The sequence below is a fragment of the Akkermansia sp. N21116 genome (genome assembly GCF_029854705.2).
Lineage (GTDB): Bacteria > Verrucomicrobiota > Verrucomicrobiia > Verrucomicrobiales > Akkermansiaceae > Akkermansia.
The window spans coordinates 1,210,186-1,325,528 of sequence record NZ_CP139035.1 but is presented as its reverse complement, the minus strand read 5'-3'; the positions used below and the strand labels follow the sequence as shown (position 1 = coordinate 1,325,528).

At 52.1% G+C, this 115,343-nt stretch carries 93 protein-coding genes (2 of these 93 only partly in view); 66 read left to right on the top strand and 27 right to left on the bottom strand.

Going from position 1 to position 115,343, the window contains the following annotated elements; all coding sequences use genetic code 11:
* Together QET93_RS05035 and QET93_RS05030 are read left to right on the top strand one after the other, a co-directional pair.
* Positions 1 to 1,743: the 3' portion of a M60 family metallopeptidase gene (locus tag QET93_RS05035; protein ID WP_280132795.1), read on the top strand. The gene continues 36 nt to the left of window position 1, outside the view; only the last 1,743 of its 1,779 coding nucleotides appear in the window; the start codon falls outside the window, past its left edge; the stop codon is at positions 1,741 to 1,743.
* A gap of 25 nt (positions 1,744 to 1,768) precedes the next feature.
* Positions 1,769 to 1,996, top strand: a complete 228-nt coding sequence (locus QET93_RS05030; RefSeq protein WP_280132794.1) for a hypothetical protein — start codon at positions 1,769 to 1,771, stop codon at positions 1,994 to 1,996.
* A gap of 35 nt (positions 1,997 to 2,031) precedes the next feature.
* Here the strand turns inward: QET93_RS05030 and QET93_RS05025 are convergent, their stop codons facing one another.
* The 3 genes from QET93_RS05025 to QET93_RS05015 are packed head-to-tail and all read right to left on the bottom strand — an operon-like array spanning position 2,032 to position 5,074.
* A complete protein-coding gene (locus QET93_RS05025) occupies positions 2,032 to 3,630 on the bottom strand; it encodes an FAD-dependent protein (protein ID WP_280132793.1) in 1,599 nt (532 codons plus the stop codon).
* On the bottom strand, positions 3,627 to 4,676 hold the full coding sequence (locus QET93_RS05020; RefSeq protein ID WP_280132792.1) for an agmatine deiminase family protein: 1,050 nt from the start codon (positions 4,674 to 4,676) through the stop codon (positions 3,627 to 3,629). The genes QET93_RS05025 and QET93_RS05020 overlap by 4 nt, the downstream gene beginning before the upstream one ends.
* A gap of 11 nt (positions 4,677 to 4,687) precedes the next feature.
* Positions 4,688 to 5,074, bottom strand: a complete 387-nt coding sequence (locus tag QET93_RS05015; protein ID WP_280126821.1) for a Minf_1886 family protein — start codon at positions 5,072 to 5,074, stop codon at positions 4,688 to 4,690.
* A 197-nt stretch (positions 5,075 to 5,271) separates the two neighbouring features.
* On the opposite strand from QET93_RS05015, the gene QET93_RS05010 reads away from it, so the two are divergent.
* Genes QET93_RS05010 through QET93_RS05000 form a run of 3 tightly spaced genes read left to right on the top strand, consistent with a single transcriptional unit; the run spans position 5,272 to position 9,314 of the window.
* The gene (locus tag QET93_RS05010; RefSeq protein ID WP_280126820.1) at positions 5,272 to 6,522 is read left to right on the top strand and encodes a PDZ domain-containing protein; all 1,251 of its coding nucleotides are present in this window, start codon (positions 5,272 to 5,274) and stop codon (positions 6,520 to 6,522) included.
* Positions 6,488 to 7,705: an AI-2E family transporter gene (locus tag QET93_RS05005; protein ID WP_280132790.1), complete on the top strand. Its 1,218-nt coding sequence runs from the start codon at positions 6,488 to 6,490 to the stop codon at positions 7,703 to 7,705. The genes QET93_RS05010 and QET93_RS05005 overlap by 35 nt, the downstream gene beginning before the upstream one ends.
* 7 nt (positions 7,706 to 7,712) lie before the next feature.
* The gene (locus tag QET93_RS05000) at positions 7,713 to 9,314 is read left to right on the top strand and encodes an arylsulfatase (RefSeq protein WP_280132789.1); all 1,602 of its coding nucleotides are present in this window, start codon (positions 7,713 to 7,715) and stop codon (positions 9,312 to 9,314) included.
* Between the two features lie 188 nt (positions 9,315 to 9,502).
* Here the strand turns inward: QET93_RS05000 and tatC are convergent, their stop codons facing one another.
* Positions 9,503 to 10,726: a twin-arginine translocase subunit TatC gene (tatC, locus tag QET93_RS04995; protein ID WP_280132787.1), complete on the bottom strand. Its 1,224-nt coding sequence runs from the start codon at positions 10,724 to 10,726 to the stop codon at positions 9,503 to 9,505.
* A gap of 56 nt (positions 10,727 to 10,782) precedes the next feature.
* On the opposite strand from tatC, the gene QET93_RS04990 reads away from it, so the two are divergent.
* The gene (locus tag QET93_RS04990; protein WP_280132786.1) at positions 10,783 to 12,099 is read left to right on the top strand and encodes a glutamate--tRNA ligase family protein; all 1,317 of its coding nucleotides are present in this window, start codon (positions 10,783 to 10,785) and stop codon (positions 12,097 to 12,099) included.
* A gap of 71 nt (positions 12,100 to 12,170) precedes the next feature.
* Here the strand turns inward: QET93_RS04990 and QET93_RS04985 are convergent, their stop codons facing one another.
* The 4 genes from QET93_RS04985 to QET93_RS04970 all read right to left on the bottom strand — a co-directional run bounded on the left by QET93_RS04985 (position 12,171) and on the right by QET93_RS04970 (position 15,637).
* Positions 12,171 to 12,815 (bottom strand): YitT family protein, encoded by a 645-nt coding sequence (locus QET93_RS04985; protein WP_280132785.1) that lies wholly within the window; start codon positions 12,813 to 12,815, stop codon positions 12,171 to 12,173.
* A 75-nt stretch (positions 12,816 to 12,890) separates the two neighbouring features.
* Positions 12,891 to 13,370, bottom strand: coding sequence for a peptidoglycan endopeptidase (locus tag QET93_RS04980; protein WP_280132784.1), 480 nt, complete (start codon positions 13,368 to 13,370; stop codon positions 12,891 to 12,893).
* A gap of 132 nt (positions 13,371 to 13,502) precedes the next feature.
* The gene (locus tag QET93_RS04975; protein ID WP_280132783.1) at positions 13,503 to 14,771 is read right to left on the bottom strand and encodes a hypothetical protein; all 1,269 of its coding nucleotides are present in this window, start codon (positions 14,769 to 14,771) and stop codon (positions 13,503 to 13,505) included.
* 65 nt (positions 14,772 to 14,836) lie between these two features.
* Complete coding sequence (locus QET93_RS04970) at positions 14,837 to 15,637, bottom strand: CbiX/SirB N-terminal domain-containing protein (protein ID WP_280132782.1); 801 nt, start codon at positions 15,635 to 15,637, stop codon at positions 14,837 to 14,839.
* A gap of 150 nt (positions 15,638 to 15,787) precedes the next feature.
* On the opposite strand from QET93_RS04970, the gene QET93_RS04965 reads away from it, so the two are divergent.
* The 34 genes from QET93_RS04965 (at position 15,788) to QET93_RS04800 (ending at position 57,835) form a co-directional block, all read left to right on the top strand.
* The gene (locus QET93_RS04965) at positions 15,788 to 17,731 is read left to right on the top strand and encodes a phospho-sugar mutase (RefSeq protein WP_280132781.1); all 1,944 of its coding nucleotides are present in this window, start codon (positions 15,788 to 15,790) and stop codon (positions 17,729 to 17,731) included.
* Between the two features lie 572 nt (positions 17,732 to 18,303).
* Positions 18,304 to 19,074: a polysaccharide biosynthesis/export family protein gene (locus QET93_RS04960; RefSeq protein WP_280132780.1), complete on the top strand. Its 771-nt coding sequence runs from the start codon at positions 18,304 to 18,306 to the stop codon at positions 19,072 to 19,074.
* A gap of 58 nt (positions 19,075 to 19,132) precedes the next feature.
* Positions 19,133 to 21,493: a polysaccharide biosynthesis tyrosine autokinase gene (locus tag QET93_RS04955; protein ID WP_280132779.1), complete on the top strand. Its 2,361-nt coding sequence runs from the start codon at positions 19,133 to 19,135 to the stop codon at positions 21,491 to 21,493.
* Positions 21,494 to 21,593: 100 nt separating this feature from the next.
* Complete coding sequence (locus tag QET93_RS04950) at positions 21,594 to 22,202, top strand: CpsB/CapC family capsule biosynthesis tyrosine phosphatase (RefSeq protein WP_280132778.1); 609 nt, start codon at positions 21,594 to 21,596, stop codon at positions 22,200 to 22,202.
* A gap of 53 nt (positions 22,203 to 22,255) precedes the next feature.
* Entirely contained in the window at positions 22,256 to 23,017 is a 762-nt protein-coding gene (locus QET93_RS04945; protein WP_280132777.1) for a sugar transferase, read from the top strand.
* 20 nt (positions 23,018 to 23,037) lie between these two features.
* Positions 23,038 to 23,811, top strand: a complete 774-nt coding sequence (locus tag QET93_RS04940) for a glycosyltransferase family 2 protein (protein WP_280132776.1) — start codon at positions 23,038 to 23,040, stop codon at positions 23,809 to 23,811.
* A gap of 70 nt (positions 23,812 to 23,881) precedes the next feature.
* Positions 23,882 to 25,420 (top strand): hypothetical protein, encoded by a 1,539-nt coding sequence (locus tag QET93_RS04935; RefSeq protein WP_280132775.1) that lies wholly within the window; start codon positions 23,882 to 23,884, stop codon positions 25,418 to 25,420.
* Positions 25,421 to 25,711: 291 nt separating this feature from the next.
* Entirely contained in the window at positions 25,712 to 26,923 is a 1,212-nt protein-coding gene (locus QET93_RS04930) for a Coenzyme F420 hydrogenase/dehydrogenase, beta subunit C-terminal domain (protein ID WP_280132774.1), read from the top strand.
* Positions 26,920 to 27,987, top strand: a complete 1,068-nt coding sequence (locus tag QET93_RS04925) for a polysaccharide pyruvyl transferase family protein (RefSeq protein WP_280132773.1) — start codon at positions 26,920 to 26,922, stop codon at positions 27,985 to 27,987. The genes QET93_RS04930 and QET93_RS04925 overlap by 4 nt, the downstream gene beginning before the upstream one ends.
* Positions 27,984 to 29,156 carry a glycosyltransferase gene (locus QET93_RS04920; RefSeq protein WP_280132772.1) on the top strand — a complete coding sequence of 391 codons (1,173 nt, stop codon included), beginning with the start codon at positions 27,984 to 27,986 and terminating at the stop codon, positions 29,154 to 29,156. The genes QET93_RS04925 and QET93_RS04920 overlap by 4 nt, the downstream gene beginning before the upstream one ends.
* 280 nt (positions 29,157 to 29,436) lie before the next feature.
* Positions 29,437 to 30,474 (top strand): EpsG family protein, encoded by a 1,038-nt coding sequence (locus QET93_RS04915; protein WP_280132771.1) that lies wholly within the window; start codon positions 29,437 to 29,439, stop codon positions 30,472 to 30,474.
* 20 nt (positions 30,475 to 30,494) lie between these two features.
* Positions 30,495 to 31,580: a glycosyltransferase family 4 protein gene (locus QET93_RS04910; protein WP_280132770.1), complete on the top strand. Its 1,086-nt coding sequence runs from the start codon at positions 30,495 to 30,497 to the stop codon at positions 31,578 to 31,580.
* Complete coding sequence (locus tag QET93_RS04905) at positions 31,577 to 32,650, top strand: glycosyltransferase family 4 protein (protein ID WP_280132769.1); 1,074 nt, start codon at positions 31,577 to 31,579, stop codon at positions 32,648 to 32,650. The genes QET93_RS04910 and QET93_RS04905 overlap by 4 nt, the downstream gene beginning before the upstream one ends.
* Before the next feature lie 6 nt (positions 32,651 to 32,656).
* Complete coding sequence (locus QET93_RS04900) at positions 32,657 to 33,301, top strand: beta-1,6-N-acetylglucosaminyltransferase (RefSeq protein WP_280132768.1); 645 nt, start codon at positions 32,657 to 32,659, stop codon at positions 33,299 to 33,301.
* Positions 33,302 to 33,652: 351 nt separating this feature from the next.
* Positions 33,653 to 34,801: a glycosyltransferase gene (locus tag QET93_RS04895; protein WP_280132766.1), complete on the top strand. Its 1,149-nt coding sequence runs from the start codon at positions 33,653 to 33,655 to the stop codon at positions 34,799 to 34,801.
* Positions 34,794 to 35,345, top strand: a complete 552-nt coding sequence (locus tag QET93_RS13235; RefSeq protein ID WP_345786061.1) for a DapH/DapD/GlmU-related protein — start codon at positions 34,794 to 34,796, stop codon at positions 35,343 to 35,345. Before QET93_RS04895 ends, QET93_RS13235 begins: the two co-directional genes overlap by 8 nt.
* Before the next feature lie 63 nt (positions 35,346 to 35,408).
* Positions 35,409 to 36,314 carry a glycosyltransferase family 2 protein gene (locus QET93_RS04885; protein ID WP_280132764.1) on the top strand — a complete coding sequence of 302 codons (906 nt, stop codon included), beginning with the start codon at positions 35,409 to 35,411 and terminating at the stop codon, positions 36,312 to 36,314.
* Between the two features lie 127 nt (positions 36,315 to 36,441).
* Positions 36,442 to 37,533 (top strand): adenylyltransferase/cytidyltransferase family protein, encoded by a 1,092-nt coding sequence (locus tag QET93_RS04880; RefSeq protein WP_280132763.1) that lies wholly within the window; start codon positions 36,442 to 36,444, stop codon positions 37,531 to 37,533.
* Between the two features lie 33 nt (positions 37,534 to 37,566).
* Positions 37,567 to 38,739, top strand: coding sequence for an aminoglycoside phosphotransferase family protein (locus tag QET93_RS04875; RefSeq protein WP_280132762.1), 1,173 nt, complete (start codon positions 37,567 to 37,569; stop codon positions 38,737 to 38,739).
* Positions 38,740 to 38,779: 40 nt separating this feature from the next.
* Positions 38,780 to 39,727, top strand: a complete 948-nt coding sequence (locus QET93_RS04870; protein ID WP_280132761.1) for a YdcF family protein — start codon at positions 38,780 to 38,782, stop codon at positions 39,725 to 39,727.
* 26 nt (positions 39,728 to 39,753) lie between these two features.
* Positions 39,754 to 40,647 (top strand): hypothetical protein, encoded by an 894-nt coding sequence (locus tag QET93_RS04865; RefSeq protein ID WP_280132760.1) that lies wholly within the window; start codon positions 39,754 to 39,756, stop codon positions 40,645 to 40,647.
* 378 nt (positions 40,648 to 41,025) lie between these two features.
* Positions 41,026 to 43,683 (top strand): DEAD/DEAH box helicase, encoded by a 2,658-nt coding sequence (locus QET93_RS04860; protein ID WP_280132759.1) that lies wholly within the window; start codon positions 41,026 to 41,028, stop codon positions 43,681 to 43,683.
* Positions 43,684 to 43,743: 60 nt separating this feature from the next.
* The gene (locus QET93_RS04855; protein ID WP_280132758.1) at positions 43,744 to 44,457 is read left to right on the top strand and encodes a thioredoxin family protein; all 714 of its coding nucleotides are present in this window, start codon (positions 43,744 to 43,746) and stop codon (positions 44,455 to 44,457) included.
* A gap of 135 nt (positions 44,458 to 44,592) precedes the next feature.
* Positions 44,593 to 45,231, top strand: coding sequence for a C4-type zinc ribbon domain-containing protein (locus QET93_RS04850; RefSeq protein WP_322190126.1), 639 nt, complete (start codon positions 44,593 to 44,595; stop codon positions 45,229 to 45,231).
* 143 nt (positions 45,232 to 45,374) lie between these two features.
* Complete coding sequence (gene lpxK, locus QET93_RS04845; protein WP_280132756.1) at positions 45,375 to 46,568, top strand: tetraacyldisaccharide 4'-kinase; 1,194 nt, start codon at positions 45,375 to 45,377, stop codon at positions 46,566 to 46,568.
* A gap of 207 nt (positions 46,569 to 46,775) precedes the next feature.
* Complete coding sequence (gene gpmA, locus QET93_RS04840) at positions 46,776 to 47,525, top strand: 2,3-diphosphoglycerate-dependent phosphoglycerate mutase (protein WP_322190125.1); 750 nt, start codon at positions 46,776 to 46,778, stop codon at positions 47,523 to 47,525.
* Positions 47,526 to 47,546: 21 nt separating this feature from the next.
* Positions 47,547 to 48,557: a 2-hydroxyacid dehydrogenase gene (locus tag QET93_RS04835; RefSeq protein WP_280132755.1), complete on the top strand. Its 1,011-nt coding sequence runs from the start codon at positions 47,547 to 47,549 to the stop codon at positions 48,555 to 48,557.
* Between the two features lie 164 nt (positions 48,558 to 48,721).
* Positions 48,722 to 50,161, top strand: a complete 1,440-nt coding sequence (locus QET93_RS04830) for a carbon starvation protein A (RefSeq protein ID WP_280132754.1) — start codon at positions 48,722 to 48,724, stop codon at positions 50,159 to 50,161.
* Between the two features lie 159 nt (positions 50,162 to 50,320).
* The gene (locus QET93_RS04825; RefSeq protein WP_280127109.1) at positions 50,321 to 51,037 is read left to right on the top strand and encodes a succinate dehydrogenase cytochrome b subunit; all 717 of its coding nucleotides are present in this window, start codon (positions 50,321 to 50,323) and stop codon (positions 51,035 to 51,037) included.
* A 21-nt stretch (positions 51,038 to 51,058) separates the two neighbouring features.
* Positions 51,059 to 53,017, top strand: coding sequence for a fumarate reductase/succinate dehydrogenase flavoprotein subunit (locus QET93_RS04820; RefSeq protein ID WP_280127108.1), 1,959 nt, complete (start codon positions 51,059 to 51,061; stop codon positions 53,015 to 53,017).
* 36 nt (positions 53,018 to 53,053) lie between these two features.
* Entirely contained in the window at positions 53,054 to 53,821 is a 768-nt protein-coding gene (locus tag QET93_RS04815) for a succinate dehydrogenase/fumarate reductase iron-sulfur subunit (protein WP_280127107.1), read from the top strand.
* A 156-nt stretch (positions 53,822 to 53,977) separates the two neighbouring features.
* Positions 53,978 to 54,547, top strand: a complete 570-nt coding sequence (locus QET93_RS04810; RefSeq protein ID WP_280132753.1) for a DJ-1 family glyoxalase III — start codon at positions 53,978 to 53,980, stop codon at positions 54,545 to 54,547.
* A 49-nt stretch (positions 54,548 to 54,596) separates the two neighbouring features.
* Positions 54,597 to 55,562: a thioredoxin family protein gene (locus QET93_RS04805; protein ID WP_280132752.1), complete on the top strand. Its 966-nt coding sequence runs from the start codon at positions 54,597 to 54,599 to the stop codon at positions 55,560 to 55,562.
* Between the two features lie 26 nt (positions 55,563 to 55,588).
* Entirely contained in the window at positions 55,589 to 57,835 is a 2,247-nt protein-coding gene (locus QET93_RS04800; protein WP_280132751.1) for an NPCBM/NEW2 domain-containing protein, read from the top strand.
* A 91-nt stretch (positions 57,836 to 57,926) separates the two neighbouring features.
* On the opposite strand, the gene QET93_RS04795 is transcribed toward QET93_RS04800, so the two are convergent.
* The 3 genes from QET93_RS04795 to QET93_RS04785 all read right to left on the bottom strand — a co-directional run bounded on the left by QET93_RS04795 (position 57,927) and on the right by QET93_RS04785 (position 61,497).
* Positions 57,927 to 58,805 carry a hypothetical protein gene (locus QET93_RS04795; protein WP_280127103.1) on the bottom strand — a complete coding sequence of 293 codons (879 nt, stop codon included), beginning with the start codon at positions 58,803 to 58,805 and terminating at the stop codon, positions 57,927 to 57,929.
* Positions 58,802 to 60,976, bottom strand: coding sequence for a discoidin domain-containing protein (locus QET93_RS04790; protein WP_280132750.1), 2,175 nt, complete (start codon positions 60,974 to 60,976; stop codon positions 58,802 to 58,804). The genes QET93_RS04795 and QET93_RS04790 overlap by 4 nt, the downstream gene beginning before the upstream one ends.
* A gap of 155 nt (positions 60,977 to 61,131) precedes the next feature.
* A complete protein-coding gene (locus QET93_RS04785; protein WP_280127101.1) occupies positions 61,132 to 61,497 on the bottom strand; it encodes a MarR family transcriptional regulator in 366 nt (121 codons plus the stop codon).
* Positions 61,498 to 61,872: 375 nt separating this feature from the next.
* Between QET93_RS04785 and carB the strand changes: the two genes are divergently transcribed.
* The 3 genes from carB (at position 61,873) to QET93_RS04770 (ending at position 68,628) form a co-directional block, all read left to right on the top strand.
* Positions 61,873 to 65,070, top strand: coding sequence for a carbamoyl-phosphate synthase large subunit (gene carB, locus QET93_RS04780; protein ID WP_280132748.1), 3,198 nt, complete (start codon positions 61,873 to 61,875; stop codon positions 65,068 to 65,070).
* Positions 65,071 to 65,213: 143 nt separating this feature from the next.
* Positions 65,214 to 67,145, top strand: a complete 1,932-nt coding sequence (locus tag QET93_RS04775; RefSeq protein ID WP_280132747.1) for a glycoside hydrolase family 97 protein — start codon at positions 65,214 to 65,216, stop codon at positions 67,143 to 67,145.
* A gap of 196 nt (positions 67,146 to 67,341) precedes the next feature.
* Positions 67,342 to 68,628, top strand: coding sequence for an ArsB/NhaD family transporter (locus QET93_RS04770; RefSeq protein WP_280127098.1), 1,287 nt, complete (start codon positions 67,342 to 67,344; stop codon positions 68,626 to 68,628).
* A gap of 51 nt (positions 68,629 to 68,679) precedes the next feature.
* Here QET93_RS04770 and rdgB read toward each other — a convergent pair whose 3' ends face one another.
* The 10 genes from rdgB to QET93_RS04720 all read right to left on the bottom strand — a co-directional run bounded on the left by rdgB (position 68,680) and on the right by QET93_RS04720 (position 79,916).
* Complete coding sequence (rdgB, locus tag QET93_RS04765; RefSeq protein ID WP_280132746.1) at positions 68,680 to 69,282, bottom strand: RdgB/HAM1 family non-canonical purine NTP pyrophosphatase; 603 nt, start codon at positions 69,280 to 69,282, stop codon at positions 68,680 to 68,682.
* Positions 69,283 to 69,309: 27 nt separating this feature from the next.
* The gene (locus QET93_RS04760) at positions 69,310 to 70,068 is read right to left on the bottom strand and encodes an exodeoxyribonuclease III (protein WP_280132745.1); all 759 of its coding nucleotides are present in this window, start codon (positions 70,066 to 70,068) and stop codon (positions 69,310 to 69,312) included.
* A gap of 36 nt (positions 70,069 to 70,104) precedes the next feature.
* On the bottom strand, positions 70,105 to 70,935 hold the full coding sequence (gene lpxI, locus QET93_RS04755; protein WP_280127095.1) for a UDP-2,3-diacylglucosamine diphosphatase LpxI: 831 nt from the start codon (positions 70,933 to 70,935) through the stop codon (positions 70,105 to 70,107).
* A gap of 8 nt (positions 70,936 to 70,943) precedes the next feature.
* Entirely contained in the window at positions 70,944 to 72,209 is a 1,266-nt protein-coding gene (locus QET93_RS04750) for a dihydrolipoamide acetyltransferase family protein (RefSeq protein ID WP_280132744.1), read from the bottom strand.
* Between the two features lie 23 nt (positions 72,210 to 72,232).
* Positions 72,233 to 73,204, bottom strand: a complete 972-nt coding sequence (locus QET93_RS04745; protein ID WP_280127093.1) for a transketolase C-terminal domain-containing protein — start codon at positions 73,202 to 73,204, stop codon at positions 72,233 to 72,235.
* Between the two features lie 24 nt (positions 73,205 to 73,228).
* Positions 73,229 to 74,230 carry a thiamine pyrophosphate-dependent dehydrogenase E1 component subunit alpha gene (locus QET93_RS04740; protein WP_280127092.1) on the bottom strand — a complete coding sequence of 334 codons (1,002 nt, stop codon included), beginning with the start codon at positions 74,228 to 74,230 and terminating at the stop codon, positions 73,229 to 73,231.
* Positions 74,231 to 74,429: 199 nt separating this feature from the next.
* Positions 74,430 to 74,906 carry a hypothetical protein gene (locus QET93_RS04735; protein WP_280132743.1) on the bottom strand — a complete coding sequence of 159 codons (477 nt, stop codon included), beginning with the start codon at positions 74,904 to 74,906 and terminating at the stop codon, positions 74,430 to 74,432.
* A gap of 298 nt (positions 74,907 to 75,204) precedes the next feature.
* Positions 75,205 to 75,894 (bottom strand): zinc metallopeptidase, encoded by a 690-nt coding sequence (locus QET93_RS04730; protein WP_345783075.1) that lies wholly within the window; start codon positions 75,892 to 75,894, stop codon positions 75,205 to 75,207.
* A 230-nt stretch (positions 75,895 to 76,124) separates the two neighbouring features.
* The gene (ppk1, locus tag QET93_RS04725) at positions 76,125 to 78,227 is read right to left on the bottom strand and encodes a polyphosphate kinase 1 (protein WP_280127089.1); all 2,103 of its coding nucleotides are present in this window, start codon (positions 78,225 to 78,227) and stop codon (positions 76,125 to 76,127) included.
* A gap of 48 nt (positions 78,228 to 78,275) precedes the next feature.
* Entirely contained in the window at positions 78,276 to 79,916 is a 1,641-nt protein-coding gene (locus QET93_RS04720) for an HD domain-containing protein (RefSeq protein WP_322190124.1), read from the bottom strand.
* A gap of 147 nt (positions 79,917 to 80,063) precedes the next feature.
* Between QET93_RS04720 and QET93_RS04715 the strand changes: the two genes are divergently transcribed.
* The 15 genes from QET93_RS04715 (at position 80,064) to QET93_RS04645 (ending at position 100,593) form a co-directional block, all read left to right on the top strand.
* On the top strand, positions 80,064 to 81,761 hold the full coding sequence (locus QET93_RS04715; RefSeq protein ID WP_280127087.1) for a cation:proton antiporter: 1,698 nt from the start codon (positions 80,064 to 80,066) through the stop codon (positions 81,759 to 81,761).
* An 87-nt stretch (positions 81,762 to 81,848) separates the two neighbouring features.
* On the top strand, positions 81,849 to 84,401 hold the full coding sequence (locus QET93_RS04710; RefSeq protein ID WP_280132742.1) for an alpha-N-acetylglucosaminidase: 2,553 nt from the start codon (positions 81,849 to 81,851) through the stop codon (positions 84,399 to 84,401).
* Between the two features lie 132 nt (positions 84,402 to 84,533).
* Positions 84,534 to 85,229 (top strand): hypothetical protein, encoded by a 696-nt coding sequence (locus QET93_RS04705; RefSeq protein ID WP_280132741.1) that lies wholly within the window; start codon positions 84,534 to 84,536, stop codon positions 85,227 to 85,229.
* 33 nt (positions 85,230 to 85,262) lie between these two features.
* Positions 85,263 to 85,583, top strand: a complete 321-nt coding sequence (locus tag QET93_RS04700) for a hypothetical protein (protein WP_280127084.1) — start codon at positions 85,263 to 85,265, stop codon at positions 85,581 to 85,583.
* A gap of 26 nt (positions 85,584 to 85,609) precedes the next feature.
* Positions 85,610 to 86,626, top strand: coding sequence for a dihydroxyacetone kinase subunit DhaK (locus QET93_RS04695; protein WP_345783069.1), 1,017 nt, complete (start codon positions 85,610 to 85,612; stop codon positions 86,624 to 86,626).
* Between the two features lie 66 nt (positions 86,627 to 86,692).
* A complete protein-coding gene (locus QET93_RS04690; protein ID WP_280132740.1) occupies positions 86,693 to 87,310 on the top strand; it encodes a DAK2 domain-containing protein in 618 nt (205 codons plus the stop codon).
* A 38-nt stretch (positions 87,311 to 87,348) separates the two neighbouring features.
* The gene (gene lsrF, locus QET93_RS04685) at positions 87,349 to 88,233 is read left to right on the top strand and encodes a 3-hydroxy-5-phosphonooxypentane-2,4-dione thiolase (RefSeq protein WP_280132739.1); all 885 of its coding nucleotides are present in this window, start codon (positions 87,349 to 87,351) and stop codon (positions 88,231 to 88,233) included.
* A 260-nt stretch (positions 88,234 to 88,493) separates the two neighbouring features.
* On the top strand, positions 88,494 to 89,309 hold the full coding sequence (locus QET93_RS04680; RefSeq protein ID WP_280127080.1) for a class II aldolase/adducin family protein: 816 nt from the start codon (positions 88,494 to 88,496) through the stop codon (positions 89,307 to 89,309).
* Positions 89,310 to 89,454: 145 nt separating this feature from the next.
* On the top strand, positions 89,455 to 90,264 hold the full coding sequence (locus tag QET93_RS04675; protein WP_280132738.1) for a DUF4328 domain-containing protein: 810 nt from the start codon (positions 89,455 to 89,457) through the stop codon (positions 90,262 to 90,264).
* A 163-nt stretch (positions 90,265 to 90,427) separates the two neighbouring features.
* Positions 90,428 to 91,882, top strand: coding sequence for a catalase (locus QET93_RS04670; protein ID WP_280132737.1), 1,455 nt, complete (start codon positions 90,428 to 90,430; stop codon positions 91,880 to 91,882).
* A gap of 159 nt (positions 91,883 to 92,041) precedes the next feature.
* On the top strand, positions 92,042 to 95,602 hold the full coding sequence (locus QET93_RS04665; RefSeq protein WP_280127077.1) for an SUMF1/EgtB/PvdO family nonheme iron enzyme: 3,561 nt from the start codon (positions 92,042 to 92,044) through the stop codon (positions 95,600 to 95,602).
* 24 nt (positions 95,603 to 95,626) lie between these two features.
* On the top strand, positions 95,627 to 96,556 hold the full coding sequence (locus QET93_RS04660) for a hypothetical protein (RefSeq protein WP_280127076.1): 930 nt from the start codon (positions 95,627 to 95,629) through the stop codon (positions 96,554 to 96,556).
* A gap of 9 nt (positions 96,557 to 96,565) precedes the next feature.
* Positions 96,566 to 98,389 carry a c-type cytochrome gene (locus QET93_RS04655; RefSeq protein WP_280132736.1) on the top strand — a complete coding sequence of 608 codons (1,824 nt, stop codon included), beginning with the start codon at positions 96,566 to 96,568 and terminating at the stop codon, positions 98,387 to 98,389.
* Positions 98,390 to 98,420: 31 nt separating this feature from the next.
* Complete coding sequence (locus QET93_RS04650) at positions 98,421 to 99,554, top strand: Rid family hydrolase (protein WP_280127074.1); 1,134 nt, start codon at positions 98,421 to 98,423, stop codon at positions 99,552 to 99,554.
* A gap of 130 nt (positions 99,555 to 99,684) precedes the next feature.
* Positions 99,685 to 100,593 carry a hypothetical protein gene (locus tag QET93_RS04645; RefSeq protein WP_280127073.1) on the top strand — a complete coding sequence of 303 codons (909 nt, stop codon included), beginning with the start codon at positions 99,685 to 99,687 and terminating at the stop codon, positions 100,591 to 100,593.
* A 186-nt stretch (positions 100,594 to 100,779) separates the two neighbouring features.
* On the opposite strand, the gene QET93_RS04640 is transcribed toward QET93_RS04645, so the two are convergent.
* The 3 genes from QET93_RS04640 to QET93_RS04630 form a co-directional block, all read right to left on the bottom strand.
* Positions 100,780 to 101,337 carry an NUDIX domain-containing protein gene (locus tag QET93_RS04640; protein ID WP_280132735.1) on the bottom strand — a complete coding sequence of 186 codons (558 nt, stop codon included), beginning with the start codon at positions 101,335 to 101,337 and terminating at the stop codon, positions 100,780 to 100,782.
* 61 nt (positions 101,338 to 101,398) lie between these two features.
* A complete protein-coding gene (gene lpxD, locus QET93_RS04635; RefSeq protein WP_280127071.1) occupies positions 101,399 to 102,433 on the bottom strand; it encodes a UDP-3-O-(3-hydroxymyristoyl)glucosamine N-acyltransferase in 1,035 nt (344 codons plus the stop codon).
* Between the two features lie 33 nt (positions 102,434 to 102,466).
* Complete coding sequence (locus QET93_RS04630; RefSeq protein ID WP_280127070.1) at positions 102,467 to 103,114, bottom strand: OmpH family outer membrane protein; 648 nt, start codon at positions 103,112 to 103,114, stop codon at positions 102,467 to 102,469.
* A 115-nt stretch (positions 103,115 to 103,229) separates the two neighbouring features.
* Here QET93_RS04630 and panC point away from each other — a divergent pair, with 115 nt between their 5' ends.
* From panC to QET93_RS04600, 6 genes are all read left to right on the top strand, one after another.
* The gene (gene panC, locus QET93_RS04625) at positions 103,230 to 104,078 is read left to right on the top strand and encodes a pantoate--beta-alanine ligase (RefSeq protein WP_280132734.1); all 849 of its coding nucleotides are present in this window, start codon (positions 103,230 to 103,232) and stop codon (positions 104,076 to 104,078) included.
* 30 nt (positions 104,079 to 104,108) lie between these two features.
* Positions 104,109 to 104,768 carry an ABC transporter ATP-binding protein gene (locus QET93_RS04620; RefSeq protein ID WP_280127068.1) on the top strand — a complete coding sequence of 220 codons (660 nt, stop codon included), beginning with the start codon at positions 104,109 to 104,111 and terminating at the stop codon, positions 104,766 to 104,768.
* A 115-nt stretch (positions 104,769 to 104,883) separates the two neighbouring features.
* Positions 104,884 to 105,501, top strand: coding sequence for a peptidylprolyl isomerase (locus QET93_RS04615; protein ID WP_280132733.1), 618 nt, complete (start codon positions 104,884 to 104,886; stop codon positions 105,499 to 105,501).
* Positions 105,502 to 105,548: 47 nt separating this feature from the next.
* Positions 105,549 to 106,697 carry an N-acetylglucosamine-6-phosphate deacetylase gene (gene nagA / locus QET93_RS04610; RefSeq protein WP_280127066.1) on the top strand — a complete coding sequence of 383 codons (1,149 nt, stop codon included), beginning with the start codon at positions 105,549 to 105,551 and terminating at the stop codon, positions 106,695 to 106,697.
* A gap of 192 nt (positions 106,698 to 106,889) precedes the next feature.
* Positions 106,890 to 107,918, top strand: a complete 1,029-nt coding sequence (locus tag QET93_RS04605; RefSeq protein WP_280127065.1) for a biotin/lipoyl-containing protein — start codon at positions 106,890 to 106,892, stop codon at positions 107,916 to 107,918.
* A complete protein-coding gene (locus QET93_RS04600; protein ID WP_280132732.1) occupies positions 107,918 to 109,438 on the top strand; it encodes a beta-N-acetylhexosaminidase in 1,521 nt (506 codons plus the stop codon). Before QET93_RS04605 ends, QET93_RS04600 begins: the two co-directional genes overlap by 1 nt.
* Positions 109,439 to 109,575: 137 nt before the next feature.
* Here QET93_RS04600 and QET93_RS04595 read toward each other — a convergent pair whose 3' ends face one another.
* The 3 genes from QET93_RS04595 to QET93_RS04585 all read right to left on the bottom strand — a co-directional run bounded on the left by QET93_RS04595 (position 109,576) and on the right by QET93_RS04585 (position 113,054).
* Positions 109,576 to 110,211: an RNA-binding protein gene (locus QET93_RS04595; RefSeq protein WP_280127063.1), complete on the bottom strand. Its 636-nt coding sequence runs from the start codon at positions 110,209 to 110,211 to the stop codon at positions 109,576 to 109,578.
* A 360-nt stretch (positions 110,212 to 110,571) separates the two neighbouring features.
* Complete coding sequence (locus QET93_RS04590; RefSeq protein WP_280127062.1) at positions 110,572 to 111,276, bottom strand: TrkA family potassium uptake protein; 705 nt, start codon at positions 111,274 to 111,276, stop codon at positions 110,572 to 110,574.
* Positions 111,277 to 111,287: 11 nt separating this feature from the next.
* On the bottom strand, positions 111,288 to 113,054 hold the full coding sequence (locus QET93_RS04585; protein ID WP_280132731.1) for a potassium transporter TrkG: 1,767 nt from the start codon (positions 113,052 to 113,054) through the stop codon (positions 111,288 to 111,290).
* A gap of 98 nt (positions 113,055 to 113,152) precedes the next feature.
* On the opposite strand from QET93_RS04585, the gene hisF reads away from it, so the two are divergent.
* Together hisF and QET93_RS04575 are read left to right on the top strand one after the other, a co-directional pair.
* Positions 113,153 to 113,917, top strand: a complete 765-nt coding sequence (gene hisF / locus QET93_RS04580; protein WP_280127060.1) for an imidazole glycerol phosphate synthase subunit HisF — start codon at positions 113,153 to 113,155, stop codon at positions 113,915 to 113,917.
* A 175-nt stretch (positions 113,918 to 114,092) separates the two neighbouring features.
* Positions 114,093 to 115,343 carry the 5' portion of a family 20 glycosylhydrolase gene (locus QET93_RS04575; protein WP_345786072.1) on the top strand. The gene runs 714 nt beyond the window's last position, so 1,251 of the gene's 1,965 nt are visible here — the first part of the coding sequence; the start codon lies at positions 114,093 to 114,095; its stop codon lies off the right edge, out of view.

Here is a 115,343-nt window from a genome sequence, read left to right as displayed (position 1 = left end):
TTCTGCACCTTATGTTTTGCAGAACCGGGAGTTTCCACCAATCTATCCGGCAGATCTCCGGCAATGGCATCCGCAACGCCGGAAGACGCTTTCCATAAAAACTTCAGGACTCAAGTCTATGAAGCATACCAGCCTTTGAAATCCCTGGCTTCGCAACTCAAAACAGGAACCTACAACCAGTACGAAAATCCCACCGGCATCTACTTCCAGGCAGGCGATACAATTATCGTCAATGTTGCCACAGACATAGGGGAAGAATCTCCCAGGCTCCTCATCATGGATTTCGGGCCGGACGGAAAAGGAAAAAAAGACTATCCTCTCAAAACAGGCGAAAATAAAATCACGGCCGAGGTGCCGGGGCTCGGTTATATCTCGTACTATTCCGACCATTACAAAACGGCGCCCAAACTCAAAATAACCATTCAGGGAGGCAAAGCCAACGGATATTTCGACCCGGTCAAACACTCGAATCGGGAATGGAAAAAACTCCTTGCCGAAGCCGTATCCCCCATCCTCGACATCAAGGGGCGGAAAATCCAACTTGCCTTCCCTGTCCAGGCCCTCAAGGAACAATGTCCGGACAACGGTCTGGAGCTTATTGGACTCTATGATCGCATCGTCGCACTCGAACACAACTTCATGGGACTCGGCAAATACAAGCGCACCCCGAAGAACCGCATGTTCGCCCGCGTCATTTGGAAGGGCTACATGTATGCCGACGGCATCGGAGCCGCTTTCAACAACAACACCATGCGGAAAGTAGCCAATGTAGACAACATAAAAGCCAATTCATGGGGAATCGCCCATGAATTGGGTCATGTCAACCAGGTTCGCCCCGGATTCAAATGGGTATGTACCACGGAAACCACCAATAATCTCTACTCCCTTTGGATTTCCTACAACTTCGCCAAAGGCAAGATCAACCAGGAAGCACGGAAAGCTAAAGACTGGGACGGAAACAAACTCATCGGCGGCGGTATCAATTGCTACCTCCATGCGGCCCTAATTGCCGGTGAACAATGGCTCTGTCAACGCGGACCGGACCGCCAGGCCAATTACGAATTCGATGGTGACCATGGTTCCAAACTTCTTCCCCTCTGGCAGCTCCATCAATACTTCAACATCGCAGCCATGGGTAACAGAGACTTCTATGGAGACATCCTCGAACGTATCCGTACATCTAATGACAAAGGCCTCTCCGACGGGGACCACCAACTCAACTTCATGAAGTACGCCTGCGACGTTTCCAAGAAAAATCTCACGCCATTCTTCAAAGCAGTCGGCATGCTCAAACCCATTGACAAACGCCTGATCGACTATCGCAAAGCCCAGTTGACCATCACTCAGGAGCAGTGCGATGCCATCGAAGCATACGCCAAACGCTATCCCCTTCCGGCATCCCCCGTTATCTATTACATCTCTTCCGGCACCACGGATTTCTATAAAAAACGCCTCGCTGTCAAAGGTCTCTTCAATCAGGGAATCACGGAACAGGGTCGTACCAGAACCATCAACCACGACATTTGGAAAAACGCCGTTGCATTTGAAACATACGCCGGAGAAGAACTGACCCATATTGCTGTCTGGGGAACAAACTCCGAAGACAAATCCAGCACCCTCGTCCAGTATCCCGAAGGCTCCACACGCATCGAAGCCGTCTCATGGGACGGGAAGCGCACGCTTGTCACCGGAACCAGGCCGACCCAAAGCAAGAGAGCTCCTGCCGCCACGGCCTCCCTTTAAACATCCTTCATGGTAAACTCGCCTCTTGCAATCATCCCTCGTACAAGGCATTCTTGCCATTGATATGACGACTGAAGGCTGGATCACCATGATCTTCTCCATAGGCGGGGTGCTCACCCTGGCTACGTGGTGCTTTTCCAAAGTCCTTTCCCAGCCCAAGCCGGAAGACGACCTAAGCCGTATCGAACTCCAAACTCCCGATATGGACAACGACTCCGATTCCCGCAACAACGCAGGAAACTACGAAATCTAACCGGCACATGGAAGGGAGAGCAATCCTCCCGCCTTCTATGGAGACAAGAGCTTCCCGACGGCCGCCTCAGCGGATCTGAGGCCGTCCATCGCAGCAGACACGATTCCTCCCGCATATCCGGCTCCTTCCCCGCAAGGGAAAAGTCCAGAAAGATACGGATGTTCCAGCGAGCCAGCAAGCCTCGGTACCCTCACCGGGGAACTCGTCCTCGTCTCGCATCCGATCAATTGCGCAACCTCGCCGGCATAGCCGCGCATCTTGTGGTCGAACAGGAGCAAACCGTCTCGCATACGCCACATTACCTCGCCGGGAAGCAATTCATGCAGAGGCCATGCCGTAAGACCGGGAAAATAACTCGTCTCCAAAAGAGACTTCGAGACCTTCCCTTTCAAAAAATCCTTCACACGCTGTGCCGGAGCCTTTTGAAGCCCGCCTCCTGCCGCCGAAGTAGCTTGTTCCAGGCGTTTCTGATAGGCAATGCCGGACAGCACACCGTGTTCCTTCTCGAATTCGTTCGTATCCTCCGGCTCCACCGTCACCACGAATCCGGAATTGGCAAAAGGAGAATCCCGGCGCGACAACGACATTCCATTGACCACCACCTCGTCATTCTCCGTTGCAGCCGGGACAATGAAACCTCCCGGGCACATGCAAAATGAATGGACGCCCCTCCCCGCGATTTTCGTCGAAAGATTATACCTCGCCGCAGGAAGGAGGGGGGATCTTTCTTCACCAGCTCTCAAATGGTACTGGTGTCCGTCGATAAACGACTGAGGATGCTCGATGCGTACACCGACAGCAAATGGCTTCCGCTCCATAAGTATCCCTTCCCTCTGCAGCAGGCGATACACATCGCGGGCGCTGTGCCCCGTTGCTAGAATCACGGCTCCGGACTCGAAGACTCTTCCGTCGGCACATACCACGCCACGCAGAGATCTCCCGTCCTTTCCCCGGATCAATCCCGATACCTTCGCCTGGAAATGAATTTCTCCACCGGCTGCCAACACCGAACACCGAATCGCCTTCACAACGTTCGGCAACAAATTGGAACCGATATGCGGATGGGCATCCGTCAAAATCTCCGCCGGAGCACCATGGGCGACAAAAGTCTCGTAAATTTCACGAACAGGCCCCCGTTTCGTCGCACGGGTAAACAACTTGCCGTCGGAAAACGTTCCCGCCCCCCCTTCGCCGAAACAATAGTTCGACTCTTCATTCACCACCCCCTGCCTCATGATCGGAGCCAGATCGAACCGTCTGGAAGATACATCCTTCCCGCGTTCCAACACCACAGGTCTCGCCCCCAGTTCCAGACAGCGCAACGCGGCAAACATCCCCGCCGGACCAAAGCCTACAATAAGCACTACAGGCGCTCCCTCCTTCACATGCGGATAGGAACGCACCGGAAGAGACTCCTCCGGCAGTTCAACATCCACCCCAACCTCCAGCCTTAACTGGACGCGAACCGGCCGATGCCGGGCATCCAGGGATTCCTTGCGGAGGCGTACTCCCATAATCCTCCCCGGCTCCACACCGAGCTTTTCGGCGGCAGCTCTCCTGCGGGCAAGATCGTCCCCCGCCTGTTCCAAGGGCAGGACGACATCGGCATACAATGGTTCCCGGTCATCATTCATCGGCTTACGGAAACTGCAGGTTGCTGCTGGGTTATACAATGGATAGCTCCCCCCTCCACAACAAGCAGGCGGGCATCTACACCGCATACCTTCTTGCCGGGAAACGCCTCCCGCAGAATCCCCAGGGCACGGTCGTCATTACGTTCCTGCATGAAGATAGGCACAATCACGGCATCGTTTACAATCAGGAAATTGGCATAACTGGCAGGCAACTGTTCCAATCTCCAGTCCTGCACGAGGATCGGATCCGGCATTGGCAGGGGAATAACCTCCACCCGGCTTCCTGCAACAGTGCGCATGTCACCCAGCCGTTCATTGTTCTCAGCCAAAACGCGGTAATGCGGCGACCTCGGGTTCTCTTCCACAATAGATACCACGGCATCTTCCTTCACGAAACGCACCATATCGTCGATATGTCCATCCGTATCGTCCCCCTCAATCCCGGAACCCAGCCAGAATACGGACTCGATGCCCAGCTTCGATTTCAATTCATTCTCAATCTCTTCCCGGTTCCATTCCTTATTCCTGTTGGGATTCAGCAAAACCGCCTCCGTCGTCAACAAAAGCCCGGCGCCATTACCTTCGATCGCGCCGCCTTCCAAAATCATCGGAGATTCGACACGAGGCACACCCAGGGCCTCCGCCATCCGACGCGGAATCCCGTTATCCAAATCCCAGGGTGGAAACTTGCCCCCCCATGCATTAAACTGCCAATCTACCGCTACCAGGCCATCCGCAGCCTCATCCTTCACAAAAATCGCGCCATGGTCACGGCACCATACATCATTGGTCGGGTGATCGTACAGGGAGAACGATTCTTCCCCCACCCCGAGGCCAGCCAACACGGAACGGATCCCGTCATGCAAATCGCAAGAGGCATTCACGCACACCCGGGCATGCGGTACAATTGCCGCAGCAACACGACCAAACGTCTGCTGCAAGCGGTCAAGGCCGCCCTGCCACAAATCCCTGCGATGCGGCCAGGAAAGCCATACCGCATCCTGCTGTTCCCATTCGGCGGGCCATCTGAAATTCTTTTCACTCATGATCCAGAAAATTACGGTGTAGGTCGATACGGTTGCTCCAAGGCATTCTTCAAGTTCATCACGCCATCGAAATCATCAATGGAATCGGAATCCTCCTTGCTGAATATCTCGGCGTCTATCAAATTAAAAACAATGCGACCAATATCAATTCCCGCCTTGATATTCCACTGTTCCAGCACCGTGTACGCCATCGGGCCATACTCCTGCAACGCATAATCGCGGATGCCTTCCAGCAATTCCCTTCCCTTCACATGGCGGCCCAGCCCTCCCTCTGCGCGGATCACACGTTCCAGCGTGAAATCCAATGCTTCGCGTAGAAAATGGTAAGCCTCCGGCGCATACCGGGGATCCCGATGGACAATCTGCATAATGGCTTGGTCAAACGGAGAGGAATTCATACTCAACAAACAAGAACGACCATAATGGCAAATCCGCCCCTCCGCAAGAGCATACCTCCGCCCCGCTCCATCCGGCCGCGTCATCCCCGGATGCACATAAAAACAAAAAGCCCCATCCAGATCCTTGCATAGCCGTGAGCCATTTGCTAATGTCCGTTGATTCCATGATTCGGCTTTTCCCAGCAGTTTTGGGTGCAATGCTCTGCATCTCATGTTCTCAGCATGTTCCGGTCCCTCCGGGAGCCCCTCCCATTGATGCCATCAACCCTGTTGACGGTACTCCGATGGCCATCGCCTGGTATGAAGACACCCCTCTGAAAATGGGCGTCGATACAGGGGCAACGCAAGAAGCCATCCTCTTCTCACCAGCCGTCACCGAACTCGGAAAAAGAATCCGCGGGAAGGGTACCATGCAATCTGCCAATGTCTCCGTTTCCCTCACCGAACGTGGTCCCCACCTCGCGGAAACCGTTGATGTTTCCATCGTCAAAACAGCTCCCTACGACGGCCTCCTCGGCTGGGCGACAATCAACAAATACGTCTGGAACCTCGATATTCCGAAAGGACACCATCAATTCAGCGAGACTCTTCCCGCCCGCGTCAAACGCTGGGACCATCTCAAGCTCGTTCCCAAGTCCGACTATGCACAAATCAGGGATCCCAAAGGGCGGACCATCATCATCGACACTGGAGCTCCCTACGCCATTTACATCGCCCGCAAAGACTGGAAAGCCTTCAAACTGGACTATCCCGATGCCCCCGTCTCCGTGTACAGCGGCTTCTCCCCCGCAGCCGGAGGTTACTATGCCTATGAATCGACCTTGATCTCCTCGTACAAAATCGGAGATCTGGAACTACGTAATGTCGTCGCCTGCGAAAGCTTCGCCGACAAAGGAGTCATGAACACCGACAAGGACATCGACATCATGCTCGGGATCGAAGCCTTTTACCGCCGGGAAGCCTGGCTTGACGGCCCGGGCAACACTCTTTATTTCAGTTCCCCGAGAACATCCCAGTACATCCGGTCCTCGTTCAACCTCGTCGGAGCCACCTTCATCCCCGATAAAAATGGCAATCCGCCCTGCAAGGCATTCGTCGCGGAATGGTCTCCGGCCTGGAATGCCGGACTCCGCACCGGAGACATACTCGTCTCCATGAACGGACGCAAACATCTTGACTACTCCGTCCTCGACTACATCACCATGCAGGAAGGAGCCGAAGCCACCGTCACCGTCCAACGCAAAAACAAGCTCATCACCGTCGAATGGACTGTCCCCCCTCGCCCCGAACCGGGAGACTACCATCCCACTCCCGAAGCTGTCACCCCCGAAGACTACGAACGCCTCCAGGCCATTCACGAATTCATTGATTCCGTCAACAAAACAGTTCCCGATCAACAGCCTCCTTCCGACAATGACTCCTCCCCCCACCCCGAACGACTTCCGTAAGCAAACATGCTGGAACGCTCTCACCGGTGTCTCCCTTGCCGTTATTCTGGCACTTGCCGTCGGAGCCATCCTGCTCATCTCCCATGTCCTCGGCTTCCTTGAACCCGTACTCCTGCCCGTCATCGTTGCGGCAGTCATCGCCTATCTTCTTGAGCCCCTTGTCAACTGGCTGGTCCGACGAAAAATTTCCCGTCCCCTTGCCGTTTCCGGAGTAATGGGCGCCTGTGCACTCGCTATCGTCATTTTCCTCCTGGGGATCGTTCCCCCGCTCGTCCACCAAACGAATGAACTCGTCGACAACCGGGCTCAAATCTGGCAATCCGCCTCCAATGCCGTCTTCACTGCCATGGAAAAACCCATGGTCGCCGGCGCCATCGACAAATTCTACCGCAAAAGCCTGCGGGATATGGACTCCGACGCCTACTCCCCGGAAGAACTTCAGCAAATGCGTTCTGCCACCACGCCTCAGCAGCAACTTACCATTTGCATGGATCTCAACGCTTCCCGATTCTTCACCAAGATAACCTCCTGGCTCACCTCCGGCAGCGAAGCTGTCTTCGGCTGGATCGGCATCGCGATCGGACTCGTCATGACTCCCATCTTCCTTTTCTACTTCCTCACGGAAAGCAGTTCCATCAAGGAACACTGGCACGATGTTCTCCCCATCAAAGAGTCCCGATTCAAGGAAGAAGTCGTCTCCACCGTCCAGGAAATCAACGGCTATATCATCTCCTTCCTCCGAGGCCAAATGCTCGTCAGCCTCATTGATGGCGCCCTCACCGCGGTCATCCTCTACTTCATCGGGCTGCCCTACGCCTTTACCATCGGAGCAGCCGTCGCCATCCTCGGCATCATTCCTTACCTCGGCACCATCATCACCGTCGTTCCCGCTGCTCTCATTGCATGGTTCGTCTGGCATGACTGGCAGCATATCCTTCTGGTCATCGGCATCTTCACTGCCGTCAACCAATTCGACGGCTGGGTCATCCAGCCCAAAATCGTAGGTAATTCCGTCGGCCTCCACCCTCTGACAGTCATGTTCTCCGTCCTCTTCTGGACACTCGTTCTAGGAGGCATTTTAGGAGCCCTTCTTGCCGTTCCACTCACGGCAGCCCTCAAAGTCATCTTCAGGCGATACATCTGGCAATCCATGAAAGATTCATCTTCCACCACAAGTATTTAATAACAATATGAATAAAAGCAATTCCCTCCTCTTCTCCGGTTTGCTTCTGGCTACTGCAGCCATACCAGCATTCGCCCAAGCCGGAACAGAAATAAGCAAAACCCCCAAGCTTCCCAAAGCTGTCGTCGTCATCTTTGCCGATGATCTCGGGTACGGTGATGTCGGATGCTACGGCGCAGACCCCCAAAAAATTCCGACGCCAGCCATCGACAAACTCTGCAAGCAAGGAATCAAGTTCACCGACGCCTACTCCACCACCTCCGTCTGTACCCCGTCGCGGTACGCCTTCCTCACAGGCCAGTATCCCTGGCGAAAGGAAGGAACCGGAATCCTCCCCGGGGATGCAGCCATGATCATTGATACCGACCAGCCGACTCTCCCCAAAATTATGCAGAAGTACGGTTACAAAACAGCCGTCTTCGGCAAGTGGCACCTTGGCCTCGGTAAAGGGAAAATCGACTGGAACCATTCCATCTCCCCTGGTCCCAACGACATCGGTTTCGATGAAAGCTGCATCTTCGCCGCCACCGGAGACCGTGTCCCATGCGTCATCCTCCGTAACGACAAAGTCGAAAACCTCGACCCCAACGATCCCATAGAAGTTTCCTACAAGCATAACTTCCCCGGCCTCCCCAATGGGAAAGACAATAAAGACCTCCTGAAACTCATGTGGAGCCATGGCCACAACAATGCCATCATCAACGGCATCGGACGCATCGGCTTCATGAAAGGCGGGAAAGCCGCCCTCTGGGACGACGAAAAAAACGCCGACTTTATCACCAATGAAGCCATCCAATTCATCAAACGCAATGCCCAGGCCAAACAGCCTTTCTTCGTCTACTTTGCCACGCACGATATACACGTTCCACGTACCCCCGACAAACGATTCGTCGGTAAAAGCAAGTGCGGGGTCCGCGGAGACGTCACCGTCCAGCTCGACGACTGCGTCGGACGCCTCATGAAGACTCTTGACGAATGCGGCCTCTCCAACGATACCCTCGTCATCTTCACCAGCGATAATGGCCCCGTCCTTGATGACGGTTATGCCGACAACGCCGTTAAAGACAATGTGGGGCACAGTCCTTCCGGCCCCTTCCGTGCCGGCAAATACAGTATCCTTGAGGGAGGTTCCCGCGTCCCCTTCATCGTCCGCTGGCCCGGAGTCGTCAAGCCCGGCATGGAAAGCAAGGCTCTCATCAACCAGATGGACCTCGGCGCCACTCTGCTTGCCCTCCTTGATCCCAAAGCCAAATCACCCTTCCCCGACAGTGAAAATCACCTCCTGGCGCTGGAAGGAAAAGACACCAAAGGTCGCGACTATCACATCGTCAACTCCTCTGCCAAGATGGTCGGTATCCGCTCCGGCAAATGGAAATACCTCCCCGCCGGCACCCCCATCCGCGATGGGATTAACGGTCTCGGAGCCAAAATGTCACGTGCCCCCGAAGGCGGCCTCCTCATCGACCTGGAAAAGGATCCCAAGGAACTCAACAACCTTGCCTCCAAGCATCCCGACATCGTCAAACACCTCCACAACAAACTCGAAGAAATCAAAAAGTCCCCCGTCAACAAGGAAAACCTGCGGGAATACGCCCTGCTGGACGACTAATCTCCCACCCTATCCTTCAACCATTCATTCAGGAGTCCGGTTTCCAACCGGACTCCTTTTTTATTATCTGGAGACAACACCGACAAATCGGAGGCAACATGCGTGTGCATCATCAAGCCCACCACACCATCCTCCACGTCAACGCTAATCACAGGCACAAGGGAATTGCCAACCGCTGAACTGGAATCTTAATCCTTAATCCCGTAATCATGCTCCATCCGGGCATACGCCTCGGCATCCTCCTTCGCCCTCCGGCGCGACTCCCTCCAGGCCAGTAGAATACACACCTCATACAGAACATACATCGGCACGGCCATCAACATCATCGTCGGAATATCGGGAGTCGGCGTAATAAAAGCCGCCAAGACAGTAATTGCTACAATCGCATAGCGCCTCGTGGACTTCATCAACTCGTAGCTCAGGAGCCCCATCTTCACGAATGGCATCACGACCACCGGCAGTTCAAACCCGATGCCGAACATCAGCACCAACTGCGTCGCAAATGAAATATAATATCCGATACGCCACTCGTTCGCGATCCCGAAATCCAACGAATACATATAGAAAAACGTCAGTACGCGAGGAAGCACAACCCAGTAGCAGAATCCGACACCCGTTAAAAACAGTCCGAATCCGATAAACAGGCTCTTATACAAGAGTTTTCGTTCATTCTCCAGCAGTCCTGGCACAATAAATTGGAGCAGAAAATACATCAGGAACGGGAACGAAATCACCAGTCCCGCGTAAAATGCCAGCTTGATGGAAAGCATGAACGGCTCGCCCGGTTGGAAGGCCCCCATCAACTTCAAAGCCCCGCGCCCGGTACCTTCCGTAATCACCGCCCCCGTCCTCTCCAATTCCATGGACAAGCGAGCAATGCCCTCATTCGAAGAAGCTTCCTTGAAAAAAGCCTCCCTCTCAGCCTCCGGCAACTGTCTCGCAGCACGCAACAGCAAAGCACTCTCCGCCAGCTTCCATTTCTCTCCAGAAACCTTCTTCTCAATAGCCAGACGAGCCTTCTCCGGCAAGCCCGGCAGTACATACGCAAGGGTCTTTGCCTCCCCCCATTCTTCAGTCGTGATCCCAGCCGGCAAATGAGCATTCTCATATGTCGTCCAAACCTCATCAGCCGGTTTGCGGATAATATCCATCAAATCCGTAGCAAACTCAAAACTCACCACCGTTGTAATCACCAGGCATATCGCCATCCGCAAAATCATCGTCCTCAGATCCTCCAAGTGGTCGAGGAAAGGCTTTTCCTCGTCCGCCCCGGTAATCTGCATCCGTTCGCGAAGATGAAATATATGTTTTAGAAAAAACACGTCGAGACAGTCAATCCATTCTCGCGCCTCTTGGCAAGCGGCAAGCTCGCCAAACCACGTCATCCATACCTCATCAACCCCGATTTTCACATTTCCCGCACTTCTAGTGCTTGACCTCGCGCCATGCACGTCTAACCTCATCTTCCATGAACGACAAGGTCCGCACCCGTTTCGCACCCTCTCCCACCGGTTACCTCCATATCGGCGGCGCACGCACAGCCCTCTTCAACTGGCTCTTCGCCCGCAAGATGAAAGGTACTTTCATCCTCCGTATCGAAGACACCGACAAGGAACGCGACTCCGAGGAAGCTACCCAGGCCATATTCGACGGCCTCCGCTGGCTCGGCATGGACTGGGACGAAGGCCCCATGGTCGGAGGAGACTGCGGTCCCTACTTCCAAAGCCAGCGCAATCATATCTACGACGCCTACTTCCAGAAGCTCGTCGACGCCGGACGCGTTTACGAAAGCGACGGTGCCTGGCGATTCCGTTTCGACCGCACCAAGCCCGTCACCTTCAACGATATCATCTGCGGTTCCATCTCCATCGACTACCGGGATGCATCCAATACCCCCGACATGGTCATCAAGCGCTCCGACGGCAGCTATGTCTTTCACTTCGTCAATGTCGTCGACGACATTGAAATGCGCATGACCCACGTCATCCGCGGAGAGGACCATATCATGAATACGCCCAAGCACATCCAGATTTTCGAAGCCTTGGGCGTCACTCCTCCGGCCTACGGTCATATTCCGCTTATCCTCAACCCCGACGGTTCCAAAATGTCCAAACGCGACACCGGAGCCGCCCTCGGAGCCTACCCCGCACTCGGTTTCCTCCCGGAGTCCGTCGTCAACTTCCTCGCCCTCCTCGGGTGGTCCCCCAAGGACGACACGGAAATCTTCTCACCCGCCCAGCTCATTGACCGCTTCTCCCTCGAAGCCATCAACCGCTCCGCCGCCAAATTCGACATCACCAAATGCACCTGGGTCAACCAGCAGCATATCTCCTCCCTCACTTCGGAAGACTTTGTCGCCCGGGCTCTCCCCTTCTGCATCGAAGCCGGGCTTCCGCAAGATTCCCCCATCCTCAAGCCCGCCATCGCCACTGTCCAGCATAAGGTTAAAACCCTCTTGGACGTTCCGGCATTCATTTCTTTCTTCTTCAATCTCGTCATGGACGAAGAAACACTCGCCAAACTCCAGCCCGGCGCCGGAGCTCTCATGGCAGTCCTTGCCGATACCTTGGAGGGCCTCTCCCAATGGGACGGTCACGAAATCGTCGATATCCTCAAATCCACCGCCAAAGCCCAGGGCTATAAAAAACCAGGAGCCATCATGTTCCCCGCTCGCGTTGCCCTGACAGGCGTTCACGGCGGCCCCGATCTCTCGGACATCTTCCAGCTTCTCGGCAGACAGGAATCCCTCCTCCGTCTCCGTAACGCTGCTGCAGCCTGGGCATAACCCCGGCTTTGCAAAACCCGCCAGCCTTCATTCAAGCCGCCTCCACATTCACTGGGGGCGGCTTGTGTCATTTAGTCCCTCAGACTTGGCGGACGGAGCTTGATCCACAAACCCAGTACCCAGGTCTGAATCATGGTGAATATAATTCCTGCTGCAACCGATTCCAGGCCAAACACAGCAAATCCCGCCAGGATCACAGCAACATTGATGGTGCGCATCGCAACGGCGATACGTACCCGGGGATTTTTCCGGTTCAAAATCAGAGCCACCACGTCGAACCCCATGGAACTTCCTCGCGCATCCATACACAAATAATATCCCGTTCCCACACTCACGGCAGCCAATACCACCCCCAGAGGCAATGGCCAATCCAATGACCACTCCATCGCCAGAAATAAAGAAAAGCTCCACGCGTAGAACACGCAACCCAGCAGGGATTTCACCATACATTCCCTCCCAAGACCCAGCCACGCCAACACCACCAGAAACATCAGCAAGATATTGGCCAAGACCACGACATCCAGTCCCGTTACCCCGTGCAATACTAGAGAAAAACTCGTCACTCCGCCATTCACTACCCGCAAGGGCACCATCACAAACGCATAGGCAGCCGTCTGCAATACGGTTCCCAGCAACAGCTTGCACACGTCTCTCGCATAATACCGGTAATTCAGTGCAGCCAGCCGTTCCATCACATTCGGCTGATAACATACCACACAACAGTATGGATCCCGAGTGACAATTCCGCCTCATTCGGGAACTGCGCATTCCTGCGGGGAACGCGAGCCACGTCACAACATCGTCGGATGGCGAACCACGAAATTCTTCGTATTCCGCGGTTCGGTCCTCCACGCAGGCCCCTTTCTGCCACGTCCCGACGTATCAAAACGAACTCCGCAGATTACCATGAACACATGTCCGTTCTTGGCATAGATGGAAATCCACTTGCCGGGACCTCGGCTTCCATAATTCAAAAACAACTTCGAATGCCGAATCGACGTCATCAACCCAGCCTCCCGCAAGACAAACGATACCGTTCCGGAACAATCATAGGAAGAATCATAATGTCGCTTATGCCCGCCTCCCATTCGATACGGCTTCCCCACAATCGAATTCGCCGCATAAATTGCCCTCTTCACCTGAGGGGGAACATTAGGCGGGGGAATGGCACGCCCGTTGCGCAACGCCGCCGTCTTCCCCTGCACATAATGATACTCCGGCAAACTCTCAGGAGCCTCCACCTGCTGGTTCGAACACGAAACAAACAGCATTGCCAAAACGAACGCCAAAACGCAAAACAGACCATGTCGGACGTCAACCCTCATTGCGCAACAAACTGACGGATATTCTTCCCTGAATCAAGGAAGAAAAACGTTTTCATCCAGACAATCCCCCGTTCCGGTTCAGCGGGAAAGGGGCAAAGAACGGAGGTGATCGTCCATTTTACGAACATCCGGCTGATTCTGGAGAAAGAACGCATCTGCATCTTCGCTGCGCGGCTGGGACACGGCCTTAGTTGCCGCTTCCAGCGCCGTGGCCGTCTTCTTCCATTTCTCTTCCCCCTTGTACAGGGGCAGGATTTTAGCCGCCAAAGCCAGTTTCGTTGCATCGGCCTCCACCTTTTCCACCATCTTTCGCATTCTCTTCACGTCTTCCTCGGACGGAGCCTTGTCTCCCAGTTTGGCAGCATCATCCATCAAAGTCTTCCATTCCTTCACCAACCCGTCGCCGATCTCCGCCAGCGCCGCATCCTGCTCTGGAGAATACCAAGCCGTACTGCGAATCATCGCTATGATTTCCGGAGGATTCTCACCGGCAAACACAATCTCCTGCGGCCAGGGATAAAACTGGGCTATCTTATTCGTCTTCCACAAATTCGCCAATTCCCCGGGCTCTGCATCAATGAGGCGACCAACAGCCTCTTGCATCAAGTCCGACACCAGAAGAGCACCATCGCCATACTCCTTCAGCATCTCCGGCGTAAAAGCACCACTCTTCGCCGTCAGTTGGGATTGACCATTCTTGTTCTCAATCCTCACTGCATTATACCCCGCTTTCGCAATAATCTTCTTCAAATCCTTCTGCTTCTCCAACACTCCTTTCAACGCAGCGCTCAGAGATCCCGCCGGATACCCCGGAGTCTTCGGCAATAGCGATGCAACCTTCTCGGCCAGATCCTTCTTTCCCTTGTTCATCAGCATCTGGTATGTGGAAACACGATCCGCGTCACGCCCCGACACTTGAGCGCCATTCTTCAGCAACAGATCCAGAAGGGCATCATCCTTCGCCTCCAGAGCCGGCATCAGGGCCTTCGTCATTACCTCGGCTTTCTGCTCATCACTCACTCCCACCAAATCACGGTTTTCCTTCACCCACTTCCGGTCTGCCGGCGACAAAAATCCGGCGGCAAAGGATTTCCCCTCTCCGAACTCCCCTTCCGGGGCTCCCGGAACCTGAGGAGCAATCGTTACCTGATTGGCAACCACCGACGTAATCTTTCCCGTAAAACTGCGTTTTCCATCCGCACTTGTCCACTTCCGTACCGGGTTGAACTCAGCCAGTTTCCTGGCCTCCTGCAGGACATCACCGCCGGAGGGTTCCTGGGACACCGAAACCAAAGGCAACACAACAGCCGCCATCACAGAACCGATCAAGAGAGACTTCAACTTCATACCCCATACCACTAAAACATCATCTACCTCCGCTCAAGAAACAAACGCATTCAAGAGCAAAAAAATTACACTTTCCCTCCGCTCCCAGCCAGCCAATCCCTCACCACCCCGGTCACCGCTTTCATAAATTCGGGGGATTCCCCTACCGGTGTTGTATAAAAAATACGTTTATCCCCGGCATTGCGCCACCCGAACACGTCTTTCCCGCAAACTTCCACATCCTTCAATCCCAGCATGGAAGGAATTCCCTCTATCACATGATTGCCGCAATTCAAAAACCAATTCACCACCACCACTTCCTTCTCCGGTATTTCCGCCAGCACGGCATCCATCCCCGGTTCCTGGCTCAGATACCCCGCATAAAATCCTCCGTATTCCGGATACACTCCGGCCCATCGCCGAGCCATCGCCTCACCGCTCCTCACCGGATGGCGCATGCTTCCGTGCTGGATAACCAGCACCCCTTTCCTCCCGCATTCGGCACCTCCGCGCTCCCGCCATCCTTCCAAAACGCGGCGAACCGCTCCATCCAGTTCTGTCCGGACACCCGGCAGGGGCAGCATTTCCACATCCGGCACACAACCTAGCCTTCTTCCATACTCGGACAAGGCTGAAGGCAACTGCACCCGCGTTACCACACCATCCGACAGCACGAGAGGCATCACTGCCCATCCTCCCCTCACATCCTTGGGAAAAGCCTCCCACGCCTCAAGTTCCCCATTCAAAACCCCCATATGAAAACGCACCCTCGGAAATTCCTCTCCCAAATGTTTCAGTACACGTTCCCGCCACAGCGCATCATATGCAGCCATGCCGGATCCATGCGCCACAAGCACCACCGTTTTCCCGATCTCACCATTTGCCATACCTGTTCATTATCGCCTCAAACGGACAAGACAGACAAGACAAGAATGCGTGTTCCCCCACCGCCTCTCTGCAATGAACCAACACAGGCAGACGGCATACACGCATTGCATGATTGCCAGTCAAAAAAAATGCGCTAATCTGATCCTACCATGAAACAGCTGGATACTTTGCTTCAGGACGCCGTTGCGACAGGGCAACTCTTGCCCGCCTCCCGCACCAACATTAATCTCCTCCTCTCCGGAACCACCAGCCCCATCGCCGCAGCAGCCATCGCCGAACTTGCCGAACATGGCGAATGGAACGAACTCAACGACAGATTCTATAAAACGCTCGCTTTCGGTACGGGCGGCCTTCGAGGACGAACCATCGGATCCATTGTCACCTCTGCCGAACAAGGAGCAGGCGGCCCCAACGGTCGACCGGAATTTCCCTGCATCGGCACCGCCTGCATGAACTATTTCAATGTCGGCAGAGCCATGCAAGGCCTCATCATCTACGTCAAGCGGCATGTCGCATCGCAAGGCACCGACCGTAAACCGCGAATCGTCATCGGACACGACACCCGCCATTTCTCACGGGACTTCGCCGAATACTGCGCTAAAATCGCCACCGATCTCGGGTGCGACGCCTACCTCTTCGATGCTCCGCGCGCTACACCGGAAATTTCATTCGCCATCCGCGAACTCAACGCCGACACCGGCATCGTCCTCACCGCCAGCCACAACCCCGCTCACGACAACGGGTTCAAAGCCTACTTCGACGACGGAGCCCAACTCGTCCCTCCGCACGACAAAGGTGTCATTGATGAAGTCAATCGCCTCGCTTCCGAAGCCTACGAACCTCTCCCCGCCGACCTCCGGGGAACACTCTCCGAACTCGGAGCCAAGTTCGACCGCATCTATATGGACCGCCTCAAGTCCATCACCCTCCAACCCGGCCTCTTCTCCAACGGCGGAGCTAAAGTCGTTTATACCAACCTCCACGGCACTGGCGGACATATCATCGTTCCCCTCCTCCGCGAGATCGGATGCGATGTTGCAACGGTTGCCTCCCAGGATATCCAGGACGGACGTTTCCCCACGGTTAAATCACCTAACCCGGAAAATTCCGAAGCCCTTACTCTCGCTATTGATCAAGCCAATGCCTCTGGTGCAGACATCGTCATTGCCACCGACCCCGATTGTGACCGCATGGGTGTAGCTGTCCGGGAAGCTTCCGGCAACATGCGCCTCCTCACCGGCAACCAGGTCGGGTCCCTCCTTGCCTGGTACCGCTGCAAGACCATGACGGAACTCGGGTGGATCAACGATGCCACCCGGTCCCATGCCGTCATGATCAAAACCTTCGTCACGTCCCAGCTCCAGGATGCAATCGGACATCGCTACGGCATTGAAGTCGTCAATGTCCTCACCGGGTTCAAATATATCGCTCAGAAGCTCGGCAAATACGAAGAAGCCATCCCTGCTGCCAAACGCAGTAACTACAGGACAATGACGGAAGAAGCTACACGAGCCCTCCGCCTCGAATACAGCCGCTTCTTCGTCTTCGGAGGAGAAGAAAGTTACGGGTACCTTGCTCAGGATTTCGTCCGAGACAAGGATGCCAACGCCGCCGCCCTCCTCTTTGCCGAACTCGCCGCCTATGCAGCCTCCATCGGCAAGACCATCCCGGAACTCCTCGATGAACTCTTCTCCGAATACGGCGTCCATCTCGAAATGGGCAAGTCTCTCGTCATGGAAGGCGCGGACGGTGCTGCCAAAATAGCCGCCCTAGCCAAATCCTACGTTTCCTCCCCTATGACCGAAGTCCACGGCATGAAAGTCGTCGCCGTCCGCGACTTCACCAAGGGAGACATGTACGATGAAGAAGGCGACCCCATCCCCCCGTCCGACATGATTTTCATGGATCTCGAAGGAGGGTACTCCTTTGCCGTCCGTCCGTCCGGCACAGAACCGAAAATCAAGTATTACTTCTTCGGCAAAGGTAACCCCGGAGAAGACGTTCCTTCCTCCATGAACGCCGTCCAAGTTACTCTGGATGCCCTTTGGAAGGATGTCGAAGCCGACGCCGTCCGCCGTACGAACAACGCCTGACGGCCCTTCTACATCACTTTATTGTTCCCACCCGGAAACCCGCCGGGAACACCATTCACCAAGCCCCGCCGAGGTATCGCCCCGGCGGGGCTTTTTGCGTCTATTCCCCACCGGATTCCCAAATTCTTGGCTTCATCCAGCCCCAATATAACCAATTTTCCATATTGGACTCATTATAAGCAAATTACGGAAATTCAAAAACCATACAAACGTTTAAAATAATAAAAAAATGAGTTATTTTAACGGATTTACAATCCGCTTTAATACGCGCAACGGATGCATACATCCAAGGTCTCTTCAAGAACCCATGGCATTAAAAAATACTATAATTTATTTATTTTCAAATAATTATAACTTTTCAAAAATCCCGTATTCAATCACCTGGATTTGGACTTTCCAGCGATTTTCTTTTCGAGGCAAAACAATAATCAACCATACCTATCCCACTCTCATCAGGACATTATATGGGGAAAATTTAACATTGATGTAACATTACAGATTTCTGACAACTCCAAACTTCATCATTCATCACCAATTTTATCAATAACCATTCTTACACTCAACCTATCCACATGAAACACACAGCCCACCTTTTTGCTTTAATCGCCTGCACTGCTCTCCTGAACTCCTGCGTCAATCCCAAAGAAGTTCTCTATTTACAGGATGCCCAGGACAATACCCGGGAAACGATCAGAAAGAACTACGAAACCCTCATCCAAAAGGACGACCAGCTCTACATCTCCGTCAGCAGCAAGCAGCCGGAACTCACAGCCCCATTCATCATGGCGGAAATGGGCAACGCGACAACGAGTTCCAACAATACCAACAAACCGAAAGGTTACCTCGTCGACGCCAACGGCAATATCGTCCTGCCCGTGATTGGTACCATGAAAGCTGCCGGAAAGTCCTGCACGACACTCGCCAAAGATATCGCGGGAAAACTTCGTTCCAATGATTACATTAAGGACGCTTCCGTCAACGTGCAGATCATGAATTTCAAGTTCTCTGTCATTGGCGAAGTCAACAAACCCGGCACCTATTCCATCGAAGGCCAGCGGGTGACGATCCTCGAAGCCATTTCCCGTGCCGGCGACCTGAATATCGACGGTAACCGCGACGTCACGCTCATCCGAGAAACGAACGGTCAGCGCCAGATCGCCAACATCGACCTTCGCAGCAAGGACCTTTTCAACTCTCCCTACTATTATATCCAGCAGAACGACACCATCTACGTCTCTCCCTCGGAACGAAAGGTCAACACGCGAAGTGACGCTGCCCAGTGGTACGGATGGGGGCTCTCAGGTCTTGGTATCGTCATCGCTATCATTGCTTTGAGCGTCTAACCGCACTCCCTCTGATCTCAAATGTCGTGTCTCATTCATAGCTATCTACCCCTTCACCATGCCCCTCGACATTCTTCCCCAACAAGATGAATCCGACGTTTTTTCGATTGAGTCAATCATTGGCATCATACGCCGATATTGGTTCTGGATACTTCTCTCCTCTCTCGTTGGGGCATCTGCCGCTTTCTATGTGGCAGCCAAACAGGGTTACTCCTTCCAGAAAACAGCCCGCATCATGTTGCGGGACGACAATCAAAAAAATGCTTCGGCATCAGACATGGTTCTAACGGAATTGGGGATTGGGTCGGGTAACGTCAACATTGCCAACGAAAGCTACGTCGTGAAATCGACGGAACTCATGAATAATGTCGTCGAGTCCCTCAAACTCAATGTCAGCTACTGGCGCACCCACGATATCAGGCAAATCGACCTCTACGATGAGTCCCCGATAGCAGTCGACTTCCCTCAAATTGACGAACAACGCCAACTCACACTCACGATTACGCCCAGGGACGAAACCACTTACACCTTGACCTACAACGACACCAATGATGTCCCAGTCTCTTTCGAAGGGACATTCAACACTGTTGGAAGCCTGCCCTTTGGACAACTCGTCGTACGCCCGACATCCTATTTCAACGCCGATTACTATCAAACCCCCATCATCGTCCGTCGTTTATCCCAGCGGGAAACTACAGATCAAATTCTCGGAAAGCTCAACATCACCCGCCCAGATGCCAAAGAGACGAGCCTCATTGAACTTCAAATCACCACTTCAAATGCAAAGAAGTCAGCCGATATTCTTAATTCATTGATCAAGGAATATAACGATCAGTCAATTGAAGAAAAGCTCCTTGCTTCCCGCAAAGCGGAAGCATTTATCCTCGAACGCCTCAAAAAACTCGGGGGAGAGCTTGGCACAGTCGATAAGCGCATTCTCGATTTCAAAAAGAATAATGAACTGGTTCTCGATATGACGACAGAACTCGGAACCAATTATCTTAAAGTCCAGGATCTGGATAAAAATGCTTTCGATATCGATACGCAAATCAAACAAGTCGAATCCCTTCAAAACATCCTGGCATCCGCCAAAAATTCCAAGAGGCAAATGTTCTCCGCCAGTCATGGCATCAATGACCCCGCCATCACACACCAGATCGAGCAATACAATGAAGCCTTCCTGAAATATCAGAGACTCGTTGCCAGCGCAGGCTCTAAAAACCCTCTTGTCTCATCCCTGGTCAAAGATATGGATTCCATGATCAACGCACTGAACCGTTCCATCAATAACCATCATAGAGCCCTTACCCTGCAACTTGAAGAAGTAAACAACAAGAAAAACGAACTCAGTAAGAAACTCGTTGCAACCGCCTCCCACGAAAAAGCACTCGTTCCCATGCTCCGGGAACAAAAGGTGAAAGAAGAGCTCTACATCATGCTTCTGGGCAAGCGTGAAGAAAACGCGCTTTCCCTCGCTACCACGGAACCCAACGCCCGCATCCTCGAAGCAGCTTTCGGTAAAGACATCCCCGTCGCACCGAAAACCAAACTCTTTGTTGCGGCCGGAGCATGCGGTGGTGCCGCACTATGCATCTTCGCCCTTTTAGGAGCCGCCGCTTTAGACACCAAGGTGACGACGAAACAGGACCTCCTGGGGCTCACTACCATCCCAGTCGTCTCCGAATTCCCCCCTCTCACCAAGCGAGAGAAAAAAGAGAACACCCTCATTCTGCGCAATGACCGCTCCTTCATAGTCGAGAGCTTCCATATTCTACGAAACAATCTGGAGCTCATGGTACCCAACAAGAAAAACTCCTCCATGCTCATCCTGATCACATCGACAATGAGCGGGGAGGGCAAAACATTCACCTCGTCCAATCTGGCGGTTTCCTTTGGCAAAACAGGTAAAAGAGTGCTTCTCATCGACGGCGACCTCCGCAAGGGTACACTCACCAAAAGGCTCAATCTGCGAAGGAAGCCGGGGTTATCCAATCTCTTGCTCAACACCTCGTTAGAGCTTGAAGACGGCAAATCTCCATTTGTCACTCTGGAAGAGGAATCCGCCCGCGTGGACGTTCTTCCTATCGGTCCCCTGCCCCCCAATCCCGTCCCTCTGCTCGACCAAGCCCACTTGGCTAATCTGATCCATCACTGGCAATCCATCTATGACCGCATCGTGATCGACGGAGCCCCCTTCGGTATTCTGGCAGATTCCTCTATCATCGCACGATTTGCCGACGTCACCCTGTATGTGATCCGAAGCAATAAAATCGACAAACGCTTCGTCCCCTCCATCCAGAAACTGGCCGATGAAGGGAAACTCCCCGGCGCAGCCTTCGTCTTAAACGACGTCGATTTCAAACGCGCTCGCTACCACTACTACGGCTACGGATACGGCTATTCCACAAAAGACAAATAAGTCCTTTTCATTACTGCTCCCTCCCATCCTCCGTCCATCGATGCGATTACCCTTCTTTCATAGGAATCCGGCTGACCTGTCCGTGCTGTTTCCCGACGGCATGGACAGGCACAGTCACATCCTTTGGGGAATAGACGATGGAGCACAAAGCCCGGAAGACAGCCAGGCCATCATCAACGCCATGCGCCGAATCGGTCTCCGGGGAGCCTGGTGTACTCCGCACGTCATGGCCGAGCTGCCCGACAACACTGCCAGCAATCTCCGCAAGAGGTACAACGAGGCCTTGGCAACACTCGACCTCAACGGCTTCGACCTCCGGCTGGCAGCCGAATACATGCTCGACGAAAGCTTCCTGCCCCGGCTCAAGGACAACTCGGAAAAACTACTCACCTACGATGGCAAGCGTCTGCTGATTGAATTTTCTCGTATCTCACTCCCCGGCAACTGGGAAGAAATGATCTTCCTCGTTCAGGCTCAGGGCTACATCCCCGTCCTGGCACACCCGGAACGATACGGCTCCATACTCGACCTGGAAGCCCTGGAACTTCTCCATCAAAACGAAGTCGAGTTCCAGATCAACCTCTCATCCCTCATCGGAATGCGAGGACGGCATATCCAGAAATTGGCCCGAACACTGCGGAAAAAAGGTCTCTGCAACTGGATCGGAACCGATGCCCACCGCCCCGAACACGTACGGAGCAGAGCATGATTCCACTCCAATGACAGGAACCTTTCCGTACAAACTTCCTCATAACAAAAGCCATGCCCACCAGACACGCTTCCGACCTCTCCATTCCTTCAGGAAGCACTACTCCCCAACACCTGCCTCATCAACACAAACGGAAACATATCACCTTTTACGCCAGATATATTAAACGGCCCCTCGACTTCATCGTCGCGTGTACAAGCCTCATTTTCATCATCCCCTTCCTCATCCTCCCCATCTACATCATCCTGAGAATTAAAACCGGAGCCTCTCCCTTCTTCCGCCAAACGCGTATCGGACAACACAGAAAACCCTTCCAGATCATCAAGTTCAAAACGATGACCGATGAACGTGACTCCGATGGAAATCTTCTCCCCGACGAACAACGCACCACCAAGCTGGGAGCATTTCTTCGATCAACTTCGCTCGACGAATTCCCCGAACTCATCAACGTCCTCAAAGGCGACATGAGCTTCGTCGGCCCCAGACCGTGGATCCCGGAGCAAATGTCCAATTTTGCACCCTCCACACAAGAGAGAAGAATGATGATGCGCCCCGGTATCACCGGCCTCGCCCAAATTCAGGGACGCAATAACCTCACATTTCGCCAACGCGTCTGTTTCGACTTGGATTACATCCTTCACGCCTCCCTGTTCTCAGATGTCTGCATCCTCTTTCGAACCTTCTATAAAGTGTTCAAACGCGAAGGCATCGAACAGTGCCAGAACGCGCTTGTCTCCGCTCAACGTTGCATTCTTCCCAAAGACACCGAAACACGAGGAATTCGCGGCAACGAACCTACTCACCTGCAACACTGAAACTAGAAAATAGATAACAGATGAAAATTACCGTTATCACAGTCTGCTATAACAGTGAGGCTACTCTGGGCGACACCATACACAGCGTCCTCAATCAGAGCAACAAGGACTACGAGTACATTATTGTCGACGGGAATAGTAACGACAAAACTGTCGAGATAATACGCAGTAGCGAAAAGGCATTTTCTGGACGCATGCGATGGATATCAGAACCGGATCAAGGTATCTACGATGCCATGAACAAAGGTATCCGTATGGCCACGGGAGAGGTAATCGGATTCCTCAATGCCGATGACTACTATCAAGACAACCACGTCTTGCGAGATATTGCTCAAGCCTTCTGTGCCAATCCAGAAGCAGATGCTATCCACGGGGATCTGGACTACATCAACAAAGAACGAAAGGTAGTCCGATCCTGGAGAGGAAAAGAATACACTCCCGGTTCGTTCCAGAAAGGCTGGAGCCCGGCTCACCCCACTTTCTACTGTAAACGGCAGTGTTTTGAACAATTCGGCCCCTTCGTTCCCGCCATCGGCAGCGCGGCAGACTTCGAACTCATGCTCCGTTTCACGGAACGGTTCGGAATCCGGACACGCCATCTGCAACGCTCCATGGTTTTTATGCGCACGGGGGGCTCCAGCACGAATGGATTAAAAGCCATCATGCGAAACACAAAACAGAACCGCCAAGCATTCCTCCTCAATTCCCTCCCCTGCCCCCTCCTGTACCCGGTCGCCCGTCTCTGGCACAAAATATTCTCTGTCAAAAATCCCTTCAATTATCTCTCCCAATAATGTCAGCAACGGCTAACAGAATCATCAGGAACACAGGCTTTAAAAACAAGAAATAAACAGAACATCGTTTATGGAGAATCACTCTTCAAGCAACCGTCGCCTGGCCAAAAACACTCTGATGTTATATGCCAGAATGTTGTTGGTAATGTTCGTTACTCTTTACACTTCGAGAGTCGTTCTGCGAGTTTTGGGCGTAGAAGATTATGGGATATACAGCGTTGTTGGAGGTATTGTCGTATCATTCTCCATTTTATCAAATGCAATGTCTGGTGCGATTTCCCGATTTATTACTTTTTCATTAGGCCAGGGTGATATCGAAAAAGTACGAAAACTGTTCGGCCTATCTGTGTCTATACTGTTTTGTATTGGAGTATTGATAATTGTCTGTGCTGAAATAATCGGATCGTATTTATTAAATACACAGATGAATATACCCTGTAATCGAATCGGGGCAGTCAATATTCTCTTTCAATTTTCACTCGCAATTTTTATAATAAGGCTTTTCAGTGTCCCATTTAATGCTCTCATCATATCAAATGAGCGGATGTCGATTTATGCGTACTTTGGGATTGGTGAGGCTTTATTACAGCTGATTGTAGTTTTTGTTTTGCAACTCTACCCGGTAGACAAGCTGATTATGTATGGTTTCTTGTTGTCGGCTGTAACACTGATATATGTGATCATGCAATATGTGTATTGCAGGAATACATTCTCCACTCAAATGGCAAGACCCACATTTGACAAAGGCTTGTTCAAGGAAATGGCTAGCTTTGCCGGTTGGAATTTCATCGGAACATCTGCGGGGATTTTGAAGAATCAAGGTGTAGATATAATTGTAAACGTTTTCACTGGAGTTGCAATAAATGCCGCGCGAGGTATCGCACTCCAGGTAAATACAGCTGTTGCCAGTTTTTCCGAGAATTTTATAACAGCCCTCAGGCCACAGATAATAAAAACTTATGTAGCTGATGATAAAGACCATTTGAACTTCCTGGTTGAACAAGGAGCCAGATTTTCCGGTTATTTACTGCTCTTCATTACGATACCTCTTATATTGGAAACGAATACTTTGCTGCAATTGTGGCTAAAAGTCGTACCACCCCATACCGGAACTTTCGCTCGGCTTCAACTCATTGATGCAGTGGCTATGTCATTGTCGCAGACATTGATTATAGTGTTGTTGGCTACTGGCAAAATCAGGAACTACCAATTGGTTGTAGGTGGTATAACTTTGCTTAATATGCCTTTGTCATGGCTGCTGTTGTATTGCGGTTTCCCTGTTTGGGTGACTTACGTTGTCTCCATATCGCTAAATATCCTGTGTTTGGTGTGTCGATTGTTGTTTGCCAATCATTTGGCAAACATAGCAATAGCTCGTTACCTGCGTAAAGTTGTAATTCATGTCATTATTGTAGCCTGCGCATCAGTTGTCCTGCCGATCATTATGATTAATATCATGGAACCATCATTACAACGCGTGTCATTTGTCATAACAACATGCATTCTTACAACATCACTATCGATATTTTATGTAGGCATGACAGCACATGAACGTATATTTATATATTCAAAAGCTCTTAGTTTGATAAATAAATATCACAATAAATAATAAACTTATAATTAACCATATTTGATTTACGGTAAAATTTATTAACACACACATGTTTTTCAATACTATTTTCTTCGACCATTATTACATTACTTTCGATGAGCAAGCACTAATCATGCCAGCTGTAAAAACACCCGAACAATGCATGTTGAGTCCACGTAATGCTGTAACTCACGAATGCCAATGCGAATCATATTATACATATGGCACTTCCCCTTTACACGCATTAAGGAGGAAAGTCATGCGGAATAGCGATCATAATATTATCGATAAATATATTGTCGAGTAAATATGGCTACTGTATTTCACCATAATAATATTGCTAGCTTTGCCAGATCAAGTGAATGTACCGCTTGTATGGCATGTTTTGATACATGCCCACATGCTGCCATTAGTTATACTATTGACAGGAATGGCTTTCTACGCATGTCTGTCGACAGCAATAGGTGTACCGGTTGTGGCGCATGTCGAAAAAGCTGTCCCGGTCTTAATGGAAAGCGGTATGGAGAAAGCGAAATAGCAAAAGCATTTGCCGGATGGAACAATGATGAAAAACAACGTCAGTCCAGTGCTTCCGGCGGAGTCTTCGCCGCACTTGCAACTTATGTGTTACAGTCTGGAGGATTAGTTTATGGTGCTGCCATCCATGGTTTTGAGATTAAGCATATCAGGGTAAATAATTTAGAAAACCTACACAATTTGCAAAACTCCAAATATCAGCACAGCATCACCGCTGGTGTGTACAATCAAGTAAAGAAAGACTTGAAGCAAGGTAAAACCGTATTGTTCTCAGGATTAGGATGCCAAATTGCAGCCTTATATGCGTATCTGCATTATAAGCCATACGACAACCTTTATACAGTAGATACCATTTGCGGTGGTTTGTCTTCCATGCTGCCGATGATTTCTCTTGCCAGTTCAGGGAAATATAGTGATATCATTTCGTTTCGAGACAAAGACAATGGATGGAAAAGTACAGGTTTCACTTATAGGTTGAAACTAAATGGCAACGATGGATCAGTTAAAGATTTAGGTTGTCAAAACATCGTCCTAAAATGCTTCTCTACTAAAATTACCAAACGGGCTTCCTGTTTGAACTGCCGTTTCGTCGGCTTTAAGCGACAAAGCGATTGTACAATTGGTGATTTTTGGGGAGATACCGATTTCACTCATCAGCATAGTAATGGACTTTCATCTCTAATAGTTCATTCTGAGCGGATGTATGAGTTGCTTCAGAAAGCTGATCTGACAATGAGTGAAATCAAAATCGATAAAGTAGCATCTAGAAACCCCAATTTGTACTTTGGGAATTCCAAAGGCGTTCGTCGCCTGATAAGCCGCCATTTAGCGTTTTTTTTTCTTAGAAACGGGCTATACCGTTTAGTCTGGCCATTGGTCGATTATGACTCAAAACTTTCTATCGAAATGCAACTATACGGGATGCTTCTGCAAAGTAAAGCAAAAAAAGACTTGAAAAACCAACTTGAACTTTTGAGTAAATGAGAATTGCATTGTTAACTATTTGGCACGTAGGGAACTATGGTGCGGAGTTGCAGGCCTATGCGACTTGCCGCATCTTAGAAGAGTTGGGACATGATGTGACAATCATCGATTTTCGCGAAAACGAAAACCCTAATGAGTCTTTTAAGGGGCGATTGGCTCGATACATTTCTTCGTGCACATTGACCCATTTCAAATTCTCAATATTTTGGAATAAATACTTTCCTAATAAAACACGCCATTACCATACTTACGAAGAATTAAAAGCCAATCCTCCAGAAGCGGACTTATACCTTGTGGGCAGCGACCAAGTGTGGAACTATAAGATTCTCGCAGACAAAGCCGAGGCTTTCTTCCTTGCATTTGGCAAGGGTGAGATAAGGCGCGCATCCTACGCATCAAGCTTTGGAATAAGCGAATGGCAAGCAAATGAACCGTTGACTTCCATGGCAAAGCAAATGTTATGCAGGTTTTCTGCTGTGTCTTGCCGGGAAGCCTCAGGCATCAGAATTTTAAAAGAAGTATTCAACATCGATGCCGCCGAAGTGCTTGACCCGACTTTGCTCTTTGATGAATACTTTGGGGTAAACAGCCAGAACGCTACAGAAGATGGCACTTTAGCCTACTATCCGCTCTCTACCAATAACGAGTTGGCAAAGTTCTCGATAGAACTGGCTCACGAATTAGGATTACGTCCCAATAATATAAACAAGAAAGTCCTGCTCTCAAACACCATTGCCTGGAATCGGCCTGATGTAGAACAGTGGGTCAATAGCATTGCTCGTGCGTCACTTGTCATTACTCCATCATTCCACGGGCTCACATTCAGCCTTCTATTTCGCAAACAATTTATCATTATAAATAACAACATAAATCAGGAGCGAAAAGTCCGCATGACAGATTTGCTTAAAAAGTTGGGTTTAGAAAACAGGTATTTCGATTCCATCGAACGAGCAAAAAAGACAAAGGCATGGGAACAAACCATTGATTACGACATCGTATTCCCCAAACTTTTGCAGATGCGTTCATCATCTATCGATTATCTCAAGAAAATGTTACAGCTATGAATATCATGTTCATATTCGATTTCCCCATCATTGCGAATAATGGCGGGGTACAACGTGTTACGAATACTTTGGCAAAGGAGTTAGTACGGCGTGGACACAAAGTCTCTTTTTTATGTACCTCCACGGCAAAACACCAAGATACGAGCATAGGAGTAGATTCCCTTTGTACACAATACTATCTCTCCGATAAGTCAAATGTAACACATCAAGTCAGAGTCTTGACAGAAAAACTTGAAATAGATGCAGTAATTAACCAGTCGTTCAGTAATGAAGTCATTCCCATATTAAGTGCATTTCCAAGTACCATATTTAAGGTATCAGTGTATCATAGTCAGCCATTTGCAACCTATAAAAAAGAGAGATTGATACTTCGCGGGTTGACAAATACAAATTCATTGGCAGGCTGTATTTTTAAATATGTGGGCATTATTGCTCCATATCTTGTACGAGATCATTACATCAAGGGTGCAAAAAATATATTCTCTCAATTGATTAACACTTCAGACAAATACTGTCTGCTCTCGTATCGGTATCAGGAACGAGTGAAACGATTTGTGCCTAATGTCCCCGCTTCAAAGCTCATAGCCATAAACAATCCAAATACATTCCCCGACATTGTCACAATCGATCAATTTGAACGAGAGAATGTACTGCTGTTTATGGGCCGGATTGAGAACTCATCCAAGAATGTCTATGACTTTGTTCGCGTTTGGCAGATGTTGGTAAAGCGAAATCCCGACTGGAGAGCTATAGTTGTGGGTGACGGTTCAGATTTACAGCGAATGAAATCATTTGCCCGGGAATTGGCCGTCGAACGCATTTCATTTGAGGGAAACAAGGCTAATGTAGGAGAATACTACGCAAAAGCCAAGTTCCTCTGCCTCACTTCTAACTACGAGGGGTGGGGGTTAGTATTGGTGGAAGCCATGCAATTCGGATGTGTCCCGGTATCTTACGGCACATTTGAGGCAGTGTATGATATAATAGACGATGGAGAGAACGGATTTATTGTTGACAAGAAACCATCTGCAATGGCTCAACAAATCCAGCAATGCATTGATGGGAAGTTTGATTTCTCCGCACTGTCACAGCGGGCGCGGAAAAAGGTTCGAAAGTTTTCAACAGTAAACATCGTTGACCAGTGGGAGGCATTGATCAGGCATCAATAGATAGGTAAAAATTGCTTGAAAATAAAATTGACACATTTTCAATATGAGGGAGCACTATCTTAAATACGACAGGAGTTCGCATCGGCCATTCTCCTACTTTCTCTTCTTTTTCATTGTCTGGCCATTTGGGGCTTGCTTATATTCCTTACAGTACGCCAATGAACGGAAATCGTATGCCATATTTTTCCTTTTTAGTTTGCTCATTTGCTGGCATATGGCGCCTGTTTCATTGTCGAATAAATACGATGATTTCATTGGTATATATCAGCGTTTTCTGAACATGAAAATAACAACGGACGAAATGCTTAGGCAGGTTTGTGCGTATTTCACTTTTAGCAGAGAAGCTCCCAAGGAAATTTATGAAATAATTGTAACATGGTTTGTTAAGCAATTTACAAATAATTATCATTTCTATTTTCTTGTTTGTTCAATACCAGTAGCGTATTTCCAATTAAAATCGCTCAAACTTATTACTGATGATAGTAAGTTCAAGGCTGGAACATTGATGGGTATTATTGTTCTTTTTTTGTTCATATTTCCGCGAGATATATTCACTGTTCAAAATCCACGATTCACGACAGGTTTTTGGCTATGCATTGTTTGTACGTTGCATTATCTATGCAGTAATCGGAACAATATTTTTCTCTTGTTTCCTATATTGTTTGCCCCACTCATCCATTCGGCATTATGGCTATACGTCATCATAATTGTGATTTATCTGTTCATACCTAAAAAATCAATCATACTGCAATGGTGTGCGGTATGTACATTGCCGCTTATGTTCTTTACCACTGACATTTTCCGGCAAGTTGATTTGTCTCAATTTTTGCCGCCTTCATTATATCGCTGGTCAACATATCATAATACAGATGAAGCATACTCTAATTTGGCAGGCTCTGGAAGATCTGGCTTCTGGTGGGTAGGGACAAGTTTCGTTTTTGCTGGGAAAATTATGTATGGCGTAATGTTAATTTACATCATAAAACGATTCAAGAATAAAGATAGTGAAATCAATGATACATCTAAACGATTATATCCATTCCTTCTGTTTTTTTTCTTTATTTCAAACTTGTTGCATTTAATACCTGTATTGGGCGAGCGTTATTTCTACTTTACTCAAATTTTTACAATTTTCTTGTGGTTTAAGGCAGTCTACCCCAATTGTCCCAAAATACTTTTATGCTTATTAGGTGCATATAGTTGGGCTATATTTACGCGATATGGCTATATTCTTGGTGGAGCATTATCAGTCAATACTCATCCTGATTTGTTTTATGCGCCCTTACCCTATCTCATAGGGAAAGGTATTCTTTGGTGATTTATAAAGTTAATAATATAATGAAAATTTTAGAAATAATTCCAAATCTACAAGCAGGGGGAGCTGAAGTTTTCCTCGTAAATCTATGCAATGAAATGTGCCGCCACAATGAAACAAGCATCACATTGCTAACTTTTTATGACAGTGAAAACAGTTTCCTGCTAAACAAACTCGATCCTTCCATCACGTTAGCATACATTCCCAAATCAAGAGGTTTTGATGTTAAACTAATGTATCGTTTATATGACTTCATCATGGAAGGTGAATATGATATAGCACACTTCCATGTCAATACTATTGCTTACGCCTTACTGCCGGCAATAAGGAATTTGTGCCGTTGCTATGCCACTATCCACAACGATGCTTATCGTGAAGCATCAGGCATTCACCGTTTCATACGTCGTGTACTTTTCAAGTCAAAGAAAGTATATCCTATTACAATATCGCATCAGTCAGATGCCTCTTTCCATCAATTATATGGGAGTTCGATATCAACAACTGTGATATATAATGGGGTACCCAAGCATACTCCGACACATGGCTTTTCATTGAAACAATACCAAACAACACCTAACACTAAATTACTTATTATGGCTGCAGCTCTATCTCCTGTAAAAAATGAATTGGCTGTGGCACAGGCTGTAAAACAATTGGTCGATGAGGGCGAAGATATCGCTCTTGTTATTATCGGCAGAGATGCCGATAAGCAATACGCTCAACAGATAAAGGACATGACCTCCCAGCGTATCCACTACATAGGTGAAGTGTCTAATCCAGTAGATTACATGCGGCATGGAAACTACTTTGTTCTGGCTTCATATTTTGAGGGATTGCCAATAAGTTTACTTGAAGCTTTATCTGTCGGGTGCATTCCTATTGTAACTCCTGTAGGAGGATGTGTCGATGTGGTAAATGATGGGCGAAACGGCTTTATCATAGCCACACAAGAGAAACAGGACATATACAAGACAATAAAAAAAGTTCTTCATTTTCCAGATCAAGTTATTATGGCAATTAAGGAACAGGCGTTGTTCGACGCTAATAGATACACTATATCGTATTGTGCAAACAGTTATTTATCTCTTTTTAATCGCATTAAAGCATGAAAATTCTAATCATTGGGCAAAATTCGAAAATAGCAAATGTGTTCTGTCATTTTGCAACAGTCACAATGGTAATAGACAAAAATATCGAGTTATGCCGCAAATACAGCAGGAATACCAAATTCACAGTTATAGAAAGTATGACGGACATCCGTAATGCGCGTTCCATACCAAAGCGAACAAGGGAGTTACAGAACTGGTTAAAAGAATTTACACCGGATATTGTGTTCAGCAATGACAAATATTCCATGATAGCGGCACGCTTTGCAACGGCATTCAAGGCAAAAAGACCGTTACTCATCTCTACGTCTCACAGTTCCTATTCCTGGACTGCCCCCAAACGAATACGTCAATTTGCCTTTGCTGTAAAATTATGTACTGACGGTTATGTCGCCCTTGCTTCATTTGTGTATCAACATTTGATTAATAATGGACTAAATCCTCAACGTCTGTTGCTGCAACCAAATACCATCGAGTACGATGTATTTCCTATAAAGAACAGCTATGCACTAAACGATGTACCACAACTTATCTATACAGCGGTTATCTATCCACAAAAGGGACAACTAATTCTTGTTGAAGCCGTTAAAATACTTATTGAAAAACATTTTGTGTTACATGTAGATTTTATTGGAGATTTTATGGACGAAGGCTACAAAAGTCAGATAGAAGCATATATTAAGCGATACAATCTAGATGATTATATTTCTTTTCGGGGGAGAATTGAAAATTCTGTTTTACTAAATCTCTTGCCGTCGTATGACATTTATGTATCACCTTCTCTTATTGAAATGTCACCATTTAACTTGCTTGAAGCAAAAGCGGCTGGACTTCCGGTTGTAGCCTGTAAAACAGGCGGAATCCCCGACATCATATCAGATAAGACAGACGGACTTCTCGTTCCCCCAAATGATGTCAAGTCATTAGCTGACTCTATAGAAGAACTCTTAAATAGTGAGAATCTGCGAGAGCGATTGGGCAAGACCGCCCGATATAATATATCAAATACACAAACACCGGAAGTGGTCGCAAATAAAATGCAAGATTTTTTTTATCGCATTAATTCTTTATAATATCATATGAAATTTGCCTATCTGATTCTAGCTCATCATAATTTCTTACAGCTCCAGTTGCTGCTTGATTTATTGGACGATGAAAGGAACGACATTTATGCCCATCTTGACAAGAAGATAAGGGATATAGTTATTCTTGGCTTAGTCAAGTCAAAACTTTACTATATCGAAAAACGAGCGAGCGTAACATGGGAAAATGTTTCTCAAATAAGAGCAGAGTATAACCTTTTCAGGGCTGATTTTAATAATAAACCATATGATTATTATCACCTTATATCGAAAGATACTATGCCCATAAAAATCAATGACTACATTCAAGATTTCTTTGAGAAGAATAGAGGAAACAAGTTTGTAGGATACGGCAGGGCTGCACCTGAAAGATGCACAAAATACCATCTGTTCACACAATATTTCAGGCACAAAATCTGGATTATTAGAGAATTCTTTCATCTGATGAGAAATGCTTTTGAGCCGATTATCAATCTGTTCCCCAAGAAGATTCCTATAGGAATTGAGTTTAAAAAAGGTGCACAATGGATCAACATCACCAACGAGTGCCTTCGTCTGATTTTAGACAAAGAAGATTGTGGCTTATCGTTCTTCAAAAGAACATATTGTTGTGATAATGTGTTTGTCCAGACTATTATTTGAACCACACTTTAAAAAATTTATGATAATGATGATGTGTTGATAATTATTAATTCTGAAAGAATTTTTGCAAGGAAATTTCATATAACTATTCATTCACACATTGTGTCAAACCTATGTTAATTCCTACATAAATCTATTGATAAAAACGATTAACTAGGCATAACACCTGAATATTATGAAAAGCACAGTAACTCCAAACTATACCATTGTAGCATCCAACAGCTTGTATAACAAACATTACAACTTTCCACAATATAGCCTGATTGCCGGTTCACCGGCCAAATTGATAAAGACAGGTATTTATCGTTGTTTCGACAAAGAGGAAGAAGAGATAAAAAACGCATTGGAACGATGAAGATCCTTCAAACAATCGCCGGTTTCGATTCATATAGCGGTGGTACCTCGACCTGTACTTACGATTTGCTTTCGGCAATGCACCAGATAGGATGCAATGTGGACTTGATGTCTGTTCAGTCCGATAACTTGATGGGGCATGGTGAGGATTGGATTAAAGTATTGCCCAATGATGCGATAACTCCATACGGATATTCAAAGGGTATTGCCCAGTACCTCCAGAACCATGAGTATGACCTTTACCACACCAACGGGCTGTGGATGTATTGCAACCATATGACCTGCTCGGTGGCAAGACGTAAGCATAAGCCTTACATCATCACGCCGCATGGAATGCTTTATCCTGCCGCACTGAAACGCTCCTACTGGAAGAAGTGGCCTCTGATTCAGCTTTGTTTTCGCAAAGACATCAATCGTGCCGATTGCCTTCATGTGACTTGCAAGGCTGAAATGGAGCATGTGCGCCAATTTGGATACCGTGGCGCTATAGCAGTTATCCCCAACCCGGCCAGCCGGCCTGGTTATTTAAAAGAAATTGCAGTTGCAAAATCGTCCTTTATGGGATGTAGTCGTTTGAGGAAGTTCGGCTTCCTCGGGCGACTACATCCCATAAAGAAGATTGAAAATCTTCTTTATGGGCTAGTGGAGCTTCCTCATCCGCAGGAGTGCGAATTGGTGATCATGGGCAAGGGGGATGATGAGTACGAACAGTTTCTGCGTAGCGAAACAAAACGACTTGGATTGGAAAATCGTGTTCAATTTTGCGGTTTTGTCAACGGCAGGGACAAGTATGAGCAATTGGCGCAGTTGTCCTGCCTTTTCGTACCGAGCGACTTCGAGAACTTCGGCATGATTGTGACCGAGGCACTGTCGGTGGGAACTCCTGTGATGGCGAGTCTCGGTACTCCATGGGAAGAACTCAACACGGAGAAATGCGGCTGGTGGCTCGACCGCACTCCGGAAAACATCTCCCAGGTCATGCAACAGGTGCTCAAGATGCCTGTCCCGGAACTGCTTTCCATGGGTGAAAGGGGACAGCAGCTTGTACAGGAAAAATACACGGCTCCTGTAGTGGCGCGGCAGATGAGTAAACTGTATGGCTGGCTGTCAGGTGGATCTTCTAAACCCGATTTCGTTTATGAATAAAGTCGATTTGTCGAAATACCACAATAATCTGAGTCGTAAGCACCAGATAATTAGAATGCTTTGGGGCATAGTGTGGACATTGTGCGCACGGTGGTTGCCTCGCTCGGTTGGAAGTGGGTGGAAACGTTTTCTACTCCGCTTGTTTGGCGCTAAGATTCATTCTACTGCCGTGGTTTATTCCTCGGCAAAGATATATTATCCCGCCAATTTGGAGATGGAGGAGTATAGCTGTCTGGCTTCGGATGTGGACTGTTACAATGTGGCTCCGATACGAATCGAAGCGAACACGACTGTATCGCAAGGAGCTTACCTGTGTACGGCGAGCCACGACATTACCGACCCACTGAATCCGCTGATTACCGCTCCTATCGTGATAGAAGACCAGGCGTGGATCGGTGCAAGAGCCTTTGTCGGCATGGGCGTGACCATAGGGCAAGGGGCAGTTGTAGGCGCTACGGCTTCGGTATACAAGGATGTAGACCCTTGGTCTGTCGTAGGCGGCAATCCGGCCTGGTTGATCAAGAAACGAATTATTAAGGCATAAATAAATTCACGATATTATAAACGCCGCGTTTCACATTTTGCGGCATAACTCATTGCAAACCTTATGTTAGATTTATCAATCATCATCCTCACATACAACGAAGAAATACACATCCGCCGTTGTTTGGAAAATATTCTTCCTCTTGCCACAGATATTTTTATTATCGATAGCTTTTCAACAGATAAGACGATTAATATAGCATCGGAATACAGAAACGTACACATCCTGCAAAACAAGTGGGAAAACAATCATGCCAAACAATTCAACTGGGGGTTACAGAATGCACCCATTCGTACCAAATGGGTACTCCGCCTGGATGCGGACGAATACTTGATGCCTGAATTGATAGAAGAACTGCAAAGCAAACTTCCCGAATTGCCGGAAGAGGTAACAGGCGTCATTTTCAACCGTCGTCACATCTTTATGGACAAATGGATGAGACGTGGCATCTATCCAGTGAAACTGTTGCGCCTATTCCGCAACGGCAAGGGGATGTGCGAACAACGTCTGATGGATGAACACATACAGCTCCAGGAAGGACACGCGATAGAATTTCATCACGATTTCTGCGACCATAACCTGAATGATCTTACATGGTTCTGCCACAAGCATGTGAACTATGCCATACGAGAGGCAGTGGATTTATTGGATATCGAATTGGACTTGACCGGAGCAGCTGAAACGGATGGGAACAAGAACATAAGCCGACAGGCTCAGGTCAAGCGGATGAAAAAACATAAATATGCCAGACAGCCGCTATTCTGGCGATCATTTGCATATTTCTGCTACCGTTACTTCTTGCGGTTCGGTTTTACCGAAGGAAAAGAAGGTTTCCTATGGCATTTCCTTCAAGGCTGGTGGTACCGTACGCTTGTGGATGCAAAAGTGTATGAAATCAAGAAAGCCTGCGGGAATGACAAACAAAAAATAATCCATCATCTTCATGAAAAATATAACATAATAATATAGTTATATTCAATAATTGCTTATTATTACATGCACGATAATCTGTAATTTTCATGAAGAAAAAAGCGCAGCAACCCCGTTATTTCATTTTAAGAAAATCACTGAAATATATCAATCCATCTTTAATGTAATGAAAAAAATCTTTGTCTCAGGATGTTACGATATTCTCCACGCAGGGCATATTCAATTTTTTGAAGAGGTCAGGGCATTGGGGGACTATCTGATTGTGTCGTTTGCCTCGGAGAAAGTGCTTTGGCACCATAAGCGTCGCAAACCTTCGATTCCTGATGAGCATAAGAAAGTTCTTTTGGAGAGTCTGCGCATGGTCGACCAAGTGCTCATTGGAACAGGATTGAAGAAAGGGCTTGATTTCGAAGAGGAATTTCTGCGTGAAAAGCCGGATCTTCTGGTTGTGACGGAGGATGATTTGTACGGTGATATCAAGCGAGAATTGTGCGCCCGTGTTGGAGCACAGTACATGGTGTTGCCGAAGACTCCGCCAAAGTTTGAGCCGGTTTCGACAACGATGCTGGTCAATCGCATCAAGGCACCGAACGTCGTGCCGCTACGCGTCGATTTCGCGGGAGGCTGGCTGGATGTGCCCCGACACGCTCGCGAGGGTGCCTATATCGTGAATTGCGCAATTACTCCTTTTGTATCGTTAGCGGATTGGCCGTATGAGCTGCGTTCCGGTCTGGGAGGAAGCGGTGCCTGGGCGATGCTGCAGGGAAGAGATTCCGTGCAATCGGAACTGGACCTAGGCGTAGGCTGGCAGGATCCGGCTGTCATTTCCGAAACCGGGCTTTGCGTTTGGCGTTCCGGGCCTGCTCCTGTCCTGGATCTGAAGAGTACGGGAGATTTCCTTCAAGGAAAATTAGCCATTTATTATACGGGTTCCAGCCACGATACTCCCTCCATGGCCGATTCACAGCGCGATTATAACCGAATCGCCCAATCGTCTTTCATCGCACGAGCCGGAGTCATGGAACGCAGCATTGACGAACTGGCTGCCGGAGTCGCTCTTTATCATAGCGTCCAATTATCGGAGGGAATGAAGGAACTCCCGGGAATTTCCGGATCCATTGCACAAAAATATCTTGGCGGAGGTTTCGGAGGATATGCGCTTTATATCTTCAAAACAAATGAAGAGCGCGACGCAGCCGTCCGGCTTTGTTCTTCGCGCATGAAGGCGGTGGAACCTTATTGCCGCAAATTGTTTTGATTTTCGCTTTATTTTGTTAATAATTGATTCCAGATGCCCCTTTCTTCCGTTTTCCATACCGCGTCTTTGCGAGACCAGATTGCAGCCCTGGGCGATGAATTCGCCATCGAGGGGAATTTCCTGCGCCACGATGTAATCAACAGTGGACACATCAATATGACCTTCAGGGCGGAATACGCCTCCCACAACGGCAAGGTGAGCCGGTATATTTTCCAGAGGATCAATGATGCGGTGTTTACGCGGCCGCGCGATGTGATGCACAATGTGGAGAAGGTGACGCGGCATATCCTCTGGAAGATGAGGAGGGTGATCCGCCCCCATGAATTCCAGACGCTGAATCTGTATGCGGCCCGCGGCGGAAGAAATTACCTGGAGCTTCCCGGCGCCGGATACTGGCGGTGTTACAATTGCATTGAGCATACGCACACGTATGATGTCGCGGAAACACCGCAGCAAGCTTATGAAGCGGCCCAGGCTTTCGGAGCCTTCCAGGAACTGCTCTGCGACATGAATCCGGCGGACATCCACGAGACGATTCCGTACTTCCACCACACACGACGGCGTTTCGACCGGCTGATGGAGGTGGCGCGCCAAAATCCCAAAGGCCGTCTGGAATCCTGCACCCGCGAATTGGAATTTGTCCGGGCTCACGAATCCTGCGTGGACGTCATCCTCGATCTCCTCGCCCAGGGTGAAATTCCGACGCGAATCGTCCATAACGATACGAAGATCAATAATGTGATGCTGGACGAGGATACGGATCTGGCCGTCTGCGTGATCGACCTCGACACGGTGATGCCGGGAAGCGCGCTTTACGACTTCGGCGACATGGTGCGCACGATGACCTCCCCGGCTGCCGAAGATGAAGAAGATTTGTCGAAAACCTTCCTGCGCATGCCGATGTTTGAAGCGGTGACCCGCGGCTACCTCCGCTCCGCCCGCGGATTCATCACGCCGAAGGAGGCGGATCTGCTGGCGTTTTCCGGTCTGTTGATCACGCTGGAAACGGGCATCCGCTTCCTGACGGATTACCTCGAAGGGGACGTTTATTTCAAGACGGAACGCGAAGGGCACAATCTCGCCCGCGCCAGGACCCAGCTGAAGCTGGTGGCCAACATGGATGCCCGCATGGAGGAAATGCAGGCCTGCGTCCGCCAAATCATGCACGAACACGAACAGGAATGCCCCGAGGGCTACGAAGCTTAGTCCGGGCTCTCCCCTAAAGAGCCGGACAAGAAGTGACGATATGTTTTTCGAGCTTTCCAAACTCCTGAATTTCTTTCTGGCCCCCACGACGTGGATGTTCCTCCTGCTGGCAGCTTTCGCGGTACTCAGGAACCGGAAGGAAAGCAAGGTGCGGAGGCGATGGAGCCGGGTTTGCCTGTATGGCAGCCTGTTCGTGTTTCTCGTGTTCACGGACCGTCCTTTGTTCGATTACGTCAAGGCGCGCGAGACGGCAGTCTGGGCCCACCCGCGCGAGATGGAGGGAAAACACTACAAGGCTGCCCTCGTCATGGGCGGCTTCAGCATGGTGAACCCGGATACCGGGGCAGTCCTCTACCCGAATTCATGTGCGGACCGACTTTGGGGAGCCGTCCGGCTGTATCACATGGGCAAGGTGGAAAAAATCCTGATTTCCGGCGACAGCATCACGTCCGAGGACGAAGGGCACATCAAGGAGGAGTTGTTCCTGAAGTACATGGAAGAAGCAGGAGTTCCCCGCGATGTCTTTTTGCTGGAACCGCAAGCGCTCAATACACGCGAAAATGCCGTTTATTCCATCGCGATGCTGAAGCCCCTGGGCATCGGCGACCGCGATTGTCTGCTCATCACATCCGCCTCGCACATGAAACGGAGCCTGGGATGCTTTGCCGCCGAAGGATGGCATCCCGACTGGTATACCGTCGGTATTACACCCTTCCCGAATCAGCTCAACCACCGCTCGTTCTATCCCTCCTGGGAAATCGCTTTCAAGTGGCAGGAGCTTCTGAATGAATGGATAGGCAATGCCGTATACAGCCTGCTCGGATACCGGGCCCGGGGAACATCCCCACAAAACGAAGGGCTCCGGCAACTTCCTCCTGTCCAAGAGAAACCTCCCTCGATTCAGGAAAATGTTTCTCCCATGCTTCCGGAGCGTACGGTTTCCAAGGAAAAATGCGGCGGATGCACTAGATTTTTCTGTATTTCCTAAAAAAAGCAAGTATTAGTGGAACTATTATGAAGCGATCTGCATTGACTTCCTTGGCGGCCGCTCTTGCGGTCATGGGTTCCATCGCATCCGCCGATGTCGTGGTACCGGCTTATTGCACGGCGAAGCCCGGAGCTTTCAAGGCCACGGTTTCCGCCGGATACGAGGCGAAGTATATCAGCCGCGGGCTGGTTCTCGCCGATTCCAGCACGGATAACGTGATTCCGATCGAAATAACCGGCCAGTACAACCTGCAGGACAACTTCGCCATCGTGGGCGGACTCCGCTATGACTGGATGACGGCCAATAGTTTTGAACATCATCGTGACAGTAGCACCCTGTGCGATGAAGGCACGTTCCTCCTCGGGCTCCGCAAAGGCTGGAACCCCGCTCTGACGACGACGCTCGGTTACCAATTCGTTCACGGCGGCCTTCCCGGTGCGCTGAATACCCACAGGAAAGGGAAGCGCAATTCGGTGATTTTCGACAGCAATCAACCGGAAGAACACTCGCTGGTATTCGATGTCCATTATGATTTCGGGCAATTCGGCAACAAATCCCTCAAGGGACTTTTCGCCGATGCCCGGTTGCAGTACACGGCCCAATGGATGTCCGGGTGGTGGTATGAAGCCGCCCTCGGCTACAAATTCGACCTCTGCCCGCATGCCGCAGCCGTCGTTTCCGCCAAGTGGACCGCCTCGTCCGGCTATTTCGACAGCACGTCTCCGAATTCCAATGGAACCCAGGGGTTCAGCCTGAATCTGGATCTTCCCTGCAAGGTGTCCCAGCATGTCACGATAACGCCGTTCGTCAGCACGATCTGGGCCGGCAACGGAGCAATCGCCGCCGGCAAGCGCGCTGAAGAAACGGTTTACCGCAATTTCACGGTCAACCTGGGCGTCAGCGCTTCCTACACATTCTAAACCGGGGTATTTCACAATTACGGGCAAGACGGATCATCCTACTGCTCCGACCACCCCTTGACCGGGGGAGGATTTCCTCACACAGCTTGAAGAACAGGCGTACCGATGAGGGAGTCCTCCCCCGCTTGCTTGTCCCTCCGCACCCTCATCCAGACAGGGAGAGTTTGACTCGGTCTGCACATTTGTTTCCTATCCATCCCTCTTTTTCTCCCCGGAATTTTTTCCGGCCGGCATGCGGGAAAAATCCTTGTCCCTGCGTCCGCCTCAGGCAAACTGCGATGAGTGCCGCACCAAGTTCCATCCTCCGATCCTTCGCCTGATCCGGTTTTTCCAGCCAGTCGACCCCGACCGGATGGCGCCGCTGCGCACAATACGGAGATGATGGAGCATACGGACGACTTCACCATCACGCCCACCGGGAACATCGTCTACAGGACCCAACCTTTTGCCGGAGCATTCGCCCACGGCACAGGTTCCGGTCTGCTCGCCGTCGGCACCAGCGCCTGGCCTCCGGAGGCCGGAAAGGCCGCCTTCTTCCTGCGCACCATGGTACGGGATGCCCTGACGCGCCTGGCTCACGCCCTGGCGGAGAACCCCGACGATGATCCCGCCGCCCTGCAAGCCCTCGTTCCTCCATCCCCGCAAGCCGTCCGCATTCTGGACTCCTTCCCCGCCGTACCCGGCAGCGAATACCTCACCGTAGCCATCCTCCAAAGCTGGCACCGGGAACTGGCCGCCCACATCTCCTCCGCCACCGGCATGCGCCATTCCGGCCTCGGAGACTGGCTGCAAGGGTTGGGAGAGCCCTGGAACCGCATTGGCAAAGTATTCTTCCATCTGGCGGAAAACCGGGACGATGCCGAACATCCCTTCGCCTTCATGGCCACCTTCGCCCACAAGGCTTCCTCCGGAGGAGCCATCAGCCACCTCCCGCTGGCCTCAGCCCTCACCTTGTATGCCGAAGACCACCGCGCCATGCTGGCCCTGCTCCAGCCCCTCCGCAAAGCGGCAGAGACCAGTCCTCTCATCCGGCAGCTCCTCGAATCCCGGGAAATCTACTCCCCCATGGCCTGGACGCCTGCCCGCACCTATGCCTTTCTCCAGGACACCGCTTCCATGGAGAATGCCGGCATCATCGTCCGCATCGTCAACCTATGGAAAAAAGCCCCTCCTCGCCTGCAAATCGCCGTTACGGCCGACACCGCCGGCAGTGAAGAAGAATCCCCCGTCCGCACCTTCTCCGTCCATTCCCTTCTCCGTTTCTCCGTAGCCGCCACGCTGGGTGGCCGCGCCATCTCCAAGGAAGAACTTGAAGAACTCCTCGCTCAGGGCGAAGGCCTCGTCCGTTTCCATGGAGAATGGGTTGCCGCCGACCCCGAAAAAATCCGTCTCCTGCTCGACCGATGGAGCCAGGCCACCCGTCTCATGAACAACCTCGGCATCCCCCTCATCCGGGGACTCCGCCTGCTCATCAACGGCCCCAACGACACCCTCCCCCCTCTTCCCCCACCCGACGACGACTGTGCCTTGCAACCCGGCCACGGGCTCCGGGAGGCCCTTCGCGCCCTCACGTCCCCGGTCTCCGGCCAGAATGACGACTGCGACGATATTCCCGGCTATCTGGAAGCTATCCTGCGCCCCTACCAGCGAGAAGGAGTCCGCTTCCTGCGCCAAACCACCTCACGAGGGTTCGGCGCCTGTCTTGCCGACGACATGGGCCTCGGAAAAACCCTCCAAGCCATCGCATGGCTTCTTCACATCGTCCATGAGAACACATCCGGCATCCCGCCACTGATCATCGCTCCGGCATCCCTCCTCGGAAACTGGCAGGACGAAATCTCCCGTTTTGCGCCCGGTATCCGTGCGACCCTCCTCCACCCCTCCTCCACATCCCTCCCGGAGCAAGCCCCGGCCAACCCTGCCCGTTTCTTCTCCGGTACCGATCTTGCCATTACCAGCTACGGCATGGCCACACGCACAGGATGGCTCCGCGATCTGGACTTCCCCGCCATCGTCCTTGATGAAGCCCAAGCCATCAAAAACGGCGACTCGCAACGTACCCGCGCCATCCGCGAACTCCACAGTCCCATGCGGGTCGCCCTCTCCGGCACACCCGTCGAAAACAACCTGGCGGAGCTCCACAGCCTCATGGAATTCCTCAACCCCGGCCTCCTCGGCGGCAGGAAACACTTCGACACCTTTACGCAACGCCTCAACGGCGATTATACTCCGCTCAAAAAGCTCGTCCGCCCTTTCATCCTCCGCCGCATGAAAACGGACAAAAACCTCGTTCCCGACCTCCCGGACAAAACAGAACTCAACGCCTACTGCACCCTCACCCCCCGCCAGGCCGCCCTCTACCATGCGGAAGTCCAGGCCCTCCATGCCGTCCTTGAGGAACCCGATCCCGCCCAGCGCCTTGCACTCATCCTTCCCTTCCTCTCCCGGTTCAAACAAATCTGCAACCATCCCGACCAATACCTCGGCACAGGAACATTCTCCGAAGAGGAATCCGGCAAATTCACACGCCTGCGCCAGCTAGCCGAACAAATTGCCACCCGGCAGGAAAAACTCATCCTCTTTACCCAGTTCCGCAGCATGATCGACCCGCTGCACGATTTTCTGTCCGGCATTTTCCATCGCGACGGTCTCCTGCTCCACGGCGGCACTCCCATCCCCGCCCGGCAGGGAATCGTCCGGCAATTCCAGCAAGACGCAGGCCCGCCCTTCCTCGTCCTCTCTCTTAAAGCCGCGGGCACCGGCCTCACCCTCACCCAGGCTTCCCACGTCATCCACTTTGACCGCTGGTGGAACCCCGCCGTCGAAAACCAGGCCACCGACCGAGCCTACCGCATCGGCCAGCATCGCAATGTCCTTGTCCACAAACTGATTTGCCGGGGTACCATCGAAGAACGCATCGACGACCTCCTGCGTGCCAAGCAAGGCATGGCAGACTCCCTCTTCGGCGAAGGACTTGAGAAACTCTTGATCCACATGAACGCCTCCGAAATAGAAAAACTCGTCACCGGACATTGAAATTCACTGACAAGAGCCACTTAATCCCTTATAAGTAAATTACGAACCCAGAGTGCCCTTATGAAAAAGATCTTTATCTCCGCCCTCGCCTGCCTCTTTGCCTTCCATGTCTCAGCCGAAGACCAAGGAAAAGACCAGACACCCGGTTTCAATCCCGTTCGCAACTGGACCAGCTCGGAAGATCCTTCCAAATCCTTCTCCGGAAAAGTCTCCCGCTATGACGGCAAAACAGCCACCATTACACCCAAAGGCAAAACCGCCATCGTCCTCCCCGTCGACAAATTGAGTGAAGAAGACCGTACATGGCTGGAAGAAAATGCCGACTTCATCGGCAAATTCCCCTCGGAAATCGCCAAACTTCAGGCGACCAACACAACACCTCTCGGCAAGGAACTCACTGCATCCACCCTCCTTCAGGGCAAAATCAAGCCAACCGCTCAATCCTTCATCATCCTCTTTTCTGCCAGCTGGTGTCCTCCCTGCCGGGCCGAAGCTCCTAAAGTCGTCCAGCTCTATAACGAAAAAATCGCCAAGGATCCCAAGGTGGAACTCATCCTGGCCAGTTGCGACAATGATGAAGAAGCCGCCAAGAAATGGAGCGGACAAGAAAACATGCCCTTCCCCATTATCGCGAAAAAAGACTGGAATAAAATCCCGGCTCTGCAGAAAATCTCTCCGCCTGCCATCCCCACCGGATTCCTTCTCGACCAGAATGGAGAAGTCGTCGAAAAAGGCCTTCCCATGAAAGTCTATGGGAAAACCGGGAAAAAATGACCCCTCACCGGCTTCGGGACAGCATTCTTCCTCCAGTCCGCCCATAAAAACTCAAGTCCCAACTCACACACCATGACACCTGATGAACTTCAAATCCTTCTCATTGTTCAGGAAAAGGATACCCAAATCACCCGTATGAAAAGGGAACTCATTTCCCTCCCGGAACAAAGAGAGTTGATCACCCACCGGCTGGAACAATTCAAACGCAAGGCCAAAGAAGCCAAGCAACTCGTCCTCGACACCGAACAGGCCATTCACGATACAGAACACGAAATCGAGACCAAGCGCCAACTCATCGGCAAGATGAAAATCCAGCAGGGCGAAACCCGGAAAAACGACGAATACCAACGTTTCAACACCGAAATTGCCAAAGCGGAATCCATCATCGATACACTGGAAACCCGTGCTCTCGAATTAATGGACTCCCTCGAAAACGCCAGGCAAAAAGCCACCCAGACCATCGCCCGCTACAAAGAAGTCCGCACCAGCGTCGAAGAAGAGCTCGCCCGTCTCGAACGCACCGCAGAGAAAACCCAGACCGCCCTTCAGGAACTCATTGACGAACGCAACAAAATCGCCTCCTCCATCAATCCCGACATCGTCTCAACCTACGAACGCATGAGTTTAAGCAAAGGCCTGCCCGTCATCGTCTCCATGGATGACCGGGGACGTTGCAGCGGATGCCACATGGAACTCACCCGGGGCACCCATCTCAAAGTCCAGTCCGGCAAAGAAGTCGCCCACTGCGAAAACTGCGGACGCATCCTTTACTGATTCCATCCTCCCCAAAAACCACCTTCTGCCAGCTCCCCCCCCGGAAGGAGGAGGTACCAGTTGTACCTCAGCTTGCAAAACAAGCTCTATCATGGTAGTATGTCCCTTAACGGACATCGCCCGCCAACGTAACGCCAACGACCATGCAAACTCGCTCGGAAGAATTCGAACAATGGGGAACCGAAGTCATTTTCGGCCGGGCAAAAGGCTTCCGTGCAGGGGCTATGAGGGTCATTCTCCGCATCGCCTCCTGGGTATTTCACACGGTCATTATTTTGCGATTGAAACTCTTTGCTTCACGCATCGTCAAACAAAGCATACTCGGCACACTTGTCATCAGCGTCGGCAATATCACCGTAGGAGGAACCGGCAAAACTCCCGTCGTCGAATTACTCGCCCGTACCCTGCGTGACCGTGGCCGACGCATTGCCATCCTCACCCGAGGCTATAAAAGCGCCGACCTCACCGAAAAGCAAAAATGGCTCGACGAACAAGGAAAGCAAGTCGAAAACATCCCCAAAATCTGCAGCGACGGCACAACGCGCTACCTCTCCCCTCTCTACTCCGGGGACGAACCCTTTATGCTCGCCAAAAACCTGGACGACGTTGCTGTCCTCGTCGACCGCAACCGCGTCAAATCCGGCCTGTTCGCCATCGAACATCTTGGCTGCGACACCCTCATTCTCGACGACGGTATGCAGTATCTGAATCTCGGTCACGAGATCGATATCGTCCTTGTCGACTGCGGAGCACCGTTCGGCACCGGAGCCATGCTGCCACGAGGAACCATGAGGGAACCCAAAAGCAGTTTGAAACGCGCCGACTATATCATCCTTACCAAAAGCAACGGCAAACCCCAGGATGACCTCGTCCGTGAAATCCGGAAATACAACAAGGACGCCGACATCATCATCAGTAACCACGCCCCCAAATACATCGAAAACGTCTTCACCGGAGAACGCCTCCCCCTCTCTGCCCTCCACGACACATGGGTTGCCTGTTTCAGCGGTATCGCTCGTCCGGAAAGCTTCGAAAGTTTAATTCATGCCTTGGGCGCCAAAGTAGAATTCACGCAACAATTCCCCGACCATCACTGGTTCGACCAGGATGATCTGGATAAATTCTACGAACGTTGCGCCGATCGCGACATGCAGATGATCATCACTACGGAAAAAGACGCCGTCCGCCTGAAGAAGCCCGATACCCCTCTGGACGTTCCCATCTTCTTCCTCCGCATTGAAGTAGATATCCTCGAAGGTAAAGAAGCCTGGGATCAACTTATTGACCGTATTTGTGCCCTCTCCGGTCCTCAACCCATGCACGAATGGGATATCTAGAGCCCATCTCCCTGCTCCGGCAACTGCACGGAATCCATTAAAACGCCTTCCGTCAATCAATCGGACCAGATACTCAAGCATTTCACTTGAGGCTTTTCCCGATTTGTATTGATGAATCCGGCACAGTTCGCTTTTTCGCCTCTGTGATACCCTTTTACTTGAACGATTTTCTCCTAAAAGAGCTCTTACTTAAAAAGCTATATTGTCATGAAAAAAGTCGTTTTGCTGCGCCACGGAGAAAGCGTATGGAACCGGGAAAACCGTTTTACGGGGTGGACGGATGTCGATCTCACGGAAAAGGGAGTCCGGGAAGCCTTGAGAGCGGGGGAACTCCTGAAGAAAAAGGGGTTCCTGTTCGGCAAAGCTTTCACCTCTTATTTGAAGAGAGCCGTCAAAACCCTTAACGGCGTATTGGACAAACTCGACCAGGACTGGATACCCGTCGAAAAAGACTGGCGCCTCAACGAAAAACACTACGGATCCCTCCAGGGACTCAACAAAAGCGAAACCGCACAACAGTACGGAGACGAACAAGTCCTCATCTGGCGCCGAAGTTACGACATCGCCCCCCCGGCTCTGACAGAGGCCGATCCTCGCCATCCGATGCATGACATCCGCTATAGCGGAGTAGCGCCGATGCAACTCCCCGCCACGGAATCCCTAAAAGATACCATTGCCCGCATTCTTCCCTATTGGAGCGAGACCATTCTCCCCTCGCTGAAAAATCACAATCAAATCCTCGTCGTCGCCCACGGCAACAGTCTCCGGGGCATCATCAAACACCTGAAACACATCTCCGATGAGGAAATCGTCCATCTCAACCTCCCCACAGGGATCCCCTATGTCTTCGAATTCGACTATAATCTGAACCCGGTCAACGATTACTTCCTGGGAGACCCGGAAGAAATCCGCCAACTCATGGAAGCCGTCGCCAATCAGGCCAAACAACGTACCTGAGCCCCCCCTGCCGCACGCACCATGAATCCGGTCAAAACAGCTTTCTTCAGCGTCAAGCCTTACGATATACGGTTTTTCGATATATCCAACAAACAGTTCGGCTTCGATCTCCGTTATTTCAAAGGAACTTTGAACATGAACACCATTGCCCTGACCCAGGGCATGGATGCCGTCTGCATCTTTGTCAACGATATTGCCGATGCAGAAATCATCGCCGCCCTGCGAAACAACGGAGTCCGGTTGCTGGCCCTGCGTTGCGCCGGCTTCAATAACGTGGATCTCCACGCCGCCGCCGACAACGGATTACCCGTTGTGCGAGTACCTCAATATTCTCCTTATGCCGTTGCCGAACATGCCGTAGCGCTCATGTTATCCCTCAACCGCAAAATACATCGGGCCTATTGGCGGACTCGCGACGGAAACTTTTCGCTTCATGGCCTCATGGGGTTCGACATGAACGCTAAAACGGCAGGAATCATCGGTACCGGCAAGATCGCCCGCATCGTCATCCGTATCCTGAAAGGATTTGGCATGAACATCCTCGCCTACGACCCCTTTCCCGACGAATCCTACGCCCGGGCGGAAGGTTTCCGTTACACGAGCCTGGATGAATTATATGCCGGAGCAGACATCATCTCCCTGCACTGTCCGCTGACCGACCAGACACGTTACTTGATCGATAGCAGCGCCATTTCCAACATGAAAGACGGAGTGATGATCATCAATACCGGACGAGGAAAACTCATCCATACCGATATCTTGATCGACGGATTGAAATCCGGAAAAATCGGTTCTGCCGGTCTCGACGTCTACGAAGAAGAAGGAGACTATTTCTACGAAGACAAGTCCGATAAAATCATTGACGACGACACTCTTGCCCGCTTGCTTTCCTTCAACAATGTCATCGTAACCTCCCACCAGGGTTTCCTGACGCAGGAAGCCCTTCACAACATCGCCGACATTACTCTCCAGAATATCAGTGATTTTATTCAAGAAAAGCCTCTCGCCAACCTTGTCACATCCGGAACCTAGTCTTCCGACAGCCATTCCATAGTCCCCCATGGCGGGCCGGAATCAATGCCCGTTTTATTTCAGCATGTTAGGATAACATTGTCCGGACATTTTTGCTTGCAATGCGGAAATACGGCTACTAACCTGCCCCGGATTCTCCGGTTCCCAGCAACCCGGCTCACTCCATGCACATCAACGGCACCTTCTATTTTCTACTCTGCTTTGCTCTGCTCATCACCGGGTATTTCACATACGGAAAGTTGATGGAGCGGGTCTTCCGCCCCAGCGACAAAAGACTGACGCCTGCCGTGGCCTCACCCGACGGGGTCGACTTCATGGTGTTGCCCGCGTGGAAGATTTTCTTGATCCAGCTTCTGAACATTGCGGGGCTCGGCCCTGTGTACGGAGCCATCCTGGGCGCCCTGTACGGTCCTGTCGCCATGCTCTGGATCACCTTCGGCTGTATCCTGGGCGGAGCCGTCCACGACTATTTTTCCGGTATGATGTCCCTGCGGCACGGAGGCATGAGCCTTCCGGAACTGATCGGCAAGTACCTGGGCAACTCCTCCAGGCAAATCATCCGCTACCTCTGCATCATCCTCATCATCCTGGTCGGCGTCGTCTTTGCCACCGGCCCGGCCCAGCTCCTGTCCAACATGACCGGCATGAGCATGCCCGTATGGGCCGGACTTATCTTCTTTTACTACTTTGCCGCCACCATCCTGCCGATCGATGCCCTCATCGGGCGCATCTACCCGCTTTTCGCCATCTGCCTGATCCTGATGGCGGGATCCATGTTCGGAGCTCTTTTCTTCTGTGGCTCCGAGATCATTCCGGAGTGCACCATCTCCTTCGGAACGCACCCGGCCGGCCTTCCCGTCTGGCCCATGCTTTTCATCACCATTGCCTGTGGAGCCATCAGCGGATTCCACGCCACCCAGTCCCCGATGATGGCGCGCTGCATCAAATCGGAACGCCAGGGCCGTGCCGTTTTCTACGGCCCCATGATTACCGAAGGCATCATCGCCCTGATCTGGTGCGCCGTGGGGCTTACCTTCTACCAATCGCCAGAGGCCATGAATGAGGCGATCAAAGCGGGAAGTGCCAGCAAAGTCGTCTTTGATTCTTCCAATTCCATGCTCGGTCATACGGGCAGCATCCTCGCCATTCTAGGCGTCGTCGTCCTTCCCATAACCTCGGGCGACACAGCCCTGCGCAGCGCCCGGCTCATGATTGCGGATGCCCTGCATGTCTCCCAGAAGAGCATAGCTCCCCGCCTGACCATCGCCATCCCGCTGCTGGCCATCTGCCTCGTCATGACTCAGCTCAGTTTCGACACCATCTGGCGCTACTTCGGCTGGTTCAACCAATGTATTGCATGCTTCACCCTGTGGAGTATTGCCGTATTCCTCCGACGAAGCGGCAGAGTCCACTGGTACGCCACGGTTCCCGGAGTATTCCTGACGGCAGTCTGTATCACATATCTTCTGACGGATAAAATCTGCCTCGGTTTTCCGCACGGCATCTCCATGGTCATCGGCTGGTGCGTCTCCCTGGCACTCGTTCCCGTACTCATCAAGAGGGTCACCCCGCACCGCCGTTCTCATTTCCGCAGCCGTTTCTAAAGAGTTTTTCAGAAATTCACCGTACCAATTCGGTCATTTCGAGCAAATAATTTGGAATCATTTTTATCTAGAGCATAAAAGTTTCCTCCAGGCAACTCGGCGCTTGCCATGCGTCCTCCATGAGGGTATGTCCTTCGATACGCACTTGCTAAAGCGCCTATGAATGCACTAGTAAAGACAGCCTGCACATTTGTGACATCCTCTATCGGCCGCAAAATTATTGTGGCTTTGACGGGATTGTCGTTAGTACTATTCCTTGCCGGACACCTGGTCGGAAACTTATTAATCTACGGGGCACCAGACGCCATCAACATGTATGCCTATGGCTTGCACTCCATGCCGGAAGCGGCACTGTGGGGCATTCGTCTCGGACTGTTGGTAATCTTCCTGATCCACATCTGCCTGACACTCCAGTTGAAATTGGAAAACAGGGCGGCGCGCGGCAACGATCCCTACCAGTTCAAGAACACGATCGCGGCAACGATTTCCTCCCGCTACATGGTGTATACAGGTTTAACGATCCTCGTATTCGTCGTATACCACCTGTTGCAGTACACGGTGCGCGTCAATCTGAATCCCGCCGACTTCCAATATGTGTTCCAGACAGGTTCACTGGCAGGAACGGAAACCTGGGATGTCCATAAGATGATCGTGGAAGGCTTCAGCAACGTATGGATCTCCGGATTCTATATTCTGGCCGTCGTCATGCTCTTCTCCCACCTGCGCCACGGCGTGCAGTCCATCTTCCAGACACTGGGGCTGAACTCCAGAAAGATCCGTCCTTTCTACAACTTCATCGCCATCTGTTACGCATTCGTCATCTGCGCAGGGTTTGCCTCCATCCCGGTTGCCATCCTCCTCGGCCTTATCAAGTAATTTTCAACTCACGACACAGCCATGATTGATTTTCCTACAAGCGACTGGATGCCGGATGCAAAAATTCCCGCCGGCCCGATTCAGGACAAGTGGACCAAATGCAAGCTTGAAACCAAGCTCATCAACCCCAACAACAAGCGTAAATACACCATCCTGATCGTCGGATCCGGACTTGCCGGCGGCTCCGCCGCAGCGACGCTTGGAGAACTCGGGTACAACGTCAAGTGTTTCTGCTATCAGGACAGCCCCCGCCGAGCCCACTCCATTGCGGCCCAGGGCGGAATCAACGCAGCCAAGAATTACCAGAACGACGGCGACTCCGTATATCGTCTGTTCTACGATACCGTCAAGGGTGGCGACTTCCGCGCCCGTGAAGCCAACGTGTATCGCCTCGCCGAAGTTTCCTCCAACATCATTGACCAATGCGTCGCCCAAGGCGTTCCCTTCGGTCGTGAATACGGCGGTCTTCTGGACAACCGCTCCTTCGGCGGCGCCCAATTGAAGAGAACCTTCTACTCCCGCGGTCAGACCGGTCAGCAGCTCCTTCTCGGCGCCTACCAGGCCCTGGAAAAAGAAGTAGCCAAGGGATCCGTCACGATGTACCCCCGTCGCGAAATGCAGGATCTCGTCCTCGTTGACGGCGAAGCCAAAGGCATCGTCTGCCGCAACCTCGTCACGGGCGAAATCGAATCCTACGCCGGCGACTGCGTCCTGCTCGCCACCGGCGGCTATGGAAACGTTTTCTTCCTGTCCACCAACGCTATGGGCTGCAACGTCACCGCCGCTTACAAGGCCTACCGACGCGGAGCCTTCTTTGCCAACCCTTGCTACACTCAGATCCACCCGACCTGCATCCCGGTCAAGGGCGACTACCAGTCCAAACTGACTCTCATGTCGGAATCGCTCCGCAACGACGGTCGCGTTTGGGTACCCAAATCCCGCGAAACCGCCGAAAAGCTGCGCCGCAAGGAAATCAAGCCTATCGATGTGCCGGACAGCGAACGCGACTATTATCTGGAACGCAAATATCCCTCCTTCGGCAACCTGGCCCCGCGTGACATATCCTCCCGTGCCGCCAAGGAACAATGCGACGACGGTCGCGGCGTTGCCGTAACCGGTCTCGGCGTGTACCTCGACTTCAAGGATGCCATCAACCGCGTCGGCAAGGAGAAGATCGCCGACCAGTACGGCAACCTGTTTGACATGTACCACGAGATCACGGACGAAAACCCGTACGAAACCCCGATGATGATCTATCCCGCCGTGCACTACACGATGGGCGGTCTCTGGGTTGACTACAACCTGATGTCCAACATCCCCGGCCTGCATGTCCTCGGTGAAGCCAACTTCTCCGATCACGGAGCCAACCGCCTCGGTGCTTCCGCCCTCATGCAGGGTCTGGCCGACGGTTACTTCGTAATCCCGACCACGCTTCCCGCCTATCTGGCCAATACCAAGCCCGGAGCCGTTACCACGGCCTCCCCGGAATTCGCCGTTGTGGAAAAAGAAGTCAAGGATCGCATCGAAAAACTCATGTCCGTCAAGGGCAACCGCACCGTGGATTCCTTCCACCGCGAACTCGGCCTCATCCTTTGGGAAAACTGCGGTATGGCCCGTACCAAGGAATCCCTCATGAAGGCTATCGAAGAGATCCCCAAGATCCGCGAAGCCTTCTGGAAGAATGTCCGTATCCCCGGCAGCGCTACCGGCATCAACGCCGAACTCGAAAAAGCCGACCGCTTGGCCGACTTCCTCGAATTCGCCCAGCTGATGTGCTATGATGCCCTGCACCGCAACGAGTCCTGCGGCGGTCACTTCCGTTCCGAATACCAGACTGAAGACGGTGAAGCCCTTCGTAACGACAAGGACTACGCCTACGTCGCCGCCTGGGAATTCAACGGAGTCGATCAACTGCCTATCCTGCACAAGGAAATGCTCACGTTCGATAACGTCCACCTGGCCGTCCGCAGCTACAAGTAAGCAACACGAGAACCATTTACAGAGAAAAGATTTACCATGGCTAAAACCCTTAATCTCACGCTCAAAGTCTGGCGCCAGGAAAACGCCCAGGCAAAAGGCCGCATTGAGACCTACGCAGCCAAGGACATTCCCGAAGATTGCTCCTTCCTGGAAATGCTCGACATCGTTAACGAAGGTATCGTCAACGATGGCGGAGAGCCGATCCATTTCGACCATGACTGTCGGGAAGGTATCTGCGGCATGTGCTCCCTGACAATCAACGGTGTGCCTCACGGCCCCGAACGCAAGGTTACGACCTGCCAGCTCCACATGCGCAAATTCAAGGACGGCGATACCATCTGGATTGAACCCTTCCGCGCGAAGGCATTCCCGATCCTCCGCGACCTCGTCGTCGACCGTAGCGCCCTGGACCGTATTATTGCCGCCGGCGGTTACATCGACGTCCGTACGGGCTCCGCTCCGAATGCCAACAACATTCCGATCGAGAAACACCTCTCCGACGAAGCATTCGACTCCGCCGCCTGCATTGGTTGCGGCGCTTGCGTTGCCTCCTGCAAGAACTCCTCCGCCATGCTCTTCACCTCGGCAAAAGTGTCCCAGCTTGCCCTGCTTCCGCAAGGTCATCCGGAACGTACGCGCCGCGTGCTGAACATGATGAAGCAGTTTGAAGCCGAAGGCTTCGGCAACTGCACCAATCTCTACGAATGTGAAGCCGCCTGCCCGAAGGGCATCAGCGTCGATAACATTGCCCGCCTCAACCGCGAGTATATGATTGCCTGCGCCAAAGAAGGCATCCGTCCGTAAGGAGCATTCACATATCCATTTGCAGATCCCCTCTTCCTTGACAGCAAAGGAAGAGGGGATTCTCTTTTCATGCCGGAAACATCATTCGGCCTGCATGTCTAACCTTCGCTTGATTCTCTCTTGGAATAGAGAGGATTCTACCCTAGTCTACGGTATATGAAAAAACTCGTCGTTCTTGTTGCTCCCGGATTTGAAGAAATCGAATTTTCCGCACCCGTCGATATTCTGCGCCGCCTTGGATTTGACGTTGTCACAGCCGGCATCGAAAGCCGGGAAGTCAAGGGCGCCCACAACATAACGGTACTGACCGATACCACTCTTTCCAAAATCTCTTTGGACGACATGGAAGCTCTCATCCTGCCGGGGGGCCCCGGTTCCTGGTTCATGCGCGACATGCTCGCCGTTACTGCCCTGATCAGCCAGGCATACTCCTCCGGCAAAACGGTTGCCGCTATCTGTGCCGCCCCAATCGCCTTGGCTAAAGCCGGTATCCTGTCCGGCAAAAAAGTTTCCGCCTATCCCGATCAAGCCGTTCATGACGAAATCCGGGCTGCCGGTGCCACGATCATGCCGGACCGCGTCACCATCGACGGCAAAATTCTCACGGCCAACGGTCCTGGTTCCGCCATGGCATTCGGCTACGCCCTGGGGGAATACTTCGGCAAAACCGAAGAAGTCGCAGCTCTCAAAAAAGGCATGATCTACGGTTGCCCGTCCAAAGACTAATTTTCCACCGGCCGCCCAATCACTTCAAAGTCCTTCCCATATTTCTATCATGAAATCCATCGCCATCAGAAGCGCCATTCTAGCCGTTGCAGCAGCCGTCCTGCCTGCCGCCGCTGAAATTACCTGGCTCACCACCCCGGATGAAGCCTATGCAAAAGCTGCAGAGACGGGCAAACCCGTCATGATTGAATTTACAGGTTCCGATTGGTGCGGTTTCTGCAAAATCCTCCACAAGGATGTCCTCAGCTCGCCGGAATTCGAACAAGCCCTGGCAGACAAGTATATCTTCCTCGAGCTGGACTTCCCCCGCAAGAAACCTCTTCCTGAAAACCAGCAAGAGGTCAACAGGGAGCTAGCTCAAAAAATGGGTATCACCGGATACCCTTCCATCGTCATGACCGACAAGGACGGACTGCCCTACGCCAAGAGCGTAGGAGCCCCCCTGAAACCGGCCGAGTTCATCAAGGCGGCAGAATCCTGGGATCAAGGTAAAATCAAACGCGACGAAGCATTCGCCCGTGCCCGATCCCTTTCCGGAAAAGAAAAAGCCGCCGCTCTTTATGATGGATTAAAAACGATGGACTCCAGCCTCTGGGCTCCATTCTACGGCGAAGTCATCGCTGAAATCGAAAAGTCCGATCCTGAAGATACCTGTCAGTTCAAAGCCGATACCGCCCGCAAGGAACGTATTATCTCCCAGCGCAAGGAAATCATGACCATCTACAAAGACAATAAAACGGACCTCGTCAAAATCGAAGAAGCTCTGAAAACCATGCTGAAGCGGGAAGATCTGGAGCCCTGCATCCGTCAACAAATCATGATCCCCATGGCCATTGGTTCCTTCCGGGCACGCCAGAAGGAAGCCACCGAACTTTATAAAAAAGACCTCGATGCCATCATTGCTGTCGACCCGGCTTCCGAAGAAGGGCAAACTGCCGAAAAAATCAAAAAAGAATTGGAGCAAACGGGAGGCAGGAGAGTGATCAATGCCATTCCCGCCGCAACACTGCAATAACTTCACATTTTTCCCTCGCTTCTTTTATGAAATTCGCATCCACCATATTGCTTCTCACTTGCATGGGCATGGCAACGGCCGCCACCCCTCCCGTCGTATCCGATACCGACCTGGTCATGACGCGCCAGGCCTACGGAGAAACCCGGCGCAACCTATCCATTGAAGGTAAACCGCTGACTATTGCCGGACAAACTTACAAGGAAGGTATCGGAACCCACGCCGTCTCCATGATCCCCATTAACACCCCGGGGGGATACAAGGATATTCTGTGCGGCTCCTGCGGCATTGATGATGAAGCAGCAGGCGGCAGTGTCCGATTCCGCATCATGTCCGGTACAAATGTCCTTTGGGAATCCCCCTTGATGAAGAAGGGAATGCCGGCAGCCCCATTTGAAGTCACCGTTCCTGTTGATGCAAAAAAACTCTATCTGATGGCCGATGATGTGGACGGCAACGATAACGACCATGCCGACTGGGTCAACCTCCGATGGAAACTCAGCCGGATCAAGGCAGAACGCCGCGCTGTCCCTGAAAGGGTGGATGCATCGGCATTCGGCCTCAAACCCGGCATTCGCGAAGATCAGACAGAACAATTGAGAGCCGCCTTGTCCGCCATGCGGGAAGGACCCTGGATAAAACGTACCCTCGTCATCCCGAAAGGAGAATACCATTTCTATGCCGACAAGGCATTACGCATGAGTTTCCATATTTCCAACCACGACCAACCGGTCATCCACCCGGTAGGCGTTCCACTTGCCGATTTGGGTAACGTCACGATTGAAGGCAACGGCTCCCTCTTCGTCTTCCACGGCTCCATGCTGCCCTTGCTGGTCATGGACAGTTCCAACGTAACGGTCAATAATCTCGCCATCGACTTTGAACGTCCCATCTATTCCGAAGCCAAAATCAATGACTTCACGAACGATGGTTTCAAAGCCACCATTGATCCAAAAGCTTTTCCTTACCAAGTTTCCGACGGAAAAATCCAATTCATCGGAGAAGGCTGGACTGGAGTCATTACCAGCGCCATAGCCTTTCGGAAAGGCACCAACCATATTGTCGAAGGTACCTCCGACATCGGTTATTCAGGTTCGGTGGAAGATCTTGGAAAAGGCAATATCCTCTTCAAGGGCTGGGATCTGAAGAGCAAAGGCCTCCTTCCCGGAGATACTCTGACACTCCGTACCTGGGGACGTCCCCATCCGGCCAGTGTCATCTACCGCGCTAAAAACACGACTCTCAATAACGTCGCCATCCATCACAGTTTCGGTATGGCTCTGTTGGCCCAACGTTCGGAAAACATCCACCTCAACGGAGGTGGCGTCTTCATCCGCAAGGGAACCGACAATGTCTCCACCTCCGGTGCGGACGCAACCCATTATTCCAACTGCAAAGGCTTGATTTTGTCTGAAAACGGCCTCTATGAAGGCATGATGGACGATGCGATCAACGTCCATTCAACCTGCCTTGGCATTCAGGAAATTATCAACGACAAAACGCTCCGCTGCAAATACATGCACGGACAATCCGTCGGCTTTGAAGTATTCCTGCCCGGAGAAACGCTTCGCTTTATCGCCGGACCGACGCTGGAGCCCGGAGAGAAAGCCAAAGTTGCGCATGTCCGCAAACTCAGTACGGAGGAAGTGTTGATTACCCTGACCACCCCTATTCCGTCCAACGTCCGGGTAGGCGATGCCGTCGAAAACGGAGACTACTACCCGGCCGTCACCTTCCGCAACAACACCGTCCGCAACAACCGTGCCCGGGGTTCCCTGTTCACGACGCCGAAAAGGGTCATCGTCGAAAACAACAACTTCGACCATTCATCCGGCTCCGCCATCCTTCTGGCCGGCGATGCCCAGGGTTGGTACGAAAGCGGAGCCTGCGAAGACGTCCTCATCCGCAACAACACATTCACCAATAATCTCACATCCCGCTACCAGTTTACGGAAGCTGTCATCGCTATCTATCCCGAGGTACGGCAACTCCAGAACCAAAAAGAATACTACCACCGGAACGTACGTATCGAAAACAATGTATTCCATACTTTCGATGTACCTCTCCTGTTCGCCATTTCCACGCAAAACCTGCTCTTCAAGAACAACAAAATCACCTACAACAACGACTTCAAAGGCTGGGGCAAAAAGCCCTTCATCTTCCGCCGCTGCGCGGACATCCGCATCATCGGCAATCAAGTGACACCGACCCGTTCCTGGAACATCGGCGATTGCGACCTGCAGCAAACGCCCGAATCCGAAGTCTCGTTCGAATAACCTCTACCAATGGCAACGTCCTTCGGCACTTGTGTTGCGTGCCGGAGGACGTTTTATTTTTCCTGCGGACCGGAAATGCCCGCTCAGTTTTTTACTGGGCAAAAGCCTTCGAGGCATTGACAGCAGCCTTGCCGTAGAAGGAATTCGGATCCAGGTCGCGCATCCTCTTGTAATTTTCCTTCTGCTCGGCAGCAGACGCCTTCTGCCAACGCAGGAACGACCCGCGGAGACCATAGATCTTCTGTTTCTGCTCCGCTGTCAAACGGGGAATTCTCAATGCTTCATCGAGAATCTTCAACCCTTCTTCCTTGGAAACGCCCTTCAGCTTGGGTTGCAGGTCGAACACATTGAAAGTGTAACGCCCCACATAGCCGGACTTGTCCTCGGGATCGCATTTCTTCAACTCTTTGAGGATCTCCGGATCGCGGTTAATCCCGCGGATTTCTCCGGCCATGCAGAGGAGCCGGGCTTTCTCCTGGCCTTCCTTACGGGAGGCTTCCGCCAGCAAGGCATCCCGTTTGGCCCGGAGTTCCATCGTCTGACGGATCTTCTCCGCAAGCCGCATCGACTCCCTGGGCAAATCGCTGCCTGAAAGCGAAGCATAGCAAAACCCCTTGGCATCAAAAAAAGCAATGCCGGGCATGGAACGAACATTCGCCCCTACCTTCTTCCTCACGTCCTTTTCAAAAATGTCGTTCTCTTCCTTCGAAAGATTCTGGGGTACTTCCAGTACGGAGCTGACAGTCTTGTTCCCCATCGCTTGCTGGACAGAGTCCTGGTTCCAGACCTTTTGACGAAATACGGCACCTATCCTGTCCCAGTCCTTGCCGTAAACCAGCACCAGGCAATCAACATGGTCCCGAGTAGCCTTCTGACGGGCTTCAACGGGAGAATCATCCATTCGGACAGATGCCTGAAGGAGCAAAGCTCCTGCAGCAAATAAACAACATGTAGCAATTAGTTTTTTCATGCGAGCCTCCTTCCGTAAACGAGAATGCCATCCAGGTGGAAATAATCCTTCCTGTTGCACTTCAGGCGAACATACTTGGCGCGGACATTCTTGCCGCCCAGATCAATCCTCTGAACCTGCTGCATTTTTTCGATGGTTCCGACTTCTTTCCAATCGGAACCGTCTTCGGAAACTTCAACAACCGTGCCATCTCCGCGTTCCACATGCGACTTGCGGGAAACAACTACAATCCCGGAAAGTTCACCCATGCGGGGAAGAATGACTTTGACCTCGGTCGCATCTTCTTTGTTATTTGTATGGAAAAAACCGCCGCAGGCTTCCAGAACGCCCCAGTGCTGCCAGGGTGGACCGTAACGTTCATGAACGGAATTGGGAATGAGCATGCCGCCGGATGAAAGCAATTCCCCCGGGAAGGGATCAAACCGCGGCAACTTGGGGTGGAAACGATCCTTGAGCAACGAACCTGCCGCCTGGAAGGATTGAATGTCGCCCGTTTTTTCGGCCTGCATGATGATGGAAGAAGCCAGTTGTTCCAGAACCTTGTCTCCGATATCACTGCCTGCAGAGGCCACCGACTTGTAAAACTGATCCTTGAGGGACGGATAAGCCGCCGTTAACTCCGAACACCAGACCAGGGAAGGAGCTACGTAATCCTGGGATTTCATGTGTTCATCCATCAAGACTTTCATCATCGTACCGGCCGCAGCCTCATCGCCGCCGAGGTAGTCCATCTGTTTGGCAAGAGCTCCGGGAAAATCCCAGTTGGCGGGTTTCATGCGGTCGAGGCTCTGATGGAAGTTCCGGATTTCAGCTTCCTTTTCTTGCGGCGTCTCCAGCAGGGGGATCAGCACAGGGTAAACCTTCCCGGACAGAAGCATCCAGGCAATCTCGGGATAATCCTTTCCATAAGCATTCACGATTTGACGGGAAACCTCCTGCCATTGGTTCCGTCCCAAACCGCCTTCCCGACTGCACCAGTCCAGATACTGCTGCCAATGGGCAAAATTGATCGGTTGCACTTCCAGAGCCGCCCGGTAAAGTTCTCCGGCACGATCTTTATGACCAGCCTTGCGGGCAGCATCTCCGAGCACGACAAGCTTGCCGGACAAGTCGCGGGCGGCTTTATCGCTAAACGTATTCTGAGTCGCAATCAAGAGGGACCATTTCTCTCCATAGAAATTCCAGTGACATCCGCGTTTCCATGAGAGGGAATAAGCCGGAACCCACTCCTTGTCCGGTCTCACCGTATAAGCGCAGTGCCCCGGTTCCCCCATTGTCAGTGCAGGCACTCCATTGGCTATAGCCGCCGTCGCCCCATAGGTGGAAAGGCCGCCGCACACGGCACCGACCTCGCGAGTCATCTCGGCCCGCCCCCCTTTGAACATGCCGTCAAACGGAGCATAATAGCTGGCTCCGCTATGGATACTCTCACCAAATTCGTTGTGCAAACGGTAGGGAGCCTGCCAGCAGGCCCCCACATACTGCTGGGCGGGCAGGCGGACATTATCCCGGAGCCATGTCAAGGACTCGGGAGAGGTCCAATCTCCCGGGCCGCGCCCGGTCAGAATACGCATATCCCAGTAATCCAGGGTATCGAATACGGGATTCAACAATCCTTTGGCATGGCTTGTCCTGTAATAATCGTAGGTTTGGAACATGCGCTCATCCGTCCATGATGGATGAAAATCCTTCTTCTTTTTCGGATTATTCATTTCCTTGTCGGACTGGCGCGCGTATTCCAGAGCAGTAGCCGTCGCCAATTTACGATAAAGAGGATGGGATGCTATTTTGGGATCTCGCCGATACAAGGCAGCTAATTTCTCCAACGCCAATCCGATATTTGGAACCGGACCGGAATTGAAAAATCCTTCCATCCATTCCTGATCACCGGCAAAGCGGGACAAGAAGCCATTCTTCCCGAGTTGTTCCAACGTCTCTTTCGGAATGGTTGATTCTATCAGCCAGCGGTAAATGATTTTGGACGAATCCGGCGATTTGGCAAAATCCAGGCAGGCCTGCAAATCGCCGTTCAATACGGCTTGAACATTCCCTGGACGAGGAGCCCCAGCCTCTTGAGGCGGCTGCGGAGGCACTTCTCCCGCAGCCCGTGCGCAAGGCGACAGCGCTACAGGAAAACAACTTAACAATAGAGCAATGGAATACGGTTTCATAGAAAAGGAAAAAGAAGATTACGGAACCGGCATACACTCCGGCACCGTCATTCGTACATCATACTAATACGCAAAACACCCTCGGGAACTTTCTCTTTTTCCCGATTTCAATGCAATTTATCCATTCCGGCTTTCTCCCATCAACCTTTTCCGAATCAATCGGAAGGCTGATTTGTCAACTGATTGTAGAACTGATCCACAATCTTGACAAAAATAGCCCGCTCTTCCGGAGGCACCGAATCCATCAACTTACGGGTTTCTTCATCCATGTAGGAACAGAGCATTTTGAAATTCATCTTCCCTTTTTCAGACAACGTAATGCAAATCGACCTCCTGTCGTGGGGATTCTGAGTCCGTACAAACAACCCTTTCCTTACCATGCCTTCTACAAAAACGGAAGCCGACGGCAGAGCCATCCCCAAAACCTCCGCCAGTTCCTTCAGAGGAATACCCTCCGGCGTACGCAACGTCATATGGCTGACGGCGACCAAGGCATGCTTTTGACGGGCCGTCAAATTCAAGAGCCAATCGACATCCTCTTTACTACGCGTCGATAAAAAATTTTCGTGCAATTTATCCAGAACACGGTGTATCCGGAAGAATATCTGATTACCTGGAGGAGGGGGTATATCCACATCGCGTTAGTAACTCATCTTCATTTTGTTGTCAAACAACAACTATTCCCTATTGTAAATATTTCATACGTCTTCGGATTATTCCGCAGGAGAATCCAAAATTAATCGCCTTAAATTCACTCGAAAAATCCATTCACCCCGACAGCTAGCTTGACTTGACCAAGAGGTGGAAATACTCTCCCGAAAACCTACGGTTTGCATGACAAATCCGGTCGTTTTCTCCCGCTCCTCTTCACAACAGGACAACAAAAAGGAACAAACATGGCTCAACGTACTGATATCCACAAAATCCTCATCATCGGCTCCGGCCCCATCATCATCGGCCAGGCCTGTGAATTCGACTATTCGGGCACGCAGGCTTGCAAGGCTCTTCGCAATGCAGGCTACGAAGTCGTTCTGGTGAATTCCAATCCGGCCACGATCATGACGGATCCGGCCATGGCCGACCATACCTACATTGAGCCCCTGACCATTGACCGCATCACCGCCGTCATCGATAAGGAACGTCCGGATGCCCTGCTTCCCAACCTCGGTGGTCAAACGGCCCTCAACCTCGCATCTAAACTCCATGAAGAAGGCATCCTCTCCAAGTTCAATGTGGAGGTCATCGGCGTGGACCTGGAAGCCATCGCCCGTGGAGAAGACCGGATCATTTTCAAGGAAACCATGGGTAAAATCGGCGTACCCGTAGCTGCGTCCGAACCAATCTATACCGTCGAAGAAGCCGAGAAAGTTGCCGAAAAGCTCGGTTATCCCGTCGTCCTCCGCCCTGCCTACACCATGGGCGGTACCGGTGGCGGCATCGTCTACAATGTCGAGGAATTACGGGATGTCGTTGCCCGCGGCCTCGCCGCCTCTCTCATCAACCAGGTGCTCGTTGAAGAATGCGCCCTCGGCTGGGAAGAACTGGAACTTGAAGTCGTCCGTGACCAAAAGGGACAGAAAATCACCGTCTGCTTCATCGAAAACGTCGACCCCATGGGTGTCCACACGGGAGACAGCTTCTGTGTCGCCCCCATGCTGACCGTTCCCCAGGAAGTCCAGGACAAACTCCAGGACTACTCCTACCGCATCCTCGACGCCATCGGTGTCACCGGCGGTACCAATGTCCAGTTTGCCCACAACCGCGAAGACGGGCGCATCATCGTCATCGAAATCAATCCTCGTACGTCCCGTTCATCCGCCCTGGCATCCAAAGCCACCGGATTCCCTATTGCGTCGGTTTCCACCCAGCTCGCCACCGGCATCACGCTGGACGAGCTCCCCTATTGGAGAAAGGGATCTCTCGAAAAATACGAACCGTACGGCGATTACGTCGTCGTCAAATTTGCCCGCTGGGCCTTTGAAAAATTCCCGAAAGCCGCCGACAAGCTCGGTACCCAGATGAAGGCTGTCGGTGAAGTCATGAGTATCGGCAAAAACTTCAAGGAAGCCTTCCAGAAGGCGATCCGTTCCCTCGAAATCGGCCGCAGCGGCCTGGGTCGCGTCAAAAAAATCGCCGCACTCAGCGACACGGAACTGAAGTCACGCATCACCTACGGCAACAGCCAGCGCTTCTTCCAGGTGTACGAACTCCTCTACCGCGGTACGCCCGTCAGCGAAATTGTCAAACTCACCAGCATCACTCCCTTCTTCATCGAACAAATGAAGGAACTGGCCGACTTCGATGTCGCCCTCAACCAGTACACCTGGGACACTCTGCCCATCGAAGTACTCAAGCAAGCCAAGAAGGAAGGGTTCTCCGACAAATATCTTGCCCACGCTTTCGGTATCGAAGAAAAACTGGTGCGCCAGCGCCGCATCGAAGCCGGCATCATCGCTACCTACCACACGGTGCCCGTCAGCGGCGTGGAAAATGCGGAATACTACTATTCCTCCTACAATGGCTCTGCCGACGAAGTACCGACATCCGACCACAAGAAAATCCTTATCATCGGCGGCGGTCCCAACCGCATCGGCCAGGGGATCGAATTCGACTACACCTGTGTCCATGCCGCTTTTGCCCTGCGCGACGCAGGTTACGAGTCCATCATGATCAACTGTAACCCGGAAACCGTCTCCACGGACTTCGATACAGCCAACAAACTCTACTTCGAACCTATCACGGTAGAAGACGTCCTGACCATCTACGACAAGGAAAAACCCGAAGGAGTCATCGTCCAATTCGGAGGCCAAACCCCGCTGAACATTGCCCAGGCGCTCAAGGATGCCGGCGTCAAAATCCTCGGTACCCAGCCGGAAGGCATCCGCCTTGCCGAAGACCGCGAATACTTCCGCGAACGTATGATCGCTCTGGATATACTCCAGCCGGAGAGCGGCACAGCCCGTTCCCTGGAAGAAGCCATCGAACTCGGACGCAAGATCGGCTATCCCGTCATGGTCCGGCCGTCCTTCGTGCTCGGCGGCCGCGGCATGGAAGTCATCTACGACGAAGAAACTCTCAAGAGGTATGCCGTCGAAGCGATCCAGGTCAGCCCGGAATATCCGATGCTCATCGACCGCTTCCTCGACAACGCCACGGAAGCCGAAGTCGATGCCTTGGCCGACGGCGAAGATACCTTCGTCGCCACCGTCATGGAGCACATCGAGCTTGCGGGTATTCACTCCGGAGACTCTGCCTGTTCCATCCCTCCGACGAGTATCCCGGAAAAGCATATTCGCACGATCGAAGACCACGCCGCCAAAATTGCCCGCGACTTCAAAGTCCATGGCATCTTGAACGTCCAGTTCGCCATCTGCGACGATGAGGTATACATCATCGAAGCCAATCCGCGCGCCTCCCGTACCGTTCCCATCGTCTCGAAGGTAACAGGCGTACAAATGGCCCGCTATGCCACTCAAATCATGCTGGGAGAGACGCTCAAGAGCCTCGGTGTCAAGCCTCGGCCCACTCGTTTCATCGGAGTCAAGGAGGCAGTATTCCCCTTCAACATGTTCCCGGAAGTGGACCCCGTTCTCGGCCCCGAAATGCGTGCTACCGGCGAAGTACTGGGCGTAGCCGAAGACTTCGGCATGGCCTACTACAAATCCCAGGAAGCCGCGGGCTGTACCCTGCCGACCTCCGGCAAGGTTTTACTGACCGTTTCCGACCGGGCCAAGAAAGATATCGCTCCGCTTGCCCGCGATCTGGCAGATCTCGGTTTCACCCTCGTTGCAACGGAAGGTACGGCAGACTGTCTCAGCCGGGAAGGCATCTCCACGGAAGCCGCCCTTAAGCTGCACGAAGGCCGCCCGAATCTTGCGGACATGATCAAAAACAAGCAAATCAATCTGATCATCAACACTCCGGCCGGGCGTGACAGCAAAATTGATGATTCCTACATCCGCATGCTTGCCATCCGTCACAAGATCCCGTACATGACAACCATCGCTGCAGCCAAGGCGACTGTAGCCGCAATCCGTGCCGCTCAGACGAAAACCAGTATTCCAAAATCATTGCAAGAATACCATAACGCCTGACGGACATCGGCTTACACCATTTCTGCCTTTTCCTCATCCCTCCGGATGCCTTTCAGCATTCGGAGGGGTATTTTTTCACGGTTATTCTATTTTCCGTGTAATAATCGCCAGAAAGGGAACGTATATGGGATAAGACCGATTTTATGAAATATCCTATCATCCTCAGCAGTATTGCCGGTTTGACTCTTGCCGGGACTATTCTGGCCGCCGATCAGTCCGTCACCATGACCTCTCCGGACGGTCAACTCGTCTGGAAACTCGACTCCCACGACGGCAAAGCCACGCAATCTCTGCAGAAAAAAGACAAAACCATTCTGGAGCCATCCCAACTCGGCATCAAAATCAATGACAAGGACATTGCCGACGGAATCAAAGGATGGAACTTGCAAAAAGTAGCCGAAAACACGAAGGAAACTTTTGAAACTCGGGGGAAATATCCTTCCGGATCCGTCGAATTCAACGAATATCTGGCCTCGGGAGACAACGCGGACATCCGCATTCGTGCACGCGTCTTCAATGACGGCGTCGCTTTCCGTTACGAATGGACGGATGAGATGAAATCGGCTCCGACCCTGGCTATCGGCAGCGAAAACACGTCCTTCACATTCCCCGGCGACGCCACACTCTGGACTCAGGATGCCAATTCTGCTCTCGGTCCCTGCGAAGGTGTCTGGAGCCCTTCCAAAATAGCCGACTTCAAGAAGGACAAGAAGAATCCCCGCAGCTATGTCAGAAGCATGCCCATTACGGTGGAACTCCCGGATGGAGGCTTCGCGTTCATCCAGGAGGCAAGCAATTTCGATAAACAATGGGGCGGCATCAAATTCGCCCTCGACGAAGGGTCCTGCAAGGCTCTTCATTTCCAGGACCCTCAGGGATTCTCAGTTCCGTCTTCGATTTCCATGCCCTGGAGAGTCATCCTCGTCGCCGACAATTTGAATGCCCTGCTCCACAACGATATCGTCACATCGTTGGCTCCGGAACCCGATAAAACGATCCTTCCGGACGGTTCCCGTTCATCCTGGATCAAGCCCGGCCGTTCCACATGGACCTGGTGGGACCGCGGCAATGTCAGGGAAGACGACCAGTACTCCTTCGTAGACATGGCTTCCGACTTCGGCTGGGAATACCATCTCGTCGACGAAGGCTGGAAAAAATGGGGCAAATCCCTTGATGAAAGCATCGACAAAGTTGCCAAGCTCGTCCAATACGCCGCCGATAAAAACGTAGGCATCTGGATCTGGCTGCGCTGGTCGGACGTCAACAACCCGGCCAATGACTGGGAAAGCATGCGTACCTTCTTCGAGAAAATCGCAAAAACGGGGATTAAAGGAATCAAGATCGATTTCATGGACTCCGCCTCCAAGGAACGACTTGCTTTCTACGATGCCGTTGCCAAAAACCTGGCTAAAAACAAGATCATGGTCAACTTCCACGGCGCCAATACCCCTACGGGTGAAGAACGCGCCTGGCCTCATGAAATGACCCGTGAAGGCATCTACGGAGGCGAGCAAAACATCTGGGGTACCATCAGCGGCCAGCACTACTGCGCCCTCCCCTTCACACGCCTCGTCTCCGGACACGCGGATTTCACCGGCGGCTACTTCGGCCACGGAGTCAAGCTGCGCGGCTCCTCCTGGCCCCTGCAAATGGCCACCAACATCATCTACACGTCCCCGCTGCTGCACTGGATTTCCAATCCCAAGGATATGGAAGCCGCATTTCCGAAAGGCTCGCCGGAACGTGATCTCATCCGCAATATTCCTTCCACATGGGATGAGACTATCGTCCTTTCTCCCTCCAAAATCGGAGAATGCGCCGCCTTTGCCCGCCGAAGCGGCGACCAGTGGTACATTGCTCTCATGAATGGCGATGCCGGAGAACGCACCGTTTCTATCCCCCTTGACTTCCTCAAGAAGGACATTCCCTACAAGGCCACCATCCTCCGCGATCTCTCCGACAAGAACGACGGATGGAACGTGGAAACCAAAGATGCCTCCAGCCAGGACAAACTTGACTTCACCATGCGCGTCAAGGGCGGCGGTATCGCCCGGCTCGTACCCGCCGGCAAATAAAAGGAAAAAATTAGTTATTCGTTTATCCTGAACGGCAGGATGGAGGTATTATGCCTCCGTCCTGCCGTTTTTTTTCGAGACGAGAGTACTGACCTTTGTCTTGCCTTTCGAAATAGGCAGACGCACAATTCCACGAATCACGTAAATCCAGTCTGCGCGATCATCCGTACATTACTATTTCCCAAGAAATTTGTTTATGAGTGTAGCCGCCTGCCTCGCCGCCTTTATCTTTGTCGCCTCTTACACACTGATCGTCTCCGAGAAAATACACCGGACCATCGTCGCTCTTTTCGGCGCCGTCCTCATGATTCTGACGGGGATTCTCACACAGGAGCAGGCCATCTCCTATATTGATTTCAATACGTTAGGTCTCTTGATCGGAATGATGATCCTGGTGACGATTACCATGCAAACGGGAGTTTTCAGCTACATGGCGGTATGGTCGGCCAAAAAGGCACGGGGCAATCCCATTCTGCTGCTGGTTTTCCTGTCGGTGCTGACGGCATTCTGCTCGGCCTTCCTGGACAACGTCACAACCGTCCTCCTGATGATTCCGGTCACATTCAGCATCACGGCAGACATCAAAGTCCCTGCTCGGCCTTTCATCATTGCCCAGATCATGGCCTCTAACATCGGCGGTACCGCTACCCTCATCGGCGATCCGCCCAACATTATGATCGGCAGCGCCGTCAAAGAACTGGACTTCATATCATTCTTAAGCAACCTGGGAGATATTTGCCTGGTCATCCTGGCCGTCACGATCGCCATCATCGTTCTCATCTACAGAAAGGATTTGAAGACAACTCCGGAACTGCGCCGAAAGATCATGAACATGAACGAACGCAGCCTGATAAAAAAACCAATCCTGCTCAAGAAATGCCTTACCGTCCTGGCCATGACCGTCCTCATGTTCATCTTTCACGGACAAATTGGCATGGAATCCGGTACCGTTGCCCTGGCCGGAGCTTCCTTCCTCATGCTTCTGACACTCTCCAGCAATACCCGGATTCTGGAAAACGTCTTCAGCCGGGTCGAATGGACGGCCATCTTCTTCTTCGTCGGGCTTTTCATTCTGGTTGGTGCTCTCGTCCAAACCGGAATCATCAACGAATTGGCTCAATTCACGATGCACGCCACCAAGGGCGACCATACCGTCACGACGATGGCCATCCTCTTCCTCAGTGCGATCATGTCCGCTTTCGTCGATAATATTCCTTTTGTTGCCACCATGATCCCCCTGATCAAGGACATGGGGGCCATGGGAATGACAAATCTGGAACCTCTCTGGTGGGCACTGTCCCTGGGCGCCTGCCTGGGAGGCAACGGCACGATTGTCGGAGCAAGCGCCAATGTCGTTGCAATCAGCATCGCCTCCAAGCGCGGTTGCAGCATCTCCTTCCTCCAATTCATGAAGGTGGCCTTTCCTCTGATGATGCTTTCCGTCTGTATCTCGGCCGTCTACATCTACGTCCGGTATCTGTAAAGTAAACCGGACAGGAAAAACGCTTCAGGGGAAATCCCCGACAACAAGAAATTATGACCGTGAAGCGAGCCAGGCCACGGCTTTTTCCAAGGCGCGAGCCCGGTGGGACATTGAGTTTTTGACGTCACCGGGCAACTCGGCAAAAGTCTTGTCGTAACCCTCCGGTATAAACAACGGGTCATAACCAAAACCGCCCTCCCCGCGCTTCTCCGTCACCATGCAGCCTTCCACACTGCCGGAAAATTCGGCAATGACACATCCGTCCTTTGCCAGAACCATCACACAGCGGAACCGTGCCGCCGCTTTCTCCGAAGAGTCGGCTCCGACACGTTTCAGTTCGCTGATCATGAAAGCATTGTTCTTGTCATGATTTCCTTCCTCTCCGCCAAAACTTGACGACCATACGCCGGGTTTGCCACCCAAGGCGTCCACCTCAATGCCGGAATCGTCCGCCAGAATGATCCCGGGGATGCATTTGGAAGCGGAAACCGCCTTCAACGTAGCATTTTCCAAAAACGTCGTCCCCGTTTCTTCGACGGGAGGCGCCTCCGGAAAGGAGGACAAATCATGGACTTCGTAGGAATCCGCCAGCATGGCACGGATTTCATCCGTCTTGTGGGCATTGCGTGTTGCAATCACGAGAAGAGGTTTCATAAGCGAAGAAAAGGGGGCAGCAATCCGTCAATCGAGTTCCAACGATACGGGACAATGGTCCGATCCCATCACATTCTGGTGGATGGAGGCCGCCTTGACACACGGCATCAACGCCTGCGACACACAGAAATAATCGATGCGCCATCCCACATTGCGGGCGCGGGCTCCGCCACGATACGACCACCAGGAGTACTCGTCACGGGCATCGGGATGCAAGGCCCGGAAGGTATCAACAAAACCGGATTGGAGAAGTTCCGTAAAATCGGCACGCTCCTCATCGGAAAAACCGGCGGAAAAATGATTCGTATCCGGACGGGCAATGTCGATTTCCTCATGAGCGACATTCAAATCGCCACAAAAGACAACCGGCTTTTTACCCGCCAGAGCGACAACGTATTTCCTGAACGCTTCATCCCATTCCTGCCGATACGGAAGACGGGCCAGTTCATTCTGCGAATTGGGAGTATAGCAATTGACGAGGTAGAAGCGCTCGAACTCCATCGTGCAAACACGCCCCTCCCGGTCATGGTCGGGCCAGCCGATTCCCGTCGTCACAGCCAAAGGAGCAATTCGGCTCAAGGTCAACACGCCGGAATATCCGGGTTTCTCCGCCGGATTCCAGAGCTGGTGAGGCCATGCAGCCAGCCACAAGTCGGCGACCTGTTCCGGTCGCGCCTTGATCTCCTGGAAACAGACGATGTCGGGTTGCAGGGAATCCACAGCTTCGGGAAGTCCCTTCCCCAGCGTGGCTCGGAGTCCATTGACATTCCAGGATACCAGTTTCATATGAGCGATGTAGTTGATTGTTTCTTTCCCCCGATTTTACAGGGCATGCAGTGAAATCTTATATTTCTTGCACAGTTCGGCGACTTCCTCCTGCTGGAGAAGAATCGTCCGACCCGCTTCCATGACAATCTGGGAAATACCCGCATCCCGGCAGTTTTCCAGCGTTTGCACACCCACAACCGGGACATCGAAACGCATATCGTGATTAGGCTTGGCAACCTTGGCCAACGTCACGTCACGTCCATTGCCCAAGGCACCTCCACGCTTGATGCACTCATTCGTGCCTTCAAATCCTTCCACCGCCAGCACCGTTCCATGGCGGACAACCACGGACTGCCCGATATCCAGCCTGCTGACTTCTTTGGCAATATCCATACCGTACCTGGCATCCTCCATCTGCCGGGGAGAAGGAAGCGGACCGGCAATATGACCGGCCACAGGAATATAGTCGTCCATAAATGTCGTGGAAGAAATCACCTCCAATCCAAACTCGGCAGCTTCATCGGCAATCGCTCCGAAAATCGTTTCCGCATTCCTCCGGGGCAGGCGAGCAAGAAGCATGAGCGCCCGCAAGTCGGGCCGCAGGTTAAACAGGTTCTTCGGAGCAAGCTGCCCCACCATCGCAACCTTTTCAACACCGTTCTTTTTCAGAAACTTGAATGGCTTGCTAATCTGGCCCACGCGGAACCATTCCACCTTGTCCGCCAGTTCATCAATGTCCGGTTTTGTCTCGCCTTGGAACGCCACGGCAACAATTCGAATACCCGGAACGCGCCTGCGGGCTCCTTCGATGATCATGCGGGGATACAATCCGTTCCCGGCAACAACGCCTAATGTCGACAGTTCTCCCTCCGTTCCCATCATCATTTTGAGTTTTACAGATATTCAGGACGTTGCAAAAGCTCGGCAACTCGGCGGAGCAATCTCCCGGCATCGCCGCCGTCAATAACGCGGTGATCGAATGTACCGACGATATTGGCTTTGGATACCGGAATGAAAGCTTCGACTTCATCACTCCACACGGGAGCCTTCGTCACGGCGCCCACCCCCAGAATCAGGGACTCGCTCGGCATCGGCATCGGAGACGCCATCGTCAAACCGAATCCGCCGAAGTTGGTCACAGTAGCGATTCCTCCCGTCTGCTCTTCCATCGACAAACGGCGGCTGCGGGACAAGGCAATCAGGCGATTGTATTCGTCGAGCAACTCGTCCAGGGTAAATTCGTTCACACGGCGCAACACGGGCACCATGACGCCATCAGCCACCTGGGCGGCGATACCGATATCGATCGACCTGGGCATCAGAATATTCTCACCGACGAGGTAACCGGCGCATTCCGGATGTTCCGCCAAAGCCAAGGCAAAGGCACGGACGAAATATAAAGTCACGCCGGGACGGCGCGGATGGTTCGAACGGTGCTTCAGCACCGGATCCATATACACCGGCCTTCCGGCGGAAGCCAGCGGACGAGTCCAACTCCGGCGCATGGAATCGGCCACGGCCAGACGCATGGAAGAAGCGCGCTTCTTCGGCCACTCCTTCACGTAATCCAGAAAGTCTTCCAAGTCGTCAATCGTTACGCGGCCACCGGAACCGGAACCGGTAATAAACGCAATATCGGAAGCGCGCATCCCCAATTCATCCATCCGGGCCTTCATGCGGGGAGACAGATAGTGGGCTCCCTTCATCCCTACAGGGACAGGCAGACCGCGGACGCTCGGCTGGACGACAGGATTGGATTGTTCCCGGAATTCACCGATCACCTGGAAGTGGACTCCGGTATCATTTCCCGCGCCTCCGTCGGTAGAAGGCAGTGTCGGGACGGATTCCGGACTGCCAGGCAGGGACGGAGCTTCGTCATCGCCCAGCGGCCGGGCTCCCGAGCGTTCGATTTCTTCCTCGCTCGCTTCCACCATGGCCATGCAGGAACCGACAACGACGGAATCGCCTTCCTTGATTAGAATGTCCGTCAGGACACCGCTGCAAACCGTCGTCACCCCCATGGTGGCCTTGTTGGTTTCCACCTCGAAGATTTCCTGATCGGCTTCAACCTTTTCACCCGTGGAAACAAGCAGGCGCAACACGGTTGCCTCGGCGATCGACTCACCGAGCTGCGGCATGAGAATGGGTACTTTCGGCATGATGGTATGAGGGAAATAAAATATTAAATAGCAAGAAGATGGCGGATAGCGGAAGCAATGGATTCCAGCGTCGGGCGGTGAACCTTCCACAGGTTCGGATGTTTGGGAATCGGGCAGTCCTTGGCATTGAGCCTCATCGGAGGTGCATCCAACAAGTGGAATCCTTCCGCGACAATGCGTGAAACGACCTCGGCCGTAACGCCTCCCCACGGGAAATCCTCGCCCACAACGAGAACGCGTCCCGTGCGAGCCACGGAAGCAATAATCGTATCAATATCAAGCGGCTTGACCGTCCTCAAATCGACAACTTCCACCTCGTACCCACCTTCCTCTTCCAGCAAATCGGCAGCACGCACTGCCTCGTGCACCATCGCACTGTACGCTACCACCGTCGCATGCTTGCCCGGGCGGGCGACGCGGGCCTGCCCAAAAGGCAGAACCGGTTCATCGCGGTATGACTCGGCCTTCAGCCAGCGGTACAGGAACTTGTGCTCCATGAAAATGACCGGATCCGGCAACTCGACCGCCTGGCGGAGCATCCAGTAGGCATCGGCTACGGTTGCAGGCGTCATCACGTGCAAGCCCGGGAAATGGGCAAACAGGGCTTCGACGCACTGGCTGTGGAAGGGACCGCCGCCTGGCGTCCCCCCGCTGGGCAGACGCACCGTCATGTTGACGGGTACACCCGTCCGGTAGTAATGGGTGGATGCCATATTGGCAATCTGGTTCAGAGCAATCGTACTGAAATCGGCAAACTGAACCTCGAGAATAGGCTTCTTCCCCGCAATAGCGGCGCCGATAGCCAATCCAGTCATCGCATCTTCGCTGATCGGGGCATCGATCACACGGCCGGGAAACCGTTCCTTCAAGTACTTCGTCGCCTTGAAAGCGCCGCCGAAGACGCCGATGTCCTGGCCGTAGATAAACACATCGGGATCTTCCCTCAGCAGGTCCTCCTGGGCATCCCTGATGGCGTCAATGTATGTAATGCTCATGTTTCGCCGTTCCGTTCAATAAAGTTAATAAGGTCTCCACACCGTTGCGCTCCAATCCTCGCGGAAAGGATCCGGTTCCGGTTCCCGCTGGGCCTGGGCGACAGCGGCCTGCACATCATTCGTCGCTTCATCCTTCCACGCGGCAATGTCTTCTTCCGAAATCCATCCGCATGCCACAAGCTGCCTTCCGGCAACCGCCAAAGGATCGCGTTCGGCGTACTTTTCCTTCAGTTCCGCCGGAATATACGAGGCATCGTCATGCTCCCCGTGCCCGCACATGCGGAGCGTATTCGCCAGAATCCATTGGGGACCGTTTCCGGTCCGCGCACGCTCCACAGCCGTTTTAAACACCCGGAGCGTTGCCAGAAGATCCGTCCCGTCGACTTCGTAGGTTTCCATCCCGAAGCCGCGTCCCCTGTCCGTCAGGCTCTTGCAGCCGAATTCGCGCGTATTGGGAGTCGAATAGGCAAACTGATTGTTGGAGACCACCAGCACAAGGGGAAGTTTTTCCACGGACGCCAGGTTGCATGCCTCATTGAAAGCACCGGTGGATGTCGTTCCATCCCCGCAGAACACCATGGCGATGCGTCCGTCCAGCTTGCCGTCCAGTTTGTAGGCAAACAACTCGCCCAAAGCCACGGCTACCGTCGCTCCCAAATGGGAAATAGGAATCACATAGCCGATTTCCGGCTTGGCGCGATGGACGTCGCCGTCGCGACCTTTCGTATAACCGAGCACCGATCCCAGATAGGACCGTGCCGCCTCAATAATCGGTTCGCCGTATGCCAGACGTCCCGCCTGCTCGCGAATAAAAGGAGCAAACACATCTTCACCCATGCGGGCAAACACGCCGCCGGATGCCGCAATAGCCTCATGTCCACGGCCAAGAAACACACCGCCCGTGATCTTCCCCGCCTTGTAAAGGCTTGAAATTTTACTATCGAACGCCCTCGCCATCAACATGGCCCTATAGGCACGGACGGCGGGCTCCTTCAATTCCGATACATTGATTCCTGAGTCAGGCACGGAGCTATATTATACGTCTGCTTCGGGAAATCAATTGTTTCCCTCAAAAAGATCGGGCATGAAATCCGGTAAAAGCCCGTATCCCGGACATCGGAGGCGTGTTGGGAGCCTTCCTTCTCTTCACCCCTCCACAACAGAAGCCACAGCGTTTCCCACCGGACTCCGCCCCATCTATCTCATACATTCTTATAGTATAATATTATTCGTTTGCCGGAGCCAAACGAGAAGAAACATTTTCTTTAGAATCCGTTATATTCATCGAATCCCGTTCTTTACGCACTTTTTCCTCTAATTCAACAATCTCCTTTTTTGCTTTCTTGTTTTTTGTTTTTGTTCTTTTTATGATATCTGTAATATCAAATGGCATTGCGACCGCTGCACCATCACTCCGTTGGAGCACGACAGTATAAGTAGTACATCCATCACGGTAATCGGAAAAACCTCCAACAAGCTTGCAATCTTTATACAACTTGCAAGCATAATCAAAAAGAACATTACGAATATCATCTAGAGACTGAGGATTTTTGAAATCGTCATTCTTTAATTTAAGAGGCGTTTCAGAATGCATGACAATCTGTCGCTTATTAAAATCATATGTACTGTCAGCAGCCTGACCTATACATGAACAAGAAAATAAAATACCTAACAGAAGTATAACAATTTTTTTCGTTTTCATAATTTATTTATATTTACGGTTGTGACACACAAGCATATTCAACACATTTTAAAAACAGATATACACGAGAATAATCCTGAAATCAACGAAAAAAACAAAAAGGGAAGCACCATCGCAAGCCTTACTTACAGTAGATTCCTAATCAATGACTGGCAATAAACAAACAGTTTATTCACGTCACCCCCACAAGACCAACAATCACCTGCAGCTCATTCGGAAATATGTCAAATCCTGGCGCATAAATCCCAGTCAAGGAAATTTCATACGTCAGGATTGCCTGATTTTCCTAGTAACACACTTATTCCCTGTCTCTCGCATTCAAAAACATCATGGCGTAATAGAGCAACATGGCAAGAGAGGAAAGGGCACCGACGACGTAGGTCATGGCCGCCCAAAACAAGGCATTTTTCGCACGCCCCTGTTCCATGCTACCGATGATGCCGGAACCTTCCAGCCATTTCAGAGCACGGGCCGAAGCATCGAATTCGACGGGCAGAGTCACGAAAGCGAAGAGAGTCGTCATCGCAAAAAGGACAACGCCAATGCCAAGCACCAGAGGACCGCTCCCCATCGCCAACAGGATAATTCCGGCCAGTAAAACCCACTGAACCAGGTTGGAGGAAAGCTGGACGATCGGGACAAGAGCCGATCTCAGACCCAACCAATGGTAGGCGCGGGCATGCTGGACGGCATGGCCGACTTCATGGGCAGCCACAGCCGCTGCGGCCACGCTATTGCTCATGTACACGCCTTCACTGAGGTTCACCGTTTTGTTGGAGGGATTGTAATGATCCGTCAACATGCCGGGCGTACTCACGACGGAAACGTCGGTAATGTTGTTGTCGCGCAGCATTTTCTCCGCAACTTGCCGTCCCGTCATGCTAATGGGAATGTTGGAGTATTCGTGAAAGCGGCTCTTCATCGTGGAACTCACCAGCCAGCTCAAAAGCATGGAACCGATGATAATAAACCAATAGATGCCATTCATCGAAAAGCCCTGGTGAGCCCCCGCATCCGGGGACACATAATATGCCAGGGGCAACAAGGATGATAAACAATCTGATATAGCAGTCATTGTCTTTTAGAATAGGCACAACGACACTTCGTTCAACAGGGAAGTATGACTGTCCCCTGCCTCTCCCGTGTCAGCATATCTCCCGGGAAAGGAAGAGGGACAAGGAGCTCCTTTTCTTCTCCGAAGAAGTTCATCTACCTCGCTTATTCGGCATGCGGCTTGTGAGGTTCCAGCATCTGAAGGCGCTCGCGTTCTTTATCCCTGGAGAGGCGGCGGGCTTCCTTGGTCAGAGCCAGCTGCATCCGGAACGGTTTGACGCCTTTGGCCCTGCTCACGGGCTTACCCGTGCCATCCGGTTGAATCTCGTACGCCTGGACGTTATCCTTGAAGCAGGCATCGAGGATTCCGCGCAAGCGGCGTTTGAGCCGGGGGGACTGGACAGGCACCATCAATTCGACGCGTTTGTCAAGATTGCGGGTCATCCAGTCGGCGCTGGCAATGAACAGAAGGGTATTGCCGCCGTGGTGGAACTGGAAAATGCGGGCGTGTTCCAGATATCTGTCGACAATGCTGACAACCTGAATCGGCTTGCCTTTGCCGCGACTCCCCGTCTTCAGGCAACAGATACCACGGATATTGAGCAGGATTTCCACGCCGGCATCGGCAGCGCGGTAAAGAGCGTCGATGATCTGCTTATCCTGGAGGCTGTTCATTTTGGCCCGGATTTTAGCCGGTTCCCCCTGCCGGGCGCGTTCCGCCTCGCTGGCGATCAATTCCAAAAGGCGATCCTTCATCATGCGGGGCGAGGGATAGAGTTCCCGGAAGCGCATCATTTTGGTACGCCCAGTTACGGAGTTGAAGAATTGGGAAGCGTCCGCTCCCAGGGCATCATTGCAAGTCAAATAGGAAATATCCGTGTAGATGCGGGCGGTGTTTTCATTGTAGTTGCCCGTGCCATAGTGGCAATAACGGCGCAGATAGCCGGATTCCCGGCGGACGACAAGACAGATTTTCGCATGTGTCTTGAGACCTTTGACGCCATAGACGACCTGGACTCCGGCCCTCTGCAATTCCTCCGCCTTTTCCAGATTGCGGGCTTCGTCGAAACGGGCCTTCAGTTCGACAAGAGCAGTCACCTGCTTGCCGTTTTCCGCGGCACGCGTCAGTGCAGAGACGATGCGGGAACCTTTCGCCGTCCGGTACAAAACCTGCTTGATGGCAATCACGTCGGGATCGACGGCAGCTTCTTCCACCAGCCGCAAGACGGGTTCAAAACTCTCATAAGGGTGGTTCAACAAAATGTCCCCGTTAGCAATATTGTCAAAGATCGACAACGCCGGATCCATGGATGCGGAAGACTGGGGCAGCCATTGATCCACTTTCAACTGGTCGTTGCCGGGCGCAAAGGCCATTTCCATAAAATCACTCAGCATCAACGGGCCGCTCAAAGCGTAAATATCCGATTTGCCCACACGGACAATTCCCTGGATGCGTTCCGCCAACTGGGGATCGGCGGAATCTTCAATTTCAAGCCGGACACATTCCGAATACTGGCGGGCAACGAGGACTTCCTCCATTTCGTCCGCAAAGTCGAACGCGTCGTTCTCCTGCACGGCGATATCTCCATTGCGCGTGACACGGAAAACGGCCGTATTCAACAGGGTTTCCCCCGGGAACATGCCCCCGATGAACATGCGGATGAGTTCTTCCGACATCACATAGCGCTCGTGCTCGGAGTCGGGGATAAAGATGCGTCGCGGCAAGCTGTCCGGCACGGCTACGACACAAAGGCGTTTCGTTTTCTTGTCGTTGTCCTGCAAGCTGACTGCCATCAACAGTTTGAGGGACGGCAAGGGGATGCCACCCTCGGGCAATTCCTCATCCATCGCCAGAGGTGTCAGCAGGGGGAACACCTGGTTGAGGTAGTATTGCTCCAGCGAAACACGCTGGGCAGGCGTCAAATCATCCATCGGCACGGGACAGACCTTTTCAATCTCCATCAGAGGGAGAACTTCCTCCTGCCATAGGGAATATTGCATATCGATCATCTGACGGACACGCTTGTGGATCAATTGGAGCTGGCGAGTCGGCGTCAGACCGCACATGTCTTTGACTCGCGCACCGGTACGGCGCATCATCTGCAGACCGCCAACGCGCACCATGAAAAATTCATCCAGGTTGGATGCCGTGATGGCCAGGAATTTGACGCGTTCCAGCAAGGGGAGGTCGTTCCTTGCCGCCTGGTCGAGGACGCGCTGGTTGAACTCCAGCCAGGATAGTTCTCTGTTGATGTATTGGTCAGCCATGATCGGTACGGGTGAAATGTTGGAATATAAAAATACGGGAGTGACAATTTACCGGCGGTCCGGCACCAGAACGATGTCGCAGCCGAAAATATCCGAAAAAAGGTCTCCTTTGATACGCAGGGCCATTTCTTCGACTGTCGTATCTCGCACATCTTTCAGCAAAAGCTCCAGGTTGCGTCCGCGAAGCCTGGCCTCGACGCCTTTGACGCGCAGGGCATGTCCGCGTTCCAGGGCATCCGCCACACGGAGGATAGCCGCCATTTTGGAGACGCGCATGCGATCGGTCTGGTCGAGATCGGCGTACAACACCTCGGACTTGGACGGGGTCTCGCGTCTGTGATAGCGTGCGAGCAGGGCGACAATTTCGACGTCATCACGGGAAAGTCCGAAAATTTCGCTATTGAGAATGATGTACTGGGAATGCTTGTTATGATGACGCGGGCTGATGTAGGTGCCGACTTCATGCAGAATGGCGGCCACTTGCAGCAGCAGGCGGTCATGCTCCGTCAGGCGATGAAGATCCTGCAAATCGACGAACAGGCTGTCACACAACCGGGCGACATGCATCCGGTGGTCTTTGTCCGCCATATAGCGGTCCGCCAGAATCCCGGCAAAATGCAGGACTTCCCCCTCCAGATCCCCGGGATTCTGTTCCGCACGGATCAGACTCAAGATGAATTCCTGGTCGTAGGATGAAGTCGGTACGATCACTTCCCTGGGAGCCAGGGCCCGCACAATGGACTGGTTGATGATCAAAGCCGGGAGAAGGGCATCAACCGTAGCAAAATCGGCGTCATAGGCCAGCATGCGCTGTTCCGTCGTCATCCGCACCATCTTCTCGGCTACTTTCGTAAACATCTCGACATTGACACGACCTTCCCGACCGGGTTTGAAAAGATTGCGCAACCGTTGCACTTCCTCTCCAATCAGGATGATGGAGGCCAGATCCTTGACAAAAGCATAATCCACCCGGATTTGGTCAATCTGTCCCCGTATATGCTCCCGCATCACGGCCAGTTCCGCCGGATCGTCGCCGAAATCCTCCTCTCCGATCGCTTCTCCCGTCCGATGAACACCCAGCCGATGACTGGAATACCGGGTAATACGCCCTTTCTCGAACAGGAGAATACGCGTATTTCCGGGACCGACATGAACGATCATCGTGTTCTTTTTCTGGAAATTAGGATAATGGAGCAACGTTTCCTGAACTTTAACGTAAATCAGACGGGTCATTTTGCCGTCGTCAATCAAACGACCACGAAGTCCGTGAGCCACGTGCATTCGGTTGATGAACACATCCACGTTCCCAGCTTCCGAGATAATGTTGGACATGACGAAGTGCGTAGACAGATCCGTACCGCTCCCATATTCGCGAAGAATGGCCATGTAATCCCCCATAACCTGGGCGCACCGGTCCATAGTCGAACGGGAAATCCTCCCATTGCGGAAAACATCGCGGGCCAAGGGAACCGGCTGAGTCAGAAAGTCAATCACCCGGACATCACCATCGTGGATTTCAGTAACAATCAGACTCATGGAACTGGGGCCGAGGTAAATGAAAGCCTGTGTCTGAATCTGCGTATTCTTGACTGTCTCTCCGGAATTCATGTCGGGTGAAGGATAAATGCTGATATTGACTTCGGACGCATGGGAAAAAGTGACGATTTCATCACATTTCCAACGCCCCAAGTATCCGAAGTGTAGGTCAAGCGTTCCCGATTGCAAGCCCGATCCCCATTCTGGAGCCAGGGAGAACGTCTTACGGCGTCATCCATTTCAAATACCTTGACAGGAATAGTCTTCAGAGGATTTCCTGAATCAGGAAAACATATTCTCATGCTTCATAACATCACATTGATACCTACTCTCGTCGGAGCATTGACGGCAGCACTGATTCTCGGCTTCATCAGCCAAAAGCTGAAACTTTCCCCCATTGTCGGCTATCTGCTGGCCGGCGTCATCGTCGGTCCGTATTCTCCGGGATTCGTCGCAGATGCGGCAACGGCGGAGGAATGTTCGGAAATAGGCATCATCCTGCTTATGTTCGGAGTCGGCCTTCACTTTCACCTCAAGGATTTAATCTCCGTCCAGAAAATCGCCGTTCCCGGAGCTATCGTCCAAATTACGGCAGCTACCATTCTCGGCAGCGTAGCGACGCATTTCTTCGGTTGGAGCTGGCTCAGCGGAGCCGTCTTCGGGATTTCCATTTCAGTGGCCAGTACGGTTGTCCTGACCCGAGTTCTAAGCGACAACCGGGTTCTGCATACACCGGGCGGCCACGTAGCCCTGGGATGGCTGATCGTAGAAGATCTTTTCACCATTCTAGTTCTGGTGATCCTCCCTGTCATTTTGCAACCGGACGGGGGAAATGTGTGGGCCACTCTGGGTGTGACGACGCTAAAAATCGCCGGACTAATCCTCTTCACCTTGATTGTCGGGCAAAAACTCATTCCGCTCCTCCTCACCTATGTAGCCCGTACCGGAACTCGGGATCTTTTCACCCTGGCCGTCCTTGTGCTGGCACTCGGCATCGCCGTGGGTTCCGCCTACTTTTTCGGGGCCTCCATGGCATTGGGGGCATTTCTGGCCGGTATGGTTGTCGGGCAATCCGAGTTCAGTGCGCGTGCCGCTTCGGAGGCTCTGCCCATGCGCGACGCCTTCGCGGTACTGTTTTTCGTTTCCGTCGGGATGTTGTTCAACCCCGCCGACCTCGTCGAGCACTGGCAGCTGATCCTCGTCACCCTTGCCATTGTCATGCTTGGTAAACCGCTGGCTTCCCTGATTGTCGTCCTGTTTCTTCGCAAGCCATTGAAACTGGCCCTAATCGTATCCGTCGCCCTCGCGCAAATAGGAGAATTTTCCTTCATCCTGGCAGCCATGGGCAAGAAATACGATATCCTGCCCCCCGAAGCTTCGGGAGCCATCATTGTGGCCGCCGTTATCTCCATTACACTGAACCCAATCATCTACTCGCGCATCAACCCCATGTTCCGAAAACTGGAACAAACCAGGCTTCACGCATGGATCATGCGCCGGGATCATGAAAACTCCCTGCCTCCCGTCACCGAAGATACGCAGCGTCTCATCGTCGTCGGATTCGGCCCGGTCGGCAGAACGCTTGTCCGAATCCTGGAACGAAACAACATCGAACCGGTCATCATTGAGATGAATATCGATACTGTCAAAAAACTGAGGAAAGAAAACAAGCTCGTCGTCCACGGAGACGCCACCCTCCCGGAAGTTTTGAACCACGCCGGAGTCAACAAGGCGCAAGGCATCATCATTTCCTCCTCAGCCATTCCTTCCCGGGAAGTCGTGGAGGCGGCCCGCTCCATCAATCCCGATATCCCCGTTACCATCTACTCCTTCTATCTACGCGATGTCAAAATACTCAGGGGGAAAAAGAACACCACCGTCATCTCGGGAGAGGAATCGGCGGCTATCGCCATGGCTTCCCATCTCATGAGAACCCTGGGGGCAACAGAGGAACAGATCGACAACGAGCAGCGGAGGATCCACGAAACTCTTTCCTAGCACCCCATCCTCATTCAGTCCTTCGGACTGAAAAACAGGGATTATTTTGCAAGATCATCTACAGGAATACCGTATTACTGTAGTAGAATGAAATCGTCCCGTTTACCCTCCCTTTTATTAATTCCTCTTCTGGCGGCATCGTCTCTCCTTGCGGCTTCCGCCATTACCCAAAGAGAAATTACGGCAGCCAGCGAAGTTATTAAACGATTCACTGATTCGGAAGGGCCCAGGCTCCGGATCGGCGGGATCGACTCTGAAAACGGAAATCCCGTCTATGCGACAAAGACAACCGAAGAAGGCCTTACCATCTCAGGCAGCAGCGGTGTCGCCATCTGCAAAGGATTCTACGACTACGTCAAATCCCAGGGAGCCGGCATTTCCAGTTGGACGGGCAAAAGATTCGAACTCCCCATCCTGCCGGAACTCACCGGCAAAGAAACCAAAGTGGTTTCTCCTGTAAAATACCACTACTATTTCAATGTCGTCACCTACGGTTATACCATGCCCTATTGGGACTGGCCCCGGTGGGAAAAGGAAATCGACTGGATGGCCTTGCACGGTATCGATATGCCACTGGCTCTCGTCGCCCACGAAGCCATCACCGCCCGGGTGTTCAAAAAACTGGGGCTGAGCGACAAGGAAATTTCCGAATATTTTGTCGGTCCGGCCCATCTTCCCTGGATGCGCATGGGAAACATCAGCGGTATCGACGGGCCTCTGCCGGAAGAATGGCATAAGGATCAGGTCGCCCTTCAGCATAAGATCCTTGAACGCATGCGCTCCCTGGGTATGACTCCTATCTGCCCCGGTTTTTCCGGATTTGTCCCGCCTGCTATCAAACGCCTGTATCCGGACATCAAGCTCGTCGAAACCCATTGGGCCGGTTCATTCAAAAATTGGATGCTGTCCCCCGACCAAAAACTGTTTACTAAAATCGGCAAGATGTTCGTCATGGAATGGGAAAAGGAATTCGGTCCCTGCTCCCATTATCTCGTCGACAGCTTCAATGAAATGGATGTCCCCTTCCCCCCGCACGGGACACCGGAACGTTACAAGCTTCTCGCCGATTACGGAGATAAAGTTTACCAGTCCATCAAGGAGGGTTCCCCCAGAGCCGTATGGGTCATGCAAGGCTGGATGTTCGGCTACCAGCGTAACATTTGGGATCCCAAGTCGCTTGAAGCACTCGTCAGCAAAGTGCCGGACGATAAGATGCTGCTGCTCGACCTCGCCGTCGATTACAATAAAAACTTCTGGAACAACGGAACCAACTGGGATTTCTACAAAGGATTCTTCAATAAGGACTGGATCTACAGCGTCATCCCCAATATGGGAGGTAAAACAGGCATGACCGGAGTCCTCGACTTTTACGCCAATGGACATCTGGAAGCTCTCAATTCACCCAACCGAGGCCATCTTGCAGGTATCGGCATGGCTCCGGAAGGCTTCGAAAACAATGAAGTCATCTACGAACTCATGGCTGATGCAGGGTGGTCGGACAAGCCCATCGACCTTGATGCCTGGCTTAAAAACTACGACATCTGCCGATACGGCGATACAGACAAAGCCCTGGACGATTACTGGAAAATCATCCGCCAATCCGTCTACGGCTCTTTTACCGACCATCCGCGTTTCAATTGGCAGTTCCGCCCCGGACGCATCGGCAAAGGTTCCATCAATACCAATCCGGAATTCTACCAGGCCATCGAACGTTTCGCCTCCTGCGCCAACGATTTCAGAGACAGCGATCTGTACGTATCCGACCTGACCGAGCTTACAGCTGCCTATCTTGGAGGGAAAATCGAACTCCTGATCCAGGCTAGCGAAATGGCCATGCAAGACGACAACATGGATCAAGCCAAACGGTATGAACAGGAAATCGAAGCCCTCATGAGCGGCATGGACCGCCTGCTCGCCTCCCATCCCATCCATCGCCTCGATGTCTGGCTCAATTATGCCCGGAAGCACGGCTCATCCCAGGAGCTTAAGGACTACTACGAAAAAAACGCCCGCCGTCTGGTCACAATCTGGGGGCCTCCCATCGATGATTATGCAGCTAAAATATGGTCCGGTTTGATCCGGGACTATTATCTACCCCGCCGCAAAGAATATCTGAAAGCGAAATTCGATCCATTCGTCAAAATCGACCTTCCGGCCTGGGAACGCGACTGGGTAGAAAAAAACCGAGGGGTATCGCCTGTTTCTCCCTTTGAAGACCCTGTCGCCGCAGCCCGGGAATTGATCGCACGAGCCGCCAAAGTCTCTCCCGATATCATCAAACAGCCGGAAGGAATCCTGATCGGAACCTGGAATCCCGAAACCGTCGGTACGGAGTGGAAGGAATTGTCATGGTCTGTCTCTCCATCCGCGCTGAAGCAAGCCAAAGCCCTTCGCTTTTCATACACGAAAGGCACCAATAAACTCGAAATCAGCCATGTAAGGATAGAAATGGACGGCAACACCGTCGCTGACATCCAACAAAATGGAACAACGGGAATTGAAAATATCAATAATGTCTATCGGTTCCGTATCCCGCAGGATGCCCAGGGCAACAACTCATGCCGCATCATTGCCCGTGTCCGCTCCGACGGACAAGCAGATTCTCGCGGTAATGTTGAACTTATACCTATTTCCCAATAACCGGTAAGATAGATTATACAACCCAAATACCAATTCGCGAAGTATATTCTCGGAGATTTTCCCGAAAAACGAATTTTCTCCTTGCCCCCGACAACTCTTTATTGTATCAATAACACTATGCATTTATCTTTTATGATCAAAAGTATCGTCTGCATTCTTGGCGTGGCCATTTCCTCCATTGCTCTGGCCAATAACAATCAGGCAGCTTCCACTTCAACCATGAATAACTCAACCCAAACTACAGAAAACAAGGCTCCGTTCCAAAAGAAATATACCAATAAGGATTTCTATGACGAACAGGGCAACTTCAAACAGGATGTAGCCCGCAAGGCTTTCTACGAAATGTTCGAACATTACGGAATCCCCGTCACGCCACTGATGGAAAAGGATATCTGGTTTACCGACTTCGGTCTCGGTGACTTTGAAAACGTCGGTATGGGCGGCATTTTCTGGGTCAACGACAAGGAACACAGCTATTTCGCCCACGAAATCTATCTGCTGCCGGGACAAATGATCCCCGAACACAAGCATGTCAAGACATCCATGCCTGCCAAATTCGAATCATGGATGGTACAAAAGGGAGACTGCTACAACTTCTCCGAAGTCGGAGAACCGACACCAGATGCCCCGGCTATCCCCGAATCTCAGCGTGCAACCACTATTTCCAAGAATTTCATCCACCAAAAGGCAGGTGAATTGGTTCATTTGAAGAAAATCGAAACATGGCATTTCCTGTATGCCGGACCTCATGGTGCTGTCGTTTCCGAATACGCCTGCTACCACGACAATGACGGGTTGCGTTTCTCCAACAAAAAAGCCAGCCTGTAACCCAAAAGTATAACCGGAAAACGTCTCCATACCATGAGAACTATCAACCATTTCGGAGTTCCGACCACCACCCCCCAGCCGGGAGAAGTTTACAACGAAGGATTGAGCGTCCACCTCACGGATCCCACGCAAAGCCCGAATAAAATCGAATACCTTCGTTTTGAACCCGGCAGTTGCATGTGCGAGCTGATTCAGACAGTACCGCACATCGCCTATGAGGTAGATTCTCTGGAAGAAGAACTCAAGGGAGCTACCGTTTTATTCCCCCCGACAGCCTGCAGCGATACCCTCACCATCGCCTTTATCGAAGAAGAAGGCATCCCGTTGGAACTGATGGAATTCGCCAAACACTAATACACTAATACCAAACTCTTTCCTTATTGAATCCTATGGTTTACAAATTTATCAATGCCCCGGAAGATATCACCCGGGAAGTCCTCGAAGGCTACATTGCAGCCTATCCCGACCAGGTAGCTCTGGCCGAAGAAAACATCGTCGTCCGAGCCACCCCCAAAAGCCAGGACAAAGTCGCTATCGTCACCCTCGGCGGTTCCGGTCACGAACCTGCCCTGAGCGGCTTCGTCGGAGAGGGCATGCTGGACTGTTCCGTCGTCGGGGATATCTTTGCCGCTCCCGGTGCTCAGCGTCTCTTCAAAGCGCTTCAATTGTTCAAGCGCGATGCGGGGATTTTATTGGTTGTTCTCAACCATTCCGGAGACGTCATGAGCGCCAATATGGCTGTCCAACTGGCGGAAAGAGCCGGGATCAAAGTAAAAACAATCCTTACCCACGACGATATCAGCGCAGGTCTGGACGCCCCCGACGACGATCGCCGGGGCCTCGCCGGGTGCGTACCGCTCTACAAAGTCGTTGGCGCAGCTGCCGAAGATGGTAAATCCCTGGAGGAAATTCTGGAAATCGGAGAACGTTTCAACCAAGGTATCGCAACGATTGCCGTTGCCATGCGTAGTTGTACGCATCCCCAGAACGGAGCCGTCATTGCCGAACTCCCTGAAGGGGAAATCGAAATCGGCATGGGGCAGCACGGCGAAGGAGGAGGCGGTCGCCAGCAATTCTCCAGTGCCGACAATGTTGCCACCCAAATGATCGAGCTTCTGATCAAGAAAATCAAACCGCAAGCCGGTGACAAAGTCGCTCTCTATATTAACGGAGTAGGAGCCACGACCCACATGGAATTGAGCATCGTGTTCCGCAAAGCCTCACAAATCCTCAAAGAGCGGGGCATGATTATCGCGGATTCCCGCATCGCGGAAATCCTTACCGTCCAGGAACAGGCAGGCTTCCAAATGATCCTCGCCAAATTGGATGACGATCACGCAGATCTACTCAAAAACAAAGCCTCCCATGCTCCCTATTGGACTGTCATCGGCAAATAACATGTAACCCTTGCCGTCCTTTGTCCGAAACGTCTGCCGACCTCCCGGACAAAGGCGGTTTTTCTTATGGATACGCTTACGATTCAAGACTTCAAAAAAATACTCCAGGCTGCTCTTGAGGCAGTCAGGGCGCGGGAACAGGAATTCTCCGAACTCGATGCCGTCACAGGAGACGGCGACCATGGAACAGCCATCGTACAAGCCATGACATCCGTGGTGGAAGCCGCAGGCCCGGCTCAGGAATTCAAGCAAATGTTCAATGACATTAGTTTCAACATCATGCTGCAAACGAGCGGTTCCACCAGTACTCTCCTCGGTGGGTTCTTCCTAGGGCTTGCCGATCATTCTTCAGGAGAATCCATGACGGCGGATCAAGTCAAACAGGCATTTATGGGCGCTCTTGACGGCGTCAAAAAACAGACCAAGGCAACTGTCGGAGACAAAACGATGATGGATGCCCTCCAGCCTGCCGTCAATGCTATCGCAGCCTCAACTTCCGGCAACATTGCCGAAATCATGCAAGAGGGCGCGGCGGCAGCCATTCAGGGGGCAAAAGCCACAATCAACATGAAGGCCAACTTTGGACGAGCCAGAAACTATGGGGAAAAATCCATCGGGTTCATGGACTCCGGAGCTTCTTCCTGGTCCTGCATGTTCAATGCCTTCGCACAGGCGCTTCAATAATTTTCACACACCACCAAATCCTACTTACACCAAACATTATGGCTGACTTAGACGACCTTAGAGAAGGGAGCCGCTTCGGAATCGGCATCCCTACTGCAAAGCAAGCCCCCTTTTATGTCAAAGGCGCGGAAAATCTCTCCTGGGGGATGAAGCACAGAATGAGCCGCATCTTCAACCCGCAATCCGGCAGAGCCGTCATGCTGGCATTTGACCACGGATTCATCATGGGGCCTACTTCCGGAGTAGAACGGATCGACCTCAATATAGCCCCTCTGATGCAGTATGCCGACTGCCTCATGTGTTCACGGGGAATCCTCCAATCCAGCGTCCCTCCGAGCCTTGACAAACCTATCTGCCTCCGATCCGATGCGGGGTCCAGCATCCTGACTCAACTTAACGACAATGTCATCATCGATATTGAAGATGCCATCCGCATGGATGTCTCCGCCATGGCGGTCATGGTCTCCATGGGAGATCCTTCCACAGAAGCCAAAACCATATCAAACCTGTACCGCATGGCTGATCTCGGCAGTAAATATGGCATTCCCGTCATGGGGGTGACGGCTGTCGGCAAGGACATGGCCCGTGACTCCCGCTACTTCGGTCTTGCGTCCCGCATTTGTGCCGAAAACGGAGCCAACATCGTCAAAACCTACTATTGTGACGGCTTCGCCAATGTCGTGGCCGCTACTCCAGTTCCTATCGTCATTGCCGGAGGCAAGAAACTCCCGGAACGGGAAGCCCTCGAACTTTGCTACAAGGCCATCAATGACGGTGCCGCCGGCGTCGACATGGGACGCAATGTCTTCCAAAGCGAATGCCCGGTAGCCATGATCCAGGCCGTCAGTGCCCTTCTCCACCAAAACCTTAGCGTCGACGAGGCCATGGAGATATACAACGATCTCAGCAACAGCGATCAATAAAAAACAAAAAACAATTAAAGAGGGGAAGCGGCATCAATCCGCTTCCCCTCTTTAATGTCATGAAATTCCAGGCTTTTGAATTGGCTATTGAATTTTCCTCGGCATGGTCTAGACTCTGTCCTGTTTACAAGATCAGCCCCGGCAATCCCGCATTGTTAAAGGCCTTGTCATGTGAATGACCCGCCATCCGCCATCGCTTCTGAAAAAAGCTATCGCGCCATTCGGTCAAAATATCTATTTTCACTTATTCCACCAAGATTATGTCTGAAGATTGGTCCATATCCCCCCCTCTTCCCAATAAGGTTTTCCCTTGGGAACAATACAATCCTGTCACTAGGGAAGAAGTAGAAGCTTTCTTCCACAGCCCGGAAATCGAAGTCATCAAAGAACGCATGTGCGACATCGGACGCCGCATGTGGGCTCGGGAATACGTCGACGGCAACGGAGGCAATATTTCCGTACGCGTCGCCCACAACCTCGTTCTCTGCACTCCGACATTGTGCTCCAAAGGCTTCATGAAGCCGGAAGACATTTGCCTGGTTGACATGGAAGGAAGGCAAAAAGCAGGTATTCGCCCTGCTACCAGCGAAGTAAAAACCCACCTCGCCATGATGAAGGAAATCGGCTGTAATTCCTGTATCCACGCCCATCCGCCACATTGCAATGCCTTCCTGATCGCCGGGATCGTTCCCCCGTCCGGCATCAATTCCGAAGCAGACATTTTCCTCGGTCACATTGCCTTGGCTCCCTACGGTACACCCGGTTCGCCAGCGACGGCGGCGGCAGTTGCCAAGGCAGCTAGAAAATCCGATGTTGTCTTCATGGAAAATCACGGCGTGATCACAGGCGCCCGCCATGCCGAAGAAGCCCACTGGTTTATGGAAAATGCGGATGCCTACTGCCGCATCATTCTTTTGGCAGCAGGTCATAAAGAACCCCTCAAGCAAATCGGGGAAGAAGGCATGAAAGGCCTCATCGAAATCCGTAAAAACATCGGCTACAAAGTCGATGAAAACCAGCCGCTTTACAATACGGATACCTTCGCCGGATACAAGCTCGGCAAATCGGGCAACTAATCCATCAGCAATCCTCTCACAACCGCCTCTCTTATCGAGAGAGGCGGTTTTTTGTTTTCCGAGCCGACAATTGCCTAAAAACCACATTTTTTTATTGATACGGCATCCAATGCATTGTCTCATAGTACCCTATCCTTTCTTCATCATGTCCGTCTCTTCTCCTGACTCCCCGACCATTCACTCGAATGACAACTCCCACAAACCAATCGGAACGCTATCACTCCTTCTCGTGATTTTATCAGCCATTGTGATCGCCCTTTACACCCCGGACATCATAAGCGAAAGCAAAGTCATAGACGCTCTTGATATCGTCCAGCAGCAAAATAACTTCATCAATGGTCAATCAACCCAGGAAATTGCAGAAGATACCTTGATGCAATCTATTGACATTCTGCAGCACTTGGATGAACCCGAGATTTCAGGATTGATACAAACCGGAATCCTCCTTGTTTACCGTCTCGTTTTCTTCATCTGGATTTGGAGAAGTGCCTCCAACGCTATCCGCCATGCCTCCGGAAAAGTCGACTTCACGAGAGCTCAGAGTGTTTACTACTTCTTCATTCCTTTCATTAACTTGTGGAAACCCTACATGTGCGTCAAGCGCATCTGGAATCTCAGTAAAAATTCCGAAATATCCAGGATGAAAACAGGGTCATTGTTCATCCTGGCCTGGTGGGGTGCCGAGATCGCCAGTCAAACAGCCAGTATAAGAGATTTCCAGTTTGCATTGAAAATCAACAGCATGGCTGATCCTTCCATCCATATCATTAAAAATTATTATATGAACATGTATATCAGCGATCTCCTCCTGATTACCTCTATTTTGTTCACCTTGGGCCTGATTTATGGCATCTATTCCTCCCAGAAAAAATGGATTATGAGTGGAATGTCCGCTTTCAGATTGCATGAAGAGAAACGCCTCTATCTTCTCTCCAACGACAAGAAAGAATCGTGAACAAAGACAGTTTTTCCCCTGTCTAACCATCGGAGCAGTCGAAATAACCTGTGTACAGTGTAGTTTCCTTGAATTCGCGGGAAAATCGGCTTCACCAAGGATATTCCAATTTTTAATTAGAATAATTATTGATTAATCTCGAGAAACAGCCATACTATCATCCATGGATGAAGAAAAAAAATTGACGACGGCTGCCGGAGTTCCCGTAACCGACAATGAAAACTCGCTCACAGCCGGGCCTCGCGGTCCAATGCTGCTTCAGGATATCTGGTTCCTTGAAAAACTTGGACATTTTGACCGCGAGGTCATTCCGGAACGCCGCATGCACGCCAAAGGTTCCGGAGCATTTGGCACCTTTACTGTAACCCATGACATTACGAAATACACGCGTGCCGCCCTGTTTTCGGAAATCGGCAAGAAAACGGATTTGCTCATCCGTTTCTCAACCGTCGCCGGAGAACGCGGAGCAGCCGATGCCGAACGTGATATCCGCGGATTTGCCATCAAATTTTACACGGAACAAGGCAATTGGGATCTCGTCGGCAACAACACGCCTGTCTTCTTTCTGCGAGATCCTCTCAAATTCCCGGATCTCAACCATGCCGTCAAGCGGGACCCTCGCACAAATATGCGGAGCGCAAAAAACAACTGGGACTTCTGGACATCCCTCCCAGAAGCCTTCCACCAGGTGACTATCGTCATGAGCGATCGTGGGATTCCCGCTTCATACCGCCACATGCACGGCTTCGGAAGTCATACGTTCAGCATGGTTAATGCGGACAACAAGCGAGTATGGGTCAAATTCCATCTGAAAACCCAGCAAGGCATCAAGAATCTAACAGATGCCGAAGCGGAAGCTATCATCGCCAAAGATCGCGAAAGTAACCAGCGCGACCTCTATGAAAGTATCGAACGGGGAGATTTTCCGAAGTGGACTCTGTACATTCAGGTCATGACGGAGGAAGAAGCGAACAACTTCCCCTTCAACCCGTTTGACCTGACAAAAGTGTGGCCGCACAAGGACTATCCGTTGATCGAAGTCGGCGAACTGGAACTCAACCGTAACCCGGACAACTACTTCGCCCAGATTGAGCAAGCGGCATTCAATCCGGCCAATATCGTGCCAGGTATCGGATTCTCCCCAGACAAGATGCTTCAAGGTCGTCTCTTCTCTTATGGCGATGCCCAGAGGTACCGGCTGGGAGTCAATCACCACCTCATCCCCGTCAATGCTCCGAAATGCCCGTACCACAGTTACCACCGCGACGGACAAATGCGCGTGGACGACAACGCAGGCAGCACCATCGCCTATGAACCCAACAGCTTCGGACAGTGGCAGGATCAACCGGAGTTCCGCGAACCGCCGCTTGAACTTCAGGGAGCTGCCGACCATTGGGAATACCAGAACGACAACGCCGATTATTATGCCCAACCACGCGATCTGTTCCGACTCATGACTCCCGAACAAAAAGAAGCTCTGTTCGGCAATACGGCTCGTGCCATGGACGGAGTACCGGACTTCATCAAAGATCGCCATATTGCTCATTGCATGCTCTGCGATCCTGAGTACGGAACCGGCGTAGCCCAGGCTCTGGGGCGTCCTATTCCCAAGGTCTGATCTCAAAAAATTCGATAAATATTCCTCCGCCTTCACGAGAGGTATCTCTACCAAGCCGCAGAAATCTGCGGCTTTTTTTTGTTCTCCTACAAAAAAATTCCTTTTCCGTGTATGAAATGTAACATGCCAAACGTATATTGTACGAAAAACATTGTGATCATGAATCTTTCCAATCATTTTCCCCCATTCAGCATTTGGTGTTGTTCCATACTTGCGATCACAGGCATTGCTCATGCCGGAAACCTCCAACCGTGGATCGCGGATCTCTCGTCCATCCAGCCCCCCAAGGAAGCCCAAGACAATAAATCCCCGTGGGTACAGGAACTCTGGAAAAAAACGGCCCAATTCATCAACGCCTCGCAAAATCCGTCAGTTTCCGACGATTGTGGCAATGCCATGGTCATGCTGGAACCCGTCTGGAAATGCTGGCCCGATGGACAAGCCGCCGGCAAGAAACTTGCACAAATCCTTCAATTGCCCGAACAGGAAATCGGTGTCGTCGCCTCTTGGGACGACCTGATGAAGCACGAGGAAGCCATTTCGCAGGCAATCCAACTCCGCCGGCTGCAAAAACTCGCGTCCAATTATGATACGGTCGCAATCGAACGCGCTATCAACCAGCTTTCGGAACGTTTCCCGGACACATACAAGAACGGTCCACAATTTCTGGCAGAGTTGAAAGCCCTTCAGGAAAAGCTTGGCAACATCGACGAATGGGTCAAAAAAGCCCGTTTTGCCGATTCCAAAACCCTGCAACAGCTGGTTGACTTACGCCGTAAGGCCTTGATCGAAGCCAATCCCGACAGCCAATTCATCAAAAACTGGCTTACCGTCCGCCGCTACAATCCGCACGGAGGCCGCAGCAACAGGAATGATGACCGGCCCGCCAACTGGCAGGGAGATACCAGCATGCCTCATTCGGGCAAAACCTACATGAGCGAAATCGTCGGTTTCCAAGGAACCGGCTCACCCAGTCCTGCGGCAACCTTGCGTAAGGACGATCGCTGGATGGGGCATCTTGAACTGGATTTCACAGGTTCCAAACTCATGTTCACGGGAAACCGTTTCGACAAGCAGGACAACAAACGCCCCTGGGATGTCTACGAACTGGATTTGAAGTCCAGGGAAGCGACATCCCTGACCTCTCATATGCCGGATGATACGGACAGTTACAACTCCTGTTACCTGCCGGACGGACGTGTCCTTTTCGTCAACACTTCCGGCATGCAGGGTGTTCCCTGTGTCTCCGGCAGCGACTATGTCGGCAACCTTCACCTTCTGGACAGAAAAAACAACTCGACGCGACGCCTCACCTTCGACCAGGACAACAACTGGTATCCCAGCGTACTGGCAGACGGACGAGTCATGTTCCTCCGATGGGAATATACGGAAAGCGCTCACTACTTCAGCCGGGTCCTGATGCACATGAATCCGGACGGCAGCGACCAGAAGGAATACTACGGTTCCAACTCCTATTGGCCCAACAGCTTGTTCAATGCCCGCCCCCTCCCGGACAATCCCGGCATGTTCGTCGGTATCGTCAGCGGACACCACGGCGTGAAAAAACTGGGTGAAATGGTCGTCTTCGACGTCAATCAGGGACGCACGGAAGTCGAAGGGGCTATCCAGAAGATCCCCGGCTTCGGGAAAAAAGTGAAAGACGTCATCAAAGACCAGCTCGTCAACGATATCAAGACCCCTTACTTCGCCGAACCCTACCCCTTGAGCCGTACCTCCTACCTCGCAGTCGCCGCCAATGGGCACGGAGATCCCGTCACGAATGTCGTCTGGTGTGATATTTATGACAACATCATCCCCTTGACCGCTACGGACTACTTCATCTATGCCGATCCGACGCCTCTGAAGCCCCGTAGAAAACCTCCCATCATCCATGACCGTGTAGATCCCACTAAAACAACCGCCAACGTGTATATCACGGACGTTCATCGCGGGAGGGCCATGGAGGGAGTTCCCAAAGGAGAAGGTAAAACCATCCGCGTCTTCACATCGGAATACAGCCCGCGCAATACCGGCAGCCACTATGCCATGGGCATGGAAAGCAACTGGGACGTCAAAGTTCTGTACGGTACGGCCCCGGTCAACCCGGACGGTTCCGCCCTATTCACCGTTCCGGCCAACCAGCCGGTCACATTGCAGGTGCTGGACGGACAAGGGCGGGCCTTGGCATTGATGCGCAGCTGGTTCTCGGCCATGCCCGGAGAAACCCTCAGTTGCATCGGATGCCATGAAACGCAGAACGAAGCTCCGCCGCGCGGTATGGTTATGGCATCCCGACAAGCACCTGCAGCGCTCACGCCATGGTATGGGCCGACGCGCACGTTTACCTTCCTTAACGAAATACAGCCTATCCTGGATCGCAACTGCATTTCCTGCCACAACAAGGAATCCCACGATAAGCTCAGCATCCCCGACTTTGCTACGCTGGATCCCGTCAAGGGAGCTCCGGCCCCGGGCAATGTTTCCTACTGGTCACTGCACCCATACGTGCGACGCAACGGACCGGAAGGCAATTACCTCGGCCTGAAAGCCACGGAATTCTTCGCCGACACGTCGGAACTCTACCAGATACTCAAGAAAGGTCATCACGGCGTCAACCTCACCAAGTCTGACTGGGATCATCTGATCACCTGGATGGACATGAATACCCCTTACCGTGGCGATTGGCCCGGCAAGCGCAACGAACAATTACTGCAGCGCCGGTACGATCTTCACAAGCTCTACTCCGGGGCCGTCCGAGACTATGTTACCATGGTAGACAGCATGTATAAGCGTGAAGTCAATCCTCCTGCGATCATCCCGGACATGCCCCAGGCTACACCTGCCGCCGAAGCAGCACCGGCACAAGCCATCGCCGAACCGGAATCCACTTCAATCAGCCTCGGGGACTCCGTCTCCATTAAACTGCGCCGCATCCCGGCCGGTAGCTTCACCATGGGATGCGATACCGAAACTCCGTCGGAAAAACCCGCTGGTCCGGTCACCATCTCCAAGCCATTCTGGATGGCGGAAACGGAAATCACCCTGGAGCAATACCGCCAATTCGACCCGTCTTATGAAAACGGATGGTACGATATGCACTACAAGGACCAGGTGCGCCCAGGATACAACATGGACACCAACCAGAAGTTCCCCGTCATCCGCGTCTCATGGGAAAAAGCCATGGAGTTCTGCAAATGGCTCTCCCAGAAAACCGGGAAAAAAGTAACCCTGCCGACGGAAGCCCAGTGGGAATACGCCGCCCGCGGAGGAACCCAAACGCCATTCTATTTCGGTTCCAAAGATGCGGACTTCTCCTCCTACGCCAACCTGGGCGACATCTCGCTTAAACAACTCGCCGTCCAGGGCGTAGACCCGAAACCCATTCGCAATCCAAACCGATTCTGGGACTTTGTACCTCGAGATGAAAAATACAACGACGGCAACCTCCACCTGGCTCCCGTCGCCTCGTACAAGCCGAATGCCTTCAAACTTTACGACATGATCGGTAACGTCGCCGAATGGACACGCTCCGAATACCGCCCGTACCCGTGGAACGAAGCAGATGGCCGCAACGATACCAAGGATATCCACGCCCCCCGGGCCGTCCGCGGCGGCTCCTGGTACGAACGCCCGCGCCGCGCTACATCATCCTGGCGCTGGGGTTATCCCGGCTGGCGTCCCGTATACAACGTCGGGTTCCGCATTATCATCGAAGACTAAGGAATATTCTACCCGTTCCAGTCCGTGAAACGTAGCACCATCAGCATCCTTCTTCTACTGGCCGGTTTCTCCTCATGGAGTTGCCGGGCGGAAGAAACGGCCAGGCAATTCCTGCTGTCCGGATGCGGATTCGGAAAAATCGCTATCGTCGACGATCAATGCCGCGAAAAATGGAACTGGCCCATTCCGGATGAAGTATCCGACTCCGTCATGCTGGAAAATGGCAACATCCTCCATTCCAGCAAGGCGGGATTCATCCGGGAAATTCAACCCGATTTTGCTTCAGGCAAAGGAGGTAAAATTATCTGGGAATGGTCACCGCCCCTTCTCAATGGCAAAAAGGGAGAAATCCACACCTGCCAGCCCCTGCCCGGAGGAAAAATCCTGGTCGGGGAAAGCCATGACGGCATTTCCTTCATCCGGGAAATCGACCGCAAGACAGGCGACATCGTCAAATCCGTCGAATTAAAAAATCTTGGCGGAAAACATTCTACCTTCCGTCAGATCCGTAAAACGCCCACTGGAACCTACCTCATCACCAGGCAGATCCAGGACGGTAAAGTCATGGAGGTAGATGCCACCGGCAAAGTCATCCGTACATTCCCGGAAGGGGGATTTACCGCCGTCAGACTCCCCAACGGCAACACTCTCATTGCAGGAGGAAGCGCCCACCGCATTATCGAAGTCAACCCTGCCAACGATATCGTCTGGGAAATCGGGAAAAACGATCTTCCGGACGTAACCATCGGCCTCGCCACCGGACTCCAACGTCTCCCCAACGGCAACACTGTCATCACCAACTGGGGGGGACACGGAGGAGCCAAAGGGCCGGCAGTCCTGGAAGTAACCCCGGACAAAAAAATTATCTGGAAAAGTACTCCTTCCATCGCCGCCCGTATTTCCTCTGTCCAAGTATTGGATAAAAACATTCTCACCCAGCAACCCGTACGATAGGAGCATACCATGAAACTGTCTTCACTTCTTCTCGCCGGCATTCTGATCAGTCAAGCTTTCGGAGCCGGTTCCGCCACCCCTGTCGCCCTGCAACCCTACAAGGGCGGTATTGCCATCGCCAACAGGGATTCTAAAAATCTGGTCTTCCTTGATCCCTCCACCAACACCATCCGGCAAGGGATTACCCTCTCCGCTCCCCCCAACGGATTCTGCCTGGATGGAGACACGGCCTATATCTCCATGGGAGGACCGGCCGGCAAAGTTGCCATCATTGATTTGAAAGAAGGTAAAATTCTGGGGGACATAGCCGTCGGTCACACCCCCATGTCCCCGGTCAAGCACGAAAAAACCTTGTATGTTCCCAACCGCTTCAGCAGTACGATTTCCGTTATCGACCTCGACAAAAAAGAAGTCGTCAAAACCCTGACCGTCCCCCGCGAACCAGTAGCTCTTGCCATCTCACCGGACGGGAAAACCCTCTGGGCCGCCAACCACCTTCCCGCAGGCCCGGCAGACGGAGATTTCACCGCAGCGGAGCTCACCCGGTTTGAAGGTAATAAAGTTACCCATTTCCCCCTCGATAACGGTTCTCAGGGCGTCCGCGGCATGGCAATGAGCCCCGATGGAAAATACCTGGCCATCACCCATATTCTCAGCCGTTACCAAGTACCCACCACCCAGCTGGACCGCGGATGGATGAATACCAATGCCGTCACCATTTTCGATACCTCCCGGCCGGAACACCACCACGCCATCCTGCTGGACGACACCAACCAGGGAGCCGCCAATCCATGGGGAGTTCAATTCACCCCGGATGGGAAAAAACTCATCACCACACACGCCGGTACCCATGAAGCCAGTATCATCGACTTCCCCGGCCTGGTTTCAAAAATCGCCGGTTTGAAAGAAGGAGAAAAAACATCGGAAAGCCTCGGCTTCCTCAACGGCATCCGTACCCGCCACCGCCTCCCCCTCAACGGCCCCAGATCCGTGGCAACGGACGGTACCAATCTCTACTCCGCCGGTTACTTCTCCGACAATGTCGTCACTCTGCCTTTGAAGGAATACGCCGAACCCCGCGAAGTCAAACTCCCCGATGCCGGAGACACATCCCGGGAACGCCTCGGCGAACAATACTTCAACGATGCCACTCTTTGCTTTCAGGAATGGCAGAGCTGTGCATCATGCCACCCGGACGCCCGTGTAGACGGCCTCGACTGGGACTTGCTCAACGATGGCATGGGCAACCCGAAGAATACGCGTAGTATGTTCATTTCCCACAGGACAAGCCCCGTCATGTCCCTGGGGGTCCGGGCATCCGCCGAAGTAGCCGTCAATTCCGGATTCATCCACATCCAGTTCATCAACCCGGACAAAGACCATGTGGAATGTGTCAACGAATACCTCCTCAACATGAAGGAACAACCCAGTCCTCTTCTGCTGGCAGACAAGCCCTCCAAAGCACAGACTAAAAAGGAGAACTGCGCCCAATGCCATGCGCCGGGCGTTGAAAGAGGCTCTCTGTCCGATTCCGCCAGGCGCGGCAAAGACGTCTTCAAATCCGCCGGATGTATCCAGTGCCACCCCCACCCGTATTTCACCACCAAGCAACTTGTTGCAACAGGTACCACCAAAGGATTGGACGAAGGTAAAAAAGTACTCGTCCCCTCCCTGGTCGAAGTCTGGCGCACCGCCCCCTACATGCACGACGGTCGCACCACATCCATCAAGGAAGTCATTACCAAGTACAACAAGGGAGACATACGCGGCACGACAAGCAACCTGACGGAACAACAAATTAACGATCTCGTCGATTATGTTCGTTCTCTCTGAATCATCTATCCGCCATCTTTCCTCTCCTAACATGAGTACGCTATCCACAGCGCCTTCTGCCTCAGCATGGACAAGTACGGCTTCGACGGACGAACGATTCTATTGCATGACAGCCACTCCCGGCGAGAGTTTCGAAGAAGAAGCTGCACGGTTGCTTGCCGAATACGATGAACGTTGCGGCGGCGATAAGAACGAGCTCCTTCTCCGCTTCCACTTGAGCGATGCCACCCGGCAAACAAGCCTCCTCAAGCAACTCCTCGGCAATCGTCGGTCCTACGTCACTTGCATCGGACAAGCGCCCGCCAACGGAGCCAAAATAGCCTTGGAAGCATGGCATATCGATGGATCTTCCGACAAACAAATCTATCGGGATGAACAAGGCTCGCTTCTCATGGTCAAATGGCAGCACTATACTATGTTGCTCACAGGCAAAACCTCTCTCCGTTCCCAGGGAAGCCATGACCAAACCCATGAAGAATTCGCCTGGCTCGACTCCGTAGCCGCCCGCTTCCATACCCCCGTATCCGACCTCATCCACCGTACGTGGATCTACTGCCGCGATGTGGACAACAACTACGCCGGACTCGTCAACGGACGTAACGAAACATTCTCCCGCTACGGGTTGACCAAAGACACCCATTTTATCGCCAGCACCGGCATCGAAGGTCAAAGCGAACATCCGGCCCGTCTCATTCACATGGACAGCTGGGGACAAATCGGTCATGTTCCCACGCAAGTCGAATACATGGAAGCGTTGGATCACCTTTCCCCTACCCATTTGTACAATGTCGCCTTCGAACGCGGCACCAGAATAATCTACGGAGACCGCTCCCGCTACTTCATCTCGGGCACTGCCAGTATCGATGCCGCCGGCGAAATCGTTCATCCCGGCGATGTGAATCTCCAAACCATCCGGACACTGGAAAACATTCAAGCCCTCATGACAAACCACCAAGGAAGACTGGAAGATCTCAAACAGGCAACCGTCTACCTTCGCGACTGGGCGGACGCCGGAATCGTCAGTAAAATCCTGGACAAGTCTCCCCTCGGACAAATCCCACACATCATAGTCAAAGCCCCTGTCTGCCGTCCCGGATGGCTGGTGGAAATCGACGCCATCGCCGTCAACTCAGCAGGTTCCTCCGCCTTTCACCCTCTCATTTAAAGTAAAAAGTCGTCACCTTACGAAAGCTGGACGGACAAGTTCCCATCAAGGCAGTCTGCCCAGATAGGTTCTTTTACTTCTTGACGGATTTTTACCAAGGCCTTATGTAGGTAAGGCAACATTGAGACCGATGAAGATAGATTCTCCGACCTTTATAGCCAAATGGAGCCTGATCCTAGGGCTTATGGTGCCGGTAGCCTCATACTCCGAGACACCTGCCCTCCCTCAGGGATCCGGAAGCATTTTAAGCCAAACAGAACTGCCAGGGCACCCGGAAAGCGTCGCTGAAAAAGATGGCATTTTCTATACGGCATGCATCGGCAAGGAAATGACTCCCACGGTCAAGGATGGCGACGGATTCATTGCAACGATCGATAAGTCCGGCCAAATCATCTCTCCCAATGCTTTCCCCGACGTGAAACTGGATGCCCCCAAGGGAGCTGTCATTGAAGGAGACATTCTCTACGTCACTGACATTGATCGTATCGTCGGCATCGACATCAAAACCGGCAAACAGGTTAAAAACATTGACTTATCCCGGGAAAAAATGGTCTTTCTCAATGATTTGGCAGAAGAAAACGGCATCCTCTATGCCTCGGCCACCGATATCAACAAACTCTTTACCGTTGACCCGGCCTCCGGCAAATATATCGAATTCAGGACCAAACGCCCCCTCTCCAGCCCCAATGGCCTCGTCTGCGACAGGGATATCCTCTATGTCGCCGAATATGCTACTGCCGACGGAAAACCCCAGGGACAAATCAAAGCCGTCAATCTGCAAACAGGTGATGTCTCTACTATCGTCTCTCAACCAGGACAATATGACGGTCTTGCCAAAGAAGACGGTGTCCTTTACTTCAGCGACTGGGAAGCCAACAACAAACCCGGCGCCGTCAAAAAAGTTTCAATGACTGACCCAGGCACCCTACAAAACGCCACGTCGGTTCCAGCCAACGGACCAGCCGACTTCATCATCAAAGACGCTGTCATCTGGCTTCCCTCCATGGTTGACAAACGCATTCTCAGAATTGCCAAATAAAAACATACCCTATCTTCCTCCGGGAACAGAAACGAAGGCAGCCCTTCCTGGTCGCGCCCTCGCTGATTTATCTTAAAGGCTTTTCAGAGTCCTCCGATAATTTCCGATGAAGACCGTCCAATGTTGGTCAGGCAAATGAGTCATCCCTATCGCAGATAGGCCGGAGTTCAAATGACTCTTCTCTCATTAATGGATAGATCCGATGAACTCAGCCAATTTGACGTAAATGCGCCGCATTCCGACTTCGTCGCTTTTCCGCAACAATTCCATCGGCTGCCAACAAGCGGCCTCGGCATCATCCGCCGCACAGAGTTCAGGAAGGATTTCCTGTGAAGGAAGGCACAGGAAGCGCAAGTCGAAATGCTCATGAGCCGGCTGTCCGGGTCTTGCAGGGATCACGTGAATATCCAAATCCAGCAGTTCCCACTTCCCGCGGGGATCCAAACCAGTCTCCTCCAGCAATTCCCGGCGGGCGGAAGCCTCAATCGTTGCATCGGAATCCTCCGCATGCCCCCCCGGTTGCAACCAACGCTTCAAATGCCTGTGAAACACCATTGCCACACGCCAGTCAACCGGATTCAACACATACGCACTAGCCGTAAAATGCCCCGGTTCGTAATGAACACGATTCCAGGCATCCTTCCCTTTTTCCAAAAGAGAGAGCATACGCAACCGTGCAATACTTTCTTCGGGGAAAGGCGATGAATACCCCGTCAGGAGAGATGACAAATGAGCTGTGTCCATAGTTTCCTGAAGTCCGTCTCATGCGGAATAAAAAGGATTTCCATCTTGGGGAAGAGGAGAATCAATCCTCGCTCAAGAATGTTTTCTTCAAGGCCTTCAGTTCCTTGAGCATCCCCGGCAATTTACGGATAGCAGCATACTGGCGGCTGGCATCCTTGAAGGGAACGGCAGGAGTTCCCCAATAAATACTGTTGTCCTCAAGGTCGTTCATGACACCAGACCTGGCAGCCAGCGTAACTTTGTTGCCAATCTTCAAATGTCCGGTAATACCTACCTGTGCGGCGACCGTACAATAGTCACCGAAGACCGTGCTGCCTGCTATGCCGGATTGGGACACGATCACGCAATGTTTGCCAATCTGGACATTATGTCCGATCTGGACAAGATTGTCGATCTTGGTTCCTTCCCCGATTACCGTACGACCAAACCTGGCACGATCTATTGTCGTATTGGCACCGACATCCACATCGTCTCCAAGTTCCACAATACCAACTTGGTCAATGCCTACGTAACGGCCATCCTCTCCCATCAGGAAACCGAATCCGTCCGAGCCGATCACAGCTCCGGGCTGAATCACAACACGGTTACCAAGACGGCAGCGTTCACGAATAGTCACATTGGAATGCAATCGGCAATTTTCACCTAAAACAGCACCATCTCCAATCACACATCCCGGACCGATATCAGAGCCTTTGCCAATCACGACATGCGCACCAATGGTGACATGAGGACCGATTCTCACCATATCGGGATCCAACTGAGCGGAGGAATCCACCACGGCCGTCGGATGAATACCCGGGGTAAAACGGTAGGAACTCGCCTGAAAGTAATTAACAAGCGAGTTGAAAGCCAGGGAGGGGTTTTCCACTTCGACGAGGACAACCCCTTCCGGATACTTCGGCAGGGACGGCGGCACGAGTACAAGTCCGGCCTTCGTCTCCAGAAAATCGTGAAAGTATTTCTCGTTTCCAAGGAAGGAAGCCTCCTCACGGCAGGCTTCCTTCAAAGAAGCGACCCCGGTAATCAGAACACCGGGATCGCCTGAAAGGACAGTTCCCCCCGTTAATGTCACCAATGAGTCAAGATCAAGTTTCATGATTCACGTAGCCGGGGGCTAAACAAATACTTTTTACTTGGCGGGAGCCGGAGCTGGAGCGGCAGCAGCGGGCACCTGAATGTCCACAGAGTCCTTTTCCGGATCAAAGCCGGCAGGAGCAGAAGCGTTGAGTTCCTTTTTCACCTCGGCGGTAATGTCCATGGAAGGATTGGTGTAAAGGAAAACCTTCGTCTGAGCTGCGCTCACAGCACTCTTGTCGAGCACAAGATCGAACTTGCCGGACGTTGCCTTGTCGGTAGCAACCTTGTTGATTTCTTCAATAATAGCCGACATTTTGAGTTGTACGGTTTCGTTGAGGGAACGACTCTTGCGTTCCACGAATTCACGACGGGCTTTCTCCAGAGCAATACCTTCGTTCTGCTTCAACTGAAATTGCTCGCCCAAACTCTGTTTGGCCTTATCACTCAGGGAAGGATCTTCTCCTCGCTTTTTGATGTCCTGCAGTTCCTTTTCAATAGCCTTCACCTTTTCCATGCGGGTGGCGTTTTCGGCTTCGATTTCCTTACGGACATTGTTCACTTCCTTCTGAGCTTCATGCGTCTTATAGTAATCTTTGAAGACCTGCTGAACATCAACAGTGGCAACTTTCAATTCAGCGTGGGCGGCACTTACCATTCCCAAGGCAGCGGCGGCAATCAGAGTAGTATTAAAAAATTTCATAATCTTTCGTATATCTTGACGTGTCGGGCATTTTACACGTACATGGACATTCGTCAATACAAGTCAGGCGTATTTCGTGATTGAACTTTTGTCATCACGGAAGCAACCTGAGCCCATGCAAAGCTATTCGAGTAAGGAAGAATTGCGTGAACAGCTCAACTCTGTTCGACAGGGAAAAAGAATCGTTCTCGTTCCTACGATGGGCGCCCTCCATGAAGGGCACAAGAATCTCCTCGTGGAAGCCAGAAAAATGGCGGAAGAAACAGGCATCGTCGTCGCCAGCATTTTCGTCAACCCAATCCAGTTCGACAATACGAACGACCTGGCTACCTATCCCCGTACTCTCGACAGTGATCTCGCCATTTGCCAAAATGCCGGAGTCGATTACGTTTTCACGCCAACTCCGGAAATCATGTACTCCCCGGACCGCAGTATCGCCATTGAAGAAAACAGTCTCTCCACTAAACTCTGCGGAGCTTCCCGCCCCGGCCACTTCACCGGGGTCTGTACCGTCGTCGCCAAACTCTTCAATATTGTCCAACCAACGGATGCCATCTTCGGTAAAAAGGACTTCCAGCAACTGGCTATCATCCGCCGCATGGTACGCGACCTCGATATTCCGGTTACTATCCACGGTGTGGAAATCGTCCGTGCCGACAACGGACTAGCATTCTCTTCCCGCAATGCCCGCCTAACGCCCGATCAGAAAAAGGCAGCACCGGTTCTCCGCAAGCTCCTCCTCCAGGCCCGTAACGAATACTCCGCAGGGGAATCCCTCGATACCATCCGCCGCAATGCCTTGGAAACAATTGCATCCGTTCCCAACACTCAAGTGGACTACATCGAAATCGTCCACGCAGAAACCATGCAATCCCTCGACAATAACGACCATAGCTCTCCCGCCCTCATGGCATTGGCCGTTTTCTTCGGAGATGTCCGCCTCATTGACAACATTGAGCTTTAATTCTCATCTTCTCCCCGCTATTCTCCCGACGTGATCACCGCCAGGAACCTTCACCGTAGCTATACAATCGGCAAAAAGACGATTGAAGTCCTCCATGGACTGGACATCGACATCTCCCAAGGGGAAAAAGTCTTCCTCTGCGGTCCAAGCGGCGCAGGAAAAACAACCCTCATGTACACCCTGGCCGGACTGGAAACACCCCAGGCCGGACAGGTTGTCATTGCCGGACAGGATATCTACGCGCTTCCCACTACGGCCCGTTCAAGGTTCCGCAACAAGCACATGGGGTTCATCTTCCAAAACTATCTGCTGATGCCGGAGCTGACCGCCATGGAGAACGCCTGTCTCTCGTCCTCCATCAGCGGAAAACAAAATGCCGCCTATGTCGAATCCCTGATGGAACGCGTCGGCCTCGGAGACCGGCTTGATCACCTGCCCGGAGAACTCAGCGGCGGAGAACAACAACGTGTGGCTATCGCCCGCGCCCTCGCCAACAATCCATCCATCATCTTTGCGGATGAACCAACGGGTAATCTCGATTCCCGTAATGGCGACGAAGTCCTAAACCTCCTCTTCAATCTTGCTTCCGAAGACGGCAAAACCCTGGTCATCGTCACCCACGACCACCACATCGCCCAACGGGGAGACCGCATTATTACCATCACTGACGGGCAAATCCTCTCCGAATAAAAATCCAGCAATTCCCCTCTTGTTCGACCATCGCGTCATAAGCCCGCACCGATCTGTCTTCATGTGAAGATTTACTCTGGCTCCCCGGGGAATTCCATGCTAACAGAGTATGACTATGAAAAAGTTCATCGCCATAATGACGGCTCTAGCCGCCTTGATGATCTGTCTGTCGTTTGCCTCAACAGAAGGAAACGGTACAGATACCCAGGAACTCAAGGACGTCCGGGTTATCCTCAATACGACGCAGGGTCAGATCCACCTCGTGGTGTATGCCTCGAAGACGCCGGTCACCGCCGCCAATTTCCTTAATCTTGCGAAACGCGGATACTATAATGGAGTAACGTTCCACCGTGTGATTCCCAACTTTATGATCCAGACGGGGGATCCGTCGGGAACAGGATACGGCACACCCAACTATTCATTCGAGAACGAAATTGTAGAAGGACTGACTCACAATGGGTCCGGCATTCTATCGATGGCCAATACCGGACAACCGAACAGCAACGGTTCTCAATTTTTCATCACTCACCGCGCCACGCCTCATCTGGACGGCAAACATACGGTCTTCGGCCGGGTATTGGCCGGACAGGATGTCGTCAATGCCATCCGGAAAGGCGATAAAATCAAGTCCGTCACCATTGTCGATTCTCCGGAACCTGTTCTGAAAAAAGAAGCCGAACGGGTTCGCGCTTGGAACAAAGCCCTTGACTCACCGGTACAACAGAAACCATAAGAATTTTCAACAAAACGTAACATACTCAACCGTACAACAAACATATTATGAAAACATTGATCAAAAACGCCCGCATCATTTCTCCGGGTATCGACATTGCCGGTGCCTCGGTTGAAACGGAAAACGGTCGAATCGTCCGTATTCTGCAACCCGGAACGGAACTTCCCGTAGCCGACAAGGTCATTGATGCCGAAGGCAAAATGCTTCTTCCCGGCTTCATTGATATCCACAGCCACGGCGCAGGCGGTCACGATACGTGCGACGCCGACCTGGACGGTCTGAAAGTCATTGCCGAGTGCAAGATGAAAGAAGGCGTCACCAGTTGGCTGCCGACAACGCTGACATTGCCGCCGAAGGTGTTGGAAGATGTATGCAAAACAGTAGCGGAATACCGGAAAACGCAGGAGTTCGCCAAAACGCCCGGAGTTCATCTCGAAGGTCCGTTCATCAACCCGAAGTGCTGTGGCGCTCAAAATCCGGCTTATGTGCGCCAGGCAAGCATCGAAGAAGTGGAACATCTGAATTCCATCGCCCCCGTGCTTCTTATCTCTCTAGCTCCTGAAATGCCCGGCGGCGTTGAGTTCATCGCCAAGGCCACGGCCAAGGGCATTCGCTGTTCCGCGGGTCACAGCGCGGCAACCCATGCTGATTTTAAAGCTGCCAAATCTGCGGGACTGGTACACTTGACTCACTTCTGCAACCAAATGTCGCCGATGCACCACCGGGAAATCGGCCTGGTCGGCTCCGGTTTTCTGGATGAAGAAATCAAAATCGAAATCATTTGTGACAAAATCCATCTCTGCGGGGATATGTTGTCGACCGTGTTCTCCAACAAGAAGCCGGATCAAATGCTCATGATTACCGATTCCCTCGCCTGTTCATGGATGCCCGACGGCCCCGGAGATCTCGGAGGTCTTCCTATCATCGTCAAGGACGGAGTCGCCCGCCTTCAGGAATCCGGCAATCTCGCCGGCAGTACGTTGAAATACGCCTACGGCCTGCGTAATGTGCATGAATTGACAGGACTGCCCCTAAGCGAACTGGTCAAAGCGACCTCTTGGAACCAGGCCCAATCCCTCGGCCTGGAAGGTCTCGGCAAAATTGCTCCCGGATTCCACGCAGACATGGTGTTGCTGAACGACGATTTCAGCACAGCCAAAGTCTTCATCGATGGCGAAGAAAAATTCAGTGCCTAAAAAACACACGATGACCGGAATCGCCGGAAATCGTCTTGATCCCGGAGCAGGAGGACTCTCTTGTTCCGGGATTTTTTCTGAATTTGAGGAAATATCAGGCAAAAGTTCCGAGAACGAAATAAACTTTTCGGAGAAGAAGCGTTGAATATCGGAGGAGGTTTGTGGCAGTATAAAACCGTAAGGATTCACGTTATGTCGATCAAAATTGAAATGCCTCGTTTATCCGACACGATTATGGAAGCTACCGTATCGCGGTGGCTGAAACGTGTCGGAGACAGTGTCGCAGCCGGAGACCACATCGCCGACTTGCAGACAGAATACGCCGATATGGAACTTCTCGTATCCGACAGTGGCGTCCTGACCCAGCTGAGTGTCGAAGAAGGGAGCAAGGTCACTGACGGTCAGCAACTGGCCATGCTTGAAGAGGATGACTTGGTATCTCCCCCCTCCATTACTCCCAGGATGAGCCCGCTGGCGACAGCCATAGTCCGTAAACTCAATCTCGACTGTTCCGGAATAATAGGATCCGGTCCCCACGGCAAAATCATGTCTTGCGACCTTCACGATGCGGCAGAGGCCAGCAAAAAGGACACCATGCCTATCATGAAAAAGGCCTCCGTCAAAATGCGCGTTTCCTCTGTCGTCGTCCGTATGGACGGTTATTATGCCTATTCCTTCCCGGCGGACATGTCACAGCTGGCTGCCATCAGTATGCCCATCGCCGTCCAGTGTGAAAAACTGATGGGATGCCGCTATTCCCTGTTCGACTACGTTGCCCGTGCATCCGTGCGAGCTTGCCTGTCACGTCAAAGCCGCCCGGATGGAGCAATTGATCTGGTCATGGTTATGGACAAGGGAAACCGCGAGATCCCCGTATCCGAGGCAGCAAACAAGACCATTTACCACATCGCCCGTGCCCGCATCGGAGCGGAAGCCGGGGAACCTTCTCCTGCTTCATCGACAACTCCGTCCATCATCCTGGCCGATGCCGGCCTGCCCGTGCCGAATTTGCGGGAAAAACTGGCATCCCATCCGGAAGCTTTCATTGCATTGGGAGGAACACGGCCCAAGACCGGATTTGAAGCGGGCAAGCCAGTCAACAAGTTACTTCTCCCGGTAACGTTATACATCAATTCAACTCTGCTCGACCAGAGTGAAGCCGCAGGTATTGCTTCGGAATTCAAGACTCTCATGGAAAATCCTGTACTTCTGCTCTTCTGATGAGTCCCTTCTTCCCTGCCCTTACCGCCTTGTTCTCTCTCGCTTTCGGGCAGGGAATTACAGCATCGGCTGCTCCCGATTTTACGGAACGTCCCGCATATATTATTCCGGAGCCCAGGGAAATCATCACAGACGACGGCCTCCTCAAAAAACCGTTCCCAATCAAGAACGTTATCGATAAAAGCCTTGATCCCGAAGCATACGAACTCATCATCACTCCCCGGGAAGCCTTTGTCAAATCAAGCACTCCCGCCGGAAGACTGTATGGACACAGTACGCTGGATCAGTTGATCTCCCAATTCGGAGACAAAGGAATCCCCTGCGGTACGATCAAGGACAGTCCCCGCTATCCCTGGCGCGGCCTAATGCTGGATCCCGCCCGCCATTTCATCCCCGTATCCGACATCAGAAAGTTCATTGATGTCATGGCCTATTACAAGTTCAATAGGCTGCATCTGCACCTTACGGACGACCAAGGCTGGAGATTGCCCGTACCCGGGTATCCCAGGTTGAAAACTATTGCCTCGCACCGCGAGGAGACCAATGGCGACGGCAAGCCGCATGGGGGCATGTACACAAAGCAGGAACTCAAGGATTTGGTCAGGTACGCCGCAGCAAAGAATGTGGAGATCATCCCCGAAGTAGATGCTCCGGGGCACAATGTAGCCCTTGCCGCCGCATACCCGGAATTCATCTGTTTTCCGAATCCGAATTTGAAGGTGTTTACCTCGAATGGAGTAACGAAGGAACTGGTTTGTCCCGGCAATCCCGATATTTGGAGATTCTACACAGCCGTCATCAAGGAACTCAAGGATATTTTCCCATCCCGCTACATTCATCTGGGTGGTGACGAAGCTCCGGAGGACAACTGGATGAAGTGTCCGAAATGCGCTGCATGGCGCAAGGCTGCCGGGATTGCTGAGCCAAAAGACGGAGATAACAACGCGATGAAAACAGCAGCCCGTCAGGAAATGATCCAGTTTTTTTCCCAGCTGACGAATATCGTGAACAAAGCCGGCAAGGAACCTCTTTTCTGGTACGAGCAACCTATCGCCTCTTATCCGAAAGGATCGACGGTTTACACTTGGAGATTGGGATTGACGCCCGACACGGTTGCCCGGACGCGAAAGGAAGGCTTAAAGCTCATCTTTTCTCCTGGAGAACACTGCTATCTCGACTATCCCCAACTCCCCGGAGACTGGCCCAAAAAAGAACCAGCCGGAGGATGGATGCCTACCACAACCCTGGAACAAACCTACAAGCTGGATCCGGGACGCGGGCTTACGGAGGAAGACGCCGCACATATCGTCGGCGTAGAAGCTACCATGTGGGGAGAGTGCATCCCCGATATCAACAAGGCGTTTTACATGGCTTACCCCCGTGCATTGGCACTAAGCGAAGCCGGATGGTCACCAGCCGACGTTCGTTCGTGGGAACGTTTCCAAGGCAAGCTGGACCAACATCGGAATATCATGCAAAAGAAGTGGAACATCTCCTTGGAGCGCCCTGCCAAAAAATAATCCATTTCCCCCAGCCCTTCTCTCAATTCGTCGATTCCGGATTTGTTCCAGGACATTTTTTCAGTATTCAACAGCAATAAGAAAGCCGCCTTGTTACGGGCGGCTTTCTTGCAATCTTCCAGGTGGAAATTGGAAAATCAGGCCTCATCCTGGCGGGATTCGCCTACGCCGGTTTCCTGCAAGTCAGGTTGGCCGGTTTGTTGGTCATCCCTGGCCTGTTCCTGACGTTCATTGGCAGCGCTTACCGTAAGGAGGCGCCCCATGAAAGGCTGGTCATGCAGAACGGTAACGGCACGAACGGCATCGTCCATGAACTGCATCTCCACGAATGCGTAACCTTTGGACTTATGCGTCCGGGGATTGTAAATCACTTCCACGCTGCGAACGGCGCCAATCCCCTTGAAAAGATCCTCCAAATCGGATTCCGTAGCTTCATAGGAGAGGTTGCCAACGTAGAGGCGGGGTACGCTAACGGGCTGGCGGGAGATGGGAGTCCTGCTTTCGCGGGAACGGGCAATGCGAATATTCGTCCTTCCGGTTTTACCTTCGACGAATCTGGAAGGTGTGTCTTTTTTCTTCTGGAACGGCGGTTTGTAAAGACCGACAAATTTCAGAATTTTCTGCCAGAAGGTAAGTTTGACCGGTTTGGGAGCATTGCTGCGGTTGGGCCTGAATCCGCCTTTGCGGTCCCCGCCTCCATGGTATCTACCCTGTCTGTTGTTGCGGCGCTGGGGCCCATGACCCTGGCGTCCTGATGTATAATGTTGAGACATATGGTACTGTTATTATATGTATGATGCGGTAACTGGCATCCGGGCTTATCGATTCCATCCACGGATGCAGAGCTGCGTCCTTGCCCATTTCCGAATGCATTCAACCCAAAAACGCCCAGCCGCGCGAAATCCCTGCGGCAGAGCCTTCCCGAAGGAAGAGTGAGAGTTGTGTCAACAGGCAGTCTGGTATAAGGACAATTTTCTTTCTCACGTTTTGCCGCCAAGGGCAAGCCGACATATCGTCATTGGTGCGCGAACCACCATTTCGTGCTAGCTCCCTTCCCTCCCGGTGTAGCATTTCAGGGGATTTCGTTCCTGCTCAAGAAAACAGATCTCCCCCAGAAAGATGCGCTACCGATACTATTTTTCCTGTTCTTCGGTAATATACTCGGCAAAACGGGTCAGGCTATCTTCGCGCCCGAAGAGAATCAGGATGTCATCGGGCTTGAACTCGAGGTCGGGATCGGGCGTTCCGATAACGGGGTTGCGCGGCATGGCCATGACTCCTTCACGATCCTCCGGCACATCACCGCGACGAATAGTCAACAAGTTCAGTTTGAAGCGGGTTCTGAGTTCGACATCGCGCAACTTGCGGCCGATCCAATTTTCAGGAACAGCCATTTCGACGATGGCATGAGACTCGTCCAGAGGCGTTGCACTGAGGAATTGAGGGGACTGAAGCTGACTTGCGAACTGCCGGGCTGTCACTTGCGCCAGATTGATGAATTTGGCGTTCATCTGTTTGAGGATGTGCTCGTGAACATCGCTGAGGGCGCGGGCATAGATCTGCTTGACACCCATTTGCTGAAGGTAAGAAACAACCAAAAGATTCTCCTCGAAGCTGTCTCCAATGGAAACAATAGCCACGGAATCGTCGTCAAACTCCAATTCCTTGAGAGAATTGGGGTTTGTATAGTCCGAAATAATGGCATAGGTCACTTGGTCTTGGACATCTTCCAGACATTCTTCCGTATTGCCTACAGCTACAACATCCATTTTTCGGGCAGCAAGTTCGAGGCAGAGATTCCGGCCAAACTGGCCAAGTCCGATAACAGTGTATTTCATAGGGGATTAATTCAGGTAAGAGGTATTTTAACGGCGGGATAGTGGAAATGCTTGGGTTCGGGAGTGCCGGCCAGAGCCACAAGAAACAGGAATAATCCTGCCCTGCCAACGATCATGTTAATAATAACGATACATTTGGGAATGTCATACAAGGACGATGTCGCCCCCATCGACAAACCCGATGTAGAAAATGCGCTGCATACTTCGAAGAACATATCCAGAGGAGCAACTCCCTCCGGTTGGAACGAGCATGCCAGAACGGTCGAAGCTCCGACCCATGCACCGCACACGGCAATGGTACACAGGCATCGTTCGATCACGGACTGGTCGATTCGCCTCCGGAAAAACTGAACGTACTTACGCCCTTTGACGACGCGAAACACTTCCCCGGCAACTACGGCAACCGTCGTAGTTCTGATTCCCCCGGCGGTCCCTCCAGGGCTACCGCCGATAATCATGAGTGCGCAAATAATCAGGCAACCCGCCGGCATGTAGAACTCCATGTTGGTAATGGCAAAACCTGCGGTACGGGATGAAATGCTATCGAACAGGCAAACCCAAAGACGCTCCGTCCATGTCATTTCCCTTCCCAAATCCGTATTGACCAGAAACAGGGATAAAGTACCGATAAAAACGATGATCGAGGTGGTACAAAGAACAAGTTTGCTGTACGGAGACCATGGGATTTTACGCATGCGAGCCGTACTCTTGCGTTCCTGCAACCATCGTTTGAAATGATACCAAGCCTCCTGGTACAAGGGAAAGCCGAGTCCCCCCATGGTGATCAGGCACAGGATCACCAACTGGCCCAAGCGGCACGCGACAAGTCCGGGAGCACCGAGTCCTCCCGGGAAAGTTGAAAATCCGGCGTTGCAGAAAGCGGAAACCGCATGGAACATGGCATGCCACCAAAGAGGGCTTGATCCCGGATCCACACCCTGGGTTTTCCATGTGAAATAGAGAAAGAGAGCTCCGGTCGTTTCCAGGAACAGAGTACTGATAACAATGTGACGGACAGATAGGACAGCAGCATTCAAATTGCTTTCGTCAAAGATATTTCGCAGGAGAACGCGATCCCTGAGGGAAACACCTTGCCCGGCGATCATGGCAATAAAATAGGCGAACGTCATGACGCCCAGACCGCCAATCTGAATGAGACACAGGACGAAAATTTGGCCCGTCAGTGTAAATTGTTCGGCAAAATTCACAGATGAAAGCCCCGTCACGCATACGGCACTGGCACTGGTAAACAAAGCGTCCAGATAGGGGATATCTCCATGAGTGGCATTAGGCAACATCAACAGGCCACTCCCGGCAAGGACCGCACAAATGAGAGAGACGACGAATTGCAGAGCCGGAGGCATCACCGGCTTGCCCTGTCGCTTGATCAGCCATTGAAAGACATGCGTCAGAGAAACGAGGGCGGGGATGAGCACCAAGCCAATCGTCGCGACCAGACGGATAACTTCTCCCTGTTTAATTTTTTCAGGAGAAAGAGTATCCTCTCTCACCAAAAGACCGAAGATCACCAAACAACCGATGATTTGAAAAATGAGGAGGCGCAGCGGAGGTCTTCTTTTTTCCTCGCAATAAACGTAAGCCCCGATAATTCCCACCAAGTGGGCGATTGTCGCCAGATTCAGGGCCATGACGATGTTCTCGTACTGAGCCGTCTCCAAAGGCCAGCCCAATTCCCACAAAACGCAGGCAACCATCAATGCCAGCCCGACGAGGGAGGTTCGGCTGAACAGGTTGTATCGTTTCCGTGCTGTGTCCATGACGAAAGGAGGCAGATGCACAGTTTACCCTTTGTTTCGGCGCTAACAAGCGCAATTTGAGCTTCCCCTCACGGCAAAATAGTGGCTACATGGTCTTCGTGCTGGCAAAACGTATCATTCCCTGTCTGGACGTCACGAACGGTCGTGTCGTCAAAGGTACCAATTTCATCAATCTCCGCGACGCCGGTGATCCTGTCGAATGTGCTATGGCCTATGACAGGCAGGAAGCGGATGAACTCGTCTTTCTCGACATCACAGCCTCATCCGACGGACGAGCAACGATGGTCGATGTTGTTCGCAGAACGGCGGACTGCTGTTTCATGCCCCTGACTGTCGGTGGCGGCATTCGGAAGGTTGAGGACATGCGAGAAATGCTTTTGGCCGGAGCCGACAAAGTTTCTCTGAATACGGCAGCCATTAATCGTCCAGATCTCATCAATGAAGGGGCTACGGCGTTCGGCAACCAGTGTATCGTCGTCGCTATTGACGCCAAACGCCTGGCCTCCGGCAAATGGGGAGTGTACACCCACGGCGGGCGCAACTTCGTCGGCCTGGATGCCGTGGAATGGGCACTCGAAGCAGAACGTCGGGGCGCCGGGGAAATCCTGCTGACCAGCATGGATGCCGATGGAGCCAAAGCGGGTTACGATATTGCCCTGACGCGAGCCGTCAGCGAAGCTGTCGGCATACCGGTCATCGCCAGCGGAGGTGCCGGCAACCTGGATCACATGGTCGATGTCCTCACGGAAGGCAAGGCCGATGCTGTCCTGGCAGCCTCAATCTTCCATTTCGGCGAACATACGGTACCGGAAGCCAAGGCCTATTTCACAACGAAGGGCATCCCCGTACGTCCCCTCTGCTAAGCCAACGGAAACATCCGGGCAAACAGGTTTCGGTCCGGATGAATTACACCGCCGCCGAGAGCTTCCTGTTTGTTGCCTCCAAAGGCATCGGATACGTTGGTTTTTTCCAATCTTTTCTTTCAAGCACGTCTTTCCGTTACAATGGAGAAAGATTCATCGCAGAGAGTACGTATTCCTGTCCGTGATCAAGAAACTCTTCATTTTATCCTCTCTGTCCCTGCTGGGGCCCGTTCTGGCATTTGCCCAGCCGAATGAGAAACCGTTTGTCATTCCCGAACTCAGAGAGTGGGTCGGAGACGAGGGCATATGGCAATTCACCGGAGGAACGGCAATTGTCATCCCCAGTGTCGTTAAGGATAAGCTCATGCCTGTTGCTCATGAATTTGCTGCGGATATCAAAACCATGTTCGGACGGGAGATCCCCGTGCGCATCGGCCAGCCGAATCCCGGAGATATCATTCTCTCCCTAGGGGAACTGCCGAACAAAAACGAAGAAGCGTATTCTCTTGATATCGATGAAACCGTCAACGTCATCGGCAATGATCCGAAGGGAGTATACTGGGCAACGCGCACCATGCTCCAGCTTCTTGAACAATCCCCCGAACTTCAATTGCCCAAGGGCAGAACTCTGGACTACCCGCAATACCCGATCCGGGGATTCATGTTGGACTGCGGGCGCAAATTCTTTACGATCGACTTCCTTCAAGACTACGTCAAGTTCATGGCTTACTACAAGATGAATACATTCCATATTCATCTGAATGACAATGGATTCAAGGGGTTTTTCGACGAAGACTGGGACAAGACCTATGCCGCTTTCCGGCTGGAATGCGATACCTATCCGGGCCTAACGGCCAAGGACGGTTCTTACACCAAAGCGGAATTCATCAATCTCCAGAAGCAAGCGGAAAGCAGAGGCGTCAACATCATTCCCGAAATCGACGTTCCCGCCCATTCTCTGGCCTTTTCGCACTACAAACCCGAAATAGGCAGCAAGGAATATGGCATGGATCACCTGGATCTTTTCAACCCGGAGACTTACACGTTTATGGACGGATTATTCAAAGAGTATCTCTCCGGCCCCAACCCCGTCTTCCGCGGCAAACAGGTTCATATCGGCACGGATGAATACTCCAACGCCAAAAAGGAAGTCGTTGAAAAGTTCCGTTCTTTCACCGACCACTACATTCGCCTCGTGGAAAGCTACGGCAAACAGGCAGCAATCTGGGGTGCTCTGACCCATGCCAAAGGAGATACTCCGGTCAAAGCGGACAATGTTCTCATGTACGCATGGCACAACAACTATGCCCAGCCTAAAGACATGGTAAAACAGGGATACGACCTTGTCAGCATCCCGGATGGCCTGCTCTACATTGTCCCGGAAGCAGGATACTATTACAATTATCTCAATACGAAGCATCTGTAT

What these genes read in the sequence shown, in the direction of transcription:
- QET93_RS05025 (WP_280132793.1), bottom strand. Translation starts at nt 3,630, where the DNA reads ATGAATGATGACCGGGAACCATTGTATGCCGATGTCGTCCTGCCCTTG.
- QET93_RS05020 (WP_280132792.1), bottom strand. Translation starts at nt 4,676, where the DNA reads ATGAGTGAAAAGAATTTCAGATGGCCCGCCGAATGGGAACAGCAGGAT.
- QET93_RS05015 (WP_280126821.1), bottom strand. Translation starts at nt 5,074, where the DNA reads ATGAATTCCTCTCCGTTTGACCAAGCCATTATGCAGATTGTCCATCGG.
- QET93_RS05010 (WP_280126820.1), top strand. Translation starts at nt 5,272, where the DNA reads ATGCTCTGCATCTCATGTTCTCAGCATGTTCCGGTCCCTCCGGGAGCC.
- QET93_RS05005 (WP_280132790.1), top strand. Translation starts at nt 6,488, where the DNA reads ATGACTCCTCCCCCCACCCCGAACGACTTCCGTAAGCAAACATGCTGG.
- QET93_RS05000 (WP_280132789.1), top strand. Translation starts at nt 7,713, where the DNA reads ATGAATAAAAGCAATTCCCTCCTCTTCTCCGGTTTGCTTCTGGCTACT.
- QET93_RS04990 (WP_280132786.1), top strand. Translation starts at nt 10,783, where the DNA reads ATGAACGACAAGGTCCGCACCCGTTTCGCACCCTCTCCCACCGGTTAC.
- QET93_RS04980 (WP_280132784.1), bottom strand. Translation starts at nt 13,370, where the DNA reads ATGCTGTTTGTTTCGTGTTCGAACCAGCAGGTGGAGGCTCCTGAGAGT.
- QET93_RS04975 (WP_280132783.1), bottom strand. Translation starts at nt 14,771, where the DNA reads ATGAAGTTGAAGTCTCTCTTGATCGGTTCTGTGATGGCGGCTGTTGTG.
- QET93_RS04970 (WP_280132782.1), bottom strand. Translation starts at nt 15,637, where the DNA reads ATGGCAAATGGTGAGATCGGGAAAACGGTGGTGCTTGTGGCGCATGGA.
- QET93_RS04965 (WP_280132781.1), top strand. Translation starts at nt 15,788, where the DNA reads ATGAAACAGCTGGATACTTTGCTTCAGGACGCCGTTGCGACAGGGCAA.
- QET93_RS04960 (WP_280132780.1), top strand. Translation starts at nt 18,304, where the DNA reads ATGAAACACACAGCCCACCTTTTTGCTTTAATCGCCTGCACTGCTCTC.
- QET93_RS04955 (WP_280132779.1), top strand. Translation starts at nt 19,133, where the DNA reads ATGCCCCTCGACATTCTTCCCCAACAAGATGAATCCGACGTTTTTTCG.
- QET93_RS04950 (WP_280132778.1), top strand. Translation starts at nt 21,594, where the DNA reads ATGGACAGGCACAGTCACATCCTTTGGGGAATAGACGATGGAGCACAA.
- QET93_RS04945 (WP_280132777.1), top strand. Translation starts at nt 22,256, where the DNA reads ATGCCCACCAGACACGCTTCCGACCTCTCCATTCCTTCAGGAAGCACT.
- QET93_RS04940 (WP_280132776.1), top strand. Translation starts at nt 23,038, where the DNA reads ATGAAAATTACCGTTATCACAGTCTGCTATAACAGTGAGGCTACTCTG.
- QET93_RS04935 (WP_280132775.1), top strand. Translation starts at nt 23,882, where the DNA reads ATGGAGAATCACTCTTCAAGCAACCGTCGCCTGGCCAAAAACACTCTG.
- QET93_RS04930 (WP_280132774.1), top strand. Translation starts at nt 25,712, where the DNA reads ATGGCTACTGTATTTCACCATAATAATATTGCTAGCTTTGCCAGATCA.
- QET93_RS04925 (WP_280132773.1), top strand. Translation starts at nt 26,920, where the DNA reads ATGAGAATTGCATTGTTAACTATTTGGCACGTAGGGAACTATGGTGCG.
- QET93_RS04920 (WP_280132772.1), top strand. Translation starts at nt 27,984, where the DNA reads ATGAATATCATGTTCATATTCGATTTCCCCATCATTGCGAATAATGGC.
- QET93_RS04915 (WP_280132771.1), top strand. Translation starts at nt 29,437, where the DNA reads ATGAAAATAACAACGGACGAAATGCTTAGGCAGGTTTGTGCGTATTTC.
- QET93_RS04910 (WP_280132770.1), top strand. Translation starts at nt 30,495, where the DNA reads ATGAAAATTTTAGAAATAATTCCAAATCTACAAGCAGGGGGAGCTGAA.
- QET93_RS04905 (WP_280132769.1), top strand. Translation starts at nt 31,577, where the DNA reads ATGAAAATTCTAATCATTGGGCAAAATTCGAAAATAGCAAATGTGTTC.
- QET93_RS04900 (WP_280132768.1), top strand. Translation starts at nt 32,657, where the DNA reads ATGAAATTTGCCTATCTGATTCTAGCTCATCATAATTTCTTACAGCTC.
- QET93_RS04895 (WP_280132766.1), top strand. Translation starts at nt 33,653, where the DNA reads ATGAAGATCCTTCAAACAATCGCCGGTTTCGATTCATATAGCGGTGGT.
- QET93_RS13235 (WP_345786061.1), top strand. Translation starts at nt 34,794, where the DNA reads ATGAATAAAGTCGATTTGTCGAAATACCACAATAATCTGAGTCGTAAG.
- QET93_RS04885 (WP_280132764.1), top strand. Translation starts at nt 35,409, where the DNA reads ATGTTAGATTTATCAATCATCATCCTCACATACAACGAAGAAATACAC.
- QET93_RS04880 (WP_280132763.1), top strand. Translation starts at nt 36,442, where the DNA reads ATGAAAAAAATCTTTGTCTCAGGATGTTACGATATTCTCCACGCAGGG.
- QET93_RS04875 (WP_280132762.1), top strand. Translation starts at nt 37,567, where the DNA reads ATGCCCCTTTCTTCCGTTTTCCATACCGCGTCTTTGCGAGACCAGATT.
- QET93_RS04870 (WP_280132761.1), top strand. Translation starts at nt 38,780, where the DNA reads ATGTTTTTCGAGCTTTCCAAACTCCTGAATTTCTTTCTGGCCCCCACG.
- QET93_RS04865 (WP_280132760.1), top strand. Translation starts at nt 39,754, where the DNA reads ATGAAGCGATCTGCATTGACTTCCTTGGCGGCCGCTCTTGCGGTCATG.
- QET93_RS04860 (WP_280132759.1), top strand. Translation starts at nt 41,026, where the DNA reads ATGATGGAGCATACGGACGACTTCACCATCACGCCCACCGGGAACATC.
- QET93_RS04855 (WP_280132758.1), top strand. Translation starts at nt 43,744, where the DNA reads ATGAAAAAGATCTTTATCTCCGCCCTCGCCTGCCTCTTTGCCTTCCAT.
- QET93_RS04850 (WP_322190126.1), top strand. Translation starts at nt 44,593, where the DNA reads ATGAAAAGGGAACTCATTTCCCTCCCGGAACAAAGAGAGTTGATCACC.
- lpxK (WP_280132756.1), top strand. Translation starts at nt 45,375, where the DNA reads ATGCAAACTCGCTCGGAAGAATTCGAACAATGGGGAACCGAAGTCATT.
- gpmA (WP_322190125.1), top strand. Translation starts at nt 46,776, where the DNA reads ATGAAAAAAGTCGTTTTGCTGCGCCACGGAGAAAGCGTATGGAACCGG.
- QET93_RS04835 (WP_280132755.1), top strand. Translation starts at nt 47,547, where the DNA reads ATGAATCCGGTCAAAACAGCTTTCTTCAGCGTCAAGCCTTACGATATA.
- QET93_RS04830 (WP_280132754.1), top strand. Translation starts at nt 48,722, where the DNA reads ATGCACATCAACGGCACCTTCTATTTTCTACTCTGCTTTGCTCTGCTC.
- QET93_RS04825 (WP_280127109.1), top strand. Translation starts at nt 50,321, where the DNA reads ATGAATGCACTAGTAAAGACAGCCTGCACATTTGTGACATCCTCTATC.
- QET93_RS04820 (WP_280127108.1), top strand. Translation starts at nt 51,059, where the DNA reads ATGATTGATTTTCCTACAAGCGACTGGATGCCGGATGCAAAAATTCCC.
- QET93_RS04815 (WP_280127107.1), top strand. Translation starts at nt 53,054, where the DNA reads ATGGCTAAAACCCTTAATCTCACGCTCAAAGTCTGGCGCCAGGAAAAC.
- QET93_RS04810 (WP_280132753.1), top strand. Translation starts at nt 53,978, where the DNA reads ATGAAAAAACTCGTCGTTCTTGTTGCTCCCGGATTTGAAGAAATCGAA.
- QET93_RS04805 (WP_280132752.1), top strand. Translation starts at nt 54,597, where the DNA reads ATGAAATCCATCGCCATCAGAAGCGCCATTCTAGCCGTTGCAGCAGCC.
- QET93_RS04800 (WP_280132751.1), top strand. Translation starts at nt 55,589, where the DNA reads ATGAAATTCGCATCCACCATATTGCTTCTCACTTGCATGGGCATGGCA.
- QET93_RS04795 (WP_280127103.1), bottom strand. Translation starts at nt 58,805, where the DNA reads ATGAAAAAACTAATTGCTACATGTTGTTTATTTGCTGCAGGAGCTTTG.
- QET93_RS04790 (WP_280132750.1), bottom strand. Translation starts at nt 60,976, where the DNA reads ATGAAACCGTATTCCATTGCTCTATTGTTAAGTTGTTTTCCTGTAGCG.
- carB (WP_280132748.1), top strand. Translation starts at nt 61,873, where the DNA reads ATGGCTCAACGTACTGATATCCACAAAATCCTCATCATCGGCTCCGGC.
- QET93_RS04775 (WP_280132747.1), top strand. Translation starts at nt 65,214, where the DNA reads ATGAAATATCCTATCATCCTCAGCAGTATTGCCGGTTTGACTCTTGCC.
- QET93_RS04770 (WP_280127098.1), top strand. Translation starts at nt 67,342, where the DNA reads ATGAGTGTAGCCGCCTGCCTCGCCGCCTTTATCTTTGTCGCCTCTTAC.
- rdgB (WP_280132746.1), bottom strand. Translation starts at nt 69,282, where the DNA reads ATGAAACCTCTTCTCGTGATTGCAACACGCAATGCCCACAAGACGGAT.
- QET93_RS04760 (WP_280132745.1), bottom strand. Translation starts at nt 70,068, where the DNA reads ATGAAACTGGTATCCTGGAATGTCAATGGACTCCGAGCCACGCTGGGG.
- lpxI (WP_280127095.1), bottom strand. Translation starts at nt 70,935, where the DNA reads ATGATGATGGGAACGGAGGGAGAACTGTCGACATTAGGCGTTGTTGCC.
- QET93_RS04750 (WP_280132744.1), bottom strand. Translation starts at nt 72,209, where the DNA reads ATGCCGAAAGTACCCATTCTCATGCCGCAGCTCGGTGAGTCGATCGCC.
- QET93_RS04745 (WP_280127093.1), bottom strand. Translation starts at nt 73,204, where the DNA reads ATGAGCATTACATACATTGACGCCATCAGGGATGCCCAGGAGGACCTG.
- QET93_RS04735 (WP_280132743.1), bottom strand. Translation starts at nt 74,906, where the DNA reads ATGAAAACGAAAAAAATTGTTATACTTCTGTTAGGTATTTTATTTTCT.
- QET93_RS04730 (WP_345783075.1), bottom strand. Translation starts at nt 75,894, where the DNA reads ATGAATGGCATCTATTGGTTTATTATCATCGGTTCCATGCTTTTGAGC.
- ppk1 (WP_280127089.1), bottom strand. Translation starts at nt 78,227, where the DNA reads ATGGCTGACCAATACATCAACAGAGAACTATCCTGGCTGGAGTTCAAC.
- QET93_RS04715 (WP_280127087.1), top strand. Translation starts at nt 80,064, where the DNA reads ATGCTTCATAACATCACATTGATACCTACTCTCGTCGGAGCATTGACG.
- QET93_RS04710 (WP_280132742.1), top strand. Translation starts at nt 81,849, where the DNA reads ATGAAATCGTCCCGTTTACCCTCCCTTTTATTAATTCCTCTTCTGGCG.
- QET93_RS04705 (WP_280132741.1), top strand. Translation starts at nt 84,534, where the DNA reads ATGATCAAAAGTATCGTCTGCATTCTTGGCGTGGCCATTTCCTCCATT.
- QET93_RS04700 (WP_280127084.1), top strand. Translation starts at nt 85,263, where the DNA reads ATGAGAACTATCAACCATTTCGGAGTTCCGACCACCACCCCCCAGCCG.
- QET93_RS04690 (WP_280132740.1), top strand. Translation starts at nt 86,693, where the DNA reads ATGGATACGCTTACGATTCAAGACTTCAAAAAAATACTCCAGGCTGCT.
- lsrF (WP_280132739.1), top strand. Translation starts at nt 87,349, where the DNA reads ATGGCTGACTTAGACGACCTTAGAGAAGGGAGCCGCTTCGGAATCGGC.
- QET93_RS04680 (WP_280127080.1), top strand. Translation starts at nt 88,494, where the DNA reads ATGTCTGAAGATTGGTCCATATCCCCCCCTCTTCCCAATAAGGTTTTC.
- QET93_RS04675 (WP_280132738.1), top strand. Translation starts at nt 89,455, where the DNA reads ATGTCCGTCTCTTCTCCTGACTCCCCGACCATTCACTCGAATGACAAC.
- QET93_RS04670 (WP_280132737.1), top strand. Translation starts at nt 90,428, where the DNA reads ATGGATGAAGAAAAAAAATTGACGACGGCTGCCGGAGTTCCCGTAACC.
- QET93_RS04665 (WP_280127077.1), top strand. Translation starts at nt 92,042, where the DNA reads ATGAATCTTTCCAATCATTTTCCCCCATTCAGCATTTGGTGTTGTTCC.
- QET93_RS04655 (WP_280132736.1), top strand. Translation starts at nt 96,566, where the DNA reads ATGAAACTGTCTTCACTTCTTCTCGCCGGCATTCTGATCAGTCAAGCT.
- QET93_RS04650 (WP_280127074.1), top strand. Translation starts at nt 98,421, where the DNA reads ATGAGTACGCTATCCACAGCGCCTTCTGCCTCAGCATGGACAAGTACG.
- QET93_RS04645 (WP_280127073.1), top strand. Translation starts at nt 99,685, where the DNA reads ATGAAGATAGATTCTCCGACCTTTATAGCCAAATGGAGCCTGATCCTA.
- QET93_RS04640 (WP_280132735.1), bottom strand. Translation starts at nt 101,337, where the DNA reads ATGGACACAGCTCATTTGTCATCTCTCCTGACGGGGTATTCATCGCCT.
- lpxD (WP_280127071.1), bottom strand. Translation starts at nt 102,433, where the DNA reads ATGAAACTTGATCTTGACTCATTGGTGACATTAACGGGGGGAACTGTC.
- QET93_RS04630 (WP_280127070.1), bottom strand. Translation starts at nt 103,114, where the DNA reads ATGAAATTTTTTAATACTACTCTGATTGCCGCCGCTGCCTTGGGAATG.
- panC (WP_280132734.1), top strand. Translation starts at nt 103,230, where the DNA reads ATGCAAAGCTATTCGAGTAAGGAAGAATTGCGTGAACAGCTCAACTCT.
- QET93_RS04615 (WP_280132733.1), top strand. Translation starts at nt 104,884, where the DNA reads ATGAAAAAGTTCATCGCCATAATGACGGCTCTAGCCGCCTTGATGATC.
- nagA (WP_280127066.1), top strand. Translation starts at nt 105,549, where the DNA reads ATGAAAACATTGATCAAAAACGCCCGCATCATTTCTCCGGGTATCGAC.
- QET93_RS04605 (WP_280127065.1), top strand. Translation starts at nt 106,890, where the DNA reads ATGTCGATCAAAATTGAAATGCCTCGTTTATCCGACACGATTATGGAA.
- QET93_RS04600 (WP_280132732.1), top strand. Translation starts at nt 107,918, where the DNA reads ATGAGTCCCTTCTTCCCTGCCCTTACCGCCTTGTTCTCTCTCGCTTTC.
- QET93_RS04595 (WP_280127063.1), bottom strand. Translation starts at nt 110,211, where the DNA reads ATGTCTCAACATTATACATCAGGACGCCAGGGTCATGGGCCCCAGCGC.
- QET93_RS04590 (WP_280127062.1), bottom strand. Translation starts at nt 111,276, where the DNA reads ATGAAATACACTGTTATCGGACTTGGCCAGTTTGGCCGGAATCTCTGC.
- QET93_RS04585 (WP_280132731.1), bottom strand. Translation starts at nt 113,054, where the DNA reads ATGGACACAGCACGGAAACGATACAACCTGTTCAGCCGAACCTCCCTC.